Source organism: Homoserinimonas sp. A520, from assembly GCF_054489245.1.
This window is the reverse complement of the sequence record NZ_JBTMWX010000002.1, coordinates 1-114,891: the sequence shown is the minus strand read 5'-3', so window position 1 is coordinate 114,891 and position 114,891 is coordinate 1. Positions and strand designations below refer to the sequence as shown.

107 protein-coding genes and 1 riboswitch (1 of these 108 only partly in view) are annotated in these 114,891 nt (G+C 65.5%); of the genes, 49 read left to right on the top strand and 58 right to left on the bottom strand.

Annotated elements, in window-relative coordinates:
• The 3 genes from ACX3PH_RS05045 to ACX3PH_RS05035 form a co-directional block, all read right to left on the bottom strand.
• Positions 1-289, bottom strand: the start of a protein-coding gene (locus ACX3PH_RS05045) for a DegT/DnrJ/EryC1/StrS family aminotransferase (RefSeq protein WP_459090059.1). 830 nt of this gene lie to the left of the window's left edge; only the first 289 of its 1,119 coding nucleotides appear in the window; its start codon is at positions 287-289; its stop codon lies beyond the left edge, outside the window.
• The gene (locus ACX3PH_RS05040; RefSeq protein WP_459090057.1) at positions 286-1,248 is read right to left on the bottom strand and encodes a dTDP-glucose 4,6-dehydratase; all 963 of its coding nucleotides are present in this window, start codon (positions 1,246-1,248) and stop codon (positions 286-288) included. Before ACX3PH_RS05040 ends, ACX3PH_RS05045 begins: the two co-directional genes overlap by 4 nt.
• A 173-nt stretch (positions 1,249-1,421) precedes the next feature.
• Complete coding sequence (locus tag ACX3PH_RS05035) at positions 1,422-4,622, bottom strand: FG-GAP repeat domain-containing protein (RefSeq protein WP_459090055.1); 3,201 nt, start codon at positions 4,620-4,622, stop codon at positions 1,422-1,424.
• A gap of 168 nt (positions 4,623-4,790) precedes the next feature.
• On the opposite strand from ACX3PH_RS05035, the gene wecB reads away from it, so the two are divergent.
• Genes wecB through ACX3PH_RS05020 form a run of 3 tightly spaced genes read left to right on the top strand, consistent with a single transcriptional unit; the run spans position 4,791 to position 8,046 of the window.
• A complete protein-coding gene (gene wecB, locus ACX3PH_RS05030) occupies positions 4,791-5,849 on the top strand; it encodes a non-hydrolyzing UDP-N-acetylglucosamine 2-epimerase (protein WP_459090053.1) in 1,059 nt (352 codons plus the stop codon).
• Positions 5,846-6,982 (top strand): glycosyltransferase family protein, encoded by a 1,137-nt coding sequence (locus ACX3PH_RS05025; RefSeq protein WP_459090051.1) that lies wholly within the window; start codon positions 5,846-5,848, stop codon positions 6,980-6,982. Before wecB ends, ACX3PH_RS05025 begins: the two co-directional genes overlap by 4 nt.
• Positions 6,979-8,046 carry a glycosyltransferase family 2 protein gene (locus tag ACX3PH_RS05020; RefSeq protein ID WP_459090049.1) on the top strand — a complete coding sequence of 356 codons (1,068 nt, stop codon included), beginning with the start codon at positions 6,979-6,981 and terminating at the stop codon, positions 8,044-8,046. The genes ACX3PH_RS05025 and ACX3PH_RS05020 overlap by 4 nt, the downstream gene beginning before the upstream one ends.
• Here the strand turns inward: ACX3PH_RS05020 and ACX3PH_RS05015 are convergent.
• Positions 8,036-9,319, bottom strand: coding sequence for a hypothetical protein (locus tag ACX3PH_RS05015; RefSeq protein WP_459090047.1), 1,284 nt, complete (start codon positions 9,317-9,319; stop codon positions 8,036-8,038). The two genes, ACX3PH_RS05020 and ACX3PH_RS05015, sit on opposite strands and share 11 nt — an antisense overlap.
• Before the next feature lie 24 nt (positions 9,320-9,343).
• On the opposite strand from ACX3PH_RS05015, the gene ACX3PH_RS05010 reads away from it, so the two are divergent.
• From ACX3PH_RS05010 to ACX3PH_RS04985, 6 genes are all read left to right on the top strand, one after another.
• Positions 9,344-11,152, top strand: a complete 1,809-nt coding sequence (locus tag ACX3PH_RS05010) for an ABC transporter ATP-binding protein (RefSeq protein ID WP_459090045.1) — start codon at positions 9,344-9,346, stop codon at positions 11,150-11,152.
• Between the two features lie 77 nt (positions 11,153-11,229).
• Positions 11,230-12,312, top strand: coding sequence for a glycosyltransferase family protein (locus ACX3PH_RS05005; protein WP_459090043.1), 1,083 nt, complete (start codon positions 11,230-11,232; stop codon positions 12,310-12,312).
• A 2-nt stretch (positions 12,313-12,314) separates the two neighbouring features.
• A complete protein-coding gene (locus ACX3PH_RS05000; protein WP_459090041.1) occupies positions 12,315-13,472 on the top strand; it encodes a glycosyltransferase in 1,158 nt (385 codons plus the stop codon).
• Positions 13,473-13,586: 114 nt separating this feature from the next.
• On the top strand, positions 13,587-14,744 hold the full coding sequence (locus tag ACX3PH_RS04995; protein WP_459090039.1) for a glycosyltransferase: 1,158 nt from the start codon (positions 13,587-13,589) through the stop codon (positions 14,742-14,744).
• Positions 14,745-14,790: 46 nt separating this feature from the next.
• A complete protein-coding gene (locus ACX3PH_RS04990; protein ID WP_459090037.1) occupies positions 14,791-16,089 on the top strand; it encodes a nucleotide sugar dehydrogenase in 1,299 nt (432 codons plus the stop codon).
• Between the two features lie 162 nt (positions 16,090-16,251).
• Complete coding sequence (locus ACX3PH_RS04985; protein WP_459090035.1) at positions 16,252-18,102, top strand: hypothetical protein; 1,851 nt, start codon at positions 16,252-16,254, stop codon at positions 18,100-18,102.
• Here ACX3PH_RS04985 and ACX3PH_RS04980 read toward each other — a convergent pair.
• The 9 genes from ACX3PH_RS04980 to ACX3PH_RS04940 form a co-directional block, all read right to left on the bottom strand.
• Positions 18,082-19,665 (bottom strand): DUF2142 domain-containing protein, encoded by a 1,584-nt coding sequence (locus ACX3PH_RS04980; RefSeq protein ID WP_459090033.1) that lies wholly within the window; start codon positions 19,663-19,665, stop codon positions 18,082-18,084. The two genes, ACX3PH_RS04985 and ACX3PH_RS04980, sit on opposite strands and share 21 nt — an antisense overlap.
• On the bottom strand, positions 19,652-19,993 hold the full coding sequence (locus tag ACX3PH_RS04975; protein WP_459090031.1) for a DUF2304 domain-containing protein: 342 nt from the start codon (positions 19,991-19,993) through the stop codon (positions 19,652-19,654). The genes ACX3PH_RS04980 and ACX3PH_RS04975 overlap by 14 nt, the downstream gene beginning before the upstream one ends.
• Complete coding sequence (locus ACX3PH_RS04970) at positions 19,990-20,730, bottom strand: glycosyltransferase family 2 protein (protein WP_459090029.1); 741 nt, start codon at positions 20,728-20,730, stop codon at positions 19,990-19,992. Before ACX3PH_RS04970 ends, ACX3PH_RS04975 begins: the two co-directional genes overlap by 4 nt.
• Before the next feature lie 48 nt (positions 20,731-20,778).
• Positions 20,779-22,323: a DUF2142 domain-containing protein gene (locus ACX3PH_RS04965; protein ID WP_459091426.1), complete on the bottom strand. Its 1,545-nt coding sequence runs from the start codon at positions 22,321-22,323 to the stop codon at positions 20,779-20,781.
• Between the two features lie 31 nt (positions 22,324-22,354).
• A complete protein-coding gene (locus tag ACX3PH_RS04960) occupies positions 22,355-23,839 on the bottom strand; it encodes a DUF2142 domain-containing protein (protein ID WP_459090027.1) in 1,485 nt (494 codons plus the stop codon).
• Positions 23,840-23,916: 77 nt separating this feature from the next.
• Positions 23,917-25,278 carry a glycosyltransferase family 4 protein gene (locus ACX3PH_RS04955; RefSeq protein WP_459090025.1) on the bottom strand — a complete coding sequence of 454 codons (1,362 nt, stop codon included), beginning with the start codon at positions 25,276-25,278 and terminating at the stop codon, positions 23,917-23,919.
• Positions 25,275-26,144 carry a glucose-1-phosphate thymidylyltransferase RfbA gene (gene rfbA, locus ACX3PH_RS04950; protein ID WP_459090023.1) on the bottom strand — a complete coding sequence of 290 codons (870 nt, stop codon included), beginning with the start codon at positions 26,142-26,144 and terminating at the stop codon, positions 25,275-25,277. Before rfbA ends, ACX3PH_RS04955 begins: the two co-directional genes overlap by 4 nt.
• Before the next feature lie 5 nt (positions 26,145-26,149).
• Positions 26,150-26,761 (bottom strand): dTDP-4-dehydrorhamnose 3,5-epimerase family protein, encoded by a 612-nt coding sequence (locus ACX3PH_RS04945; RefSeq protein ID WP_459090021.1) that lies wholly within the window; start codon positions 26,759-26,761, stop codon positions 26,150-26,152.
• Positions 26,762-26,785: 24 nt separating this feature from the next.
• Positions 26,786-27,793 carry a glycosyltransferase family 2 protein gene (locus tag ACX3PH_RS04940; RefSeq protein WP_459090019.1) on the bottom strand — a complete coding sequence of 336 codons (1,008 nt, stop codon included), beginning with the start codon at positions 27,791-27,793 and terminating at the stop codon, positions 26,786-26,788.
• A gap of 77 nt (positions 27,794-27,870) precedes the next feature.
• On the opposite strand from ACX3PH_RS04940, the gene ACX3PH_RS04935 reads away from it, so the two are divergent.
• From ACX3PH_RS04935 to ACX3PH_RS04920, 4 genes are read left to right on the top strand one after another with little or no spacing between them, the layout of a single operon-like run.
• Positions 27,871-28,755 (top strand): glycosyltransferase family 2 protein, encoded by an 885-nt coding sequence (locus ACX3PH_RS04935; protein WP_459090017.1) that lies wholly within the window; start codon positions 27,871-27,873, stop codon positions 28,753-28,755.
• A gap of 31 nt (positions 28,756-28,786) precedes the next feature.
• Positions 28,787-29,782 (top strand): dTDP-glucose 4,6-dehydratase, encoded by a 996-nt coding sequence (rfbB, locus tag ACX3PH_RS04930; protein WP_459090015.1) that lies wholly within the window; start codon positions 28,787-28,789, stop codon positions 29,780-29,782.
• Between the two features lie 2 nt (positions 29,783-29,784).
• A complete protein-coding gene (gene rfbD / locus ACX3PH_RS04925) occupies positions 29,785-30,636 on the top strand; it encodes a dTDP-4-dehydrorhamnose reductase (RefSeq protein WP_459090013.1) in 852 nt (283 codons plus the stop codon).
• On the top strand, positions 30,633-31,790 hold the full coding sequence (locus tag ACX3PH_RS04920) for a glycosyltransferase family 4 protein (protein ID WP_459090011.1): 1,158 nt from the start codon (positions 30,633-30,635) through the stop codon (positions 31,788-31,790). Before rfbD ends, ACX3PH_RS04920 begins: the two co-directional genes overlap by 4 nt.
• 124 nt (positions 31,791-31,914) lie before the next feature.
• Here ACX3PH_RS04920 and ACX3PH_RS04915 read toward each other — a convergent pair whose 3' ends face one another.
• From ACX3PH_RS04915 to ACX3PH_RS04895, 5 genes are all read right to left on the bottom strand, one after another.
• On the bottom strand, positions 31,915-33,243 hold the full coding sequence (locus ACX3PH_RS04915; protein WP_459090009.1) for an LCP family protein: 1,329 nt from the start codon (positions 33,241-33,243) through the stop codon (positions 31,915-31,917).
• Positions 33,240-33,734: a 5-(carboxyamino)imidazole ribonucleotide mutase gene (gene purE, locus ACX3PH_RS04910; protein ID WP_459090007.1), complete on the bottom strand. Its 495-nt coding sequence runs from the start codon at positions 33,732-33,734 to the stop codon at positions 33,240-33,242. The genes ACX3PH_RS04915 and purE overlap by 4 nt, the downstream gene beginning before the upstream one ends.
• Positions 33,735-33,793: 59 nt before the next feature.
• On the bottom strand, positions 33,794-34,180 hold the full coding sequence (locus tag ACX3PH_RS04905; RefSeq protein ID WP_459090005.1) for a PIN domain-containing protein: 387 nt from the start codon (positions 34,178-34,180) through the stop codon (positions 33,794-33,796).
• The gene (locus tag ACX3PH_RS04900) at positions 34,180-34,404 is read right to left on the bottom strand and encodes an AbrB/MazE/SpoVT family DNA-binding domain-containing protein (RefSeq protein WP_459090002.1); all 225 of its coding nucleotides are present in this window, start codon (positions 34,402-34,404) and stop codon (positions 34,180-34,182) included. The genes ACX3PH_RS04905 and ACX3PH_RS04900 overlap by 1 nt, the downstream gene beginning before the upstream one ends.
• 90 nt (positions 34,405-34,494) lie before the next feature.
• Positions 34,495-35,607, bottom strand: coding sequence for a 5-(carboxyamino)imidazole ribonucleotide synthase (locus tag ACX3PH_RS04895; protein WP_459090001.1), 1,113 nt, complete (start codon positions 35,605-35,607; stop codon positions 34,495-34,497).
• A 106-nt stretch (positions 35,608-35,713) separates the two neighbouring features.
• Between ACX3PH_RS04895 and ACX3PH_RS04890 the strand changes: the two genes are divergently transcribed.
• The gene (locus ACX3PH_RS04890; protein WP_459090000.1) at positions 35,714-36,391 is read left to right on the top strand and encodes a GtrA family protein; all 678 of its coding nucleotides are present in this window, start codon (positions 35,714-35,716) and stop codon (positions 36,389-36,391) included.
• Here the strand turns inward: ACX3PH_RS04890 and ACX3PH_RS04885 are convergent.
• The 3 genes from ACX3PH_RS04885 to ACX3PH_RS04875 are packed head-to-tail and all read right to left on the bottom strand — an operon-like array spanning position 36,290 to position 38,907.
• A complete protein-coding gene (locus ACX3PH_RS04885) occupies positions 36,290-37,591 on the bottom strand; it encodes a UDP-glucose dehydrogenase family protein (protein ID WP_459089998.1) in 1,302 nt (433 codons plus the stop codon). The genes ACX3PH_RS04890 and ACX3PH_RS04885 overlap by 102 nt on opposite strands.
• Positions 37,588-38,136 carry a PH domain-containing protein gene (locus ACX3PH_RS04880; protein ID WP_459089996.1) on the bottom strand — a complete coding sequence of 183 codons (549 nt, stop codon included), beginning with the start codon at positions 38,134-38,136 and terminating at the stop codon, positions 37,588-37,590. Before ACX3PH_RS04880 ends, ACX3PH_RS04885 begins: the two co-directional genes overlap by 4 nt.
• A gap of 3 nt (positions 38,137-38,139) precedes the next feature.
• Positions 38,140-38,907, bottom strand: coding sequence for a biotin--[acetyl-CoA-carboxylase] ligase (locus ACX3PH_RS04875; protein ID WP_459089994.1), 768 nt, complete (start codon positions 38,905-38,907; stop codon positions 38,140-38,142).
• Positions 38,908-39,078: 171 nt separating this feature from the next.
• Here ACX3PH_RS04875 and ACX3PH_RS04870 point away from each other — a divergent pair, with 171 nt between their 5' ends.
• Both ACX3PH_RS04870 and ACX3PH_RS04865 read left to right on the top strand, forming a co-directional pair.
• On the top strand, positions 39,079-40,707 hold the full coding sequence (locus tag ACX3PH_RS04870) for an acyl-CoA carboxylase subunit beta (RefSeq protein WP_459089992.1): 1,629 nt from the start codon (positions 39,079-39,081) through the stop codon (positions 40,705-40,707).
• The gene (locus ACX3PH_RS04865; RefSeq protein ID WP_459089990.1) at positions 40,704-40,961 is read left to right on the top strand and encodes an acyl-CoA carboxylase subunit epsilon; all 258 of its coding nucleotides are present in this window, start codon (positions 40,704-40,706) and stop codon (positions 40,959-40,961) included. Before ACX3PH_RS04870 ends, ACX3PH_RS04865 begins: the two co-directional genes overlap by 4 nt.
• A 444-nt stretch (positions 40,962-41,405) precedes the next feature.
• Here ACX3PH_RS04865 and ACX3PH_RS04860 read toward each other — a convergent pair whose 3' ends face one another.
• The 4 genes from ACX3PH_RS04860 to ACX3PH_RS04845 all read right to left on the bottom strand — a co-directional run bounded on the left by ACX3PH_RS04860 (position 41,406) and on the right by ACX3PH_RS04845 (position 45,812).
• Positions 41,406-42,476, bottom strand: a complete 1,071-nt coding sequence (locus ACX3PH_RS04860) for a hypothetical protein (protein ID WP_459089988.1) — start codon at positions 42,474-42,476, stop codon at positions 41,406-41,408.
• The gene (locus tag ACX3PH_RS04855) at positions 42,473-43,741 is read right to left on the bottom strand and encodes a sensor histidine kinase (RefSeq protein ID WP_459089986.1); all 1,269 of its coding nucleotides are present in this window, start codon (positions 43,739-43,741) and stop codon (positions 42,473-42,475) included. The genes ACX3PH_RS04860 and ACX3PH_RS04855 overlap by 4 nt, the downstream gene beginning before the upstream one ends.
• Positions 43,731-44,435 carry a response regulator transcription factor gene (locus tag ACX3PH_RS04850; RefSeq protein ID WP_459091424.1) on the bottom strand — a complete coding sequence of 235 codons (705 nt, stop codon included), beginning with the start codon at positions 44,433-44,435 and terminating at the stop codon, positions 43,731-43,733. The genes ACX3PH_RS04855 and ACX3PH_RS04850 overlap by 11 nt, the downstream gene beginning before the upstream one ends.
• Before the next feature lie 141 nt (positions 44,436-44,576).
• Positions 44,577-45,812: a class I SAM-dependent RNA methyltransferase gene (locus tag ACX3PH_RS04845; RefSeq protein WP_459089984.1), complete on the bottom strand. Its 1,236-nt coding sequence runs from the start codon at positions 45,810-45,812 to the stop codon at positions 44,577-44,579.
• Between the two features lie 21 nt (positions 45,813-45,833).
• On the opposite strand from ACX3PH_RS04845, the gene ACX3PH_RS04840 reads away from it, so the two are divergent.
• Entirely contained in the window at positions 45,834-46,496 is a 663-nt protein-coding gene (locus ACX3PH_RS04840; protein ID WP_459089982.1) for a Maf family protein, read from the top strand.
• An 87-nt stretch (positions 46,497-46,583) separates the two neighbouring features.
• Positions 46,584-48,338 (top strand): acetyl/propionyl/methylcrotonyl-CoA carboxylase subunit alpha, encoded by a 1,755-nt coding sequence (locus ACX3PH_RS04835; RefSeq protein ID WP_459089980.1) that lies wholly within the window; start codon positions 46,584-46,586, stop codon positions 48,336-48,338.
• A 109-nt stretch (positions 48,339-48,447) separates the two neighbouring features.
• Here ACX3PH_RS04835 and ACX3PH_RS04830 read toward each other — a convergent pair whose 3' ends face one another.
• A complete protein-coding gene (locus ACX3PH_RS04830) occupies positions 48,448-49,404 on the bottom strand; it encodes a hypothetical protein (protein WP_459089978.1) in 957 nt (318 codons plus the stop codon).
• A gap of 224 nt (positions 49,405-49,628) precedes the next feature.
• Entirely contained in the window at positions 49,629-51,065 is a 1,437-nt protein-coding gene (locus ACX3PH_RS04825) for an NAD(P)H-quinone dehydrogenase (RefSeq protein WP_459089976.1), read from the bottom strand.
• 170 nt (positions 51,066-51,235) lie between these two features.
• On the opposite strand from ACX3PH_RS04825, the gene ACX3PH_RS04820 reads away from it, so the two are divergent.
• Genes ACX3PH_RS04820 through ACX3PH_RS04810 form a run of 3 tightly spaced genes read left to right on the top strand, consistent with a single transcriptional unit; the run spans position 51,236 to position 54,838 of the window.
• The gene (locus ACX3PH_RS04820) at positions 51,236-52,066 is read left to right on the top strand and encodes a purine-nucleoside phosphorylase (protein WP_459089974.1); all 831 of its coding nucleotides are present in this window, start codon (positions 51,236-51,238) and stop codon (positions 52,064-52,066) included.
• Entirely contained in the window at positions 52,063-53,748 is a 1,686-nt protein-coding gene (locus tag ACX3PH_RS04815; protein WP_459089972.1) for a phospho-sugar mutase, read from the top strand. Before ACX3PH_RS04820 ends, ACX3PH_RS04815 begins: the two co-directional genes overlap by 4 nt.
• Positions 53,749-53,767: 19 nt before the next feature.
• Positions 53,768-54,838 (top strand): hypothetical protein, encoded by a 1,071-nt coding sequence (locus tag ACX3PH_RS04810; protein ID WP_459089970.1) that lies wholly within the window; start codon positions 53,768-53,770, stop codon positions 54,836-54,838.
• A gap of 165 nt (positions 54,839-55,003) precedes the next feature.
• On the opposite strand, the gene ACX3PH_RS04805 is transcribed toward ACX3PH_RS04810, so the two are convergent.
• From ACX3PH_RS04805 to ACX3PH_RS04755, 11 genes are all read right to left on the bottom strand, one after another.
• Complete coding sequence (locus ACX3PH_RS04805) at positions 55,004-55,276, bottom strand: PTS sugar transporter subunit IIB (RefSeq protein WP_459089968.1); 273 nt, start codon at positions 55,274-55,276, stop codon at positions 55,004-55,006.
• Positions 55,273-55,719: a PTS sugar transporter subunit IIA gene (locus ACX3PH_RS04800; RefSeq protein ID WP_459089966.1), complete on the bottom strand. Its 447-nt coding sequence runs from the start codon at positions 55,717-55,719 to the stop codon at positions 55,273-55,275. Before ACX3PH_RS04800 ends, ACX3PH_RS04805 begins: the two co-directional genes overlap by 4 nt.
• 2 nt (positions 55,720-55,721) lie before the next feature.
• Positions 55,722-56,834 (bottom strand): adenosine deaminase, encoded by a 1,113-nt coding sequence (locus ACX3PH_RS04795; protein WP_459089964.1) that lies wholly within the window; start codon positions 56,832-56,834, stop codon positions 55,722-55,724.
• A 185-nt stretch (positions 56,835-57,019) separates the two neighbouring features.
• Positions 57,020-58,318, bottom strand: a complete 1,299-nt coding sequence (locus ACX3PH_RS04790) for a thymidine phosphorylase (RefSeq protein WP_459089962.1) — start codon at positions 58,316-58,318, stop codon at positions 57,020-57,022.
• 126 nt (positions 58,319-58,444) lie between these two features.
• A complete protein-coding gene (locus tag ACX3PH_RS04785; protein WP_459089960.1) occupies positions 58,445-58,846 on the bottom strand; it encodes a cytidine deaminase in 402 nt (133 codons plus the stop codon).
• Positions 58,843-60,129 (bottom strand): ABC transporter permease, encoded by a 1,287-nt coding sequence (locus ACX3PH_RS04780; RefSeq protein WP_459089958.1) that lies wholly within the window; start codon positions 60,127-60,129, stop codon positions 58,843-58,845. Before ACX3PH_RS04780 ends, ACX3PH_RS04785 begins: the two co-directional genes overlap by 4 nt.
• Positions 60,126-61,421, bottom strand: a complete 1,296-nt coding sequence (locus tag ACX3PH_RS04775) for an ABC transporter permease (RefSeq protein ID WP_459089956.1) — start codon at positions 61,419-61,421, stop codon at positions 60,126-60,128. The genes ACX3PH_RS04780 and ACX3PH_RS04775 overlap by 4 nt, the downstream gene beginning before the upstream one ends.
• Positions 61,418-62,917, bottom strand: coding sequence for an ABC transporter ATP-binding protein (locus tag ACX3PH_RS04770; protein WP_459089954.1), 1,500 nt, complete (start codon positions 62,915-62,917; stop codon positions 61,418-61,420). Before ACX3PH_RS04770 ends, ACX3PH_RS04775 begins: the two co-directional genes overlap by 4 nt.
• 95 nt (positions 62,918-63,012) lie before the next feature.
• Complete coding sequence (locus tag ACX3PH_RS04765) at positions 63,013-64,083, bottom strand: BMP family lipoprotein (RefSeq protein WP_459089952.1); 1,071 nt, start codon at positions 64,081-64,083, stop codon at positions 63,013-63,015.
• Between the two features lie 142 nt (positions 64,084-64,225).
• The gene (locus tag ACX3PH_RS04760) at positions 64,226-65,191 is read right to left on the bottom strand and encodes a nucleoside hydrolase (RefSeq protein WP_459089950.1); all 966 of its coding nucleotides are present in this window, start codon (positions 65,189-65,191) and stop codon (positions 64,226-64,228) included.
• Between the two features lie 5 nt (positions 65,192-65,196).
• Entirely contained in the window at positions 65,197-66,306 is a 1,110-nt protein-coding gene (locus ACX3PH_RS04755; RefSeq protein WP_459089948.1) for a mannose-1-phosphate guanylyltransferase, read from the bottom strand.
• A gap of 273 nt (positions 66,307-66,579) precedes the next feature.
• Here ACX3PH_RS04755 and sdhC point away from each other — a divergent pair, with 273 nt between their 5' ends.
• The 4 genes from sdhC to ACX3PH_RS04735 are packed head-to-tail and all read left to right on the top strand — an operon-like array spanning position 66,580 to position 70,027.
• Positions 66,580-66,996 (top strand): succinate dehydrogenase, cytochrome b556 subunit, encoded by a 417-nt coding sequence (sdhC, locus tag ACX3PH_RS04750; protein WP_459091422.1) that lies wholly within the window; start codon positions 66,580-66,582, stop codon positions 66,994-66,996.
• Between the two features lie 2 nt (positions 66,997-66,998).
• Complete coding sequence (locus ACX3PH_RS04745) at positions 66,999-67,442, top strand: succinate dehydrogenase hydrophobic membrane anchor subunit (protein ID WP_459089946.1); 444 nt, start codon at positions 66,999-67,001, stop codon at positions 67,440-67,442.
• The gene (sdhA, locus tag ACX3PH_RS04740) at positions 67,439-69,265 is read left to right on the top strand and encodes a succinate dehydrogenase flavoprotein subunit (protein ID WP_459089944.1); all 1,827 of its coding nucleotides are present in this window, start codon (positions 67,439-67,441) and stop codon (positions 69,263-69,265) included. Before ACX3PH_RS04745 ends, sdhA begins: the two co-directional genes overlap by 4 nt.
• Positions 69,266-70,027: a succinate dehydrogenase iron-sulfur subunit gene (locus ACX3PH_RS04735; RefSeq protein ID WP_459089942.1), complete on the top strand. Its 762-nt coding sequence runs from the start codon at positions 69,266-69,268 to the stop codon at positions 70,025-70,027. It begins immediately after the preceding gene.
• 109 nt (positions 70,028-70,136) lie between these two features.
• Here the strand turns inward: ACX3PH_RS04735 and ACX3PH_RS04730 are convergent, their stop codons facing one another.
• From ACX3PH_RS04730 to ptsP, 4 genes are read right to left on the bottom strand one after another with little or no spacing between them, the layout of a single operon-like run.
• Positions 70,137-71,267, bottom strand: coding sequence for a mannitol-1-phosphate 5-dehydrogenase (locus ACX3PH_RS04730; protein ID WP_459089940.1), 1,131 nt, complete (start codon positions 71,265-71,267; stop codon positions 70,137-70,139).
• Positions 71,267-71,701, bottom strand: a complete 435-nt coding sequence (locus ACX3PH_RS04725; RefSeq protein ID WP_459089938.1) for a PTS sugar transporter subunit IIA — start codon at positions 71,699-71,701, stop codon at positions 71,267-71,269. The genes ACX3PH_RS04730 and ACX3PH_RS04725 overlap by 1 nt, the downstream gene beginning before the upstream one ends.
• A gap of 18 nt (positions 71,702-71,719) precedes the next feature.
• Positions 71,720-73,162, bottom strand: a complete 1,443-nt coding sequence (locus tag ACX3PH_RS04720; protein WP_459089936.1) for a PTS mannitol transporter subunit IICB — start codon at positions 73,160-73,162, stop codon at positions 71,720-71,722.
• Between the two features lie 44 nt (positions 73,163-73,206).
• Positions 73,207-74,856, bottom strand: coding sequence for a phosphoenolpyruvate--protein phosphotransferase (gene ptsP / locus ACX3PH_RS04715; protein WP_459089934.1), 1,650 nt, complete (start codon positions 74,854-74,856; stop codon positions 73,207-73,209).
• A gap of 189 nt (positions 74,857-75,045) precedes the next feature.
• Here ptsP and ACX3PH_RS04710 point away from each other — a divergent pair, with 189 nt between their 5' ends.
• The 11 genes from ACX3PH_RS04710 to ribH all read left to right on the top strand — a co-directional run bounded on the left by ACX3PH_RS04710 (position 75,046) and on the right by ribH (position 84,531).
• Positions 75,046-75,837, top strand: a complete 792-nt coding sequence (locus ACX3PH_RS04710; protein ID WP_459089932.1) for a DeoR/GlpR family DNA-binding transcription regulator — start codon at positions 75,046-75,048, stop codon at positions 75,835-75,837.
• A 30-nt stretch (positions 75,838-75,867) separates the two neighbouring features.
• A complete protein-coding gene (locus ACX3PH_RS04705) occupies positions 75,868-76,143 on the top strand; it encodes an HPr family phosphocarrier protein (RefSeq protein ID WP_459089930.1) in 276 nt (91 codons plus the stop codon).
• Between the two features lie 197 nt (positions 76,144-76,340).
• On the top strand, positions 76,341-77,378 hold the full coding sequence (locus tag ACX3PH_RS04700; protein WP_459089928.1) for a YihY/virulence factor BrkB family protein: 1,038 nt from the start codon (positions 76,341-76,343) through the stop codon (positions 77,376-77,378).
• Positions 77,379-77,387: 9 nt separating this feature from the next.
• Positions 77,388-78,248: an exodeoxyribonuclease III gene (locus ACX3PH_RS04695; protein ID WP_459089926.1), complete on the top strand. Its 861-nt coding sequence runs from the start codon at positions 77,388-77,390 to the stop codon at positions 78,246-78,248.
• Positions 78,249-78,264: 16 nt separating this feature from the next.
• Positions 78,265-79,272 (top strand): tryptophan--tRNA ligase, encoded by a 1,008-nt coding sequence (gene trpS, locus ACX3PH_RS04690; RefSeq protein ID WP_459089924.1) that lies wholly within the window; start codon positions 78,265-78,267, stop codon positions 79,270-79,272.
• 2 nt (positions 79,273-79,274) lie between these two features.
• Positions 79,275-79,871: a GNAT family N-acetyltransferase gene (locus ACX3PH_RS04685; RefSeq protein ID WP_459089922.1), complete on the top strand. Its 597-nt coding sequence runs from the start codon at positions 79,275-79,277 to the stop codon at positions 79,869-79,871.
• On the top strand, positions 79,868-80,644 hold the full coding sequence (locus tag ACX3PH_RS04680; protein ID WP_459089920.1) for an HAD family hydrolase: 777 nt from the start codon (positions 79,868-79,870) through the stop codon (positions 80,642-80,644). Before ACX3PH_RS04685 ends, ACX3PH_RS04680 begins: the two co-directional genes overlap by 4 nt.
• Positions 80,645-80,782: 138 nt before the next feature.
• Positions 80,783-80,949: riboswitch (FMN riboswitch) on the top strand.
• Between the two features lie 90 nt (positions 80,950-81,039).
• Entirely contained in the window at positions 81,040-82,158 is a 1,119-nt protein-coding gene (ribD, locus tag ACX3PH_RS04675; RefSeq protein ID WP_459089918.1) for a bifunctional diaminohydroxyphosphoribosylaminopyrimidine deaminase/5-amino-6-(5-phosphoribosylamino)uracil reductase RibD, read from the top strand.
• Positions 82,158-82,781, top strand: a complete 624-nt coding sequence (locus ACX3PH_RS04670; protein ID WP_459089916.1) for a riboflavin synthase — start codon at positions 82,158-82,160, stop codon at positions 82,779-82,781. The genes ribD and ACX3PH_RS04670 overlap by 1 nt, the downstream gene beginning before the upstream one ends.
• Positions 82,778-84,064: a GTP cyclohydrolase II gene (gene ribA, locus ACX3PH_RS04665; RefSeq protein ID WP_459089914.1), complete on the top strand. Its 1,287-nt coding sequence runs from the start codon at positions 82,778-82,780 to the stop codon at positions 84,062-84,064. The genes ACX3PH_RS04670 and ribA overlap by 4 nt, the downstream gene beginning before the upstream one ends.
• The gene (ribH, locus tag ACX3PH_RS04660; protein WP_459089912.1) at positions 84,061-84,531 is read left to right on the top strand and encodes a 6,7-dimethyl-8-ribityllumazine synthase; all 471 of its coding nucleotides are present in this window, start codon (positions 84,061-84,063) and stop codon (positions 84,529-84,531) included. The genes ribA and ribH overlap by 4 nt, the downstream gene beginning before the upstream one ends.
• Positions 84,532-84,667: 136 nt before the next feature.
• On the opposite strand, the gene ACX3PH_RS04655 is transcribed toward ribH, so the two are convergent.
• Positions 84,668-85,018 carry a hypothetical protein gene (locus ACX3PH_RS04655; protein WP_459089910.1) on the bottom strand — a complete coding sequence of 117 codons (351 nt, stop codon included), beginning with the start codon at positions 85,016-85,018 and terminating at the stop codon, positions 84,668-84,670.
• Positions 85,019-85,232: 214 nt separating this feature from the next.
• Between ACX3PH_RS04655 and ACX3PH_RS04650 the strand changes: the two genes are divergently transcribed.
• Complete coding sequence (locus ACX3PH_RS04650; protein WP_459089908.1) at positions 85,233-85,997, top strand: hypothetical protein; 765 nt, start codon at positions 85,233-85,235, stop codon at positions 85,995-85,997.
• Positions 85,998-86,000: 3 nt separating this feature from the next.
• Here the strand turns inward: ACX3PH_RS04650 and ACX3PH_RS04645 are convergent, their stop codons facing one another.
• From ACX3PH_RS04645 to ACX3PH_RS04635, 3 genes are read right to left on the bottom strand one after another with little or no spacing between them, the layout of a single operon-like run.
• Complete coding sequence (locus tag ACX3PH_RS04645) at positions 86,001-86,789, bottom strand: ABC transporter permease (RefSeq protein WP_459091420.1); 789 nt, start codon at positions 86,787-86,789, stop codon at positions 86,001-86,003.
• 35 nt (positions 86,790-86,824) lie between these two features.
• On the bottom strand, positions 86,825-87,706 hold the full coding sequence (locus ACX3PH_RS04640) for an ABC transporter permease (RefSeq protein WP_459089906.1): 882 nt from the start codon (positions 87,704-87,706) through the stop codon (positions 86,825-86,827).
• Positions 87,703-88,629, bottom strand: coding sequence for an ABC transporter ATP-binding protein (locus ACX3PH_RS04635; protein WP_459089904.1), 927 nt, complete (start codon positions 88,627-88,629; stop codon positions 87,703-87,705). Before ACX3PH_RS04635 ends, ACX3PH_RS04640 begins: the two co-directional genes overlap by 4 nt.
• 222 nt (positions 88,630-88,851) lie before the next feature.
• Between ACX3PH_RS04635 and ACX3PH_RS04630 the strand changes: the two genes are divergently transcribed.
• A complete protein-coding gene (locus tag ACX3PH_RS04630) occupies positions 88,852-89,067 on the top strand; it encodes a hypothetical protein (RefSeq protein WP_459089902.1) in 216 nt (71 codons plus the stop codon).
• A 35-nt stretch (positions 89,068-89,102) separates the two neighbouring features.
• On the top strand, positions 89,103-91,061 hold the full coding sequence (locus tag ACX3PH_RS04625) for an ABC transporter ATP-binding protein (protein ID WP_459089900.1): 1,959 nt from the start codon (positions 89,103-89,105) through the stop codon (positions 91,059-91,061).
• A gap of 291 nt (positions 91,062-91,352) precedes the next feature.
• Here the strand turns inward: ACX3PH_RS04625 and ACX3PH_RS04620 are convergent, their stop codons facing one another.
• The 4 genes from ACX3PH_RS04620 to ACX3PH_RS04605 all read right to left on the bottom strand — a co-directional run bounded on the left by ACX3PH_RS04620 (position 91,353) and on the right by ACX3PH_RS04605 (position 95,047).
• Positions 91,353-92,147 carry a TrmH family RNA methyltransferase gene (locus ACX3PH_RS04620; protein WP_459089898.1) on the bottom strand — a complete coding sequence of 265 codons (795 nt, stop codon included), beginning with the start codon at positions 92,145-92,147 and terminating at the stop codon, positions 91,353-91,355.
• 30 nt (positions 92,148-92,177) lie between these two features.
• Entirely contained in the window at positions 92,178-93,338 is a 1,161-nt protein-coding gene (locus ACX3PH_RS04615; protein WP_459089896.1) for an acyl-CoA dehydrogenase family protein, read from the bottom strand.
• The gene (locus tag ACX3PH_RS04610) at positions 93,335-94,525 is read right to left on the bottom strand and encodes a CaiB/BaiF CoA transferase family protein (RefSeq protein ID WP_459089894.1); all 1,191 of its coding nucleotides are present in this window, start codon (positions 94,523-94,525) and stop codon (positions 93,335-93,337) included. The genes ACX3PH_RS04615 and ACX3PH_RS04610 overlap by 4 nt, the downstream gene beginning before the upstream one ends.
• Positions 94,526-94,588: 63 nt before the next feature.
• Positions 94,589-95,047 (bottom strand): MaoC family dehydratase, encoded by a 459-nt coding sequence (locus ACX3PH_RS04605; RefSeq protein ID WP_459089892.1) that lies wholly within the window; start codon positions 95,045-95,047, stop codon positions 94,589-94,591.
• An 85-nt stretch (positions 95,048-95,132) separates the two neighbouring features.
• On the opposite strand from ACX3PH_RS04605, the gene ACX3PH_RS04600 reads away from it, so the two are divergent.
• Together ACX3PH_RS04600 and ACX3PH_RS04595 are read left to right on the top strand one after the other, a co-directional pair.
• Positions 95,133-96,323: an acyl-CoA dehydrogenase family protein gene (locus ACX3PH_RS04600; RefSeq protein WP_459089890.1), complete on the top strand. Its 1,191-nt coding sequence runs from the start codon at positions 95,133-95,135 to the stop codon at positions 96,321-96,323.
• A 24-nt stretch (positions 96,324-96,347) separates the two neighbouring features.
• Entirely contained in the window at positions 96,348-97,121 is a 774-nt protein-coding gene (locus ACX3PH_RS04595; protein ID WP_459089888.1) for an SDR family oxidoreductase, read from the top strand.
• A 1-nt stretch (position 97,122) separates the two neighbouring features.
• Here the strand turns inward: ACX3PH_RS04595 and ACX3PH_RS04590 are convergent, their stop codons facing one another.
• The 3 genes from ACX3PH_RS04590 to gabT form a co-directional block, all read right to left on the bottom strand.
• Positions 97,123-97,893 (bottom strand): FadR/GntR family transcriptional regulator, encoded by a 771-nt coding sequence (locus ACX3PH_RS04590; RefSeq protein ID WP_459089886.1) that lies wholly within the window; start codon positions 97,891-97,893, stop codon positions 97,123-97,125.
• Positions 97,894-97,995: 102 nt separating this feature from the next.
• Positions 97,996-99,459: an NAD-dependent succinate-semialdehyde dehydrogenase gene (locus ACX3PH_RS04585; protein ID WP_459089883.1), complete on the bottom strand. Its 1,464-nt coding sequence runs from the start codon at positions 99,457-99,459 to the stop codon at positions 97,996-97,998.
• 22 nt (positions 99,460-99,481) lie between these two features.
• On the bottom strand, positions 99,482-100,828 hold the full coding sequence (gene gabT / locus ACX3PH_RS04580) for a 4-aminobutyrate--2-oxoglutarate transaminase (RefSeq protein ID WP_459089881.1): 1,347 nt from the start codon (positions 100,826-100,828) through the stop codon (positions 99,482-99,484).
• A gap of 107 nt (positions 100,829-100,935) precedes the next feature.
• Here gabT and ACX3PH_RS04575 point away from each other — a divergent pair, with 107 nt between their 5' ends.
• On the top strand, positions 100,936-102,468 hold the full coding sequence (locus ACX3PH_RS04575) for a PucR family transcriptional regulator (protein WP_459089879.1): 1,533 nt from the start codon (positions 100,936-100,938) through the stop codon (positions 102,466-102,468).
• Between the two features lie 104 nt (positions 102,469-102,572).
• Here the strand turns inward: ACX3PH_RS04575 and hpaB are convergent, their stop codons facing one another.
• Positions 102,573-104,030: a 4-hydroxyphenylacetate 3-monooxygenase, oxygenase component gene (hpaB, locus tag ACX3PH_RS04570; protein ID WP_459089877.1), complete on the bottom strand. Its 1,458-nt coding sequence runs from the start codon at positions 104,028-104,030 to the stop codon at positions 102,573-102,575.
• A gap of 82 nt (positions 104,031-104,112) precedes the next feature.
• Positions 104,113-104,670 carry a flavin reductase family protein gene (locus ACX3PH_RS04565; RefSeq protein ID WP_459089875.1) on the bottom strand — a complete coding sequence of 186 codons (558 nt, stop codon included), beginning with the start codon at positions 104,668-104,670 and terminating at the stop codon, positions 104,113-104,115.
• 118 nt (positions 104,671-104,788) lie between these two features.
• On the opposite strand from ACX3PH_RS04565, the gene ACX3PH_RS04560 reads away from it, so the two are divergent.
• The gene (locus ACX3PH_RS04560; RefSeq protein ID WP_459089873.1) at positions 104,789-105,487 is read left to right on the top strand and encodes an IclR family transcriptional regulator; all 699 of its coding nucleotides are present in this window, start codon (positions 104,789-104,791) and stop codon (positions 105,485-105,487) included.
• Between the two features lie 21 nt (positions 105,488-105,508).
• Here the strand turns inward: ACX3PH_RS04560 and ACX3PH_RS04555 are convergent, their stop codons facing one another.
• Both ACX3PH_RS04555 and ACX3PH_RS04550 read right to left on the bottom strand, forming a co-directional pair.
• Positions 105,509-105,754, bottom strand: coding sequence for a hypothetical protein (locus tag ACX3PH_RS04555; protein ID WP_459089871.1), 246 nt, complete (start codon positions 105,752-105,754; stop codon positions 105,509-105,511).
• A gap of 2 nt (positions 105,755-105,756) precedes the next feature.
• Positions 105,757-107,280 (bottom strand): molybdopterin-dependent oxidoreductase, encoded by a 1,524-nt coding sequence (locus ACX3PH_RS04550; RefSeq protein WP_459089869.1) that lies wholly within the window; start codon positions 107,278-107,280, stop codon positions 105,757-105,759.
• Between the two features lie 179 nt (positions 107,281-107,459).
• Here ACX3PH_RS04550 and focA point away from each other — a divergent pair, with 179 nt between their 5' ends.
• The 6 genes from focA (at position 107,460) to hpaD (ending at position 114,113) form a co-directional block, all read left to right on the top strand.
• Positions 107,460-108,329, top strand: a complete 870-nt coding sequence (gene focA, locus ACX3PH_RS04545; RefSeq protein ID WP_459089867.1) for a formate transporter FocA — start codon at positions 107,460-107,462, stop codon at positions 108,327-108,329.
• Between the two features lie 69 nt (positions 108,330-108,398).
• Complete coding sequence (locus ACX3PH_RS04540; protein ID WP_459089865.1) at positions 108,399-109,868, top strand: fumarylacetoacetate hydrolase family protein; 1,470 nt, start codon at positions 108,399-108,401, stop codon at positions 109,866-109,868.
• On the top strand, positions 109,856-110,527 hold the full coding sequence (locus ACX3PH_RS04535) for a GntR family transcriptional regulator (protein ID WP_459089863.1): 672 nt from the start codon (positions 109,856-109,858) through the stop codon (positions 110,525-110,527). The genes ACX3PH_RS04540 and ACX3PH_RS04535 overlap by 13 nt, the downstream gene beginning before the upstream one ends.
• A complete protein-coding gene (gene dapA, locus ACX3PH_RS04530; protein ID WP_459089861.1) occupies positions 110,524-111,468 on the top strand; it encodes a 4-hydroxy-tetrahydrodipicolinate synthase in 945 nt (314 codons plus the stop codon). The genes ACX3PH_RS04535 and dapA overlap by 4 nt, the downstream gene beginning before the upstream one ends.
• Complete coding sequence (gene hpaE / locus ACX3PH_RS04525) at positions 111,468-112,964, top strand: 5-carboxymethyl-2-hydroxymuconate semialdehyde dehydrogenase (RefSeq protein WP_459089859.1); 1,497 nt, start codon at positions 111,468-111,470, stop codon at positions 112,962-112,964. Before dapA ends, hpaE begins: the two co-directional genes overlap by 1 nt.
• A gap of 99 nt (positions 112,965-113,063) precedes the next feature.
• Entirely contained in the window at positions 113,064-114,113 is a 1,050-nt protein-coding gene (hpaD, locus tag ACX3PH_RS04520; protein ID WP_459089857.1) for a 3,4-dihydroxyphenylacetate 2,3-dioxygenase, read from the top strand.
• A gap of 98 nt (positions 114,114-114,211) precedes the next feature.
• Here the strand turns inward: hpaD and ACX3PH_RS04515 are convergent.
• Positions 114,212-114,891 (bottom strand): integrase core domain-containing protein (locus ACX3PH_RS04515; RefSeq protein WP_459089855.1); only part of this gene is annotated, 680 nt, incomplete at its 5' end.

The window sequence follows — 114,891 nt, the reverse complement described above, 5'->3', positions numbered from 1 at the left end:
CGACGAAGACAGGGGTTGCACCCTGCTGGACGACGACATTCGCGGTGGCTGGAAAACTGAAGTCCGGGATGACAACCTCATCGCCCGGTTTCACCCCGGCGGCATGGAGTGCGAGGTGCAGGCCGGTGGTTGCTGAGCTCACAGCGAACGCATCGTTGCTTCCGATGCGTTCGGCAATCAGCCGCTCGAACTCCGCTGCGCGCGGTCCCTGGGTCAGAAAGCCGGACTCAAGCACCTCCTGGATCAACTGGAGTTCTTCAGCTCCAGTGAGCGGGACGTTCAGCCTCATGCAAACACGGCCTGGTACCAAGCCACGGTCTCGCGCAGTCCTTCATCGCTGAGCGCGGCCGGCTGGCGGCCGAGATGCGACACGAGGCGGGTGACATCGGCTTGGTGAGACCTCACATCGCCGGGGCGCTCGGGCGAGTGGATGATCGGGTGATCGGGTGCATCCATGATCTGCAGAATCCGCGCTACCAGCGCATTGATCGACGTCGGAACGCCGGTAGCAATGTTGAACTCAAGGCCGCTGCAGTCCGGATTTTCGGCAACTGCCACCGTGAGGTCAGCGGTGTCCCGCACGAACGTGAAGTCGCGAGTCTGTTCGCCGTCACCATGGATCTCGATCGGTGTGCCCTCCATGACTCGCTGGATGACAATGGGGATGATCCCAGCGTACGAGCCGGGGTTCTGACGCGGACCGTAGTTGTTGAATGGACGCACGGTGGTCGCGTCGATGCCGAATGTACGTACGTACGAGCGGATTATGTGATCTTCTGCCGACTTCGAGGCGGCATACGGGGTGATTGCGTCGTGCGGATGGTCCTCGTCCATGGGGGTGTACCGGCTGGTTCCGTATGCCTCCGAACTGGACATGTGTACCAGTCTGGCGATCAGCCCGCGGCGCGCCAGCTCGCAGAACGCGGTGGTGATTCCGATATTGGTGGCGATGGTCCAGGACGGGTAGGTCAGCGATGTCGGCAGGGGTACGACGGCGAGGTCGAAGACTGTCTCGATTTGATGTGCAGTCACAACATCCTGCATGGCGGCGAGGTCGGATGCATCGAGTCGCAGGATCTCAACGTCGTATTTGTCGCACGCGTCAGCGAGGTTGCTTTCGTTGCCCAGAAAGAAGTTGTCAACGACAACCAGCCTCTTCGGCTCCTCCAGTACGAGGCGATCGACCAGATGGCTCCCGATGAAGCCTGCGCCTCCCGTAACCAGCACCGAACTATTGCGGATCGACACGTTGAATTGCCCTTCTTGCGGTGGGAGGCAAATAGCCTCGAACGATTGTATCGGGCGAGAGGCTCAGCCTCCCTCGCGATTTAGCACCCCACGACCGGCTCAGAATCGAGACATGTGCCTCGCCCAGCGTCTCGACGGGACATCGTGCTCCATCGATCCTACCCGTTCGTTGCTTAGCCGATCGTCATCATGGAGTTCCATCCCGAGTCGACGAGTCGAGTTCCCTTCCATGCTCCAGCGCCGTTGCCGGGATAGAGGATGAGGCGCCCGTCAGGGAACCGTGCGAGCACGTCTGGTCCACCCGAACCGTCGAAATCTCCCGGGCTGAAAATCGACACGATTCCTCCCCAACCGATTCCGATCAAAGTCCGAGGCTGCCAGACTCCGGACCCATTTGTCGGGTAGAGCCACAGATTTCCATCAGAGGTCCTGGCGATGATATCCGCGCCGCCGATGCCATTGAAGTTGCCGCCGTTGAAGACTTCGGTGAAGCCCCCCCAGCCAATCCCGATCTTGACCCCTTCACTCCTGAGCCATCCTCCGGCCCCGTTTCCACTGTGCAGCCAAAGGTCACCTGCCTTGTCGCGCGCGACGACATCTTGATATCCGTCACCGTCGAAATCGATTCCGAATACGCGGTCGAATCCACCCCAACCCTGTCCAATTGTCTGGGCGCTGCTGAATCCGCCGGCACCGTCCCCCGCGAAGAGCTCGAACGCACCCGCCTCGGTGATTCGCCCCAGGTCAGCATGACCGTCGCCAGTGAAATCGTCGAGTGTCACTGTCCGTGTCTTATTTCCCCAAGACGAGTCGAGGATTGGGGTGGTCGCGTGGAATCCGCCCAAACCGTCTCCCCGGAACAACCGCAATTCTCCTGCCGGTGTTACGCCGAGCACATCACGATGTCCGTCGCCATCAAGGTCACCGGCACCAGCGTCGTTCAAACGTGTCGGTGCCGGGGTAGGCGTCGGAGTTGGGCTTGGGGTAGGGGTAGGGGTAGGAGTAGGAGTAGGAGTAGGAGTAGGAGTAGGAGTAGGAGTCGGCACCGGGGCACCCGGACGCATACCGGCAGCGGTGATATTCAGGAAAGAGTCCCAGCCATGGTCTGTCGTGCTTGTCCAGACAATGGAACCGTCCCCAGTTCCTCGGAACAACCGAATGGTGGCACCGTTTTTCACCCACAGGTCCGGTGTACCGTCGGCGGTGAAGTCGCCGAACGAGAAGGCCTCGGTGTATCCGTTGAAGCCCACACCAATCTGGATTGCGGCTTCCAGTCCGCCGTCGCAATCGCTCTTGTGCAGTAGAAGCAGACCATCTGGCGTGATGGAGATAAGGTCACCGCATCGGTCACCATCGAAGTCACCCACGCCAGCCACTGTGACCGCGCCAGCGAAACCTCCGGCAACTTTCGCACGTGCGCCAAACTGCCCTGCTCCGTCTCCCGGCCACAGCCAAAGGTCACCCGCGGCGTCGACGGTGAGCATGTCAGGGTGAGCATCGGAATCGAAGTAGCCCCCATATAGGACCGAGCGAGCGGATGACCAGTCCGCCGAGATCGCGCGCCGGAGTGGATAGTCCAGGCGACCGTCACCCGCGTAGAACCAGGCCTTACCGGCCGTATCCCGTGCGATCACATCCCGGAACCCGTTGCCGTCCAGATCGCCGACACCGATGATCTCCTTTGCGCCGGCCCAACCGACACCCAAGCTCACCCGTGACGCCCAGTCGCCGGCGGCGTTCGCCGGGAACGCCCAGAGTGCGTGGTTGCGATCCCTCGCAATCAGATAGCCGGCAAACATGTCGTCCGTGTTCGTTACCGAGGTTACGATCGGCGGGCGGACCGGCCGCATGCCCGCACCGACGATGTCCTGCATCACATTCCAACCTTGGTCCACGATCGTGGTGTTACCGATGGCTCCGCCCCCAACGCCTCGAAACAGATGCATGGTGCCGGAGGCTGTCTTCGCCCAGAGGTCCGCGACGCCATCGCCCGTAAAGTCACCGAGCGTTGAGAGGTTGGTGAATCCGCCAAACCCGATGCCGATCCGGGTCGGCGGAAGGAAACCACCAGCGCAGTTCCCTGAGTGCAGCATGAGGTCCCCCGAGGGCGCGAGCCCGAGGACATCTCCGCATCGGTCGCCGGTGAAGTCACCCACGCCCACCAGCACAGAGTACGAACCGAAGCCCGAGCCGACCTTATGGGCGTTGCTGAACTGGCCGGTGCCATCTCCGAACCACACCCACAGGTTGCCGGATGTGTCGACGGTGAGCATGTCGGCATCGGTGCCGGCGTTGACGTAGCCGCCGTAGAGCACATGCGTTGAGGTGGACCAATCAACGTTGATCAATTTGCGAGTCGGGTATTCCAGAGCGTCGGTGCCTGGATAGAACCATGCTCGACCCTGCGTGTCACGAGCGATGATGTCCCGATACCCATTGCTGTCCAGATCGCCAACACCGATCACGGACTCGGCTCCGCCCCAACCTGCGCCGAGGCTCGTTCGCGGAGCCCAACCCCCACCCCCTTTCGCCGGGTAAGCCCAAAGCTCGTTATTCGCATCGCGAGTAATGAGGTAGTCCACGTCGGCAGTGGATGTCATGGAGAAGCCAGCCGAACCGAACCAGTCGTTGTAGAACCGCCAGAAATTGCGGTTCCCGTAGGACGAGCATGCGTCCCCGGTGCCAGAGAGGTTGGCGAGGGCAGCCGCGTTAGGTTGGTACGGCGTGTAGCTGTAGAGCGCAGCGGTGGCGTAGTTGCGCACGTTGACGTAGCTGCCGCCGCAACCGGCGTTGGGGTGATATTGGATGTACTGGTTACCGGGCTGCTTCGCGAACACCGCAACCTTGTAGGTCTTCAGCTGCTTGGTGCCGGTATATACCTGGCTGGCGAGACCAGCGAAAGCGGTGTCGCAGGGGGCTGTGTCGGGGCAGGCCATTCCCATTGCGGCCTTCAGCTGCCAGTCGCTCGGCGCGGTGCTCGTCACCAACGCCTGCTCCTTCTGCAGCGTAGCGAGCACAACCTTCGCGGAGATGCCGCATGCCACCTGTACACGGTAGAGGAATTCAGAGAACAGCATTGTCCCGCCTTGCAGGACGTTGCAAATCAGGCCGCCGTTGTTCGCGTACGAGGCCGCAGCGCCAGGATGGGCGACCTGGATCACATTGAGGCACCGCGTGCCCGCGCACTTACCGATTTTCCCATCGAGGAAAACCTGAATCTGTGGGGCGGTCATCGCGCCGCCATCGTAAAACTCGGCGTCGGAGATGATGTGGCCAGGGTCGAATTGGGAGGCGTCGATCGCGGCCGCAGGTGCTGGCGAACCTACCGCCATCGGCATCACGGCGACAAGCGCGAGTGCGATCGCGCTTGCCATCCAGCGCAACCTTTTACCTGACACGCCAGCACCCCCAGCTCGACACAACCCCGATAGTATCGCAGGGCCACAGTCCGATCCACTGGAGGCACGCGGAAATACGATGACCGATGAGGCGATGACGATCGGTAGAGACGTTGGCACGAATGCACCTCGTAAGCTCAAAGCATGCAGATCCTGAGCGTCGTCGGCGCGCGACCACAGTTCGTGAAGTTGGCCCCGATCGCCGCCGCCCTCGCGGGCCGTGCAGAACACAATATTGTGCACACCGGACAGCACTACGACGACTTGATGAGCGACGCGTTCTTCCGCGACCTGAACATCCCTGCTCCTGCAGTGAACCTCGAGATCGGCTCCGGCAGCCACGGCCAGCAGACCGGCCGGATGCTGGAAGGGCTTGAGCGCGAACTTGAGCGCCTATCCCCCGACTGGGTGCTCGTCTACGGAGACACCAACTCGACGGTGGCCGCGGCCCTCGCGGCGGTGAAATTGCACCTGCCAGTCGCCCACCTCGAAGCCGGTTTGCGGTCCTTCAACCGCCGCATGCCAGAAGAACACAACCGCGTGCTCACCGACCACGCCGCCGACCTCCTCCTCGCCCCCACGAAGGTGTCGATGGATCATCTCGCCCGCGAGGGACTCGCCGATCGGGCTGTGCTCGTCGGTGATGTTATGACTGATGTCCTCTACAACGTGCGTGACCGCGCGCTCGCCGAACCCGACCAGACCCCATTCGACCTCCCGGTCGGAGGGTATTACGTCGCGACCATCCATCGACCGGACAACACCGACGACCCGGTTCGGCTCAGTGGCTTAATCGATGCCCTGGCCGGTCTCGACCGTCCTGTACTACTGCTCGCGCATCCGCGGTTGAAGTCGCTCGCCAAGCAGCATGGAGTTCAGCTCGACCAGGGCGCCCTGCGCACCCACGACCCGCTGCCCTATCCCGAACTGGTAGCCGCCGTCATGCACAGCGCCGGCGTAGTGACCGACTCCGGGGGCCTGCAGAAGGAGGCGTTCCTACTGCGGGTGCCGACGACCACGATTAGGTCGGAGACGGAGTGGATCGAGACCGTTGACCTCGGCTGGAACGTTCTTGCCAACGAGGTGAACACCATCGCGCGGGCAGTCTCTCGGCCTGCGCCGCCACCGACGGATAGCGCACCATACGGAAACGGGCACGCCGCCCAAGCGGTTGTCGATGAGCTCCTGAGGGAGCGACAATGACCTTGCCTCGCCTACTCATCCTGTCGTTCTCGAATATCTCTGCGGATGCCCGGGTACTCAAGCAGGTAAAGCTTTTCGCCGAACGCTACGACGTAACCACCTACGGTTATGGGCCCAGTCCCGACCCAAGAGTGCGTCACGTGCGGCTCGATGACGCTCACGGCATCCGCCGTTGGCGCCGGAGTGACCTGATCCTCCGGCGCTTCCGCCGGATCTACTGGCGGCAACCTGCCATCCGCCAGGCAGCTGCCGATCTCGGACAGCTCGAACGCTTCGATGTGATCCTCGCCAACGACATCGACACCGTCGGCCTCGCGCTCGCCCTGAAGCCGAGACACGGCGTGCACGCCGACATCCACGAGTACGCACCGCGTCAGAACGAGGAACTTCTCGTCTGGCGCATATTCATCGCACCATTCGTGAAGTGGATGTGTGGCGAATTCCTACCGCGGGCCTCCTCTATGACGACGGTCGGGCACGGAATTGCGGATGAGTATCAGCGCGTATTCCGTGTCCACTCCAAGGTCGTAACAAATGCGGCACCCTACGCTGAACTTGCTGCGGGACCGGTCTCCACCCCAATCCGGCTTGTCCACAGCGGTGCCTCGATACGTAACCGTCGACTTGAGGTACTCGTCGCTGCCACCATGGCGAGCAAGAGCGACGTGACCATGGACCTCTATTTGATGGGCAACGATCCTGAGTACGTTCAAGAGTTGCGCAGTCTTGCAGCGGGGTCCGATCGCATCAGATTTCCTGAGCCTGTCCCATACCAAGATCTCATCGCCTGCCTCAATGAATACGATGTTGGCGTTCACATTGTTGCGCCAACGAACTTTAACAATCGTTGGGCCTTGCCAAACAAGTTTTTTGACTACGTCCAGGCAAGGCTGGGGCTGATAATCGGTCCGTCCTCCGAGATGCAGAACCTTCTCCGTGCACATGGGTTCGGTGCAGTGGCCGACGACTTCAGTGCCGCAGCATTGACCAAGGTGCTGGATTCGCTGACCGTCGACCAGATTTCCACGTGGAAGTCGCACGCGGCGACCGCAGCACATGAACTCTCCGCGGAAGCACAGATGGGTGCATGGAGCGCTGCAGTCAGAGCCCTCGCGGATCGAGCTAAAGCATGACCGATCCGGTCGTCGATGTGATCATCCCTGTCCATACCGATGCCAGACCTATCATGCGCGCCACGGCCTCTGTTCTGTCGACGACCTCGGTAGATACCCGAGTGAGCGTCGTGTGCCACAATGTCGCCCCGAAGCAGATCGGGATCGCGCTTGGGGATTGGGCTGAGGACCCTCGGGTGCGGCTGCTTTATCTGGCGGACGGTGTGCCAAGTGCAGCCGGTCCGATCAATGCGGGTTTGGATGCCGCAACCGGCGAGTTCACGGCACTCCTTGGCTCCGATGACGAGTATGAGCCGGGAGCCGTCGATGCCTGGGTGGCAGTCGCCCGGCGTGACAGTGCCGACGTCGTCATCCCACCGTTGCGTAGCTCGCCTGGTGCGACGACCCGAAGCCCACCAACCCGACCGTTCCGTACGCGCAGCCTAAACGGAGTACGGGACCGCCTCGCCTACCGCACAGTGCAACTCGGCCTCGTCTCGCGCCGCCAGTTTGGAAATATAAGGATGACCCCTGGGCTGCGTACCGGCGAGGACGTCATCCAGGGTGTCTCTCTCTGGTACTCAGATGCTCGAATAAGTCTCGCGCGAGGCGCACCCGGCTACCTGATCCACCAAGGCGATCTGGCGACTAGGACGTCGACCAGCGCGAAACCGGCGTCAGAGTCCCTGCTGTTTCTCGACGCAGTCCTGTCACCTGAGTACCTCTCGACGTTGACCCCGGAACAGCGGGAATCGTTCGCAGTGAAGCTACTACGCACTCATGTTATGGACATTCTCGGGGCAAGCCTGAGTGCCGGGGCGCCAGCCGCAGATTTCACGGCGCTATCCGTCGCAGTTCGGCGGATCCTGGCCACAGCGCCGCGCGTCGCTGGGATCCTGAGTCGCCGTGAAGCTCGCATCGTCGCCGGACTTCAGGGCAAAGCTAACCCGGATCGACTAGCCGCCGATCACGCCGTACTAACTGACTACAGATACCCGGGAAATTTCCTGCCCGCCTCGAGCAGCCGCATGTTCCACCGCGAATCGCCGCTGCGATTCCTTACCGCGATCGCGTTTATGCGCTGAGCCCGAGGAATGGCGCGATGGCGGCAGCCGAGCGGCGGCCGCCGTGCACGGCTTCTACAAATGCTGGACCCGCAGCGCGCATCGCCTCGAAGTGTTCCGGCTCTGCGGCCGCTCGCCGCAGTTCGTCTTCGAGGGAGCCGATCGTCACCTCGTGTATCGGCAACTCCAGACCGGTCCGCTCCCGCACTCGGTCACGTGTGAAATCATCCACATGGCTCATCACAAGTCGTCCGGAAGCCATGGCCTCACATGCCGCGACTCCATAGATTCCCAAAGCGAACTGGTCAAGCACGATGTCCGCCTCAGCATAAAAGCCCGGCATCGAGGCGTGCGGAACCCCGAAGGCTTGCCGATACTCGATCACCCCCTCCTCCGAGAGGCGATGGAGCATCGGTTCAACTCGATCCGTACCCTTAAGCCATTTGTGGGACGGAGCATGAGCAACCACCAAGGGGCCAGCCGAGCTCCTCGTCGCCGCAGCCTCCCGCCACTTAGTCGTGTCGACCACCACCGGACACCACGTTGCCTCTGGAAGCCAACGCAATAGATCCGGCGTCGACACAAAAACGGGCAACCCAGATTCTGCTGCTAATGCCGCATTCCTAGCCGCGCCCTCTTCCAGTGCACGCACTGGCCCGGACGCGTCCCGGAACGGGGACCACTCGTTCAGCGCGGCATGGCGTGATGGGGGGCGAATGTCGCTGCCGTGGAAGAGCAGGGCACCCTTTACGCCGCGAGCGCCGAACTGTGTCATTTCTTGTTTGACATCAGATCCATATCGGCGACCAAGCAGCGGTAGGCCCGACTCCCAAATGAGGTGGGTCTGGTGCGAGAGATACTGCTCGAAAGAATCCAGCCACGATACTGAACGCTGATACACAGCCATCGGCACCTTTATATCTGCCTGGGGCAAAAACGGCCCAACTCCGATACCGTGCATCGCCATAGCAGCGACGCTTGGGAAGCTTCGCTCAAAGGCGCGTGACCACTGGTAGCCCTGCTCAGCAGAGTTGGCTGGCCCAATCACGAGGCGGATGTGTGCATCGCGAGGCAACTGCGGCACAGGCACTTCGTCCTCGGAAAAGCGGTACCGGGCGACGTCCGCTAAGCGTCCTAGCGCTCCTTGCCCTGTGGCGATCCGATGGGCCAGACGACGGATCCCATCGGGCGCACGCTCCAGCAACGTTACGGCGTCGAGCATGGCACCTCCACTTGATGAGCAAACGCCGAGCATCCCACCGAAGGCATACGTCTCGTCCATCAGGCGGCCCAACGCCGTAATGCTAACCTAGCCGCGATGAAACAACTCTGGAGCGCGCTCCTCGACCTTCTCCCGCTCCTGCCCGGTCGGGCACGGCAATTCCTCGTCATTTACATCTTCTGTACCGCAATCCTCTCCCTATTTGACGTGGCAGCGATGACTCTCCTCGTGCTCATCATCACCCCGGTCGCATCAGGGTCGCCGGTCGTCCTACCCCTTCTCGGGGAATTCCCTGACGACGCAATCCCTTGGCTACTGCTGGTCGCGTGCGGACTCATCATCATCAAGAGCGCCCTCGCGGTGGCCATGCACTGGTTCGCGACCAAGCAGTTCGCATTCTACGAGTTCGAGATCGGCGCACGAATGTTCCGCTCCTACTTAAGATCGAGTTGGGAAGAGCGTTCTAAGCGAAGCACCGTTGAGTTCACTCGCATTGCCGACACCGGGATCTCGGTGGCGATCTCCGGGCTGATCCTGTCGCTGCTCACGATTCCAGGGAATGTGCTGACCATCGTGCTGACATTGGCTGTGCTCGTTGTCGCACAGCCAATCACCGCGTTGATCTCGCTGGTGTACCTGGGTCTCGTCGCAGCCCTCATCAACCAAGTGGTCGCGAAGCGGACCTTGCAGGCGGCCCGAAACAACCTGGACTACAGCTACCGCGTCGCAGGGCTGCTCACCGAAATGGTCGAGGCACTTAAGGAGCTAACTCTTCGCGGGCGACTGGGCCAGATCCAAGAGGTCGTTGCACGTGAGCGGCAAGGCGCCGTTAGGGCGCGAGCCTCCCTATCATTCCTATCTATCATTCCCCGCTATGGCTATGAAGCAGCCCTAATCGGTGGATTCCTGCTGATCGGAGGCGTCGGCTACATGTTCGGCGGGCTGAGCGCGGCAGTCGTCGCTGTGGCCCTATTTGCGGTGGTCGGTCTTCGCCTAATTCCGGCTCTCACTGGTATCCAGTCTTCAGTCATCAGCGCGACGGCAAGTGTGCCCTGGGTCAGGGACGTTGTCGACGACTTGCGTGGCACTGAAGCAAACGCAACGGACGCACTGGCCGGAACCGACGTGTCGCAACTTCCCGAGGCACCTCAGGCACTGACGCTACGAGACATCGAATTCCGTTACCCGACTGGCTCGGACTCTGTGCTGCTCGGGCTCAATCTTGAAGTGCCTCTCGGTTCCACGCTCGGCATAGTTGGCCCCAGCGGATCAGGAAAGTCGACACTCATCGATCTCCTTCTGGGGCTTCGCGCTCCAACCTCGGGGAGCATGACGATCGACGGCACTCCATTGCCAGAAGTCATACACGCCTGGCGTTCCCGAATCGGATACGTGCCCCAGAGGGTCAGTCTGTTCGATGGAACCATTGGACAGAATGTCGCGCTTTCTTGGGACGACGATTATGACCGGGACAAGGTCATGGAAGCGCTAGAGAAAGCACAACTAGGCTCGCTTATCGCATCCCGCAAACACGGCATCGATGAAACCGTCGGGGAGCGCGGTGTCTCGCTTTCCGGTGGCCAGCAACAACGGCTCGGAATAGCCCGTGCCCTCTACTCTGACCCGTTGATTCTGGTGCTCGATGAGGCCACCAGCTCTCTCGACACGAAGACCGAGGATGATGTCGTCCGCGCCATCAAGGCACTGCGGGGAGAGGTGACAGTCATCGCTGTCGCGCACCGTATCTCCACCATCAAGGACTACGACCAGGTCTGCTACCTCGACCATGGGCAAATCCTGGGCAAGGGAACTTTCCTTGAGCTCGCCGAAGCCGTTCCGCAGTTCGGTTTGCAGGTGCAGTTGGCTAGCTTGACCGAGGGCGAGCCCGACGCCGAAACCACATGACATCGACCTACCAACGAAAGAGCGATATGCCCCGAATTCTCTGTATCTCCTTCTCTCCGATACACGCAGACTCCCGGGTGCTGCGCCAACTCGAGGTTCTGCGACAGCACGGTGAAGTGACAACGGTGGGATACGGCCCTGCACCCGAAGGCGTTGCGCAACACATCCAAGTACCGGATGGAGCTTCGTCCCTACCCGAGACCGTGCTCGGCGTGGCAAAGCTCGGGCTTCGGCTTCACAACGCTGTCGAGCTCACCGCGCCGGGCGAGAAGGCGGTAAAGAGGCAGGTTGTCGAATCCGGCACGTACGACCTGGTCGTCGCCAACGATGCCCGTGCGCTTCCTTTGGCCTTCGCCGCAGCGGGTGGAGCGCCGATCCTGGCCGACATGCATGAGTGGGCGCCCGAAGAGCGCGCGACCGTTCTCGTTTGGCGCTTGCTGGTTGGCCCTTACATGGAGCACCTCTGCAAGAAGTACCTTCCCAAGGTTGCTGCGGTGACGAGTGTGAGTAAGGGTCTTGCCGGCCTCTACAGCGACCGATACGGGGTCAGCACAGAGATCGTTCGAAACGCGGCGGACTTGCGGGATCTCACGCCGACGACGGTCGATCCGAATGTCATCCGGCTTGTGCACAGCGGCACCGCTGACGCGGAGCGCAACATCGTGGAACTCATCGACGCGGTTGACAGGCTTGAGGGTCGCTTCACCCTGGATCTCTATCTGATCGAAGTTCCGGGCGGGCACCTCAGTGTCATCCGCAAGAAGGCAGCCGCCACACCAGGGGTCACCGTGCATCCTCCGGTACCGCCAGAGACTCTGCCCACCGTACTCAACCAGTACGACCTCGGAGTGTTCCTCTACCCGCTCAAGACGCTGAGCCATCTGTACCACCTACCGAACAAGTTCTTTGATTTCGTGCAGGCCAGGTTGGGACTGGTGTTTTCTCCCGCCCCCGAAATTGATGCGCATATTGGGGAGTACGGGCTAGGCATCATTACCGGCGGCACAACGACGGATGCCTTGGTTGATGCGCTGCGCGATGTCACCGCGGCCGACGTGACAAGGTACAAAGAGGCAGCCGATCGCTCGGCTAAGGCACTATCAAGCGAGCCGGATCGGGCTACACAGAGCGCGCTTGTCGCTCGACTTCTCGCAGGTTAACGATGAGGGTCGTTATCGCCACTCGGATCTTCGGTCCGGAAATTTCGGCAGCGTCCGGGATCCTCCGCACTTGGGCCGAAGAGTTCCGGGACCGTGGGTGTGAGGTCACGATCTTGACTGCTAAACCGCCCCGGGGTTCGGTCATCGATGATCCGCCGGGCATCACGGTGCGCAGAGCCCCGGTGAAACGTGACCGGCAACAGTATGTTCGTGGCTATCTCAGCTACATGAGCTTCGACATCCCCCTGGCCTTCCGGCTCCTGTTCTCCCGGAAGGCCGACCTCTATATTGTCGAGCCGCCACCCACCACGGTCGCCGTCGTCCGCGTCGTCGCGGGCCTTCGCCGAACTCCGTACGTCGTGCGTGCTGCCGACTACTGGTCGGAAGCCGCCGAGTTGGTGACCAGTTCCCGGCTCATTCTGGGCATGCTTCGCCGGGTCGAGGCTTGGGGACTGCGCGGTGCGAAGATGCTGTTCTCCGCCCACCAACCATTGACTGACCGGTTCCGTACCGCCGGCATCATGACCCCCGCGGTCCCGATCGGTTTCGGCGCGGACACCAAAGATTTCCGCTACGACGGCCAGAAGCCACCGGACCCGCCGGTGTTCGTCTACGCCGGAACCCACTCCGAATGGCACGGCGCCGGAATCTTCGTCGAGGCAATGCCCCAGGTGCTGCAGCAGCACCCCGGTGCCCGCCTGGTCTACTACGGCAACGGCGAAGACCGCGACGGGATGCAGACCAGAGCGCAGCACCTCGGGATCGTGAACTCGGTGCAGTTCAACGGGCCGATACCACCCGCGGCCCTTTCAGCTATCCTCGCGGCAGCCACCGCCACCGTCGCCAGCCTGGCTCCCGTCGCGGCAAACGAATATGCCCTCGCCACGAAGGCATACTCCTCGCTTGCGGCCGGATGCCCAGTCATCTTCGCCGGCCCAGGCCCCACCGTCGAGTTCCTCCGCGACGCAGGCCATCCCCTGGCCGGAGTGGCCGTGGACTACGACATCGATGCGGCAGCCAAAGCTATGAACACCGCAGCGGCGGCACCCCTGCAACAGGCTGCTCGCGCTGAACTTTCACAATGGTCTGCAGGCCAGTTCTCGCTAGACGCGATCGCCAAGCGAGTCGTTGACGAAAGCCTCATGATCATCCGCGCATAGCACTTGATTAGTGGGAGCGCGCCGAGTCTCAACAGGCAACTCGGAGAATCATCCTATTGAGTTGGTTCAGATAGCGAGGTGACGGCGGCACCCTACGGGGCCGTATGGAATGCGATGAGAGTAGTTTTTGCCACTCGGATCTTTGGTCCGGAGATTTCGGCAGCGTCCGGGATATTGCGCACGTGGGCGGAAGAGTTCCGGGACCGTGGATGCGAGGTCACCATCCTGACCGCGAAACCCCCACGCGACGCCATTATCGATGACCCATCAGGTATAACGGTGCACAGGGCCCCGGTAAAACGTGACCGGCAGCAATACGTTCGCGGTTACCTCAGCTACATGAGCTTCGATATCCCCCTGGCCCTCCGGCTCCTGTTCTCCCGGAAGGCCGACCTCTATGTCGTCGAACCACCGCCCACCACGGTCGCGGTCGTGCGCGTGATCGCTGCCCTTCGCCGCACCCCGTATGTCGTGCGTGCTGCCGACTACTGGTCCGAAGCCGCCGAGTTGGTGACCAGTTCCCGGCTCATTCTGGGCACGCTTCGCCGGGTCGAGGCTTGGGGACTGCGCGGTGCGAAGATGCTGTTTTCCGCCCACCAACCATTGACTGATCGGTTCCGTACCGCCGGCATCATGACCCCTGCAGTCCCGATCGGTTTCGGTGCCGACACCAAAGACTTCCGCTACGACGGTCAGGCGCCACCGGACCCGCCGGTGTTTGTATACGCAGGTACCCACTCCGAGTGGCACGGTGCCGAAATTTTCGTCGAGGCGATGCCCGAAGTGCTGCGGCAGCACCCCGGTGCCCGCCTGGTGTTTTACGGCAACGGCGAAGACCGCGACGAAATGCAGACCAGAGCGCGGCAGCTCGGGATTTCCGAATCTGTGGAATTCAACGCGCCGATACCCCCAGCGGCCCTCTCAGCTATCCTCGCCACCGCCACCGCCACAGTCGCCAGCCTGTCGCCCATCAAGCGGAACGAATACGCGCTGGCTACCAAGGCGTACTCGTCCCTCGCGGCCGGATGCCCAGTCATCTTCGCCGGCCCTGGCCCCACCGTCGAGTTCCTCCGCGACGCAGGCCACCCCTTCGCCGGGGTGGCAGTGGACTACGACATCGATGCGGCAGCCGCAGCCATGAACACCGCTGCGACTGCACCGCTGCAACCGAACGCCCGCGCCGAACTGGCAGAATGGGCTGCAGGCCAATTCTCATTGAACGCCATCGCACAGCGAGTCGTCGACGAAAGCCTCTCGATCATTACCACGTAGCATCACAATCTAGGATTGAAACACCCAATCCCTCTGGAGAGACCCTTTGAAGATCGCCGTCATCGCCCTCGGCAAGATCGGGCTTCCGCTCGCCGTCCAATTCGCCAGCAAAGGCCATGACGTAGTCGGTGTGGACGTTTCCCATCGCACTGTCGATCTCGTAAACCAGGGCCTCGAGCCCTTCCCCAACGAAGCTCACCTCCAGGAAATGCTGTCCGAGCTCGTCCCTGCGGGCAAGCTCCGCGCCACTACGGACTACTCGGATGCCGTGCCTGGTGCCGACGCGGTGGTGCTGGTCGTGCCACTCTTCGTTGATGAAGTCACCGCTGAGCCGGACTTCGGATGGATGGATGCGGCAACCAAATCTCTGGGCGAAGTGTTGACTCCCGGTACCCTCGTCTCCTACGAAACGACTCTCCCCGTCGGCACTACGCGCACCCGGTGGAAGCCCCTCCTGGAAGAGGCTTCTGGGCTGAAGGAAGGGGTCGATTTCGACCTCGTCTTCTCTCCGGAGCGCGTGCTCACCGGACGGGTCTTCGAGGACCTCCGCAAGTATCCGAAGCTCGTTGGCGGACTCAGCGAACGCGGGGCACAGCGCGCCGTCGAGTTCTACAATGCGGTGCTCGACTTCGATGATCGCCCTGACCTGCACCGCGGAAACGGCGTGTGGGACTTGGGCAGCGCCGAAGCCTCTGAACTGGCGAAGCTAGCCGAGACGACGTACCGAGATGTGAACATCGGCCTCGCGAACCAGTTTGCGCGCTTCGCGGGGAAGGCAGGCATCGACATCTATCAGGTGATCGAGGCGTCGAACTCCCAGCCATTCAGCCACATCCACCAACCCGGTATTGCCGTCGGTGGGCACTGCATCCCGGTGTACCCGCGGCTGTATCTGTGGACCGACCCTGAGGCCACCATCGTCTCCGCTGCCCGCGCCGCGAATGCCGGCATGCCCGACTACACCATCGGATTGCTGGAGGGAGCCTACGGTGACCTTACCGGCGCGAGGATTGCCGTACTAGGCGCCGCCTACCGTGGTGGAGTGAAAGAGACGGCGTTCTCCGGAGCCTTCGGCGCAGTTGAGGCACTGAAGGCGCGTGGCGCCGTGCCCCTTGTTCACGACCCACTCTTCGACGACGAAGAGCTCACACGCCTGGGGTTCGCGCCGTACCATTTCGGCGATCCCATCGATGCTGCAGTGGTGCAGGCGAACCACGCAGAGTACCGCTCCCTGAGTTCGGAAGACCTGCCAGGCATTCAAGCATTTATCGACGGGCGGCGAATCTCGTCGGCCGAGCAGTGGCCTGGAGTCGCATACCGGGTCATCGGCAAGCCAACGGTGTAGGACCCGCAGCGCACTCCTGATAGCCGCGGCACAGGCCTATTGCCGGCGAAGCCGCCACACCTGTTCGATGGCTTAGTCTGAAATGCGTGGCATAATTTGAACGTTCTCCGGGTTCGCGTTCCACGGGCCCCTGCCATCCCTTACGGAATCGGAGTATTACACGTGTGCGGAATCTTTGGCTTCATCGGCCCGGATAGCCTCGACTCCGCGTCGGTCAAGACCATCGTCAAGCACGCACAGCAGCGGGGGCGTGACTCCAGTGGCATGGTTATCCATGGCAAGGATGCCTACAACTCCTACCGTGCAGACCTGCCGATCGACCGCCTACTGAAGCGGATCCCGTCACCTGGCCACCTCTTCTTCGGCCACAGCCGGCTCGTGACAAACGGCACCGCAGACAACCAACCGGTGATGCGGGAACAAATCGTCGTGCTGCACAACGGCATCATCATCAATCACGAGGATGTCTGGCCACAGATCAGCAAGACCCCAGAACTCGAGATCGACACCGAGGTCATTCCCGCCATCATCGCCACGCACCTCGAAGATGGCGGAACGGTCGAGACGGCGGCCGAGCGCGTTCTGGAGCTCACTGAAGGCGTCGTTGCTTGCGCCGCTCTCATCCCGCGGCTCGGAAAGCTCCTGCTCTTCTCCAACAACGGCAGCCTCTACCTCGGCGACAAGTCGAACGGCGTTGTCTTCTCATCTGAGCGGTACCCGCTCGAGCAGATCGGCGCGGCAAACATCCGCCAGATCAGGGACGGCATCGTTCTTGATGTTCCGGTTCAAGAGGAGAAGATTCAGCTCAAGGAATGGGCGGACCGTTCGATCAACCTGGTGCCAGGGCTCGGCCTGCTCGCGGAAGAAGAGAAACTCCTGCAGTATCCGCGGCCAGAATTTCGGCGCTGCACCAAGTGCATCCTGCCGGAGACGATGCCGTACATCACCTTCGACAACGACGGTGTCTGCAACTACTGCCTGCACTACAAGCCAAGGAACCAGCCCCGTCCCAAGGAAGAGCTGTTCGAGCTTGTCAAGCCATTCCGTCGCAAGCACGGCGACGAGGTACTCGTTCCCTTCTCCGGCGGCCGCGACAGCTCCTACGGTCTCCACCTCATTGTCAACGAGCTTGGGCTGCGTCCCATTACGTACACCTACGACTGGGGCATGGTCACCGACCTCGGCCGAAGGAACGTCAGCCGGATGTCGGCGAAGCTCGGGGTCGAGAACATCATCGTGGCGCCGGACATCACCAAGAAGCGCGACAACATTCGCCGCAACCTCAACGCCTGGCTCAAGTCCCCCCACCTCGGCATGCTCAGTGTGCTTACCGCCGGCGACAAGCACTTCTTCCGCCACATCGAGACCATCAAGAAGCAGACCGGCATCTCGCTCAACCTGTGGGGCATCAACCCTCTCGAAGTCACGCACTTCAAGTCCGGCTTCCTCGGCGTTCCACCCGACTTCGCCGAAGAGCGCGTCTACAGTCATGGGGCAATGAAGCAGCTCCGCTACCAGTCACTGCGCTTCGGCGCCATGTTGAAGAGCCCCGGATATTTCAACCGATCGCTGTGGGACACCCTTTCCGGCGAGTACTACCGGAGCTTCACGGAGAAGACCGATTACTTCCACGTCTTCGACTACTGGCGCTGGGACGAGAAGGTGCTCGAAGACACCCTCGACAGTGAGTACGACTGGGAGCGAGCGCCGGACACGAAGACGACCTGGCGAATCGGCGACGGCACGGCAGCGTTCTACAACTACGCGTACTACACGATCGCTGGCTTCACCGAACACGATACGTTCAGAAGCAACCAGATTCGGGAAGGTGAGCTCACTCGCGACGAGGCTCTGCGTCTCGTCGAAGAAGAGAACATGTCCCGTTACCCGAATCTCAAGTGGTACCTCGACGTCGTCGGCGTGGACTTCAAGCACGCGATTGAAACCATCAACCGCACTCCCCGCCTCTACGAAGAAGCGTCGCTTCCCGAGCTAACGACGAAGCGCAACTGACAACGCCGGCTGGGCTGCTGAGGCTGAAACCTTGCGCCTGAGCTCTGGCCACAAAAGCACCAACAACCCGGCATATGCGATCGCGCCGATAAGCCACACAGCAGTGGGACCGACGGGGAACCCGGTCCACCACCATTCGGCACCAGCGTCCAGGTTCGCTCCCTGCTGGTCAGCACCGGTCACGTAGCGCCGAATGTTCACCTGGAGTGCAACAAGGTTCGCAATGGCCAGGGCGCCCAGAACAGTGAATGTCTGCAGTCGGGTGAAACGCAGCCTGCCGCGCGCACCGCCGAGCGACGGCTCGACAATGACCAGGAAAGCGAACAGCACAATGAGGGGCAGCAGATAGCGGGGCTGGAGATTCGCGCCGACCTTGTCACCACCTACCGTGAGCACGTAGACAGGCAGAGCGACAAGAACGAGGAGTGTTCCTGCTACCGAGATGGCCTTGCGCCAGTTCAACCGGCCCAACCCCGCGAACCCGACAACGACGAACGCCGATACGGCCGCCCATGCCACGATGGCGGGCAGCTGAGTGTCCAGCCAGCCAAGACCCCAGGCACCCCAGACGCCTGTCCACAGGAAGGGAAGCATGAGCAGGTTGTACGCTGCCAGCGAGGAACCGCTGAGTGCTGGTTCGTAACCGGTCACATCACTGACAACCGGGACTGTCGCCCCTTCGCCTCCGGTGAAGCCCACCAGGCCGACACCGCTTTGTCCTGCTGCCGCGAACATTGCCACGGCCAAGGCAACACCCGCCACAGGCAAGACCGCACTGAGCGCCCAAGCGCGATTCGGAGCTGCTGTGAGGATCAGCACGGTGACCGTCGCTCCGACAGCATAGATTGCGGCATCCCCGCGGGCTCCGGCGACCATCAGCATACCCACGACATAAATAGCGCCAAGCGCCCAGCGTCGCGGACCCTCTGACTCGAACCAGCCGAGCAACGCGAGAAAGGCGGTTCCGATTCCGACGATCGCCCACCCGCTTGGATTATTCGACGGGATGAGGAATACGCCTAACGGCACAAGGGTGATGAGCCAGCCCCACAACAGTGTTTGCCGGCGGCCGACAGGTAGGAGCACCGCCAGCGCGGTAGCCAGCCCGACGAACAGCACCACGTTGAAGAGTCGCATCGCCAGAGCGCTGACTTGCAGGTCAGATCCGGCGAAGATGTGCATGGTCGCGTAGTAGATCGGGGGGTACTCACCGGCGAAATTCCCCCGCGTCGTCTCAACGGGATTCCCATTTCCCGCCTCGAAGGAGGCGGTCTGGCATTCCGCGCTGCGCGCCTGGTCTTGCGCATAGCAGGAGACATCCCGAAAGGCCTCGGGGACGATCCTGCTGTTCTCATAGGAGCCCTTTGTGCACTCGGTGCTCCCACCGCTGGCACACCAGGTGCTGACGATGTGGTAATCATCGTCAGGTCCGGCGCCGACCGGCGATGCGAAAGCCCATGCGCTGAGGGCAATCAGGGCCAGCACTGGCGCCAGGTGAATCCACCGGGTGCGGCGAACTAGGGTGAAGATGTGCTGCGAGGTTCGGGCCTCACTTGTCACCATTCGGGTTCCTCTTAATTTCAAGCGCCAGCTTCTGAACGACCTTGCGAAGCTCATCGCGGGTGCGGGCCAGCTCGAGAGTGATTTGCATGAGAAGTAGAAGTACGACGAAGAACCCACCAACGAAAAGCAAGTTAATGGGCTGCGCGATTCCGAAGAACGCGCTCACGGTATCGAGCAATCCCGGCCACGCTGAAAGAATGATGGCAGCAATCGCAGCAATAAGCCAAACCACCGCATATTTCTCCGGGAGCACGTAGGACCGAAGAAGCATAATGACGACAATCAAGAGGGCGATAGCCAGGGCTATCGCGAATACCTGCGGAGTCACGCGGCCGCTCTCTTTTCTCGCAGGTTCAGTGCTTTGATCTGCGGGGGAACACTTCGGATGCTTGCAAGGCCGAGGATGAGCAGGATACGCCCGGTGTACAGGGTTGCCCTAAAGACGGACTGGGAGGGAACCCCGCCCGCCCGTTCATTCATGACGACCGGGATCTCGCTCACAGTCAGCCCCTGCCGGACCGCAAGCACGATGGACTCAACCGTGTCGCCCAGCCATTCGACCGGGTAATGCTCCGAGAACACCGCGAGCGCACGCGGGCCGGCGATGCGAAAGCCACTCGTGGCATCGGTGAGTCGCGTGCGCGCATAGACCGAGGCGACCCGCGCAATGAAACGCTGAACGCCGCGCCGTGCGGCCGATGACTTGAACGAGCCGCCATCGGCGAAACGACTACCGAGAACGATGTCGGAGTGCTCGGCGGCGGCAATCAGTTCTGCAATAAATTCGGGGCGGTGCTGGCCGTCACCGTCGAATTGGATGACCGAGTCGTACCCGTTTTGCACCGCGAACTTGAACGCCGTGCCCATTGCAGCGCCCACGCCAAGGTTTATGGCGTGCGAGACGACGTGTGCGCCTGCGGCACGGGCGATCAGCGCTGTGTTATCACGAGAACCGTCGTCAACAACCAGGACATCCGTGAGAGCCTGAACTGTCGACAGGGACGCGAGCACGTCACCCATCACTGCTGCCTCGTTGAGGGCAGGGATCGCAACGAGGACTCTCATAACGCCACAGTCTAGTGGGCGAGGGGGTACCGCTAATTCAGGTAACGGCTACCGCGGCGCCGACTCGGCAGGAACATCCGTTGCCGCCTCTGGGTGCCCCGAAACGGTCGTGACAGTTGCTGGAGGCCAGGCCACTGCCCTGAGGATGACCGCCAGAAGTGCCGCATAGGCGAGCGACCCAACAGCCCAGGCGAACATGGGCGACGGAGCTCCGTTCCACCACCATTCGATGCCGAGGTCGAGATTGGAACCCGGGTGGTCGGCCCCCTTGATGTACCGCCGCATGTTCACATGCAGTGAGACAGCGTTCGCCACCGAAAGCGCTACGACGATCAGAACCACCTGCAACCGCGCGAGTGAGACAGACTCACCCAGCTGGGTGACCGCGATCAACCCGGCCAGCAACACGATCAAGGGGAGCACATAACGCGGCTGCACAGCGACGCCCACAATCTGCCCACCCTGAGTCAGCACATAGAGTGGCAACGCCCAGACTGCCAGCCCGGCACCTGCCACCACAAAGAGCTTTCTGCCCCGCAGTCGCGACAACGCGACAAAGCTGATCGCGACGAAACAGGAGATCGCGCTGAACGTGACGATGCTCGGCGTCGCTGTATCCAGCCATCCGAGGCCCCATTCACCGAAATTGCCGGCCCACAGGAATGGGATGTTCAGAAGGTTGTAGGCAAAGCGCCCGAAACCGGTCAGCCGCTCCGCTGGATCCGCATCCTCGGGCAGTGGCTCCCCTGTTGGCGCGCCTGAACTGAAACCGGACACTCCAGAACTCGACTGGCTCGAGAGTGCAAAGAACAGGAAGCAGATCGCTACGAGCGCCACCGGCAGGATCGCGTCCAGCGCGTACTTGGGCCATTTGTCCTTGTCCCGAGGGAAAGTAAGCACGAACACAGCACCAACGCCCAACACCGTGTAGATGCCGGCATCGCCACGTGATCCGGCTGCCATCAGCGTTCCAACTACCGCTATCGCCCCGAGAGCCCACCGTTGCCAGCCGGACCGCTCGAGGTAGCCAAGCACCGCCAGCCAGGTGGTTCCCACGCCGACCATCGCCCAGCCACTCGGATTGTTTGATGCAATCAGGAACATCCCGAGTGGGACAGTCGTGATCGTCCACATCAGAATGAGCGTTTGTCGTCGGGGAACGGGCAGAAGCCAGAACAACGCTGTCGTGAGGCCGACGAACAGCAGCACATTGACGAGGCGCATGACGACGACCGAGGTGAGGATGTCTGACCCGACGAACGCGTTCATGACGAAGTAGTAGACCGGTGGATAGGAGCCGACGAAGTTTCCGCGATCGGTGAGCACCATGACGCTGCCCGTCGCGTCAAAGTCCTCCTGACAGGCCGCAGTCTTATTCGGCTTTCCCATGTAGCAGGGCGACTCCAGGATCGCCTCCGGCACCACCCGGGTATCCGCGGAAGTGCCCGGTTCACAGCTCGTGCCATCGACCACGGCACACCAGGTGCTGACCAGGTGGAAATCGTCGTCTGGCCCGGCGCCCATCGGCGACGCGAGCGCCCACGAGAACAGGGCGACCACCGCGAACAGCGGAGCAAAGTAGATGACCTTCACTTTTCGCAAGAGCCGTGCCTTTCCAACGCCGTTACCCATGCAGAACAGCCGCCTCGCTCGCATCCGAATTCTCGCGCGGCTTGATGCCGGAAGGTCGCCTCAGCGCATGAAGCACAATAAAAATCAGCGCGGCATAGGCCACCGAACCGATGACCCACACGGTGTTGGGCGATAGCGCGAGGTGCCACCACCACCCGATGTCGTCGTCGATGTTCAGGCTCTGGTTCGAAATCCCTGCCACGTATCGCTGCATATTGAGATGCAGTGCAATGAGCTGACTGCCCGATAGCCCAGCCGCCACCATGATCCACTGTGGAGTGGTCAACCGGTTGGGCAACCGGCCGGACGAAAGCGTAACGATGCCAGCGAAAAGGACCATCAGAGGCAGGATGTAGCGGGGCTGCAGGTTCTCACCAACGCCGTCGCCGGCAGCTGCCAAGAGCCCGGCCGGCAGCAGGGCGAGCACCAGTGCCCCGCCCGCGAGGACCACGATCCGGCGTACCGATGCCCCTTGCACGCTGACAAACCCGACCCCGATGAAACACGCGAGACCGACGAACCAGATGGTGGCCGGCATGGTGGTGTCAAGCCACCCCAAACCCCACTCCTTGCCGACGATGCCCATCCACAAGGACGGTACCTGGAGCAGATTGTTCACCACCGCGGCCACGAAGTTCGTCGGCTCCGCGGCAACCCCTCCAGTGACGCTCTCAATCGGTCGCGAGAACCGGTACATGGCTACACACATGACGGCCGCTGCGAGCGGAAGGATCGACTCGAACAGGAAGCGCCTGGATCGCGAGAACGTCAGGATGCCCACCGCGACAATGGCAACGATTGTGTAGATCGCTCCGTCGCCGCGCGAACCTGCGGCCATGAACGCGCACAACGCAAAGATTGCCCCCAGGGCAACTTTGCGGCCAATTGCGGACTTGGTCGCATCCGTCTCGTAGTACCCGAGCAACGCGATCCACCCGAAGCCGACCCCCATGATCGTCCAGGCACTCGGGTTGTTGGACGTGAGAATGAAGAGGCCGAGGGGAACGGTCGTCAATACCCAGCTCCAGACCAGTGCTGGTCGCCGAGCGATTGGCAGGAGCAGGTACAGGGAGGTGATGAGCGCGGTGAAGATGAGTACCGTGACCGTTCTCATCGCCAATACCGAAGACTCGATGTCGTCCGAGGCGAACAAGCCCATTACCGAGTAGTACACCGGAGGGTAGGCGCCGACGAAGTTGCCCCGGTTCGTCATAGTGGACGGCTCCGCAGTGAAGTCCAGGCGTTCCTGGCAGGCTGCGCTGACCTCGGGCTTTTGTGCGAAGCACGGCGCTTCCACCAGCGTTTCGGGTACGACTCTGGTCTCCGAGTCCTTGCCGGGCAGGCACACTTCGGCGCTGATCGGGCTCGAGCACCAGGTGCTCACCAGGTGGAAGTCGTCGTCGGGGCCAGAACCTACGGGAGAAGCCAATGCCCAGGACATCATGGCGACGAAGACGAGCAACGGAGCGATCAACATGGCCGAAAACTTCGGCCGGCGGGTCGGCGTCGAAGCGGCCTCGCCTGCTGTCAGGTCTGGAGTGCTCTTTCGAAACCTCACTGCTTGGTCAACCCCATCCGCCTCCGTAGTTTCTGCCAGGTAACCCGCACACCGGAGTGCTGGAGGTGGTGGAGCGCCATACGCGCGTTATGCCGGAAACCGTAGGGCTTCCTGGTCTTGCCCATGGTGGCGCCCCGCCCACCCGGCGCACCGTGATCGGCTGCTCTAGCGGGAGCTCGAACGAATTCCGTCAACGGGGCCAGCACTCGCTCCCAGGTGAAATCCTCCGCGACGCGGCGCACGTTCATCCGCGCATTCTCAGCAAACGACTCATCGAAGAGGGCGCGATCCAGGGCTGCGGCGAGCGCCTCGGCATCCTCAACCGGTACAACAGCTCCGAGATTCTCGCGCTCGACCAGCTCCGCAAAGCTGTCGCCTTCGGTCACCACGATGGGTAGACCAGCCCACAGGTAGTCGAGGATGCGGGTACGGAAAGAGAATGTCGTTTCCACGTGAGAATGGTGCGTGCTCACCCCAGCGTCAGCCTCGGCCAGGAAGTTCTGCCGATCGCTGTAGTCCACCCAGTCTTCGTTGAAAAAGACAGAGCTACCCAGTACGCCCAATTCCTGGGCGAGTTCCAGGGACTCCGCGACGATTCCCATCGTTTCGACTCCGGGATGCTTCGTTCCCAGGAAGTACAACCGAACGTTGCTTCGCGATTTGGAGAGCTCTGCCACCGCGCGGATGAGGGTTTTCGGGTCGAACCAGCTGTAGACCCCACCACCCCAGATGAGCACCTTGTCGTTATCCGAAATGCCGGGGACGACTCCTCGCAACGCCTGCCTCGTGTGCTGCGGAGGCGTCGAGTCGAGCCCGAAGGGCACGACATTGAGCAGTCGCTCCAGGTGTGGGTCGTTCTCGTAGGTGGCCGGGTTGATCCTGCCCAGCGCCCCGAGTTGGCCAAGATAGAACAGCCGCTGCCTCTCTGACGCACAGAGGAAGAAATCGCCTCTCGCGAGCTGCTGGTTCAGCACTTCCGTTGCCGTCGACACGCGGAGGTTCCAGGTGGCCCTGGCCAGTTCTCTGCCCTGTTCCAGCATCTCGAGGTGCATCGGGTCGTAGATATCGGCAACCACCACTTTTGAGGTGGATCGCAGCGCCTCGAACTGGTTCATCGCGTGACCCTGAAAGACGATGACGTCAGCCCAGCGTTCCAGCTGCCGAAACTCGTTGTTCTCCCCCGGCCGCACCTGCTGAAGGGCGAAGGGGGCTTCGAGCCCCGGCTCGAGGGACGTCGTCGTGACGAGCGTTACCTCGTGCTCACCGGACAGAACGCGCGCCATGTTCCACGCCCGTATCGCCGGGCCGGCCATCCGCGTACCAAGGGGATCACCCGTGATGACGAGAACGCGCGTCATCGACGCTCCGCCAGCAGCTGAACCAGGTACTGCCCGTATCCGCTCTTGATCAGTGGCTGCGCGAGGTCTTCGAGCTGATCGTCATCGATCCAACCGGCCCGCCAGGCTATTTCCTCGATGCACCCGACCTTGAAGCCCTGCCGCTGCTCGATGACCTTCACGAACTCCGTGGCCTGGATCATCGATTCAAAGGTGCCAGTGTCGAGCCAAGCCGTCCCACGGTCCAGCAGTTGCACCTGCAACCGTCCGTCAGACAGGTACCGCTCGTTGACGGCGGAGATCTCCAGCTCACCCCGTTCGCTCGGAGCAATCGACTTGGCGATGTCGATGACGTCATTGTCGTAGAAGTACAGCCCGGGCACCGCATAGCGGCTCTTGGGGTTTGTCGGTTTCTCCTCGATCGATAGTGCCTTGAAGTCGTCATCGAAATCGACGACACCGTAGGCTTCGGGGTTCGCAACCTGGTACGCGAAGATGAGCGCGCCGTCGACCTCGAGATTCTTGCGGAGGTTCGAGCCGAGGCCGGTGCCGTAGAAGATGTTGTCGCCGAGCACGAGGGCGACCCTCTCGTCACCGATGAAGTCCTCACCAATGATGAACGCCTGGGCAAGGCCGTCCGGGCTGGGCTGCGCCGCATAGCTCAGTTCGATCCCGAGGTTGGAGCCGTCGCCGAGAAGGCGTTCGAACTGTGGCTGGTCGTCCGGCGTGGTGATGATGAGAATTTCGCGGATGCCCGCCCGCATCAGCGTCGAGAGCGGGTAGTAGATCATGGGCTTGTCGTAGATCGGCATCAACTGCTTGGAGATGCCCTTGGTGATCGGCCACAGCCGGGTGCCGGAGCCTCCGGCCAAAATGATTCCGCGCATCAGTCTCAGCTTCCGATCGTCTTGAGGGAGTCGTAGAAGTTCCGGCACTCATCCCAGGTCGGCAGGAGGCCGGCCGCTGCCGCCTCCTCAAGACTCGGGGCATCGCGGTCTTTCGGGGAGAGCAGAGGCGATCCTGCCTCGTCTGGGAAGACCAGGCCGACCGTGCTGTCGAGCGGGTCGATTCCGTGCTCGTGGGTCGGCTGGTAGACATCCGAGACCAGGTAACTCACGGTCGCGTCATCCGTTAACGCCACGAAGGCGTGCCCGAGGCCTTCTGCGAGGTAGAGCGCGCGGCGATCGACGGTGTCGAGCAGCACACTGTCCCATTGGCCGAATGTCGGAGAGCCGACCCGAATATCAACCACGTAATCGAGCACAGCACCATGGGCGACGGTCACATACTTGGCCTGCCCGAGCGGAACATCCGCGAAATGGATGCCGCGGACCACACCCTTTCGGGACACCGAGGTGTTCGCCTGGCGGAGGGTCAGCGGGTGGCCGACGACCGACTCGAGTTCATCGAAGCGGTACCACTCGAGGAAGACCCCGCGGTCATCAGCCCACTGGACGGGCGTGATCTCGTAGGCGTCGGCAATGTCGAGTTGTCGGATACGCACGTAATGGATTGTACCTTGGGCCTCTCAGCGGTCCGACTGCACGAGGTCGCGGAGCACATCCTGCGCTCCCATCCCGAACTTCCGGTACCAACCGCCACTGGCGCGGACCAATATCGGTACAACTCGAAGCAGCCGGTTCGACGGGAGGCGTGAGCGAAAAGCCTCATGCCGCACCTTTTCGCCCGCGAGGGATACCCATTGCGGATGCGCGCCCAGGCTCGGCAGCCGTGCCGCCAGTTGTTCGGCGCGGAGCAGCAGGGTGCGGTTACGTTGCCGCCGCGGCTCCCGCAATTTAGCGAGTTTGTCACCGAACGACAACTTCGACGCACCGATCTGGTTGCCTCCGTGCTGTCGGTAATCAATCAGGGAGCGCTCGTCTAGTCCAATTCGTCCGACTACTGCCGCGACAGCAGCCAGCCACTCGTCATGAATCCAGGCGCCAGGTATCGGCATGGCGCGGCTGGCGAGCTCCGAGCGGAACACCGCCGTTGCGCCCGTCACAATATTCCTGCGCACCAGCACGCGCAGGGCATCGCTGGAAGTTTCCGTCGCCTTCTCCCAGTGGGAGACCCCGATGGAGTCGAACAGGGTTGCCCCGAGCGGCTCTCCGTTGTCGTCGACCAATCGGGCGTCGCTGTGCACCAGCGAAAGCTGCGGGTCGGCGGCGAACAGGGCCTCAATCTCGGCCAGGCGTTCCGGCACCCAGACATCGTCCTGGTCGCTGAGCGCGATGAGTTCCCCGTCACAGGCGAGAATCGCCTGCTGGAAGTTCCCGGCAACCCCGAGGGCGTGCTCATTGCGGAACACCACGAAGTCGAGTTCATGTTCAGGGTGCGCTGCGCGGTGGTCTTCCACCAGCGTGGTGACCAGCTGCACCGTCGCATCCGCCGAAGCGTCGTCGGACAACACCAACTGGGCAGGCTGCAGCGTCTGACCCAGGATGCTGCGCACCTGGGTCTCGACGAACCGCTCCCCATTGTGGGTGCACAGCGCCACCGAAATGGTGGGGTGCTGTCGCTGGGCCTCGGTCACGCATCACAGCCTAGACAACGCCGGTGTTCATGCCGGCCCAGTTCAGCCTCAGCCGACCCATCTAGGATGTAATCGCTATGAACTCCCCCCTTCCCCATCCAACGGGCGTGCCGCGCGTTGCCTTGGTGACCGTGAGCTACGGCTCGGAGGATGTGCTCGGCGAGTTCCTGGAATCGGTACCAGAGGCGAGCAGCCAGCCGCTCGCGGTGGTGATCGCCGACAACAAGCCTGAGCCGTCGGGCCCCGTTGAATCCCTGGCAATCGAGAGCGGCGCGACCTGGGTGCCGCTCCCCCAGAACCTCGGCTACGGCGGTGCCATCAACGCAACCGCCGCCGACCTCCCGCTCACGGTGGAGTGGATTTTGGTCAGCAACCCCGACGTGAGCCTGCGCCCTGGCGTGATCGATCGGCTCGTCGCCGCGGGCGATGCCGACGACACCATCGGAACGGTAGGCCCGACGATTCTCACCGCTGAGGGCGACGTCTATCCGTCTGCCCGGGCTGTGCCGTCGCTTCGTACCGGAGTGGGCCATGCCCTCTTCACGAACCTCTGGGGCGGAAACCCCTGGAGCCGCGCCTACCGGAACGAACACGACCAGGCGACTGAGAGGCGCGATGTCGGCTGGCTCTCCGGCGCGTGCGTGCTCGTGCGGAGGTCTGTCTTCGACCAGCTGAACGGCTTCGATTCGGGCTACTTCATGTACTTCGAAGACGTCGACCTGGGCTACCGCGTCGGCAAGGCAGGTTACCGAAACCGCTACGAGCCAAGCGCTGTCGTCGTGCACACCGGAGCGCACTCCACGAACACTGACTCGGAGCGGATGATTCGGGCGCACCATGACAGCGCCATCCGCTTCCTTGATCGCAAGTACGCTGGACCATGGATGTGGCCCGTGCGCATTGCCTTGCGGGCCGGGCTCGGCGTCCGGTCCTGGATCGTTCGCCGCAACCTCGACAATTAGTCGCCTGACGACGAACCCAAGGAATGACACCGTGAAGCTACTCGTTACCGGCGGAGCCGGATTCATCGGCTCGAACTTCGTTCACTACGTGCTCACCGAGACCGACCACACGGTCACCGTTCTCGACAAGCTGAGCTACGCCGGCAACCTTGAATCACTTCAAGGGCTCCCGGATGACCGATTCGACTTCGTCAAGGGCGACATCTGCGATGCCACACTGGTCGACGAGCTGTTCGCCCGGCACGATGCAGTAGTTCACTACGCAGCCGAGAGCCACAACGACAACTCGCTCGATGACCCTCGCCCATTCCTCGACTCCAACATCGTCGGCACGTTCACTCTTCTTGAGGCGGCGCGCAAGCACGGCATCCGCTTCCACCACATCTCCACTGACGAGGTCTACGGTGACCTCCAACTGGATGACCCCGAACGGTTCACCGAGGACACCCCGTACAACCCGTCCAGCCCGTACTCCTCCACCAAGGCCGGCAGCGACCTGCTGGTGCGCGCCTGGGTTCGTTCGTTCGGCGTGCAGGCAACCATCTCGAACTGCTCCAACAACTACGGCCCGTACCAGCACGTCGAGAAGTTCATCCCACGGCAGATCACCAACGTGCTCCGCGGCGAGCGCCCCAAGCTGTACGGCGCCGGCGTGAATGTGCGCGACTGGATCCACGCCGACGACCACTCCTCCGCGGTACTCACCATCCTGGAGAAGGGCCGCATCGGCGAGACCTACCTGATCGGCGCTGACGGCGAGAAGAACAACAAAGACGTCATCGAACTCATCCTGACCCAGCTCGGGCAGCCCGCCGACGCCTACGACCACGTCGTCGACCGCCCCGGCCACGACCTGCGCTACGCCATCGACTCCACCAAGCTGCGCACCGAACTCGGCTGGGCTCCCCGATTCGCCGACTTCGACGCCGGCCTCGCGGCCACCATCGACTGGTACCGCGACAACGAGAACTGGTGGGCACCGCAGAAGGATGCCACGGAGGCGCGCTACCAGGCGCAGGGCCAATAAGAATGCGCTACCTCGTCACGGGAGCGGGCGGGATGCTCGGTCACGACCTCCAGACGGTGCTCGACGGTCGCAGCGTCACCGCGCTCAGCCGCGCCGACCTCGACGTGACTGATCTCGAAGCGGTGCGTGCAGCATCCGCCGGCCACGACGTCATTATCAACGCGGCCGCCTACACCAAGGTCGATGACGCTGAAGAGCGCGAAGACCTCGCCTATGCGGTGAACGCCACCGGTGCGGGCAACCTCGCGACAGCAGCTGCAGAAAACGGCGCGACGCTCGTTCAGCTCTCGACCGACTACGTTTTCGACGGGACGGCGACCACGCCCTATGCGGAGGGCTCCCCGCTTGGCCCGGTGTCCGCCTACGGCCGCACCAAGGCGGAGGGCGAGCGGTTGGCACAGAAACTGAACTCGGGACGCACCCACGTCATCCGCACCGCCTGGCTCTACGGCCAGCATGGGCCGAACTTCGCCAAGACCATGCTCCGGTTGGCCTCCGAACGCGACGAACTGACCGTCGTCTCCGACCAGGTCGGGCAGCCCACCTGGACGCTCGACCTCGCCCGCCAGATCGTGGCGCTACTCGACAGGGAAGCGCCCGCCGGCATCTACCACGGCACGAACTCCGGCCAGGGCAGCTGGTACGACTTCGCTCAAGCGATCTTCACTGCCGTCGGGCTCGACGCCGACCGCGTCAAACCAACCGACAGCTCCGGGTTCGTTCGCCCGGCACCACGACCGTCATACTCGGTGCTCGGGCACGACGCCTGGGAAGCGGTCGGCCTCGCACCGATGCGAGACTGGCGGGAAGCGCTCGTCGCAGCCGCACAGCAGGGAGTACTGGGACAGCCATGACAACCACTCTGCGCGTCGTCGCCGACCAGATCATCGCCCCGGTGCCGGGCGGTGTCGGTCGCTACACGGAAGAGCTCACGCGAGCCCTCATCGGCACTGCACCGGAAGGATGCGATGTCGTCGGGATCGCCTCCGCATCCACCGCTGAAGACCGGGACCGGCTGCGGATGCTCCTCCCTGGAATTGCCGACCTTGCGGTACTACCGGTGCGTCGCAGGGAACTGTCGCTCCTGTGGCAGCTGGGCATCGTCGGCATCCCCGGAACAAGCATGTCGGGCAAGGGCATGGTTCACGCACCCAGCCTGCTCGCGCCGATGCACAAGCATGACCGGCTCAACGAGGTCGGAACGCAGACAGTGGTGACCATCCACGATGTCGTACCGTGGACGCACCCGGAAACCCTCAATCGCTCCGACGTCTGGTGGCAGAAGTCCATGGCCAAGCGTGCCCACCGGTTCGCGGACGCCGTCGTCGTGCCCACGCATGCCGTTGCCGGCAAGCTCAACGAAATCATGGACTTCGGCGATCGCATCCGCGTGATCGGCGGGGCGGTGAGCTCCAAGCTCACGCTGCCGGTGGACCCCGACGTACGCGCCGCACGGCTGGGACTGCCTGAGCGTTACATTCTCAGCGTCGGCACTCTCGAGCCGCGCAAAGGGCTCGAGCCGCTCATCCGCTCCCTCGCCCACGCCGACTCCGTCGACCTGCCGCTGATCATCGTCGGACCCGAAGGGTGGGGCGACCTCGACGTCGTAAGCCTCGCTGCAGAAGCCGGGCTCGCCGAGGACCGCGTGCGCACCCTCGGGTTCCTGGCCGACGCCGACCTCGCCGTCGCCATCGACCGCGCAACCGTGTTCGCGTTCCCCAGCCTGGCGGAAGGATTCGGGCTGCCCGTCATCGAAGCGTTCAGCTTCGGCACACCGGTGGTCCACTCGGACGCGCCGGCAGTCGTGGAAGTCGCGGCCGGCGCAGGGCTACGCGTGGAGCGTGAAGACGCAGAAGGCTACCCGGGGCGGTTGGCTGCGGCCATCGCATCCGTCGTCGACGATGCGAAACTCGCCGAACGGCTGCGCTTCCAGGGGCTGGATCGTGCGGGGGCGTTCAGTTGGCAGGACTCGGCGCAGAAGGTGTGGCAGCTGCACGCTGACTTGTAGGGGTTGCGGGCCCTTCGACAAGCTCAGGGGGTCTCGACAAGCTCGACCAGCCTAAGTAGGGGGTCTCGACAAGCTCGACCAGCTTGCGGCGGGGTCTCGACAAGCTCGACCAGCTTGAGTGGCGCTACTCGGGGGGTTCCGGTGCTACCAGGGACTCCTGGATTCGGGCGTGGATGAACTCGTAGTCGGGGTTCAGGGTGTCGAAGTCGGGCGGGATGATCTCCAGGGTGGTCAGCGGCAGTGCGCGCGACTTGGTGGCCAGGTCGGTGAACAAGCCCAGCATCACCTGGGGGATGTCCGTCTTCACGACCTGGGCACCGGCATCCGCCACCGCCTGGAACCTCGTCAGCACGTTGGCCGGCTCGAACTGCTCCAGGATGGCCGCCTGCACCTGTCGCTGCCGTAGCATCCGCTCGTAGTCGCTGCTTTCGAAACGGGAACGCGCATACCAGAGCGCCGTCGGGCCATCCAGGTGCTGCGGGCCCGCCTCGACATAGCCGTACGGTGTCGGAGCAGTCACCGGCCCGATCGGCGTACGCTCCGGCACCTCGATCGAGACACCGCCCAAAGCATCGATGAGGTCGGAGAAGCCCTGCATGTCGATCAGCACGTAGTACTGCAACTGCAGCCCGGTGACCCCCTCCACGGCGTCACGCATGGCCTCGATGCCGGGGTTGCTGCCGTTGGCCTCGGCGTCCGGATACAGGTCGGGATGGTTGATGCCCTCCGTGTACAGGTAGCTGATCAGGCAGTCATCACCACAGTCGTAGCCGTTCGGGAACTCCTGGTACAGGGGCGAACCCTCCGAGAACACGGCGCGCTCGAAGTTGCGGGGCAGGCCGATGATCGTCGTCGCACCGGTCTCCGCGTGCACGCTGGCGACCGAGATGCTGTCAGGCCTCAAGCCCATGCGGTCTGGGCCGGCGTCGCCGCCCAGCAGCAGGACGTTGTAGCGCCCGTCGACCGGCTCCTCATACTCGCCGCTGTCGAACACCGACGAGATGGTGGAGCGGGCGATCTCCACCACGTTGGCGCCATAGGCAGCCGTCCCCGCCGACGCCACCAGCCCGACAATCGCCAGCACGGCGATGAACGGACGGGCCGCGGGACCAGTCTTCACCAGTCGCACCAGCCGCAGGGTGTCCAGGGTGAGCACCAGCCACAGCACGGCGTAGACGACCAGCACGATCTCCGCGGCCAGCAGGGCCCACACGTTCGTCGCCAGCGACATGATGAACGACTTGTTCAGGAAGTACACCGCGGCCGCCGCCGCGACCAGCACCCACATGATGAATGTCATCACCACACCGAACCGGCCCAGCCTGCGGCTACCCGCCAGCAGCTGCGCCGAACCCGGCAGCACGAAATTCAGCACGACCAGCCACCAGGCACGGGTCGTCATCGACTGCCTCGACCGCAGGTCGGGGTAGCGGATCGGGCTGGACGCGCTCACCGGCTGCGCTGGAGGGCCGCGTTCTTGTCCGCGACCATCGACTTCAGCTCGTCGGCGTAAGCCCCGAGCCGCTCGGCCAGTGCGGGGTCGGATGCTCCAAGCATCCGGATCGCCAACAGGCCGGCATTCTTGGCGCCACCGATCGACACTGTGGCGACCGGCACACCGGCCGGCATCTGCACGATCGACAGCAGCGAGTCGAGGCCGTCCAACCTCGACAGTGGAACCGGAACCCCGATCACCGGAAGCGTGGTGACGGATGCCAGCATGCCGGGCAGATGGGCAGCGCCACCGGCACCCGCGATGATCGTTTTCAAGCCGCGGCCGGCCGCCTGCTTGCCGAACTCGATCATCCGCTCAGGGGTGCGGTGCGCGGAGACGACCTCGACCTCATGGGCCACCCCGAACTCGGTCAGCACGTCGGCGGCATCCTTCATGACAGACCAGTCGGAGTCAGACCCCATGACGATGGCGACGATCGGTTCGGGCATGGGAACGATAGTAGCGGGCGCGGCTTAAGGGCTGGCTGTGCAACACGCGACCGGGCTCTCTACTCGTGCGAAGGATCGTACGGGTTCCATGGGGCGTCGGGCACCAGCAATTCCGGGTCCCCTGTCCACAACGGTGCCTTCTGCCGCACCGCCGTCGCTGCGGCAAACGAATCCGCGTATGCCATTCGGTGTTCTGACTTGATGCGTCCGGCCTCCAGCACAGTCACCCGATCAGGAAGCAGCACTGCGACAGCCGATTCGATGTCTCGCACAGCATCCAGAGCTTCGTTCTCACCGACCGCACGTCGAAGCACGGAGAACACCTCACCGAGGTTGATCCAACTCATGACTGCTGTGCCTGCCTCGACTTGCTGTTGCACCCTGCTCGCAGCCGGTTCGGTGCCCTCGAGCAGCCGCATAACCGCCCAGGAGTCGAGCACGACCATCAGCGGCTCTCGAACGACTGGTCGGCGCTGCGCTCGCGAAGGAGGGCGTCTGCCAAGGCGTTGTTTGCGAAGCGCGCGAACAGCGGCGCGCGAGGCGCCGACCGTAGCACTACCTCATCACCGCGCCGCTCGAATACGACCTCCTGGCCGGGTTTGATCCCGAGGGCGTCGCGGATTTCCTTAGGGATGACGACTTGCCCTTTTGCTCCGACGAGGTGGTTCATGCGGTCAAGAATAGCAGTCATACCGTGGAGTATGACTGCTGCGGCGGCGGTGGAAAGGCCCTTCGACGGCCTCCACAGCTTCGTCGCGCGCTACTCGAAGTGAGCTGCCGCAGCTCGCGCGTCGTACGCGACAGCGTCCAGGTCGTCGCCGCCGACCGTCACGTGGCCGACCTTGCGGCCCGGGCGTGACTCCTTCTGGTAGTTGTGGATCTTTGCCGTCGGGCGGTCGGCGAGCGCCGCCGCGTAACGCTCGTGCAGGGGTTTACCGGCCGGCCCACCCAGGATGTTCACCATCACCGACCAGCGGTCACGGCATCCGGTCGCCCCCAGCGGCAGGTCGAGCACCGCACGCAGGTGCTGCTCGAACTGGCTGGTCGTTGAGCCGTCGATACTCCAGTGGCCGGTGTTGTGCGGACGCATCGCCAGCTCGTTCACGAGCAACCGGTCATCCGTCGTCTCGAACAGCTCGACCGCGAGAACGCCAGTGACCCCGAGACCCTCGGCGACCGTGCGGGCGATCTGCTCCGCCACGTCGGCCAGCTTGCCGGCCGACTTCGGTGCCGGCGCGATCACCTCGGCGCAGACCCCATCGCGCTGGATGCTCTCCACCACCGGCCAGGCCACCAGCTCGCCTGACGGGCTGCGGGCGATCGACTGGGCAAGCTCGCGGCGGAAATCGACCAGCTCCTCCGCCAGCAGCGCGCCGTCGCCGAACCAGTCGGCGACCTCGGCGCCAGAACGGATGACCCGCACACCCTTGCCGTCGTAGCCACCGCGCGGCGTCTTCACCACGGCACGGCCGCCATTCTCGGCGAGGAACGCATCCAGCTGCTCGACGTTCTCGACCTTCGCCCACACCGGAACCGGAAGCCCCAACTCGGTGAGCCGCTGCCGCATCAACAACTTGTCCTGCGCGAACAGCAGCGCATCCGGACCGGGGTGAACGGCGATGCCGTCAGCCACCAGCTCGCGCAGAACTTCCTGCGGAACGTGCTCGTGGTCGAACGTCACCACATCCACGGTGCGCGCAAAACGAAGGACTTCTTCGAGGTTTCGGTAGTCGCCGACAGCAGAAGCGGCCAGATCGGCGGGGCTTCCTTCATTTTCGGCGAGCACGCGGATGTCCACACCCAGGTTCACGGCGGCCGGGATCATCATGCGGGCCAACTGTCCACCACCGATAACACCAACAGTCAGTGACATGGTTTGCTCCGGAATTCGCTCTCGGTGCGATCTCAGGGACCGCAGGCGGTGTGCGGTTAGACTGCAAACCGCTCCCCCTATCTTCGCTCATCCCTCAGGAGCCGTATTGCGCACACTGCTCACCCAGCTGACCCGGTTCGGGCTCGTGGGACTCATCGGACTGGTCATCGACGTGAGCGTGTTCAACCTGCTGCGGCTCACCGTGTTCTCACCAGAAGCCCTCCACGAAGGCCCGGTCGTGGCCAAAGTCATCTCCACGTCGCTGGCCATCGTCGCCAACTGGATGGGCAACCGGCACTGGACCTTCGCCCGCGAACGCCGCGGGCACCTGGCGCGAGAGGGCGCGGAGTTCTTCCTGGTCAGCTTCGGCGGGATGCTCATCGGGCTGTTCTGCCTGTGGATGTCGCACTACGTACTCGGGTACCAATCGCTGCTGGCCGACAACGTGTCGAGCAACGTGGTCGGGCTGGCGTTGGGGACGGCTTTCCGGTTCTGGGGGTACCGGGTGTGGGTGTTTCGGGAACCGGCGGATGCGCCTCGGCAAGCTCGGCTGGTCTCGACTCTCCGACAGGCTCAGGCCAGGCCTCGCTTCGCTCGCCCGACCGGCTTAAGGGGCTCGGCGCGCGGAAGTGCCTCGACGAGCTCGGCTGGTTTCGACAAGCTCAACCCGCTTAATGCGGGGCTAAGGCCTTCCGAGGGCTCGGTAGCGCCAGCCGGCGGCGCGCCAGCGCACCGGATCCAGGCAGTTGCGCCCGTCGACGATGACGCGCGACCCCACCACTGAGCCGAACGTCTCCGGGTCGAGTTCGCGGTACTGCTTCCACTCGGTGAGCAGCAGCACGGCATCCGCCCCCGCGGCCGCCTCCTCGGCACTGGCGGCGTAGGTCAACTCGGGGAACCGCGCGCGTGCAGTCTCGACCGCCTGCGGGTCGGTTGCGACAACATCCGCCCCCAGCTCGGATAGCCGCACCGCGACATCCAGCGCGGGCGAGTCGCGCACGTCGTCGGAGTCCGGCTTGAACGCCAGCCCCAGCACGGCGATGCGCTTGCCGGAGACCTCACCGCCCAGCGCCTCCGTGGTCAACTCGACGGTGCGGCCGCGGCGACGCAGGTTGATGCCGTCCACCTCGCGGAGGAAACTGAGCGCCTGGTCGACACCGAGCTCCTCCGCACGCGCCATGAACCCGCGAATGTCCTTCGGCAGGCACCCCCCGCCGAAGCCCAGCCCGGCGTTCAGGAAGCGCCGGCCGATCCTCGGGTCGTGGCCGATCGCATCCGCCAGCTGCGTGACATCCGCACCCGTCGCCTCCGCCACCTCCGCCATCGCGTTGATGAACGAGATCTTCGTCGCCAGGAACGCGTTCGCCGACACCTTCACCAGCTCGGCGGTCGCGAAATTGGTGACGATTCGCGGCGTGCCGTTCGCCAGCGCGACCGCGTACACCTCATCGAGGGCGGCGACGGATGCCTCGTCGCCTGGTTGCACGCCGTAGACCAGCCGGTCGGGGGCGATCGTGTCCTGCACGGCGAAGCCCTCGCGCAGGAACTCGGGGTTCCACGCCAGACGCGCACCGGTCGCCTCGACGGAGCCGACCAGCCGCTCAGCGGTCCCCACCGGAACGGTCGACTTACCAGCCACCACGTCCCCGGGCGCCAGGAACGGGATGATCTCGGCGACCGCCGCGTCCACGAACCTCAGGTCGGCCGCGTTGCTGCCGTCCAGCTGCGGTGTCCCCACCGCGATGAAATGCACTCTCGCACCACGGATGCGCGACACATCGGTGGTGAACGACAGCCGCCCGGAGGCAACCGTCTTCGTCAACAGGTCGGCAAGGCCCGGCTCATAGAACGGCGGATGCCCGGACGCCAGCAACGCCACCTTCGACTCGTCCACATCGACGCCGACCACCTCGTGGCCGAGGTCGGCCAGGGCAGCCGCGTGCACCGCGCCAAGGTAGCCGCATCCGATTACCGAAATCTTCATCGGGTACCCCACCTGGTCGTCTCATCGACCGGGTTCGACAGTTCGGCCTGGCGCCTGGCCGCGATCGGGTTCATGCTTCGCTCCATGAGGTCGTGAAGGGTGCTCTGCACCAGGTCGGCGGTGGGCACGTCGCGCAGCTCGACCGGGTGGTCGAGACCGGTGTTGATGAGCACGTCACCGCTGCCGAACATCGACTGCAGCGCGCCCTTCCGCACCGTGATGTCGTAGCCGCGGCTGTGCAGCAGTTCCTGCCTGGTGCGGGTGAACGTGCCAGAGCGCATGATCAGCCGGCGGGTGGTGATCACGTAACGACGGCCGAGCCAGCGGAACAGCGGCACAATCCAGATGAGCAGCAGCAGGGCGCTGCCGCCGGCCACGAGGGCCAGGTTCTGCCAGTCCTCCGGAAACGAGCCGCTGAAATAGGCGAGCGCCCCGATGCCGAGGATCAGCAGGAGCGAGGGCCAGAACAGTGCGCGAGCATGGGGTCGGAGCCGGGCGACAACCCGCTCGGCGTCCGCCCCAGGCTCAGCGAACTCGGATGGCATGAGTCATTCATACCTCAGATGGGTTACGTCGCCGGCGGCGACAGTCTGAACCGAGGCATCCGCCCGGTCGGTGTAGACCAGGCGGCCCAGCTCGTCGATGCCGGTGGCCGTGCCGTATCGGGTCACGCCGCCGGGAAGCTCGACGCGCACCTGCTGCCCGACGGTGCTGCATTGCTGCTGCACCAGGTGGCGGATGCCGCTGGCCTCGGCATCGCCCCCGTGCTCGGCGAAGTCTCGGTACAGGTGCTTCAGCTCACGCAGGTAGGCCGCGAGCACCCGGTCGACGTCGGTGTCGCCGCCGTGCAGGGCGAGAGAGGTGGAGTTCGGCGTCGGCAGGCTCTCCGCGGGGATCGTCAGGTTGAGGCCGGCGCCGATTACGACCCCGCCAGCGGCGGGGAGCAGCTCGGCGAGCAGCCCGCTCACCTTCAGCCCGTCGATCTGCACGTCGTTCGGCCACTTGACCGTGACGTCCGCCTCGACGAGACCCTCCACGGCTCGGGCCACGGCGAGGCCGGCGATCAGCGGGAGCCAGCCGTAACTCTCCAACGAGAACGACGGGCGCAGCAACACCGACACCGCGAGCGTCTGCCCGGGAGGGGCAACCCAGACCCGGTCGAGCCTGCCCCGCCCAGCCGTCTGGCTGGTGGTGGCGACCACCGAGAAGTCTGGCCAGGCATCCGCTGCCCTGCCGATCAGTTCGGTGTTGGTCGAGCCGCACTCGTCGAGGAACTCGAGACGGGCGGCGAAGGCCTGACTGAGGGGAAGCTGCATCCCACCAGACTACGGAGTGCTTCAGCCGAACGATGACGCCATTTGTCGTCGATGACGCCGATACAAGTTGCGTCATCGCCGACAAACGGCGTCATCGTGAGAAGTGAAAGACAAGCGCGGGACCGCGATTTGTAGGGATGCTCCAAGGGATGCGGTGGCCCGGACGGTAAAGTGAACGACGTGACTGCCGAGACGACACCCCAGAATGCCAACGAAGGCACGCCCGACCTGTACACGACCGCGGGGAAGCTCGCCGACCTGAAGGTCCGCTACCACGAGGCGGTGACGGCCAGCGGCGAGAAGGCGATCGACAAGCAGCACGCCAAGGGCAAGAAGACCGCCCGCGAGCGCATCGAACTGCTGCTCGACCACGGCTCCTTCGTCGAACTCGACGAGTATGTGCGACACCGCACGCACGCTTTCGGCATGGAGAAGTCCCGGCCGTACGGCGACGCCGTCGTCACCGGCACCGGCACCATCCACGGCCGCCAGGTCTGCGTCTACGCGCAGGACTTCACCATCTTCGGCGGCTCCCTCGGCGAGGTCGCCGGCGAGAAGATCATCAAGGTGATGGACCTCGCGCTCAAGACCGGCGTTCCCATCATCGGCATGCTCGACTCCGGCGGCGCGCGCATCCAGGAGGGCGTTGTCGCGCTCGGCAAGTACGGCGAGATCTTCCGTCGCAACACCATGGCATCCGGTGTCATCCCGCAGATCTCCATCATCATGGGCCCGGCCGCCGGCGGCGCGGTCTACTCCCCCGCCCTCACCGACTTCGTCATCATGGTCGACAAGACCAGCCAGATGTTCGTCACCGGACCGGATGTCATCAAGACGGTCACCGGGGAAGACGTCGGCATGGAAGAACTGGGCGGCGCGCTCACCCACAACCAGAAGTCCGGTGTCGCCCACTATCTTGCCAGCGATGAGGACGACGCGCTCGACTACGCCCGCGCGCTGCTGTCGTTCCTTCCGGACAACAACCTCGCCGAACTTCCCGTCTACGAGAGCGACGTCGAGCTGGAGATCACCGACGAGGACCGCAAGCTGAACACGGTCATCCCGGACAGCCCGAACCAGCCGTACGACGTGAAGACGATCATCGAGCACATCGTCGATGCGGGCGACTTCCTGGAAACCCAGCCGCTGTTCGCCCCCAACATCGTCGTCGGCTTCGGCCGGGTCGAGGGCCGCTCGGTGGGCATCGTCGCCAACCAGCCGAACGCCATGGCCGGCACGCTGAACATCGAGGCCGGCGAGAAAGCCTCCCGGTTCGTGCGCTTCTGCGACGCCTTCAGCATCCCGATCCTGACGCTGGTGGACGTTCCCGGTTACCTTCCCGGCACCGACCAGGAGTGGACCGGCGTCATCCGCCGCGGGGCGAAGCTGCTGTACGCCTACTCGGAGGCCACCGTCCCGCTGGTCACCGTCATCACCCGCAAGGCCTACGGCGGCGCGTACATCGTGATGGGATCCAAGCAGCTGGGTGCCGACCTCAACTACGCCTGGCCGACCGCGGAGATCGCCGTCATGGGCGGCCAGGGCGCCGTCAACATCCTGTACCGCGGTGAGATCAAGGCCGCTGAGGCGAACGGTGAGGATGTCGCGGCCGTGCGCACCCGCCTGGCCAACGAGTACACCTACAACGTGGCCAGCCCGTTCCTCGCAGCCGAGCGCGGCGAGCTGGACGGCGTCATCGAGCCGGCCGCCACCCGCGTCGCCGTGGTGAAGGCGCTGCGGGCGCTGAAGACGAAGCGCGAGGCGATGCCGCCCAAGAAGCACGGGAACATCCCACTGTGACCGACAACGCTGTGACCGACGCCCCTCCCGCTGACGGCGCTGAGCCGGCCCCGCAATTCCGGGTGCTGGCCGGCAACCCGACGCCAACCGAAATCGCGGCAGTCACGGCAGTGCTGAGCGCGCTGGCCGAAGAAGGCGAAGGGCAGCGGATGTCCGCAGAGCCGGCTGCGCGCAGCGCCTGGTCGGTGTCGCAACGACAGCTCAGACGCGAGATTGTGCCGGGGCCGGGCGCCTGGAACCGTCAAGCTCTCTAAAAACAAACGATCTTCGCAAAACTCCTGCAAAAACGACCGCTTCCACGCAGGACGTACCCCGAATTGTCCCCATCTACGCGGCGTCTCCGCCGTTTTCCTCCTGTTTCCCGGGAGTGTTCAGTAGATTTGTCCCCCGGCCGTCCCCCGAAGTGACGACTTTTGCGATACGGTCCAACCATGCAGTATTGATGTTGCTAGGTGTTTCTCATAGAGGTACACCCGCCAATCGTTAGCTGACTAGGGTAAGCGAGCTAACGAATTGGGGGCGAGTCAGGGCGGTATTCGGGTTATCGCCCTGACTCGGGGTTTAGCGATTGGGCCGGGTAGGGGTATCCGGCCCTCTCGCATTTAACCGGCACCAGGTTTCGACCCTTCGATTCGGTCGCTGCGCGACCTACTCAGGGGAACTACGGCCCTGGTGGGCCCACTCAACCCACAGAGAAGCTAGTGCTCCACCGGCGACGCGGCCTTCCGCACTTCGCGGGGGATCTCCAGCCACAGGTCGACGCGATCCTCGTCATCCTCGGCGGCCTCAGACCCGAGGGCGCGGGCCTCACCCTCACCAGTGGCGCTCAGCCCCACCACCGTGACCGCGACATCCGACCCCTCCGGAACCGTGCGGGCGATGATCAGGTTGGCCGTCGTGTCGCGGATCGCCTTGGCCAGCTCATTGTGAACGCGCTCCAGCTCGTCCTCCCGCAGGTCGTCCACACCGCCCTCATCGAGCAGGTTCACCACCTTGCCGCGTCGGCGGGCGACCATCACCTGCTCGCGCACGCGGTCGTTGAGCAGCTTGCGACCGCGGATCTCATCGCGAATCGCGCCCTCCAGGTACAGGCACTCCTGGCGTTGGCCGGTCGTCAATTCGCCGCGCACATCCACGATGTGCCTCAGCATCGGGAGCGCCATGCGGCTGGTCTGCTCCAGGCGGAACTGGCGCTCGAAGAGGTGCGCCTCCTGGGCTGCCCGCCACTCGGCAGCCTCACGCTCGGCGAGAGCGTAGGTGCGGGCGTCGCGCCCCGCCTTGTCGAGGGAGCGCGACAGCGCGTGCGACACCCCGACCCACAGCACGCTGCCCACGACGCCGAGCGATGCCAGGGCGCCGGGGCCGGCCCACAGCGCCGTCTGCACCACCAGAGCCGCGACCCCGGCCCAGGCGAACCAGTGGCGCCGCCTCGCCGAGGTGATCACCATCAGGGTGCCCACCGCGGCCACGTACCAGGTCGATCGGTCGGAACCCGGAACATAGTCGGCGCCGGCCACCAACAGCTGACTGGTCACCAGGATGGGCGCAGCCACCGCGATCGCAAGGTTGAACGCCGCAAGCCACAGCTGCATCCGACGGCGCCTGGTTGGCAGCAGGCTGAGCACGGTCGCCCCGGCATACAGCACCATGGCCACCAGGTACAGGGCCGGCGACGAGCCAGCGTTGATGGAGAGGGTGCCGAGCAGCAGGTGGTAGACCGAGAACACCGCGGCCAAAGCCACGATCATGTACCGCGGGACGGTGATCATGAGGCATCACCCACGCGCGTGGAGGGGCGGATGCGGCGGGCCACCGGCGCCGGCCACAAGAGCCGGATCGCGGTACCCTCACCCGGGACGGAGTCGACCTCGACCGAACCCCCGGCGTTCGACACCCGGTCGATGATGGACACCCGCAGCCCGAGGCGCTCCACCGGAATCTCCTCCATAGAGAAACCGCGCCCGGTGTCACCCACCTCGATGAGAACGCCACCATCCGCCTGGCTGGTCACCAGCACCCAATGGGTGACGCCGGGCGCATCGCCGGCATGCTGCAGGCTGTTCACCATCGCCTGCAGGCTTGCCGAGTAGAGCGCTTCCGCAGCCGACGCCGGGATGGCGCTCTCCCCGATGGTGGACGTGCGCACGTCGATGATCGAACTCAGCGTCGACGCGGCCAGGCCGATCCGGTCTGCCAACGCCTGCACGCCCACATCGACCGCGTCGACCGTCGAAGTCGACGTCTCCCTCTGCAGGTGACCGATCGCATCCGTCGCCATTCGCCCAGCCATCGCCCTCGACTCGGCGCTATCCGCCTTGCCGGCAGACAACAGGGTCGTCAGCACGCTGTCGTGCACGATCGCGTCCACCTGAACGCGCTCGACCTCGGTCGCGTGCTCCCGCACGGCGTCAACGTAACGGCTCAGCGCCGTCGCCTGGGCGGCATCCACCGCCGCCGCCGCGCCACGCAGCATCGTCACGATGATCAGCACGGCACCGCCCAGGATGACTGCATAGATGACGTCAAGGCTGACCAGCGCCGGGTGCACACTGCCGCCGGACGAACTAGAGCGGATGATGCCGTACAGCAACGGGGCGAGCAACAGGTAGAAGGTGGCCACCCACACCGGCAGGGCGATCGCTGCGGCGGCAGTGGCCACCGTGACGAGGAACCACAACCAGGGGCGATCGGGGCTCGTCCACTGTTCCCCCTCCAGCCCGATCGGCCAGGTGATCAGGGCAATGAGGAACACCACCAGCACGAACGCGTTCGCGGCACGCACCCAGCGCTTGACAATCGACGCGATCACCGCCAGCACCAGGCCGCCGAACAGGGCAACCCCTATTGTCAGGAACCAGATGTCGTTCGCGTACTTCCACTGGTCGAGCGCCACCGGAATCGTCTGCGCACCGAACGCGAGGCCGAAGAAGGCGACCGAGCGGGAGGCGACAACCTCGATCAGCGCACGGCTGATCGGCCTGCGGGCAGGGCGGGGCTGGCGCGCGACGGGTTTCGCGGCAGCCCTAACGGACATCAACGCCGTCGGAGTCGAGCCCCGGAAGAATCCCGTCCTCGACTGCGCGCCTGAGCAGGTCGACCTTGGTGGGTGCCGGGCGGCCGACCTCGATGTACTTGGCGCGGATCCGGTCGAGATACTCCCGCGCGGTCGAGTAGCCGATGCCCAGTTGCTCCGCAGCAAGCTTGAGCGGGAGGCCTGAGGCGTAGAGGTGCAGGATCTCACGCTCACGACGGCCCAATTGCGCCTTCGCGAAGTCACGGTCGGCATCGATCGCGGTAGCCCACTCGAGGTTGTTCAGCACGTCTCCGCGGGCAACGGACTCGACGGCGCTCATCACAATCTGCGTCGCCGACGACTTCGGGATCACACCGGCGGCACCGGCAGCCAGGGCCTCACGCACCAGCGCGACCCGGTCTGCGATGCTGTGTACCAGCACGGCTGAGCCTGTGGCCTGCACACGCTTCACGTTCTCCGTGACGGTGGAACCGTCGCCGAGGGACAGATCGAGTACGACCACATCGTTCTCGCGGCCGTTCAGGCCGGCGACGAAGTCGTCAACGGATGCTGCAGCCAGGATGAAGTCGAAACCGGCCTCATCGCAGGCGGCCTTCAGGCCCAGTCTCACCGATTCATGGTCGTCCACGACAGAAACCCGTACCTGTCGAGTCGACCGGCCGAGGCTCATAGACGGACTCTCGCTTTGGCTCATCGTCATTCCCGTCTCCCCCAGCTAGCTGGAAGACCAGCACTACTGAACACATGCTATCGGGTGGGCTCAGCGATACGGGGAAGAGACGCCGGGGCGACCTGCGCAGTCTCGCCATTTCGGGAGGCCATGCGACCCGATCGCTCACCTCGTGGCATCCGTCTTCACCAGTGTCGCAACCGCCTCGACGTGGTGAGTGTGCGGGAACAAGTCGAACGCCCGCAGCCGGGTCAGTTCGTAGCCGCGCTCCTGCAGCAGGCCCAGGTCGCGGGCCAGCGCGACCGGGTCGCAGGCGACGTAGACCAACTGGGCCGGGGCGAGAGCCGCCAGCGAATCGACGACCGCCTTCCCAGCCCCGGAACGCGGCGGGTCGAGCACCACCGTGGCACCGGGCAGGCTGGTGCGCGCCTTCGCCAACTGGTTCAGGTAGCGGTCGACGCGGGACGTCACAGCGGATGCGCCCAGCCACTCGGCCAGGTTCTCGGCAGCGTGATCGGTGGCCAGAGAGTCGCTCTCCACCGTGGTGATCCTGGTCTGCCTGCCGAAGCGGTCACCGACGGCCGCAGCCAGCAGGCCGACGCCGCCGTAGAGGTCCTGGTTCGCCGCCCGGGCCTCGAAGAGGTCAGGGTCGATCGCATCCTGCACCGCCGTGGTCAGGGTCTGGGCCGCCGACCGGTGCACCTGCCAGAAACCGTGCACGTCGAGCCGGAACATCCTGTCGCCGACCTGCTCGGTGATGGCGTGACGCTTCTGCTTCGTCTTCTCACCGCCGGCCAGCACGAAGGCGTTGCCCACCGACGGGGCGATCACGTCGACATGGGTCGAACCGGGGAACTTCTCGTCGAGCGGGGTGATCGCGGCCACCTCGGGGGTGGCCAGCGGAACATCCGCCACCTGGATGACCCGGTGCGAGCGGGCCGCGTACGGGCCGAGGGTGCCGTCCTCCGCGACGTGCAGGCGCAGGCGGGTGCGCCAGCCGGTGCCGTCCTCGTTCCCGGGGATCGGCTCGACCACGACCTGACTCTCGATTCCGGCCATGCGCTGCAGGGCATCCGCCAGCACCTGACGCTTCAACTCCCGCTGGTGATCCAGGCGGATGTGCCCGAACTCGGCGCCGCCCGCACGCTCATCCGGGTCACGGTCGACGGATGCCGCCGACCAGACGTGCTCCTGGCGGTGCTCAGACGGGGTCACCACGCTCACCGTCTCAGCCCGCCAGAACTTCGCCTTCGAGTCGTCGCTCACGCGGGCCACCACCCGCTCGCCGGGGATAGCGTCGCTGACGAACACCACCCGGCCCTCGTGCCGCCCGACCGCGATACCGCCGTGAGCTACGTTGGTAACGTCGATTTCCAGCTGCCTGCCCTGCCATTCGCCCATCCCTAGAGCATAGGAGCCCGCGTGCGCCTCTACCTGGCCTCCACCTCACCGGCACGGCTGGCGACACTGCGCGCGGCGGGCGTCGAACCGGCCGGGCTGATCAGCCCCGGGGTGGACGAAGAGGCGGCAGTCGCCTCGCTGGCCGCTGGCCTTGGGAGGCCCCCGACGGCATCCGAAACCGTGTACGAACTTGCCCGGCTGAAAGCCGAAGCCGTCGTCGGGCAACTGGTCGACGGTTCAGCTATCGACGGGTTCATCCTGGGCGGCGACTCGGCGTTCGAGCTCGACGGAACCGTGTACGGGAAGCCTCACACGGCAGCCGTCGCCCGCGATCGCTGGCAGCGGATGGTCGGGCGAACCGGGGTGCTGCACTCCGGGCACTGGGTCATCGACCACCGGGCCGGCAGCGTGCACTCCGGCATAGCCTGCGCCGGGATCGGCGCGGTCGAGGATGCCAGCGTCGAGTTCGCGGCCGACGTCACGGCCGCCGAAATCGACGCCTACATCGGCACCGGGGAGCCGCTGTCGGTGGCGGGCGCATTCACCGTCGACAGCCGCGGGCAGGCGTTCATCCGCCGCATCGACGGCAACCCGAGCACCGTCATCGGACTCTCCATACCGACACTGCGCAGCCTGCTGCGGGACGGGTTCGGGGTGGGCTGGCACGAACTCTGGAACCGCTGAAGTTGTCGACGTCCCCACGAAGGCATCCGTCAAATTTGTGGGCTTTCGCCAAATAGCGGGGTCAGAACCGGAATAGGCTAAACAACTATGCCCCGTATCTCGAAACTTCTGATCGCCAACCGTGGAGAGATTGCGGTCCGAATCAACCGGGCAGCGAAAGACAGCGGCATCGCCACCGTCGCCGTCTACGCCGACCAGGACCGGGACGCCCGGCACGTCAAACTCGCCGACGAGGCGTACGCACTCGAAGGCACCACCAGCGCCGAAACGTACCTGGTCATCGACAAGATCCTCTCCATCGCCAGGCGGTCGGGAGCGGATGCGGTGCACCCCGGCTACGGATTCCTCGCCGAGAACGCCCAGTTCGCCCAGGCCGTCATCGACGCCGGGCTGATCTGGGTCGGCCCCTCCCCCAGCGCCATCGAACAGCTCGGCGACAAGGTCTCCGCCCGGCACATCGCCGAGAAAGTCGGCGCCCCACTCGCGCCGGGCACCCTCAACCCGGTGGCGGATGCCGCAGAAGTACTCGACTTCGTCGACACCCACGGCCTGCCGGTCGCCATCAAAGCAGCCTTCGGCGGCGGCGGACGCGGGCTCAAAGTCGCCCGCACCCGCGAAGAGGTCCCCGAACTGTTCGAGTCGGCCACCCGTGAGGCGATCACCGCGTTCGGGCGCGGCGAGTGCTTCGTCGAGAAGTACCTGGACAAGCCGCGCCACGTCGAAACGCAGTGCCTCGCCGACCAGTACGGCAAGGTCGTCGTCATCTCCACCCGCGACTGCTCGCTGCAGCGCCGGCACCAGAAGCTGGTCGAAGAAGCGCCGGCACCGTTCCTCAGCGACGAGCAGAATGCCCTGCTGTACAGCTCATCGAAGGCCATCCTCCGTGAGGTCGGCTACGTCGGCGCCGGAACCTGCGAGTTCCTCGTCGCCGCCGACGGAACCGTCTCGTTCCTCGAGGTGAACACGCGACTGCAGGTGGAACATCCGGTCTCCGAAGAGGTCACCGGCATCGACCTGGTGCGGGAACAGTTCCGCATCGCTGAGGGCGGCGCGCTCGACTACGACGACCCGGCGCCGCGTGGGCACTCGTTCGAGTTCCGCATCAACGGGGAAGACCCGGGCCGAAACTTCATGCCGTCGCCGGGCCCCGTGCACGTGCTGCGGAAGCCCGGCGGCCCCGGCGTACGCGTCGACAGCGGCGTCACCACCGGCGACGTCATCAGCGGCGCGTTCGACTCACTGCTGGCCAAGCTGATCGTCACCGGGCACAACCGCGAGGATGCGCTCGAACGCTCCCGGCGCGCGCTCGACGAATTCGAGGTGGCGGGACTCCCGACAGTGCTGCCGTTCCACCGCGCCATCGTGCGCGACCCCGCCTTCACCTCATCGCCATTCAGCATCTACACGCGCTGGATCGAAACCGAATTCGACAACCAGATCGAACCGTGGAGCGGGTCGCTGGAAGACGCCGCACCCGCGCAGGCGCGGCGCACCGTCGTCATCGAGGTGGACGGCAAGCGCATCGAAGTCGGCCTGCCGGAGTCGCTGGGCTCCGCGCCGAGCGGCGGCGGGGCGCTGACCGCTCCCCCGCGCCGTCGCGCCGGCGGCGGGGCCATCGTCACCGCGACCGGCGACTCGGTGAAGGCGCCCATGCAGGCGACCGTCGTCAAGTTCGCGGTCGCCGAGGGTGACAAGGTCGTCAAGGGGGACCTCGTGCTGGTGCTGGAGGCCATGAAGATGGAGCAACCCCTGACCGCGCACAAAGACGGGACCATCTCGGGAGTGAACGCCACCGTCGGCGCCACCGTGTCATCCGGGCACCTGCTGCTCAACATCGTCTAGTCCGGCGGCTCGCGCCCCTCGACACCCGACGATGACGGCCTTCGTCGATGATGACCCTGTTAGATAGCACGTCATCGTCGACAAAGCCCGTCATCGTTGACGACCCATCTCAGTGCACCCCTGCTCGGGTGAGCTTGCTCGCCAGCAGTTGAGGTGACCGTGCGACAGTCCACCCCCACCTGACCATCGCGTGGCCCGCGGCGCGCAAGTCGTCCTCGCGATCCTTTTCGTCAAGAAGTGCCTGCTCCGGGGTGCGCCCCCGAAGAAACACCGGATTGCGGTATTTGTCCTTGCCGTCGAACTCACCAATGACACCGAACTGGGGCCACCAGAAGTCGACAACATAGCGACGCCCGCTTGCCCCGAAGAGCTCGACCTGGAGACGAGGCATCGTGATGCCCGCCCGCAACATGCTCACCCGACTCAACGACTCGCCCGGTCGATCGGCTGCGCCATTTGCGAACTCGATCACTCTCGCGATTTTCGCCGAGGACTGGCGGAGGGCCAGCACGGATGCCTCGCGAACGAGGTCGCTTGATACAAGCTTGGTCAGCGGTGGGCCATCGATTGGATGCTCCGTTCTGCGAAGCGCAGCATCCGCCATTGCCACGGCGGGACCGAATGTCAACACCTTCGCGCAGTCCACCACCGTTCTCGCAAGCGTCGTAACCGTCAACCCGTCAATCGTTTCAATGTCGGCAGGAATCCCGACTGTGTGACGTGCGACCGTTGCGCTCGACCGCCCTCCTCCGGACCGCCCCACAATGACGTGGACTTGGTTGGGCCAGTGACCAACAATGGGCAGACGCCACAATGCTGCGGCGGAGTGATGCGAGAACACCAGCCGACGGCGCGATAGCGCAGCAGTCGCCTTCACTCGGGCGCGATAGCGGGAATCTGAACCGAGTTGCGCCCACGCCTCCTGGGTTACGTACGCACCCCGCGCCACCGCAACGAGATCACCCTTCTGCACTCGCGAATAGAAGTCACTTCGCGCGCCCAGCTTCACCTGTTCTCTTGCCAGTACAAGTCCGTCGCGCCATTCCTCGCTGATGTAGTTGAGCATCCTGACATGGTTAGTGATGATTCAGTCACCAATCGATCGCAGTCGACCTTGGAGGACACTCCCGCGCTGCTGGGCGGTGTGGAGGAGCGGAGGCCGTACCAACACAGCAAACGATGACACTAGTTGTCGACGATGACCCTCCATCGAACGGGCGCATCATCGACAAACACCGTCATCGTTAGGAGGGTGGCGCGCGGGCGGGCGACCCCGGCCGGCGGGACGGGCTACGGGGCCTGGTGCAGGGCGCGGGCGGCGTCGGTGATGCTGCCGGAGAGGGACGGGTACACGGCGAACGCCTGCGCGACGTCGTCGACGGTCAGCCGGTGCTCGATCGCGATCGAGATCGGCAGGATCAGCTCGGATGCCTTCGGCGCCACGATCACGCCGCCGATCACCGCCCCGGACCCTGAGCTCGCGAACAGTTTCACGAAACCGTCCTTGATCCCCATCATTTTGGCGCGCGGGTTCTGTGCCAGCGGCAACTTGTACACGTCGCCGCGCACCTCGCCCAACTCGATCTGCTTCTGGGTCCAGCCGACGGTCGCGATCTCCGGCTGGGTGAAAATGTTCGACGTCACGTTGCGCAGCTCGGTCGGGTTCACCGCGTCGCCCATCGCGTGGTAAACCGCGGTGCGCCCCTGCATGGAGGCGACGGATGCCAGCGGCAGGAAGTCGGAGCAGTCGCCGGCCGCGTACACGGAGGGCAGGCTGGTGCGCGCCACCCGGTTGACCCGGATGTGGCCGGAATCCGTCAACTGCACCCCGGCATCCTCCAGCCCGATGCCTGCGGTGTTGGGCACGGAGCCGACGGCCATCAGGCAGTGGCTGCCCTCGACGACGCGGCCATCCGTCAGCGTCGCGACGACTGTGTCGCCGTCCCGCACGATGCTGCTGGCACGCGACTTGTTCATCACGTTCATGCCGTTGCGGGTGAAGACGTCCTCGATGACGCGGGCGGCGTCCTCGTCCTCGCCCGGCAGCACCTGGTCGCGGCTGGAGATCAGCGTCACCTTGGAGCCGAGCGCGTTGTAGGCGGATGCGAACTCCGCCCCGGTCACGCCGGAACCGACCACGATCAGGTGCTCCGGAATCGACTCGAGGGTGTACAGCTGGGTCCAGGTGAGGATGCGTTCACCGTCGGGGATCGCGGAGTCCAGGATGCGCGGGCTCGACCCGACCGAGATGACCAGTGTGTCCGCCTCGATGCGGTCGAAGTCGGTCGCGTTCTTGCCCTTGCCGTTGGCTACGATGACGCAGTTGGGGCCGTCCAGGCGCCCCTCGCCCTGCACGATGCGCACGCCGGCACGGGTCAACTGCGACTTCATGTCTTCGGACTGCTGCCGCGCCAGGCGCAGCAGTCGCTGGTTGACGGCGTGCAGGTTGACGGCGATGCCCGGACGAACCGGCTGGCCATCACCGCCGCGCGCGAAAATCTGCACGCCCAGGTCGCTCGCCTCGCCGATCGCGTTCGCCGCCTCGGCGGTGGCGATCAGGGTCTTGGACGGTACGACATCGGTCAGCACGGCCGAGCCGCCGACCCCCACCCGCTCGACCAGGGTGACCTCGGCGCCGAGTTGGGCGCCGGCGAGCGCCGCCTCATACCCGCCGGGTCCTCCTCCGAGGATCGCGATGCTCTGCTTGCGCTCGAATTCGTTGGCCATTGCCCTATTCTCTCCCAGTCGCGGATGCCTGCCGAACCCGCCGCAGGCATCCGCCGTGCACAAAATGGAGGAGATCTGCCCCGCAGACGGCCGTTGTGGAGCGGATTAGCGCTCCAATGCGCGGATGTCCTTCATTTTCGGCACCACCCCGCGGCAATTAGAGTGGACGGATGCCTACCCAGCCACACATCTTGGACGACCTCGCGACCGACCCGTTCGCGGTCGCCGCCACCGCCGCAGCCGAGATTGCCGAGAAGACCGGCGTCGCCCGGCACGACATCGCGCTCACCCTCGGCAGCGGATGGGCGAAGGCTGCCGACCTGATCGGCGAGACCACCGCGACGATTCCGGCGACCGAGGTCACCGGCTTCAGCAAGCCGGCGCTGGAGGGGCACGTCGGCTCGCTGCGGTCCATCCTGCTCCCGAGCGGCAAGCGTGCCCTCATCATCGGCGCCCGCACCCACTACTACGAGGGCCACGGCGTGCGCCGGGTCGTGCACAGCGTGCGCACCGCGGCGGCGACCGGCGCGACGACGATGATCCTCACGAACGGCGCAGGCGGCATCAAGGAGCACTGGACCCCCGGCACTCCCGTGCTGATCAGCGACCACATCAACCTGACGGCTGACTCCCCGCTGGAGGGCGCCACCTTCATCGACCTCACCGACCTGTACTCGCAGCGCCTCCGCGACCTCGCCCACCAGGTGGAGCCGTCGCTGGACGAGGGCGTCTACGTGCAGAACCGCGGGCCGCACTACGAGACGCCGGCGGAGGTGCGCATGGCGAAGGCGATGGGAGGCCACATCCTGGGCATGTCGACCGCGCTGGAGGCGATCGCCGCCCGCCAATCGGGCATGGAGATCCTGGGCCTGTCGCTGGTCACCAACCTGGCCGCCGGCATCCAGAGCACCCCGCTCAGCCACGACGAGGTCATCGAGGCCGGCCGGTCGGCCGAGCCGGTGATCAGCGCGCTGCTCGCCCGAATCGTGGCTGCGCTGTGACCCCCGTCGACGCCGCGAAGGCGTGGCTTGCGCAGGATCCGGACGCCGAGACCCGCACCGAATTGGGCGCCCTGATTGCGGATGCTGAAACCGGCAGCGAAGGCGCCATCACCGAACTGCAACGCCGGTTCGGGTCCCGGCTCACGTTCGGCACGGCCGGGCTCCGCGGCCCGATCCAGGCCGGGCCGAACGGGATGAACCGCGTGCTGGTCGCCCAGGCTGCCGCCGGCTTCGCCGCCTACCTGCTCGCCCGCGAGAAGTCCCCATCCGTCGTCATCGGCTACGACGGGCGCAAGAACTCCCGCATCTTCGCGACCGACACGGCGGAGCTGATGGCCGGCGCCGGGGTGCGCGCCATCCTGCTCCCCCGCCTGCTGCCGACACCGGTGCTCGCCTTCGCCGTGCGTCACTTCAACGTGAGCGCCGGCGTCATGGTGACCGCATCGCACAACCCGCCGAACGACAACGGCTACAAGGTCTACCTCGGCGGCGCCGACCAGGGCGCGCAGATCGTCTCCCCCGCCGACGCCCACATCGAGGAGCAGATTCGCGCCGTCGCCGGCACCGCTAGCGTGCTCGACCTGCCGCGTTCCACCGACTACGAAGCAGCGGATGACGAGGTGGTCGACGAGTATGTGCGCCGCACCGTATTGCTCAGCACGCCCCCGACCGTTCCCCTGAACTTCGTCTACACGGCCATGCACGGCGTCGGTTCTGAGACCGCCAGGCGCGTCTTCGCCGACGCCGGCTTCGGCGAGCCGACGGTGGTCGCCGAGCAGGACCAGCCGGATGCCACCTTCCCCACCGTCGCGTTCCCCAACCCGGAGGAGCCCGGCGCCCTCGACCTGGCCTTCGCCACGGCGACCAGCGTCGGCGCAGAGCTGATCATCGCCAACGACCCGGATGCCGACCGGCTGGCCGTCGCGGTGCCCACAACGAACGGCCCGAGCGCGGACGGCACCGACAACGGGGACTGGCGACGACTCAGCGGCAACGAGGTCGGCTCACTGCTCGGCTGGCGAGCTGCCATGCGGATGCGGGCGGCCGGTACCGAGGGCACGCTCGCCGCATCCGTGGTCAGCTCGCCGGCACTCCGGGAGATCGCCCGCAAATTCAACCTGGACTACGTCGACACCCTCACCGGCTTCAAGTGGATCTCCCGCGCCGGCGGCCTCGCCTACGGCTACGAGGAGGCGCTCGGGTACCTCGTCGACCCGGACAAGGTACGCGACAAGGACGGAATCTCCGCCGCGCTCGACTTCCTGGGCCTCATGGCCGAGCTGAAGGCATCCGGTCGCACCCTCGACGAGCACCTGCTCGACTTCGCCGCAACCTTCGGCGCGTATGCGTCGTCGCAGATCTCGATCCGCGTGACCGACCTGGGCGAGATCGCCCGGGTGATGAGCGCTCTGCGGGCGGTACCACCGGCCACCATCGGCAGCGCGATAGTCAGCCGGATGGACGACTTCTCCGGAGGCTTCGGACCATTCCCAGCCGCCGACATCCTGCGCATCTGGCTCGCCGGCGGATCGCGCATCATCGTGCGCCCGAGCGGCACAGAGCCGAAGCTGAAGATCTACATCGACGCATCGTCGACGGATGGCACGGCACCCGAACGGGTGGCCGCTGCGACGGCGCTGGTCGCCGACCTCGAGGCAGGGATGCGGGCCCTGATCGCCTAGTCGCCGCTAGAGTGCGGGGGTGAAGAACACCCGAGTCTCGCTTGCCTTGGCAGGAATCACGGTCGTCGCCGGCGCCTACGCCTTTCTCGCTCCACTCTTCGGGTTCGGGTCCGCCGCCATCCTGGGCATCGCCCCGACGGCGTTGGGCCTCAGCCTGGCGTTCCTCTTCCTCAGCGCACGCACGCGCCTGGTGGTGATCCCGCCGTTTGTGCTCGGCATGGCATCCGCCACGCTCACCTTGGTCTCCTGGTCGGTCGGCTTCGGTGAAGCGGATGCCGGTGCACCACGCTCCCCGCTCGGCGAGCTGTTCATCCCGGCCGCGGCCTGCGCGATCGTGCTGCTCGGAGCATCCGTCGGCGTTGCCGTCGCATCCAGGCTGCGGATGCGCCCGATTCCGCGCGTATTGATGGGTGTGGCGATCGGCCTGCTCAGCGTGCCGTTCGTGATCCCGCTGCTGCTGTCGGCACCGGCGGCGGTCGTCGTCGGTGTTGCGCTGATGCTCGTGATCGGGCTGCGAGGGCGCACGCCGGCGCCGGCGACCCGGACCCGAGCATCCGCCGGCCGGGGTGTTCGTCCGCTCGCAATGGTCGCCTTCGCGATGACTGTGTTGTCCCTGGTGTACGGTCTGGTGGCCGGCATCATGCTCGCGGGAACGGATGCCGCCACCCAGGCGATGGGGATCATGGCCGCCGGCGGCAACCTGGCCGCCGTGCCGCTGATGGCGGCGCTGGGCCAGAAGTGGGCTCCCGGCCGGGCGGGACCGAAGATCGGGCTGGTCATCAGCGGGCTCGGTGTTGCCGTCACCAGCTTCGCCTGGGCCACCGGTGTCGACCTGAGTGGCGGGCTGTTCCTCGCCATTCCCGCGTTCGTCGCCGTCTGGGCGGGAACGATGGCCGGCGTGCTGCTGCCGTACCGCGGACTCGCGCTGGTCGGCATAAGCGTCGTCGTGGCGATCGGCGTGGCGGTCGCGTATTTCATGTTCGCGTTCAGCACGGCCGGGGCTGCACTCGCCGTGGTCAGCGGCGCGCTCGTGTTCGGCGGGTGGCGTGCACCGAAAACGAAGGAGATCGGCGCGCCGCTGACCGGTTGACGCGGAAAGCAGCCCTGGAACCGGGGGCTCCTTCAGTTTCGGGCACCAGCTCGGGTCGCCGAGTCGGGCCGAGTTGTGGGTTGCCGGAGCGGAGTACCCGCAGAATGAACCGACTCGTGGCTGGCAACAGACTCGCCAGCGACCGCGAATTACGCGGAGGCAGGTTCAGCCGAGCGCCCGGTGCAGTTTCCGCTGGAGCTCGTCGGTGTCGAAGAAGTTGTCGACGACGATCACTTCCGCATAGGTCTTGCCGATCGCCTCCACGAACTCGGCCGACGTGAGGATGACCTGGGCGTCGTCCGCAACGGAGACCACCGTGCCCACGTCTGCCGCAACCACCTCCGCGTCGATCCCGAGCCGTCGCAGCACGCGCTCCGCGTTGACCTTCAGGATGGCCGAACTGCCGATCCCGGCCCCGCAGATCGCGACGATCTTCACCGGCCGGCACCCATGATCTCCAGCACCTCGTCGGCGGTGGTCGCCGCGGCGATGGCATTGACAGCATCCGAATCGTTGAAAATGTTGGCGATGGCGGCGACGGATGCCAGGTGGGTCTCGACCCGCAGGATGGCGAGCCCCAGCACCACGCGAACCGGGTCATTGTGCGGATGCCCGAACGGCACCGGATCCTTCAGCGTCACGACGGCCAGCCCGTCGGCGAGCACGTCCGGGCCGGGGCGCGCGTGTGCGAGGGCGAGCCCGGGGGCGATAACCACGTACGGACCGTGCTCGTCGATCATCCGGATCATCTCCTCGGCGTAGCCGTCGCGCGCCGAGCCCATCGCGGCCAGGGCGTGACCGGCCACGCGCACGGCGGCGCGCCAGTCCTCGGCTTCGGCGTTCAGCACGACTCCGGCTTCGGTGAGCGGTGGCAGCACCATCCTCAGGCCTGCTCGAATCCGGCGCTGATCGCTTCGGCCAGCTCCTCGCGGTCCTCCAGGGGGAGGAACGCCGCCTCGGCCGCGTTCAACTGGAACACCTCGAGGTCGCTGACGTCGTAGCCGAAAGTGTCGCTGAGCAGCGACAGTTCGCGGCTGAGCGAGGTGTTGCTCATCAGCCGGTTGTCCGTATTCACGGTCACGCGGAACCCGAGCTGGTACAGCAGGTCGAACGGATGATCGGCAAGCTCGGTGCCCCAGGCGTTGGTCTGCAGGTTAGACGACGGGCTCAGCTCGAGAGCGATCCCGCGATCCTTCACCCACTCAGCGACCGGTCCGAGCGTGACGTAGGTGTTCTCGCCGTCCTCGTCGTCCATTTCGACGTCTTCGGCAATGCGAACGCCATGGCCGAGCCTGAGGGCGCGGCCGTCGAAAAGGGCGCCGCGGATGCTGTCGATCCCGTCCGCCTCGCCGGCATGCACGGTCACCGGCAGGAAGTGCGTCGCCAGGTAGTCGAAAGCGTCACGCATCCGCCCGGCCGGGAAGCCGGCCTCCGCTCCTGCGATGTCGAACCCGACGACGCCGTTGTTGCGATGGCGCACCGCAAGCTCGGCGATCTCCAGCCCGCGGTCGGCGTGGCGCATGGCGCTCACCAACTGGCCGACGCGGATGCGACCGCCGGCGTGCTGCACCTCTTCGACACCGGCTTCGAGGCCCTCCTGCACCGCTTCGACAGCCTGGTCGAGGGTCAGGCCGCGGGTCAGGTGCTGCTCGGGCGCCCAGCGGATCTCGCCGTAGATCACGCCGTCCGCGTGCAGGTCTTCGACGAACTCGCGAGCAACCCTCGCCAACCCGTCCGTGGTCTGCATGACGCCGGTGGTGACGTCGAATGTCTTCAGGTACTCGACCAGCGAGCCGGAGTCGGCGCTGGTGGAGAACCACTCGGCCAGGGAGGTCGGGTCGGCCGCCGGGAGGTCGAGACCGACCTCATCCGCCAGCTCGATGATGGTCTGCGGTCGCAGCCCGCCGTCGAGGTGATCGTGCAGGGACACTTTAGGCAGGGCGCTGATGTTCACGCCACCGCCCTGGAGCAGGAAGACCTCGGGGGCAGTGTTCATGCCTCAAATCTACCGGTTCGGATGCTCCGGCGCCCCTGTGATAACGCTCCAGCTCCGCGTCGCAGCCAACCAAGAGCCCGTTCGTTGACGGCGACAGCCCTCGAGACGGCTCGTGGTCAACAAACAGGCTCGTGGTTGCGGCAGCAGGGGCGGATGCTGCGGTGAGCCCCGAAGGACGAGTAGGGCTAGTCGACGCGGCCGGCGATCAGCGGGCCGCCGTCCTCGATCGGGTCACCGGCGTCGCCGATGCGGTACGCACCCTCGAGTGCCTCCAGGGCACGCTCGAAGCGGGCCGGCTCATCCGCCGACAGGGTGAACAGGGGCTGCCCCTCGGTCACGGTGTCGCCCGGCTTGGCGTGCAGGTCGATGCCGGCGGCGTGCTGCACCGGGTCCTGCTTGCGGGCGCGGCCCGCTCCCAGGCGCCAGGCGGCGATCCCGAACGGCAGCGCCTCCTGGGCGACGAGCACACCTGAGCGGGAGGCCGTGACCACATGCGTCTCGCGGGCAATCGGCAGCTCGGCCGTCGGGTCGCCGCCCTGCGCGCGGATCATCGCGTTCCAGGTGTCCATCGCCCGGCCATCCTTCAGCGCGGCCTCGACGTCGGCTTCGGGCTGGCCAGCCAGGGCGAGCATCTCGCGCGCGAGGGCGACGGTGAGTTCCACGACATCCGCCGGTCCGCCACCGGCCAGCACCTCGACCGACTCCCGCACCTCGTTGGCGTTGCCGATCGCGTTACCCAGCGGCACGTGCATGTTGGTGAGCAGCGCGATCGTGGCGACCCCGGCATCCTTGCCCAGCGCCACCATGGTCTCGGCCAGCTCGCGGCTCAGCGCCGGGTCCTGCAGGAACGCGCCAGAGCCGAACTTCACGTCGAGCACCAGGGAGGCGGTGCCCTCAGCGATCTTCTTGCTCATGATCGACGAGGCGATCAGCGGAATCGAGTTCACCGTTCCGGTGATGTCGCGCAGCGCATACAGCTTCTTGTCGGCCGGGGCGAGGCCGGCGCCGGCGGCGCAGATGACCGAGCCGACACTCTCCAGCTGGGCGAAGAACTCCTCGTTGCTGAGGTCGGCGCGCCAGCCGGGGATGCTCTCCAGCTTGTCGAGCGTGCCGCCGGTGTGGCCGAGGCCGCGTCCGGACAGTTGCGGAACAGCGACGCCGAAGGATGCGACGAGCGGCGCGAGCGGGAGGGTGATCTTGTCGCCGACACCGCCGGTCGAGTGCTTGTCGGTGGTCGGCTTTGACAGGGAGTCGAAGTTCATCGTCTCCCCGCTGGCGATCATCGCCAGCGTGAGGTCGCGGATCTCCCGGCGCTCCATCCCGTTGATGAAGATCGCCATCGCCATCGCGGCCATCTGCTCGTCGCCGACATAGCCGCGGGTGTAGGCATCCACCAGCCAGTTGACCTGCTCCGTGGAGAGGGCAGCGCGATCGCGCTTGACGTGGATGAGGTCGACGACGTCGAACGGTTCGATAGTGCTCATGATTCCAGCCTGTCAGATTCGGTGCAGCGTTCAGGGAGGAGAAACACGCTCATCCGCGTGAAAAACTCCCTCATTCACTGCGGATGGCACATAAGAGCCCTCAATTGCGGTGGGTGCCGGGGAGGGTCAGCTGGTGGCGTAGTCGTCCAGCTGGCGGGGACCGAACGCATCCGGCAGCACCTGGTCGATGGTGCGGATGCCGGACACCGTCTCGAGCAGCATTCCCGAAGCTGAGTGCTCGTAGAGCAGCTGCCGGCACCGACCGCACGGCATGAGCACGTTCCCGTTGCCGTCGACGCAGGTGAACGCGACCAGCTTGCCGCCACCGCTCATGAACAGATCGGAGGTGAGCGAGCACTCCGCGCACAGGCCGACACCGTATGAGGCGTTCTCCACGTTGCATCCGCTCACGATGCGACCGTCGTCCACAATGGCCGCTGCCCCCACCGGGAAGTTCGAGTACGGCACGTAAGCCTTCCGCATCGCAGCGTTCGCGACCTCCCGGAGGCCATCCCAGTCGATGGTCATGACTTCACGTAGGGCTTGCCGACGGCGGCCGGGCCGATCGACTTGCCGACGAAGCCGGCGACGGCGATCAAGGTGACCACGTACGGGATCATGGCGATGAAGTCCGACGGGATGCCGGAGCCGGACTGCCCGGCCCAGATCTGGAAGATCCGGGAGAACCCGAACAGCAACGCTGCGGCGGAGGCGTACCAGGGGTTCCAGCGGCCGAGGATGACGCAGGCGAGGGCGATGTACCCCTGCCCGGCGCTCATGTCGCGGATGAACGGTCCGACCGACCCGATGCTGAGCGCGGCGCCGCCGAGCCCGGCGACCAGGCCGCCGAGCGTCATCACCCAGAACCGGGTGCGGTTCACGTTGATGCCCACGGTGTCCGCGGCCAGCGGATGCTCACCGACGGCCCGCAGGCGAAGGCCCCACCGCGTCTTGTACATCAGGAACCCGATCACCGGCACCAGGATGAACATCAGGTACGTGGTGATGCGGTGGTCGAGGAAGATCGGCCCGATCAGCGGGATGTCCGATAGTCCGGGGATCGGGATGAACGGAAGCGTGCCCGGGAAGTTCGTCTCCCGCGCGTTGCCGGCAAGCACCGCCGAGTAGAAAAAGCTGGTGATGCCGGCGACCAGCACGTTCAGCACGACACCGACGATGATCTGGTCGACCAGGTACTTGATGGAGAACGAGGCCAGGACCATGGCGACCAGCGCTCCGGCGATCATGGCGGATGCGATACCGAGCAGCAGGCTGCCGGTCACCGTTCCGATGACGGCCGCCGCGAAGGCTCCCATCAGCAGCTGGCCCTCGATCGCGATATTGACGACCCCGACCCGTTCGCCCATGACCCCGGCGAGGGCTCCGAGCACGACGGGCACGGCCAGCGCGAGCGCTCCGGTCGCCAGGTAGATGACCGGGACTCGCCCACCAGCACCCACTGACGCGAGCAGAGTCGTGATGAAGAAGACACCGAACACGATGATGAACCAGATCGGCGTCGTCCGGCGATTCCAGGTCCACCACGCGGAGAGGCCGCTCATGACCAGCATGACGAGACCGAGCACGATGCCGATGCGCTTGGCATCCTCGACCCAGTTGGGGATGACGACGTCGTCACCACTGGCCGTCCAGGTGAACGTCACCTGTTGTGATTCGCCAGCGAATCCGAATGCGACGAGAGCGAGTACGGCGAAGACCGCGAGTGAGATCGGGGCCTTCCAGCTGCGGGGCGCCAGCAGCATTGTCTCGGTGGAGGCGGCGGCCGGGGCGGGTGCAGTCGCTGTCGTCATTTGCTTGCCTCTTCTTTGCTTGCGTAGGCAGTGATGCGGTCCTTGCTCGTGAGACGCCGCCAGCCTTGACTGAGGGGGCCGTCGTGCACCGGTTTCGGCAATCGGAAGATCGCCTTCACCAGTGGCGGCGCCGCGATGAAGAGCACGATGACACCCTGCACGACGAGGAGAACCTCTGGGGAGACATCCGCGATCTGCATCGACGGGCTGCCCGCTTTCATGGCGCCGAACAGCAGCCCGGCGAAGAAGATGCCGACAGCGCCGCCGGCTCCCAGGAGCGCGACCGTGATGCCATCGAACCCGATACCGGCGTCGATGCTGGGGGTGACCCCGCTCGCCCGTCCCAGTACCTGGTTGACTCCGGCGACACCGACGAATGCGGCGCTGGATGCCATGGCGATGATGTAGATCCTCGGCACGTTCATGCCGGCGGTCTTCGCGGCATTCGGGTTCATGCCGACCGCGCGGAACCGGAAGCCGATCGTCGATCGCTCCATGAGCCACCAATAAAGGATGGTTGCGGCGACGACGAGCAGGAATCCGGCGTGCAGGGCGAAGCCGTCGCCGAGCAGGCGGGGCAGTTGCGCCGTCTCCAGTGGTGCGATCGACTGCGGGTTGCCCGCGGCGGCCGGGTCATGGAGAATGCCGGACCGCATGAGCCAGGTCACCAGGTTGACCGCGACGTAGTTGAGCATGATGGTCACGATGACCTCGTGCGCGCCGGAGGTCGCCTTCAGGAGGCCGACGATACTGCCCCAGAGTGCTGCGCCGAGGATTCCGAAGACGATCGCCACCACGAGGTGCAGCACGGGCGGCATCGGCCAGGCGAAGCTCACGAAGCCCGCGAACACGACACCCATCAGGAGTTGTCCCTGGCCACCGATGTTGAACAGTCCGACGCGGAAGCTCAGCGCGATGCCCAGTCCGGATGCGATCAACGGCGCCCCGAGGCGGAGCGTCTCGGTGAGCGGCCGGATCGCGGTGGCGAAGTTGTTCGCGTTGGCGTTGTAGATCGAACCGCGGAACAGCGCGCCGTAGCCGTCGGTGATCGCACCCCAGGCGGCGGAGAAGGTGTCCATCGGGCGCGAGAAAAAGTATCCGGATACCCGCGAGACATCCTCGCTGGTGGCGGCGATCAGGATCGCGCCGACGATGAAGCCGCACAGGATCGCGAGCAGGGTGCGAACGATTCCGCCGCCCATGATCTCGCGGAGCACCTGGTTCATGGTCGACTTCTGGGCGATCTTGGCCGGTTCCTCTTCGGCGACCGGGGGAATGAGTTGTTCGGTCATGCTGCGATCCCCGCCATCATTTCGCCGAGCTTCGCCCGAGGCGTGTCAGCCCCGACGATGCCGATTATGCGACCGCGGTACATGACAGCGATCCGGTCAGCGAGGCCGACGACTTCGTCGAGCTCGGTGGAGACGATGAGCACCGGGAGTCCGGAGTCTCGAGTCTTGATAATCCGTTCGTGGACGAACTCGATCGACCCGACATCCAAACCACGGGTCGGTTGCGAGGCGACGAGCAACCGCAGCTCCCGGGAGAGCTCCCGCGCCAGCACGACCTTCTGCTGGTTTCCGCCTGACAGGCGGCCGGCCAGGGTGTCAGAACCTTGAGTGCGGATGTCGAATTCGTCAATCGCCTTGCCTGCGAAATCTTCGCGGAACCCGAGACGCAGGTTCGCGTACCTGGCGAACGGCTCCCCGTGGCTGCGGTCGAGCATGAGGTTCTCGGAGACCGTGAATTCTCCGACGAGGCCGTCTTTCTGGCGGTCTTCCGGAACGAAGCCGACACCGGCGTCGAGGATGCTGCGCACCGAGTCACCGAGCAGCTCTTCTCCGTCGAGCATCACCGAGCCTTTGACGCCGTGGCGCAGTCCCAGGATGGCCTCGGTCAATTCCGTCTGGCCGTTGCCCTGCACACCGGCGATGGCCAGCACTTCTCCCGCCCGGATCGAGAAGGAGATGTCATCGAGAAGGGGTGTGCCCTTCTTGTCGACGATGGTCAGGTTCTTGACGACGAACGACTCAGCGCCGAGCTTCGGTGCGTCCTTGTCGACCGTCAGGTCGACCTCGCGACCGACCATGAGGGATGCGAGTTCGGTGGTCGATGCGCTCGGGTCAGCCGTGCCGACCACCTTGCCGAGGCGGATGACCGTGATGCGGTCCGCAACCTCGCGCACCTCGCGCAGCTTGTGGGTGATGAAGACGATGGACGTGCCGGCGTCGGCGAGCTGGCGCATGATGACCATGAGCTCGTCGGTCTCCTGCGGCGTCAGCACGGCGGTCGGCTCATCCAGCACGAGCACCTTCGCGTCACGGGCCAGCGACTTGATGATCTCAACCCGCTGCTGGGCACCGACGGGCAGGTCTTCAATCAGGGCATCCGGGTCGATGTCGAATCCGAAGCGTGCCGAGATCTTGCCGACCAGGTCACGCGCCGCTGCCAGGTCGAGCACACCGGCGCCCTTGGTGGGCTCGTGCCCGAGCATGACATTCTCGGCAACCGTGAAGACGGGGATCAGCATGAAGTGCTGGTGCACCATGCCGATACCGGCGGCCATGGCGTCGCCAGGACCGTGGAAGACGACGGGCTCGTCGTCCACCAGGATTTCGCCCTCTTCTGCGTGGTAGAGGCCGTAGAGCACGTTCATCAGCGTTGACTTGCCGGCTCCGTTTTCACCGAGGAGACAGTGGATTTCTCCGGGTTCGATGGTGAGGTCTATTTGATCGTTGGCCACCAAGGCGCCGAAGCGTTTGGTGATGCCACGCAATTCGAGTTTCATGGTGCCCCGATTCTGCCAGCAGTTCGTCATTGAATGAAACAAGCCGCCGGGGCGGGATTCCGCCCCGGCGACTCAGGTCCAGCTAGTGCTTCTGGTTACGCCATCGGGTCGATGCTGCCATCGATGATGCCGGTCTTCAGCTCATCGAGCTTGGTCTTGACCTCAGCGCCGATCTTGCTGTCGAAGTCGTAGAACTCGGACAGGCCGGTTCCGTTGTTCTCCAGCGTGCCGAGGTAGGCCTCACCGTTGAACTCGCCGGTCTCGATCGCTTCGTTGATGACGTCGAAGACGGCATCCGTCATCTTCTTCTCAACCGAGGTCAGGACCTGGTCTGCGTACTCCGGGCTGGTCAGCGCGATGTCCTTGTCGACACCGATGAAGACGATGTCCTTGCCGGACTCGTTGATCGCCTCGGAGGTGGCGCTGAAGAGGCTGCCGGCGACCGGGAAGATCACGTCTGCACCCTTCTCGATCTGGCCTGCGCTGATGCTCTTCGCGACACCGGTGTCTTCGAAGTTGCCGACGAAGTCACCGACGTCCGGAGTGGCCGGGTCCCAGCCGAGCACGGTCACCGGGGTGCCGGTCTCAGCCTCGTACGCCTTGGCGCCGTAGTAGAAGCCGTCCATGAACGGGGTGACACCGGGGATGTTCATTCCGCCGTAGGTGCCGACGACCTTCGAGGTGCTGTAGGCGGCTGCGAGGTAGCCGGCGAGGTAGCTGGACTCCTGCGTCGCGTACTCGATCGGCTTGAGGTTGGCGTTGCCTTCCGACCATCCGTCAATGGTGACGAAGTTCATTTCGGGGTTGGCTGCGGCTGCTGCGTTGACCGGGCCGACCAGGTTGAAGCCGACCGCGAAGGTGACGTCACAGCCTTCAGCGACCATGGCGGCGAGGTTCGGCTCGAAGTCTTCGATCGAGTGGGACTCAGCGTCGCTGACCTGCACGCCCAGCTCGGACTCCGCCTTGAGCAGACCTTCATAGGCTGCCTCGTTGAAGCTCTTGTCGTTCCAGCTGCCCTCGTCGGAAACGGCGCAAGCCAGGTAGTCGACTTCGTCGACCGGGGCTTCGGTGTCGTCAGGGGCGGCTGCACAACCAGCCAGGAGCATACCGGCGGCGCCGATGACGGCCATCCCGGCAAGCCCGCGCTTGCGAGTGATTACGTTCACTAGATTTCCTCCAGATGCAAGCCCCGGCCATACCAGGGCGGATGTGAATCAGATTACCTATTGTTACCGACGGGCTGAGCGAATCCGGTGACGGTAACCGAGACGTTACCAAGCTGGGATGCGCTCATTTGAGCAGGTCGATTCAGTGGAATCGGCGCTGCGGAACGACCTGTCCCTCCAGCAGCGAAATCACATACCGGAAAAAGGCGTCCGAGTCGATGGACTCGATCACCCTGGCATTCGCCGGCAGCCCGTGAACACCCCACGACATCGCAGAGTAGCCGCGGGTCAGCTCAGATGCGGTTTCGATCGCCACCGCGTACTGGGCGTCACCGGTGACCAGTTCCGGATGCAGCAGCACGGCGGCCGTCAGGGAGTCCGGATGCGTGGACCCGGCGATCCCCACGCTCTCGTCGAACGCGAGCGTCGATCCGACGACCCGCACGAAGAAGTCGGAGAGCCCGGTGCCGATCCGCCCGACCTCGTCCAGCTGCTCCTGGGAGAAGACGGCGTCGCGCAGGGTCAGGCGGTCCCACGGGACCACCGTCACGTCGAACCCCGCCTTGAACACCGTCTCGGCAGCCTCCGGGTCGACATAGAAGTTGTACTCAGCAGCGGCGGTGATATTGCCCCGCCCGTTGTTCGAGCCGCCCATGATGTAGAGGGCCTTCACGTTGCTGACGAACTCCGGGTCCTTGACGGTCGCCATGGCAATGTTGGTGAGCGGGCCGATGCAGACGATTGTCAGCTCGCCCGGCGACTCCGCTGCCAGCTCGATGAGGGCATCCACCCCGTGCTGCTGTTCGGGGAGCAGACCATCGAAGTCCATCTCCAGGCCGCCGGCACCATCGCCGTGCACGTTCTCGGCGGACACCCACTCACGCACCAGCGGGCGTCGGCAGCCCAGGTGGATCGGCACATCGCCGAGGCGGCCCGCCGCGTTCAGGGTGAGGTAGGCGTTCTTCAACTGCCGGTCGAAGCCGACATTGCCGGCGACCATGGTGATCGCCCGCAGGTCGGCAAGCGGGTCGAGGAGGCCGACCAGCAGGGCGACACAGTCGTCCTGGGCGGTGTCGGTGTCGATGATGAGCGGGATGCGGGAGGTCATCGCCACTACAGAACGTCGCCGCGGCCGGAGAACTTGAGCGCGTCGACGACGGCCTTCACCCGCTGGGCGTTGGCTGTCGTCGTCACCAGCAGGGCATCCGGTGTATCCACCACGACGATGTCGGTGACGCCGATCAGCGAGATCAACCGCCCGCTCTGGCTCACCACCACGCCGCTCGACGCATCCGCCAGCACGCGGGCGTTGTCGCCCAGGATCGCCAGGTTCGACGACCGACCGCCCGAATGCAGCTTGCCGATGGAGGCGAAATCCCCGACATCGTCCCAGTCGAAGTCCCCGGGGATGACCGCGAGGCGGCCGGCTTTCGCGGCGGGCTCGGCGACCGTGTAGTCGATGGCGATCTTCTCCAGCTTCGGCCACACCCGGTCGACGGTCGCCCCGCGGCGCGGAGTGTCCCAGTCGCGGGCCAGCTCGTCCAGGCCCTCCAGCAGTTCGGGGCGCGACTCCCCCAACTGGGTGAGCAGAACATCCGCCCGGGAAATGAACATGCCGCCGTTCCACAGGTAGTCGCCCTCGGCCAGGTACCGCTCGGCCACCTCGAAGTCCGGCTTCTCAACGAAAGTGTCGACAGCGAAAGCGGATGGCGCGCCATCGATGGTCAGCCGATCGCCGCAGTGGATGTACCCGAAACCGATCGCAGGCTCCGTCGGGGTGATACCGATCGTCGCGATGTAGCCGGCATCGGCGGCAGCAACCGCCTCCACGATCGCGCGGCGGAAACCACGAACATCCGTGATCACATGGTCGGCAGCGAAGGAGCCGATGATCACGCCCGGTTCACGATGGTTCAGGATGGCCGCGGCCAGTCCGATCGCCGCGGACGAATCCTTCGGCTCGCTCTCGAGCACGACATTGTGGTCGAGCAGGCCGGGCAGTTGCTCCTCCACCGCCGCACGGTGGGCGCGACCGGTGACGACCATGATGCGCTCGGCACCGCTGATCGGTTCGAGCCGCTCCCACGTTCCGCGCAGGAGGGTCTTGCCGGTGCCGGTCAGGTCGTGGAGGAACTTGGGCGCATCCGCCCGGGACAGCGGCCAGAGCCGGGAGCCGATGCCGCCCGCGGGAATGACGGAGTAGAACCGATCGAGTGCATCCATGCCCCCAACGGTAGCTTGCCCGAGCGATTCGCCAGCGACCGTCAGGATAGTTCCCGTTCCGGAGGAATGTGCCCCGCGGAACAGGCACTATCCTCCGGAACGGGAACTATGGGCGTGGCTGGAGAAACCCGCAAGGCGAGGGCGGTGGGGAAACAGCGGCGAAACCGGGAATAGACTGGGAGGGTTCCAGACAAGTACATTCGCTCGCCCCGCGTGCAGGGGCTGATTCATCCGCAAGGAGGGTTGCTCGTGCCAGATACTACGGCGGGAGCCCTGGCCGAAGCCCGACCAGATGGCAAAAGACCGCGTGCAAGACTGAAAGCACCGGCAGGGACCCTGTACCGGGGTCGCGAAGGAATGTGGTCCTGGGTGCTTCACCGCATCACCGGTGTGGCCATCTTCTTCTTCCTCCTGGTGCACATCCTCGACACCGCGCTGCTCCGGGTGAGCCCGGATGCCTACAACGCGGTCATCGGCACCTATCAGACCCCGATCATGGGCCTCGGTGAGATCGCGCTGGTCGCCGCCATCGGATTCCACGCGCTCAATGGCCTGCGCATCATCCTGATCGACTTCTGGAGCCTCGGCACCAAGCTGCACAAGCCGTTGTTCTGGAGCGTCATCGTGCTCTGGATCGTCCTGCTGGCCGCGTTCGTGCCGCGCCACCTCATGCACGTGTTCGGGGGTTAGTCATGAGTGCAATCGAATTTCCGCGGGATCGTGGCGGTCGCGGTCGCGGCGTCAACTGGGAGAAGTGGGGCTGGATCTACATGCGCGCCAGCGGCGTCGTGCTGGTCGTGCTGATCTTCGGCCACCTGTTCGTCAACCTGGTCGCCGGTGAAGGCGTCAGCGCGATCGACTTCGCGTTCGTCGCCGGCAAGTGGGCCGACCCGTTCTGGATCGTCTGGGACACCCTGCTGCTCTGGCTCGCCCTCATCCACGGTGCCAACGGCATGCGCACACTCATCAACGACTACGCGCGTGGCCCGTTACTGCACCGCGTGCTCAAGGGTGCGCTCATCGCATCCACCGTCGTACTACTCGTTTTGGGAACCCTCGTGATCTACACCTTTGAAGCCTGCCCTGTCACCGAAGCGACACACTTGCTGCCGAGCTTCTGTGGGGACATCAATTGAGCGGCTCCCTGTTCGCGGATGCTGTTCCGGCCGAAACCGAGGCGACGATCGTTGACGGAGTCCACTATCACCAGCACGATGTGGTGATCGTCGGAGCCGGAGGCGCCGGCATGCGTGCGGCCATCGAAGCCGGCCCGCACGTCAGCACCGCGGTCATCTCCAAGCTCTACCCGACCCGCTCGCACACCGGCGCGGCGCAGGGCGGCATGGCTGCGGCCCTGGCCAACGTCGAGGAAGACAACTGGGAGTGGCACACCTTCGACACCGTCAAGGGCGGCGACTACCTGGTCGACCAGGATGCCGCCGAGATCCTGGCGAGGGAAGCCATCGACGCGGTCATCGACCTCGAGAACATGGGCCTGCCGTTCAACCGCACGCCCGAAGGCAAGATCGACCAGCGCCGCTTCGGCGGTCACACCCGCGACCACGGCAAGAGTGCCGTTCGTCGCTCCTGCTACGCGGCCGACCGCACCGGTCACATGATCCTGCAGACCCTGTACCAGAACTGCGTCAAGCACGGCATCAACTTCTTCAACGAGTTCTACGTGCTCGACCTGATCATGTCCGAGGTCGATGGCGTGCGGAAGCCCGCCGGAGTGGTCGCCTACGAACTCGCCACCGGCGACCTGCACGTCTTCCGCGGTAAGGCTGTCATCTTCGCGACCGGTGGTTTCGGCAAGATCTTCAAGACGACATCCAACGCCCACACCCTCACCGGTGACGGCGTCGGCATCATCTGGCGCAAGGGCCTGCCGCTGGAAGACATGGAGTTCTTCCAGTTCCACCCGACCGGCCTGGCCGGGCTCGGCATCCTGCTCACCGAGGGCGCCCGCGGTGAAGGAGCCATCCTGCGCAACGCCAACGGTGAGCGCTTCATGGAGCGCTACGCGCCAACCATCAAGGACCTCGCCCCGCGTGACATCGTCTCGCGCTGCATGGTGAAAGAGGTCGCCGAGGGTCGCGGAGGCGGACCGCACAAGGACTACGTGTTCCTGGACTGCACCCACCTCGGAGCCGAAGTGCTCGAGACCAAGCTGCCCGACATCACCGAGTTCGCCCGCACCTATCTCGGTGTCGACCCGGTCGTCGAACCGGTGCCGGTCATGCCGACCGCGCACTACGCGATGGGCGGCATTCCGACCACCGTGAACGCCGAAGTGCTGAGCGACAACACCACCGTTGTCCCCGGCCTGTACGCCGCCGGCGAGTGCGCCTGCGTCTCGGTGCACGGGTCCAACCGTCTCGGAACCAACTCGCTGCTCGACATCAACGTGTTCGGCAAGCGCGCGGGCAACAACGCGGTCGCGTACGTGAAGGATGCCGACTTCGCGCCGCTTCCTGAGGACCCCACCGCCGAGATCCGCAGCCTCATCTCCATGCTGCGCGACTCCACCGGAACCGAGAGCATTGCAGCCATCCGCAAGGAACTGCAGGACTACATGGACCGCAACGCCCAGGTGTTCCGCACGGAGGAGACCCTCACCGAGGTGACCGAAGTCATCCGCGACCTTCGCACCCGGTACACGCAGATCGCCGTGCAGGACAAGGGCAAGCGGTTCAACACCGACCTGCTCGAGGCGATCGAGCTCGGCTTCCTGCTCGACCTGGCCGAAGTCGTCGTCTACTCCGCACTGAACCGCAAGGAGAGCCGCGGCGGGCACCAGCGCGACGACTACCCGGACCGCGACGACGAGACGTACATGAAGCACACCATGGCCTACCTGGCAGGCGACCCGCACTCGTCCACCGCGGCAGACCACATTCGGCTGGACTGGAAACCGGTGACCATCACCCGCTACCAGCCCATGGAAAGGAAGTACTAGATGTCCACGGCAACCCTCGAAGCAGCCCCGGCACCCGAGGCGCCGATCCAGTCGTTCACGGTGACCCTGATCATCCGCCGATTCGACCCTGAAGTGGATGCGGAACCGCGCTGGCAGGACTTCGACGTGCAGATGTACGCGAGCGATCGCGTGCTCGACGCGCTGCACAAGATCAAGTGGGAACAGGATGGCTCGCTCACGTTCCGTCGCTCGTGCGCCCACGGGATCTGCGGGTCGGATGCGATGCGCATCAACGGCCGCAACCGGCTGGCCTGCAAGACGCTGATCAAGGACCTCGACATCTCCAAGCCGATCTACATCGAGGCGCTCAAAGGCCTGCCGCTGGAGAAGGATCTCATCGTCGACATGGAGCCGTTCTTCGACTCGTTCAAGGAGGTTCAGCCCTTCCTGATCGCGAACTCGAAGGTGGAGAAGGGCAAGGAGCGCACCCAGTCGGTGGCCGAGCGCGCCCGCTTCGACGACACCACCAAGTGCATCCTGTGCGCAGCGTGCACCTCCAGCTGCCCGGTGTTCTGGACGGACGGCCAGTACTTCGGCCCGGCCGCCATCGTCAACGCGCACCGCTTCATCTTCGACTCGCGCGATGAGGGGGCGGAGACCCGCCTCGACATCCTCAACGACAAGGAAGGCGTATGGCGCTGCCGCACCACCTTCAACTGCACCGAGGCGTGCCCCCGTGGCATCCAGATCACCCAGGCGATTGCCGAAGTGAAGCAGGCGATCATCCGCGGGAAGGCGTAGCCGCTCTCGCTGCGGCGTCAACGATGACGGTGTTTGTCGACGATGCGGATGCTCGAACCACCGTCATCGTCGACAAACACCGTCATCGTGCCGGGTCGGAGCGGTCGGGTCAGGCGGCGCGGGCGGCGGCCACCGTCGCCAGCAGCGGGTCGAAGAGCGGATGCCCGGCCTCGATGCCGCACACCTGCATGATGAACTCCTCCGAGGTCGTGCCGGCGAGCAGCTGCTTGAGCTCGACGCTCTGTTCGTCCTCGGGCACGTCGAACTGCAGGGCGGCGCCGATCGCGGCGAGCAGCGCGGTCGGTGTGACGCCACGCTCGGCCAGCTCGGCCGCCGGACCGACGAACCGCTCGTTGCGTCCCAGCTTGCGGAGCGGCTGGCGACCGACCCGGTCGACCGTGTCGGGCAGGTGCGGGTTGGCGAACCGCACCAGGATCTTCTCGATGTACTGCTGCTGGGCATCCGCGTCCAAGCCGTGCTTGGCCACCAGCAGGGTCTTCGTCTCGTCGAGAACCGAGCGGACGGCATCCGCGACCGACGAGTTCGCGAGGGCATCGGAGATGGCGGATGCGCCGGCCAGGAACCCGAAATAGGCGATCGTGGCGTGCCCGGTGTTCACCGTGAACAGCTTCCGTTCGATGTACGGCTCGAGGTCGTCGACGTAGGTCGCTCCGGGGATGGCCGGCTCGTTGCCGCGGAACGGCGCGCGGTCGATCGCCCACTCGTAATACGTCTCGACGGTGACGTCGAGCCCAGCCCCGGTTTGCGCCGGAACGATGCGATCGACGGCGGTGTTGGCGAAGACGGCCCGGCCCAACACGAAAGGGTCGACCTTCGAGACCTCGTCGCGCAGCAGGTCGGTGGCGTTGATCGCGTTCTCGCAGGCCATCACGGCCAGCGGCGGCGCAGCATCCGCCCTTTTCGCCAGCGCCTCAGCAATCAGCGGCGCGACAAAACGAAGGATGTTCGGCCCGACAGCGGTGGTGACGACATCCGCCGTCGCGATTTCGGCGACGATCTCCTTCGTTTTTGTCGCAGAGTTGATCGCGCGGAAGCCGGTGACGGTGTGGTCGCGAGCCCCCTCCCCCACCTCGTGTACGACATAAGAATCGGCGGCATCGAGCGCGTCGATCAGCTCTGCGTTGACGTCGGCGAACACCACCTCGTAGCCGGCCTCATGCAGCAGCAGGCCGACGAAGCCGCGACCGATGTTGCCTGCGCCGAAGTGGACGGCCTTCATCAGGCGTTGACCTCGCCCAGGATGTCGAGGATCTCCTCGCCGCTGGACGCCTTCAACAGGGCATCCACCTCGTCCTCATCGGAGAACACGATGGCGATCTTCGACAGGATGTCCAGGTGCTGGTTCTCGACGCCGGCGATGCCGACGACGAAGTGCACCGGGTTGCCGTCCCAGTCGATCGGCTGGCCGTACCGCACGAACGAGAGCGCCGATTTGAGGATGGCCTCCTTCGACTCGTTGGTGCCGTGCGGGATGGCGAGGAAGTTCCCCATGTACGTCGATACCGATGCCTCGCGCTCCAGCATCGCGGGCAGGTAGGCGGCGGTGACCGCCCCGGCCCCGACCAGGATGTCGTGCGCTTCGCGCATGGCCTCCAGCTTGGTCGTGGCCTCGCCCTCGGTGCGGATCTGGCTCAGCTGCAGTACTTGTCCCATGGGGAACTCCCTCGTTCGCTAGTTGCCTTGCTGCCTGAGCAGTTCGACCACTTCGTCGTACTTCGGACTGTTCATGAAGTTGTCGACCGACACATGCACTGCTCCGCCGGCCTGGCCCTTCGCCCGGTCGGTGAGGTCCTGGTGGGTGATGACCAGGTCCGCGCTCTCGTCCAGGTTGGCGATCGATTGGTTGATGACCGCCACTCCCTCAATTCCAGCCTTCTTCAACTTGTTGCGCAAGACGGATGCTCCCATTGCGCTGGAACCCATGCCGGCGTCGCAGGCGAAGACCACTTTCTGGATCCTCGCCTCCGTTGCGGTCCCGGCAAGGTTGCCGAGCACCGCGGAGCTCTTGCCCTTGTTCGCCTCGGTCTGCGCGACCGCCGCGGACAGGTCGCCGCCACCGGCAGCGAGGTCCTTCTTGCGACTGGCCCGAAGAATGATCGCCGCAATGATGAAGGACACCGCAGCCGACAGGATCACCGAGAGGATGACCCCCAGGAAACTGTCGTTGGCCGTCTGGATCAGCACCGCGAAGATGCTCCCCGGCGAGGCGGGCGCTCGCAGGCCGCTCTGGAACAGGGCGTTGGTCGCGACACCGGTCATGCCACCGGCGATGACGGACAGCACCAGGATCGGCTTCATCAGCACGTAAGGGAAGTAGATCTCGTGGATACCGCCCAGGAACTGGATGATGATCGCACCTGGCGCGCTTGCCCTGGCCATCCCGATTCCGAAGAAAGCGAACGCGAGGAGCAGACCAAGACCCGGACCGGGGTTCGCCTCGACCAGGAACAGGATCGACTTGCCGGTCTCGGTGGCCTGCTGTGTTCCGATCGGGGTGAAGACGCCGTGGTTGATCGCGTTGTTGAGGAACAGGATCTTGCCCGGCTCGACGAAGATCGACAGCAGCGGCAGGAGCGACAGCGACACCAGCCAGTCGACTGCCGCTTCCAGGGCGTTGCTCAGCCCCTGGATGACCGGCCCGAAGCCGAAGAAGCCGAGTACGGCGAGGATCGCGCCCAGGATGCCGGCGGAGAAGTTGTCGACCAGCATCTCGAAGCCGGGCTTGATCTTGCCCGTCCACAGCTTGTCGGTCTGCTTCATCAGCCACGCCGCGAGCGGTCCCATGATCATGGCCCCGAGGAACATCGGAATCTCGGTTCCCACGATGACGCCCATGGTGGCGATGGTGGCGACGACGCCTCCTCTGGTGTCGTAGATCATCCGCCCCGCCGTGTTCGCGATGAGCAGCGGCAACAGGTAGGTGATCATCGGGCCGACGAGGCTCGCCAGGGTCTCGTTCGGCGTCCACCCGGTCGGGATGAACAACGCCGTGATGAGGCCCCAGGCGATGAACGCGGCGATGTTCGGCATGATCATGCCGCTGAGGAAGGTGCCGAATCTCTGCACACCAACACGTGCGCCACCGCGGGTGCGGGGCTGTGACTCCGTTGTCATGACGGTTTCCTTTTCTTCGGGATTTTGATGGATGGGTGGTGCGATCAGGGGGACGTCGCCGCGGTGGCCCGTGCTGCCGCCGCGGTCGGTGCGGTGAGTACTGCTGCGGCGAGCGCCTCAGCCTCGACCCGGGTGTACCGGGAGAGTTCGGCCCGGACGTCGGCGAGCGCGGCCGGGGTCATCGAGAGGGAGGTCGCGCCGAGCCCGACGAGCACGACGGCCAGCAGCGGGTCCGCGGCCGCTTCACCGCAGACGCCGACGGGGGTTCCGGATGCCTTGCCGGCGTCCCCCAGCATCTTGACCAGTCGAAGGACGGCCGGATGCCACGGGTCCTGGTACGAGGCCACCGTGCCGAGCATCCGGTCGGCCGCCATCGTGTACTGGGTGAGGTCGTTGGTGCCGATGCTGACGAAGTCCGAGGCGGATGCCACCTGGTCGGCCATCAGGGCGAGCGACGGGATCTCGGCCATCACCCCGGCGACGCGGATGCCCAGCTCTTTCGCCAGCGCGACGAAGTACTCGGTCTCCTCCACGTCGGCGACCATCGGGGCCATCACCCAGAGTTCCGCCTGGGTCGCCTCCTGCGCCTGGGCCAGGGCGGTGAGCTGGTCACGCAGGATCTGCTCGTTCGCCCGTAGTGCCCTGAGCCCACGGAGGCCGAGCGCCGGGTTCTCCTCGTCGGCGTCGTTCAGGAAGCTGAGCGGCTTGTCTGCGCCCGCATCGAGGCAGCGCACCACGACCTTCTTGCCGGGGAAGGCATCCAGCACTGCGGTGTAGTCGGCCAGTTGCTGCTCGACAGTGGGCGCGGTCTTCGCGTCGAGGAAGAGGAATTCGGTGCGGAACAGGCCGACGCCCTCCGCCCCCAGCTCGACGGCTGTCGCGGTGTCCTTCGGCGAACCGAGGTTGGCAAGCAGCGGGATCTTCTCCCCGTCGGCCAGCGCACCGTCGGTGATCGGTGCCGCCTTGATCGCCTGAAGCTCGGCGGTACGGGTCTCGGCCGCCACGATCTGTTCGCGGCTGGGCGACACAGTGACGATCCCGGACGCAGCATCGACCAGCACCTCCATGCCGTCGGTGAGCTCGTCGGCATCCGCCACTCCGACGACGGCGGTGATCGCCTTTGCCCTCGCCAGGATCGCCGTGTGCGAGGTGGGGCCGCCGTCGCGGGTGACGAGGGCCACGACCTTGGCGAGGTCGAGCAGGGCGGTGTCGGCGGGGGCGAGATCGTGCGCCACCAGCACGAACGGCTTGTCGGAGGTGGGGACGCCGGGTGCGGGAACCCCGCGCAGGGTGGCGATGATCCGCTGGGAGACGTCGCCGAGGTCGGCTGCCCGCTCGGCCATGTAGCCGCCCATGCCGGTGAGCATCTCCTGGAAGCCGGCGAACGCGTCGAAGACTGCTCGCTCTCCAGTGCTTCCCGACTCGATGCGGGCGTTCACATCGTCGATGAGGCCCGGGTCCTGCGCCATCATCGCCTGCGCTTCGAGCACGCCCTGCGCTTCTCCCCCGGCTTGCCGGCCACGTTCGTTCAGTTCGGCGGCGACGGATGCGAGGGCTGCGGTGACCGCGGAACGCTCGGTGTCGGCATCCGCCGTTCGCGGTGTTTCGGTCGGTTCGGTCAGCGGGTCGGGCATCCGCAACACGGGGCCGAACGCGACCGAGCGTCCCACTCCGATTCCGTGCAGTTCCCGCATGAGTGACTCCCTTATCCGGCCCATGAGCGATGATCCGACCATGGAGCTTTGCCCATGACAATAACCTGAAACTCGTTGACAAACAAACAAATTCGGAGATAAAACTAATCAAGCAGACATTTGTTTATGATGGTTTGACCGTGGTCCGCCACAATCAGAGCTAGCAACCACCCCGACAGCGGAGTCAGAATGTACGCACCCGAGCGGCACCAGGCCATCCTCGAACAGGCACGAAGCAACGGGAGAGTGGATGTTCGCGAGCTGGCTGAACTGCTCGAAGTCACTCCAGAGACCATCCGCCGCGACCTGACCTCACTCGAACGCCGCGGGCTGGTTCGTCGTGCACACGGCGGCGCCATCCCGGTGGAGCGCATCACCATCGCGCGGGCGGTGAGCGACCGCAACGAGATCCTGGCTGACGAGAAGATGGCCATCGCCACTGCCGCACTGGAAGAGCTGCCGGACGGCGGCTCCATCATCATCGACGCCGGAACCACCACCATCAAGCTCGCCGAGCTCCTCCCCCTCGACCGCCAGCTCACCGTCGTCACCCACTCCATCGCCGTCGCCATCGCACTCGCCGACCGGGAGAACATCGAACTGCACGTGCTCGGCGGCACCGTGCGGTCGTCGTCTCGGGCGGCCGTCGGCACCTGGACGCACCAGATGGTGAGCATGGTCAGCGTCGACGTCGCCTTCCTCAGCGTCAACGGCATCACGCCGGAGCGCGGCCTGACCACGCACAACATCGCCGAAGCCGCAGTCAAGTCGGCCATGATCAAGGCGGCCAGGCGCAGCATCGTGCTGGCCGACCACAGCAAGTTCGGGCGCGAAGAGTTCGGACGGATCGCCCCGCTGGCCGCCATCGACACGATCATCACGGATGCGGCAGTCAACCGAGACCTCATCACCGAGGTCGAGGCGGCGGGGCCGGACGTCGTACTGGCCGGGCAACCGGCGGCAGCGAAGGTCGCCCCGTAGCATGGTCACAACTCCAGGGAGGCACCACAAATGACCGAAGTTCAGCGCAGCGTCACCTTCGGCTCGGCCGTCGGGCTGCACGCCCGGCCGGCCGCCACGATCGCCAAGGCGGCAGCCGACAGCGGCCATGCCGTCACCCTGGAGACGGCGACCGGCAAGAAGGCGAACGCCGCGAGCGTGCTCATGCTGCTCGCGATGGGCGTGAACGCCGGCGATGAGCTCACCCTCACGGTGTCCGGTGACGACGCCGAAGCGCAGGCCGACGAACTGGCCCAGCTGATCGCATCCGAACTCGACGCCGACTGAACTCGCTCTCAGGCCGCTCGCTCCCACCGCACGGAGAACCCCGTTCCTACCTCCGTCAACAGGATGAAATGGCCGACATCCCATGGAAACGGATGTCTGGAGGGCGCGTTCCCGAATCCATCCTGTTGACGGATGGCGGCGGATGCGTGAAGCGCCAGGTCAGACACGGCCCGGCGCAGCCTGATTAGTCTCGAAGAATGAAGCAGAAGCTGCAGAAGCTCATCGCCTGGGCGCAAGGGTTGCGGCCGGTGCGGGTCTTCCTGCACTACACAGAGAGCCGCGGGCCGCTGCTCGCCGGCGGGCTCTCCTTCCAGGCGATCTTCGCCGTGTTCGCCGCCCTCTGGGTGGGGTTTTCCGTCGCCGGACTGCTGGTCGACGCGAACCCCGACATCCGTCAGGCGTTCTTCCGAGTGCTGAACGAGTCCGTCCCTGGGCTGATCGACACCGGCAGCGGCGAGGGCATCGTCGACCCGGACGACCTGCAGACCGGGATCGTGCTGAGCTGGACCGGGGCGATCGCGCTCGGAGGCCTGCTGTTCACGGCACTGAGCTGGCTGGCATCCGCCCGTGACGCCATCCGCACCCTGTTCGGGCTGCCAGGCGAGCTGCTGAACTTCCTCCTGCTGAAGCTGAAAGACGTGGGACTCGGCATCGGTTTCGGTGCGGCTTTGCTGATCTCATCGGCATTGCTGGTGTTCAGCACGCAGGCGGTGACCGGAATGCTCGACCTTCTCGGCATCGGTGAGAAGTCGTTGTTCGCAGTTGTCGCCGGCCGGGCCGTCGGCCTCATTCTGATGTTCCTGCTCGACACGGTGGCGCTTGCCGCCCTGTACCGCCTGCTCTCCGGCCTGTCCATCCCGTGGCGGCGCCTCCTGGCCGGGGCGCTACTGGGGGCTGCCGGGCTCGGCGTGCTCAAAGTGCTCGGCTCGGCGCTGCTGGGTGGCGCGTCCCGCAACCCGCTGCTGGCATCCTTCGCCCTCATCATCGGCCTGCTGATCTGGTTCAACCTGATCTGCCAGGTGATCCTGCTGGCGGCATCCTGGATCGCGGTCGGGATGACGGATGCCGGGATCATCCCCGACCCGAAAATCGCCGAAGAACGGCGCAAGGAAGCACAGGAACGCGCGCAGGAAGGAGAGGCCAGGAAGGCGGAAGCCGAAGAGAAACTGAGGCGATCCCTGCCCTGGTGGCGTCGCGTGATCATGCGGCGGAAGCATGACGGAGGTCGTCGGTAGGCTGGCTGAATGACCACCCCCCTGCGCATCGCCACCATCAACACGAACGGAATCAGAGCCGCCTACCGCAAGGGAATGGGCGCCTGGCTCGACGGCCGCGACGTCGACATCCTGGCGATCCAGGAGGTGCGGGCGTCGACCGAAGACCTGGAAAACCTGCTCGGACCGGAGTGGGACATCCTGCACGACCCGGCAACCGCCAAGGGGCGTGCCGGCGTGGCACTGGCCAGCAGGGCTGGGGCCCACGGGGGCGGGGCCTCCATCCACCGCGTCGACCTGGGAGACCCGGACTTCGACAGCGCCGGGCGCTGGCTGGAGGCCGACTACGAGGTGGGCGACAAGGTGATCACGGTCGTGAGCACCTACGTGCACTCCGGCGTCGCCGACACCCCGAAGCAGGTCGAGAAGTACAAGTTCCTGGATGCGATGACCGCACGCCTGCCGGAACTGGCGGCGCACAGCGACCACGCCGTCGTGCTCGGCGACCTCAACGTCGGACACACCACACTCGACATCCGCAACTGGAAGGGCAACGTCAAGCGGGCCGGCTTCCTCCCCGAGGAGCGCGCGTACTTCGACCGGTTCTTCGGCCCCCTGGGTGAAGACGTCGAAGGTGCCGACGGTTCCGTCGGCAAAGGCCTCGGCTGGGTCGACATCGGGCGCGCCCAGGCCGGAGAGGTCGACGGGCCGTACACCTGGTGGAGCTGGCGCGGGCAGGCCTTCGACAATGACACCGGATGGCGGATCGACTACCAGATGGCGACACCGGCACTCGCGGCCACCGTCACGGGCTACGCCGTCGACCGGGCTGCGGCCTACGACCAGCGCTGGTCGGACCACACGCCCGTTGTCGTGGACTACCTGCTGTAACTGAAAGAATTGGCGCATGACCTCCAAACCCCGCTTATTCTCCGGCATGCAGCCGTCCGCCGATTCGCTCCAGATCGGCAACTACATCGGGGCTCTCCTCCAGTGGAGGAGGATGCAGGCCACGAGTGACGCGGTGTTCTGCGTGGTCGACCTGCACGCGATCACGGTCGCGCAGGATCCCGCTGAGCTGCGCCGGCAGACCCGGGGTACCGCCGCCCAGTACATCGCTGCCGGGATCGACCCGTCGGCATCCACCCTGTTCGTGCAGTCGCACGTGCCGGCTCACGCCCAGCTGGCGTGGGTGCTGAACACGCTGACCGGCTTCGGCGAGGCCAGCCGCATGACCCAGTTCAAGGACAAGTCGAGCCGCCACGGGGCGGACGCCACCACGGTCGGCCTGTTCGCCTACCCGACGCTGATGGCAGCCGACATCCTGCTGTATGACACCGACGTTGTGCCGGTCGGCGACGACCAGAAGCAGCACGTCGAGCTGACCCGCGACCTGGCGAACCGGTTCAACTCGCGTTTCGGCGAGACGCTGGTCGTGCCGAAGCCGGTGATCATGGCGGAGACCGCGCGCATCTACGACCTGCAGAGCCCGACGGCGAAGATGAGCAAGTCGGCGTCCTCCGATTCCGGCGTGGTCTGGCTGATGGACGATCCGGCGAAGACGGCGAAAAAGATCAAGTCCGCTGTAACCGATGACGACCGCGAGGTGCGTTTCGACCGCGACCAGAAGCCGGGCGTGTCCAACCTGCTCACCATCCTCTCCGCTTTCACTGAGCGCGAAGTGCCGGCGTTGGAGGACGAGTTCGCCGGTCGCGGCTACGGCGACCTGAAGGGCGCGGTGGCGGATGCCGTCGTCGGCACGTTCGGACCGATCCGGGAACGCACCCGAGAACTGCTTGACGACCCGGCCGAACTCGACCGGATGCTTGCCGTCAACGCCGAACGTGCGAACGAGATCGCGGAGACGACCCTGGCGCGGGTCTACGACCGCGTCGGTTTCCTGCCGAAAGCCTGATCGTGGAACCGTTCACGTTCACCACCGGTCGGCTCCGTCTTGATGAGTTACACGTCGATGACGCCCAGGCGATCTTCGAGTACTGCCAGGACCCGGAGTTCGAGAAGTACCTGACCATCCCGTGGCCGTACAAGCTGGCTGACGCCCGCTACTTCATCACCGAGCATGTACCGCACGGCTGGTCCTCCGGCGAGGAACTGACGTGGGCGGTGCGCTCCGGCAGCGGTGACCTGCTCGGCGTCATCGGGCTGCGCACGAAGCTCGGCCGGTTCGACATCGGCTTCTGGCTGGGCTCGTCCCACCGCGGCCACGGGTTCATGCCGGAAGCGGTTCGCGCGGTGCTCGACTGGGCGTTCGATACCGGGTTCGCCCCCGAGGTCAGCTGGGAGTGCGTGGCCGGGAACGCGGCATCCGCCATTGTCGCCCGAAAGCTGGGGTTCACGTTCGCCGGTGTCCGGCCTGCGGTGCTGCCGGCACGCGACGGGTCGCATCCGGAGTCCTGGCACGGCCTGCTGCGCGCGTCCGACGACCGCAGCGTCAAGCCGGGCTGGCCGCTCCCCTCGCCGCGCAGCGAAAACGAAGGAGTGTCGGCCCCGTGACGACTGTTTCCGAGCAGAACGCCGCGCAAGCATCCGCTTCTCCTTCAGTGTCTGTGGTGCTGTTCGACCTCGACGACACCCTGTTCGACCACCAGCGGGCGGTCGCGCTGGGCGTGACAACGAAGCGGCATGAGTGGGGCGGTGTGCTCGCGGCGGCGGATGACGCGGACGAGGTGCGTCGCTGGCATCACCTGGAGGAGGTGCACTACAGCCGCTACCTGCACGGCGAACTCGACCTGCAGCAGCAACGCCGGGTGCGGGTGCAGGAGTTCCTTCGCCACCACGGGATCGAACTGGACGACGGTGCGGCGGATGCCTGGTACGCCGACTACCTCGGTCACTACGACCAGTCGTGGGTGCTGCACGACGACGCCCTCCCCTGCCTCGATGAGTTGGAGTCGATCATCACCGGAGTGCAGTTCGGCATCATCACCAACGCCGAACTGAACTACCAGACACCGAAACTGGACCGGCTGGCGCTCAGCCACCGAATGCGTCACGTGGTCGCATCCGGTGTCGTCGGGGTTCCGAAGCCGGATGCGCGCATCTTCCAGCACGCCTGCGAACTGTTCGGCGTCGAACCACAGAACGCGGCCTACATCGGCGACCGGCTGCAGACGGATGCCCGTGGCGCCGTTGACGCGGGCCTCACCGGTGTCTGGCTCGACCGCGGTGTCGTGGTGCCCGACCCCGACGAGGTGGCGGAGGCGCGGGCGGCCGGCGTGCTGGTCATCCGCTCGCTCGCCGAGCTGCCGCAGTTGCTGGCTCTTTAGCTGGTCGAGCTCGTCGCGCGATGTACTGAGCTTGTCGAAGTGACCTCGAGTTACTCGAGGCCGATTTCGACAAGCTCAATCAGCCCGAAGGCCGGGAATAAACCGCTGGGCGCCGCGTTGTCATACACTGAAAGAAGAATGTGCTCCGGGGTCGGTGAAAATCCGAACCGGCGGTTATAGTCCGCGACCCGTGGTGCTGAGCGATCAGTGCCCCGGTTGAGCCGGTGGAATTCCGGCACCGACGGTTATGAGATTGCAGTGTCGAACAGGCGCGGGTCTCTCAGTCCGGATGGAAGGAAGCACACAGGTTCGGCGGCGTTTCACGGCGGCGAACCTGGCCACGGCATTGTGGCGCACTCCCGGAGCCCATCTCGAGATCGAGAGAAGGGAACCGGATGACAGCCCCAGGCGACGACACCACCATCGCCACCGCGATGCGTCATGCGTTATCCCTCGCCGGGCACGGCCCAGCGTTCGGCCTGAACCCCCGGGTCGGCTGCGTCATCCTGAGCCCTGACGGGCGGATGCTCGCCGAGGGCTGGCACCGCGGAGTCGGCACCGTCCACGCCGAAGTCGACGCCCTCAGCAAGCTCTCCCCGGAGCAGGCCCGCGGCGCGACAGCAGTCGTCACGCTGGAACCCTGCAACCACACCGGGCACACCGGCCCGTGCAGCCAGGCGCTCATCGACGCCGGCATTGCCCGCGTCTTCTATGGCGCAACGGATCCAGGTCCACTTTCCGGCGGGGGCGCCGACCGCCTGCGCCAGGCCGGCGCCGAGGTCACCGGCGGAGTGCTGCTCGAGGAGGTCGAAGAGTTCCTCCACCGCTGGCTGACCGCAACCCGGCTCCGGCGCCCATTCGTCACCCTCAAGTGGGCGGCCAGCCTCGATGGGCGCGCAGCAGCATCCGACGGTTCCAGCCAGTGGATCACCGGCACCGCCGCCCGCCAGCGCGTTCACGAACAACGCGCGGCAGCGGATGCGATCATCGTCGGCAGCGGCACCGTTCTGGCCGACGACCCGTCGCTGACCGCCCGCGGGGATGCCGGAGAGCTTCTCGAGCACCAGCCGATCCCCGTCGTGATCGGCCTGACGCCGGTGCCCAGCGGAGCAAAGCTGCACCTCCACCCGCAGCCCCTCATCCAGGCGCACAGCCGTGACCTCGACGAGGTTCTGTGCTCGCTGTTCGACCGCGGCATCCGTCACGCCTTCGTGGAGGGCGGTCCGACGCTGGCCAGCGCGTTCATCGCGGCGGGACTCGTCGACGAGTACCTGGTGTACCTGGCGCCCGCGCTGATCGGCGGCAACCGCCTCGCAGTCGGCGACATCGGTGTCGGCACCATCGCGGACACCCGCCGTCTCAGCATCCGCGACATCGAGCGGGTCGGCGACGACGTGCTGATCGTCGCCCGGCCAGGTTTCGACCCTTCGATACGGTCGCAAAGCGACCTACTCAGGGGATCTACGCCCGCTTCGCGGACTACTCAACCCGCAGGAATTGAAGGAGCCAACTAGTGTTCACCGGAATCATCGAAGAGGTCGGCGAGGTGCTCGCCTGGCAGCCCACCGAGGACGCCGCCCGCATCACCGTTCGCGGCCCGCTCGCGGTGTCCGACGCGAAGCACGGCGACTCCATCTCGGTCAGCGGCGTCTGCCTCACGGTGGTCGAGCAGGGCGACGACTGGTTCACGGCGGATGTCATGGCCCAGACGATCGCCATGAGCACGCTGAAGGCGCCCTCTGCAGGCACCCGCGTCAACCTGGAGCGCGCCGCGCAGGTCGGCGACCGCCTCGGGGGACACATCGTGCAGGGTCACATCGACGGAACCAGCGAACTTCTCAGCGTGACGAATGGCGACGCCTGGCGCGTGCTGCGGTTCTCGCTCGCCGCCGAGCTGGCACCGCTGGTCGCCAGCAAGGGATCGATCGCAATCGACGGTATCTCCCTCACGGTCAGCGCGGTCGGCGACGACTGGTTCGAGGTCTCGCTGATCCCCGAAACCCTCACCGCCACCACCCTCGGCGCCCGCCAGGTAGGCGAACTGGTCAACATCGAGACCGACATCGTCGCCCGCCACGTCGAGCGGATGCTGCACTTCCCAAACACACGCACCACCACTGAAAGGAGCGAGCAATGAGCCTCGCTGACATCCCCACCGCGCTCGAGGAACTGCGCGCAGGCAAGCCCATCATCGTCGTCGACGACGAGGGCCGCGAGAATGAGGGCGACGTCGTCATCTCAGCCCAATTGGCCAGCCAGGAGTGGCTGGCCTGGATGGTGCGCAACTCATCCGGCTTCATCTGCGCGCCGATGACCAACGCCATCGCCGACCGGCTCGAACTGCCGGTCATGGTCCTGAACAACGAAGACCCGCGCGGCACCAACTACACGATCTCGGTGGACGCCGCCGACCGCATCAGCACCGGCATCAGTGCCGCCGATCGAGCCCACACGCTGCGGGTGCTGGCCGATGTCGACTCGACGCCGTCCTCGCTGAACCGCCCCGGACACATCATGCCGCTGCGCGCGGTCGACGGTGGCGTGCGGGCGCGCGACGGCCACACCGAGGCGACGGTCGACCTGCTGAAGCTGGCCGGCCTGGTGCCGGTTGGCGCCATCTCGGAGATCGTCGAGGACGCCGGCGAGATGATGCGCCTGCCCGAACTGATCAAGCTCGGCGAGCGCGACGGCGTCGCCGTGATCACCATCGCGTCACTCATCGAGTACCTGCAGACCGTGCACTGCGACACCGACGTGCCGCAGGTGGTCGCCATCCCGGAAACCTCCCGGGTGATCTTCGAGGTGGAGACCACGGTTCCCACCACGCACGGCAAACTGCGGATGCGTGCCTACCGCGACCGGCTGACCGGCGCCGACCACGTCGCCATCATCTCCGGCACGCCGGGTGCAGGGGCGCTGGTGCGGGTGCACTCCGAGTGCCTCACCGGGGAGGTGTTCGGCTCGCTGAAATGCGAGTGCGGGCCCCAGCTGGATGCGGCACTGGAGATGATCCAGGAAGAGGGCGGCGTCGTCATCTACATGCGCGGGCACGAGGGCCGCGGCATCGGCCTGGTCAACAAGCTGCGCGCGTACCGGCTTCAGGAGGACGGCTTCGACACCCTGGACGCCAACATCGCGCTCGGTTTCCCGGCTGACGGTCGCGAGTACGGTGCCGCGGTGGCCATCCTCGAAGACCTTGGCCTGGCATCCGTTCGCGTGATCACCAACAACCCCGACAAGGTGCAGCAGCTCACCGACCGCGGCGTCACCGTACTCGAGCAGGTGCCGATTCTGGTCGGCGTCGGCTCGTTCAATGAGGCCTACCTTGAGACCAAGCGCGACCGGATGGGGCACATGCTCCCGGATGCCGAACTCCTGATGCAGGCGGAGCGCCAGACCCAGAAGGAGCAGGCACTGTGAGCGGTGAAGGTTCGCCCGAGTTCCAGGTCGACGGCACGGGGCTGAACGTGACCATCGTCGCCGGCCACTGGCACGAGGTCATCACCGACGGCCTCATCGCGGGGGCGCGGCGAGTGCTGGAGGCATCCGGTGCCTCGATCACCGAGGTGCGGGTGCCTGGCAGTTTCGAGTTGCCGCTGGTCTGCAAGGCGGCGCTGGAGAACGGGGCGGATGCCGTGGTCGCCCTCGGCGTCATCATCCGCGGCGGCACCCCACACTTCGACTTCGTGTCGAATGCCGCGACGGATGGCCTCACCCGGGTCGCACTGGACACCGGCAAGCCGGTCGGGTTCGGTGTGCTCACCCTCGACGACGAGCAGCAGGGCATCGATCGTGCCGGGCTGCCCGGGTCGAAGGAGGACAAGGGTGCCGAGGCGGCATCCGCTGCCCTGGCGACCGCGGTGCTGCTGAAGTCCCTCCGCGCCTGACCCGTCCGGCGTCACACTGTGCTCCACGACACTGTGCTCCAACCGCGAGCCCGTTTGTTGACCACGACCCGCCTCAGGGAGCAAGGTGGTCAACAAACGGGCTCGTGGTCGGTCGGGGACGACCCTAGCTGGGGAGTTACTTCTTCAGGGCGCGAATGACGATTGACAGCGCCTTGCCGGTGGCCGCCACGAGCGGGATCGACACGGCCAGCAACGGGATCAGGTTCGGCACGAAGCGCGGTCCAAGCGTCGACCCGACGTAGACGCCGAGCGGGATGCTGGCGCCTCCTCCCCCGCCGCCGCTGCCCGCCGGGGTGGAAGCGTTCTCGCCCTCCCCGGCTTCCGAACTGCCTCCGCCAAAGCCGAACCAGACCACGGATACGGGCAGTGTTTCACCCTGCTCCAGCCTGACCTTCTCTCCGAAGTTGACCTTCGCGCCCAACGACGACGTGACGCGATCTGCGATGTTCTCGATGATGTTTGCCATGACTCGACCCTAGGCGCGCGAGCTTAGAGCACACCGAGCCTTCCACACCACGAGGGCAACGGTGACGCTGTTTGTCGACGATGACCCGGTTAGGAACGGGCGCATCGTCGACAAACAGCGTCAGCGTTGGCTGCCGCCCCGGTTGCGCCATCGTGATGAGGGCGTAGCGTAGGACGTGAGGATCCTGCCAACGACACGTCTGAGGGGAAGACTGATGAAACGAGCAGCCGTCCTGATGATCGCCGCCGTGGCCGCGCTGACGGCCGGATGCTCATCGACTTTACCGACCGACCCGTCGCCAGGGGTCAGCGTCACCGAGGCGCCCTCCCCCACCGCGCCGCCAGCCGACGACATCGTACTGTCGATCGACGCCGTCGCCACCGCCCCCAACGGCGCCGAACTCGCCATCACGCTGGACGTGCACCGATCATTCGAGGCCTCCGGTCCGACCGCGGCCGAGCTGCGAACCGCGTTGACGGATGCCTGCGGCCCGGACTTCGTGACCGACGACGAGCTGGACGCAGACTCGTGGGGTCTCGTTCGCATCGACGTGACTGCCGAGGCAACCGGCAACACGGCTTGGCCCGCCGAGTTGCCCACCTCGCTGGTCACCGCGCCGAGGGGTGAGCTGGGCGCGGCCGCGATTGCGGCATCCGCTGGTCCGTTCGTGACGCCAGAAGACCCGGCCGGAGAACTGGGGCCGTGCCTGGTGGATCAGCATCTGGTCGGCGAGGGCGACGGCTTCCTGGTGCTCGGCATCCGCGGCGACTTCGCGTCGGATGATGCCCAAGGCGTGTTCTGGAACGGCTACCGTTACGGCGTCTCGACCCTGATCTTCGGGGAGCCGGTCGACGTAACGCTTAGGGACTGCGTCATCGAGAAGACACCGCTCGGCGAGGAGCTGTCGGCACCGGAGGTCGGCTATCAAGAGCAGTCGGATGCGACGGAGTGCTCAGCCGGAATCCCGCCAGCACGGTAGGGCTCAGTCGAGGAACAGCGCCTTCAACCGGCGAGTGGTCAACGTCAGTCCGACCAGCACCATCACGACGTAGTAGAGCACGTGCCAGAGCATCCCCCAGGCGAGTACACCAGTGGTGAGCCCGCGAATCAATTCGACGCCGTGCCACAGCGGCATCGCCTGCACCACCCACTGCAGCCACTCCGGGTAGACGCTGAGCGGGTAGAACGTCGCCGAGAACAGGAACATCGGCAGCATGACGAAGGTGATCCAGTCCATCTGCTGGAACGTCTTCATGTAGCTGGTGATCCCCATGCCGAAACTGGCGAACCCGAACGCGATCAGCAGCACGGCCGGAAGCGCGAGAATGGCCGTCCACGCCAGGTTCAGCCCGAGCAGCTGCATGACGACCAGGAATCCGGATGCGTAGAGCACTCCGCGGGCGAGCGCCAGCATGATCTCCCCCAGGGCCACATCGAACGGACCGAGCGAGGTCGCCAGCATGCCCTCATACAGTTTCGCGAAGTTCATCTTGAAGAAGACATTCCAGGTGGAGTCGTAGATGGCCCCGTTCATCGCCGCTACCGCCAGCAGCGCGGGAGCGATATATGCCGCATAAGGGATGTCTTGCCCGGACGGCGACTGCACAGCGCCGACCAGCGAACCCAGCCCGATGCCCATGGCCAGCAGGTAGAAGATCGGCTCGAAGAACCCGGACAGCATCACCAGCCAGTTGCTCTGCGCGGTGGCCGTCCAGCCGCGATGCATGACCGAGCGGGCGTTGCCGGCGTAGAGCGACGGGAGCAGCAGCATCCGCTTCGGCAGGATTCTGGTCTGTTCGGTGACGGTCACTTGTTCAGCCTCCTCGCGGTGATGCGGCGGGCGGCAACCCAGCCCCAGACGAACAGTGCGGTCAGGTAACCGATGTGGATCACGGTCAGCCAGATCGGCTCCGCCATGCCGTAGGCGAAGACGCGGGACAGCTCAGCGCCGTGCCACAGCGGAGAGATCCAGCCGATCCAGTGCAGGTAGACGGGCAGCGCCTCGAGCGGGAAGAAGGTGCCGGAGAACAGGGTCATGGGAAGGACGACGAATCGCATGAGCATGGCGAACTGGCCCTTGTCCTCCACGATCGTGGTGGCGTAGGCCATGATCAGCGCGCCGGCACCGAGACCGGTGAGCGTCGCCGTCAGGATGGTGACAACGCCCAGCGTGCTCGGCACCGCGCCGAACAGCAGCATGAACGCGTAGAAGATGACCATCGTCACCACCATGCGCACCGTCACCGAGATGACGATGCCGTCGATGATCTGGCGGGGTGCGATCGGGGCGGCATTCATGCCGAAGAACACCGGGTTCCACTTGAAGCCGAGCATCACCGGGTAGGTGAACTCCTCGGTGGCGACCGTCACAGCGGCGCTCGCCAGCAGGGCGGGGGCGACGAACGTGAGGTAGCTGACCTCGCCCGTGCCGAGCCCCGGGTCGACCAGGGTGGCGAGGCCAACGCCGAGCGCGTAGAGGTAGAGCAGCGGGTTGCCGATACTCGTGGCGACGATCGTCTGCGTGTACGCACGCATGTTGCGGAAGCGGTGCTCGGCGACGTACCAGGCGCCGAAGCGGCGGGGTTTGGTGCCGGGCGCCGCCTCGGCGAGCTCGGCTGGTCTCGACGAGCTCGACCCGCTTAAACTGCTCGATCCGGTTGGCTTGCTCGATCCGCTTACGGCGCTCATTCGATGAGGGTCCGTCCGGTCAGGCGCAGGAAGACATCCTCCAGGCTGGACCGACGCACCAGCGAGGTGATCGGGTGCAGCCCCAGTTCGGTGATGCGTGCCAACTCCGCCTCGCCGTTCGCGCTGTAGATCAGGATGCGATCGGGCAGCACCTCGAGGCGGTCGCCGATGCCTGCCAATTGCTCGGCTGCCCCGGCGTTGCGGTCGGACCCGAAGCGCACCTCGAGAACCTCGCGCGAGGAGTGCTCCCTAATGAGTGATGCCGGTGTTCCCTCGGCCATGATTCGGCCCTTGTCGACCACGATCAGGCGGTCGCAGAGTTGCTCGGCCTCATCCATGTAGTGGGTGGTCAGCACGAGGGTGGTGCCCTGCTCCTTCAGCCGGAACAGGCGGTCCCAGAGGATGTGCCTGGCCTGTGGATCGAGCCCGGTTGTCGGCTCATCCAGCAGCAGGATGCGTGGTTCGTTGATGAGCGCGCGGGCGATCGTCAGCCGGCGTTTCATACCGCCGGAGAGGTCTTCGACCCGGGCTTTCGCCTTGTCGCTGAGCTGGGCGAATTCGAGCAACTCGTCCGCCTTCGCGCGGAGGAAGCTGTGCGGCAGGCCGAAGTAGCGGCCGTAGACGATGAGGTTCTCCCGCACTCGCAACTCGGTGTCCAGATTGTCCTGCTGCGGTACAACCCCGAGCTGGGAGCGGATCTCCGGCCCGAACTCGTTCGGGTCCAGCCCGAGAATGCTGAGCTCCCCGGCCGTGCGGGTGGACACCGCCCCGACCATCCGCATGGTTGTCGATTTTCCGGCACCGTTCGGGCCGAGAAGGCCGAAGGATTCACCGGGTGCAACCTCGAACGAGATCCCGTCGACTGCGGCGAAGTCTTTGTACTTCTTGACGAGGTTGCTGGCGGTGATCACTGGTTCTGGCACAAGTGACAAGCGTAGACCCGGCTACTGACACTGCGCATCCGCGGCGCTGGCTAGACTTTGGGCATGGTCAAGCACAACGGAGCTCGCGGAGCGGTCACATTTGTCGGATGGGTCATGGTCGCCGCCTCGGTCGCGCTGTTCGTCGGCTTCATCTACACGGTCTTCTTCAAGTAGCGTCAACCAAAGTTGACGGCGTCGGATGCGTCAACTAGCGTTGACAGCATGGACTCCACGATCATCCGCACCCTCGCTGGCGAGGCCGGGTCGGACGACCCGATCAAGGCGCTGACCGCCATCCGGAAACTGCGTCGAGAACTCGACCAGCTGGAAACGCTCGCGGTCCGCCGGGCACGCAACGCGAACGCATCCTGGAAATTCATCGCCATGGCGCTCGACGTCAGCAAGCAGGCAGTGCACAAGAAGTACGGCCGGCACTAACAGTGCCCGAAACCACAAGGCCCACGAAGGACAAGATGAGCACCGAAACCCGCAAACCCCGCCAAGGCACGAAGACAGACGAAGGCCCGCGCGCGAGGTTCAGCCAACTCCTCCCCTACTTGTTCGAGCACAAGAAGGTGCTGTTCTGGGTGATCGTGCTCAGCGTTCTCGGCGCCGCAGCGTCCCTCGCCCAGCCGCTGCTGGTCAGCCAGGTCATCGCGCGGGTGGAAAAGGGGCAGTTGCTAGGCGACCTGTTGTGGGTGCTCATCGGACTGGTCGTCGCGGCCGGCCTGCTCAGCGGCTTCCAGCATTACCTGCTGCAGCGCACCGGCACCAGCGTCGTGCTCTCGGCCCGCCGCCGCCTGGTGGCGCGGATGCTCCGCCTGCCGATCTCCGAATTCGACACCCGGCGCACCGGCGACCTGGTCTCCCGGGTCGGGTCGGACACCACCCTGCTCTACGCCGTCATGACCCAGGGCCTCGTCGACGCCGTCGGCGGTGTGCTGCTCTTCGTCGGCTCACTCATCGCCATGCTCATCATCGACCCGGTGCTGCTCGGACTCACCCTGCTCGTGATCGCGCTATCGGTGGTCGTCGTGGTGAGTCTATCCGGCAAGATCCGGGTGGCCAGCCAACGCCAGCAGAAGAAGGTCGGCGACCTGGCTGCGGCGGTGGAGCGGGCGGTGAGCGCCATCCGCACGGTGCGCGCCGCCGGGGCGACCGAGCGGGAGACGGCCACGATCGACGAGGAGGCGCGCGGCGCCTGGAGCATGGGCATCCGGGTCGCGAAAATCTCGGCGCTCGTCGTGCCGGTCGCCGGGATCTCCATGCAGGTGTCGTTCCTCACCGTGCTCGGCGTGGGCGGCTTCCGCGTCGCCAGCGGGGCGATCGACATCGCCTCCCTGGTCGCGTTCATCCTGTTCCTGTTCATGATGATCATGCCGCTCGGCCAGGCCTTCGGCGCCATCACCTCGGTGAATCAGGCGCTCGGGGCGCTCGGCCGCATCCAGGAGATCATCGACATCCCGAGCGAGGACGAAGCGGATGCTGCGGTCACCCCTTCGCCGTCCGTTGAGACAACCGACGCGATCACCTTCGAGAACGTGGAGTTCCGGTACCCGGAGAGCGCCCACAAGACCGAGGCCGAGAAGGTGCTGGCGGAGCTCGAAGAGTCCGGCGAGCTGACGCCGATCCCCACTGCACGGACGTCCGATTCTGGCGAATCGTCCGTAACCGGCAGCGTGGGCCCAGGATCGGTCGCCGTTGTCGACTCGGTCCCTGATCCGGTCGCTGCGCTGGACGACGTGCGCGACCGCGCCGTCCTCCGCGGTGTCTCGTTCTCCGTCCCTCGCGGCCAGCGGGTGGCCCTGGTCGGGCCATCCGGCGCCGGCAAGTCGACGATCCTCGCCCTGATCGAACGGTTCTACGACCCGACGGCGGGCGTTGTGCGCCTGGCCGGTGTGGACATCCGCGCCCTCGACCGCACCGCTCTTCGCGCCCAGATCGGCTACGTCGAGCAGGATGCGCCGGTACTCGCCGGGACCATCCGCGACAACCTCACGCTCGGCAGCCCAGACGCCACCGACGAGCAGTGCGTCGACGTGCTGCGCTCGGTCAACCTCATGTCGGTGCTCGAGCGCGACGAGCGCGGCCTGCTCGCCGAGGTCGGTGAAGACGGTGTCATGCTGTCCGGCGGCGAGCGCCAGCGGCTGGCCATCGCCCGCACGCTGCTCACCGCCCCGCCTATCCTGCTGCTCGACGAGTCGACCTCATCGCTGGACGGGCTGAATGAGCAGCTGCTGCGCGAGGCGATCGACGCCGTCGCGCAGGACCGCACGCTGATCGTGATCGCGCACCGGCTGTCGACCGTGGTCGACTCCGACCAGATCATCGTGCTCGAGCACGGACGCGTCGTCGGCGTAGGCACGCACTCGGAGCTGGTCGTGTCGACTCCGCTCTACAAGAAGCTCGCGAAGCACCAGCTGCTCGTTTAGACCTGCAGGGCGGGCCCGGGCCAGAACTCGCACCCTTGCCGCTCGCCAGCCTCAACGATGACGGGCTTTGTCGATGATGAGCCTGTTCGAAACAGTGTCATTGTTGACAAAGGCCGTCATCGTCGGAAGGAGGCAGGGCCCGCCGCCACAGTAACGACGATGACGCTGCTCGTCTAACACCCGCCGTGGTGCTCTGCCTGTAATACCGCAACCGTGAGTTGGTTTGTTGACCACGCCGCGCCCCGAAGGACTGTGAAGTGACGGGACATCGCTGACAGGTTCGTGGTTGGGCTATCGGGCGAGGGCGAACATCGCCACGGCGGCCGCGGCGGCGACGTTGAGGCTGTCGATACCGTGTCGCATCGGGATCTGCACGATGGTGTCCGCGCTGGCGATTGCGTCGGAAGTCAAGCCTTCGCCCTCGGTGCCGAGCACCAGGGCAACCCGCTCGGGGGCATCCGCCGCGAACGTGCGCAGGTTCACCGCGTCGTCCGTCAGTGCGAGCGCGGCAATGTGGAACCCGGATGCTGTCAGCAGCTCCCGAGCGGATGCCCAGTCCCCGACCCGCGTCCACGGCACCTGCAGCACCGTGCCCATGCTGACCCGGATCGCCCGCCGATAGAACGGGTCCGAGCAGCGCGGCGTGACGAGAACCGCATCCGCGCCGATGGCAGCAACCGAACGGAAGATGGCGCCGACATTGGTCGGGTCGACCACATTCTCCAGGATGACGACGCGCCGGGCATCCGCCAGCAGTTGCTCGGGGCTCGCCAGCAGCGGGCGATCCATGGCGGCGATCAGTCCCCGGTGCAGGATGTAGCCGGTCAGCTCGGCAAGCAGTTCTCCCGGCCCGGAGAACACGGGCACGTCATCGCCGACCAGCGCGACAGCCTCAGCGACCGTGCCGCCCAGGGCGAGCACCGCCCGCGGCCGGTGGCCCGCCCGGAGCGCCCGCTCCAGCACCAGCGCGGACTCGGCGATGTACACACCGTGCACGCCGCGACCATTCTTGAGGAGCACGTCGGTCGCGTGCGCGAAATCGGTCAGCCGCGGATCGCTCAGGTCGCTGATCAGGGTGACGGGCATTCGTCAATTCTGCACCGTCAGCCGACGTCGTCAGACGAAGGCCGCGATCCCGGTCAACGCTCGTCCCAGCACCAGGGCGTGCACCTCATCCGTTCCCTCGTAGGTCCTCACCGACTCGAGGTTGGCCATGTGCCGCATCACCGGGAACTCCGAGGTCACGCCGTCGCCGCCCAGGATGCCGCGGGCGGTGCTGGCGATGGCGATCGCCTCGCGCACGTTGTTCAGCTTGCCGACACTCACCTGCTCAGGCGTCAGGGCTCCCCGCTCCTTGAGGCGTCCGACGTGCATGGCAAGCAGCATGCCCTTCTCGTACTCGACGAACATGTCGGCGAGCTTGCCCTGGATGAGCTGCTTCGACCCGATGGGCTTCCCGAAGACATTGCGGCTCGTCGAGCGCTCCAGCGCGGCATCGAGGCATGATCGCGCCGCGCCCATCACACCCCAGATGATGCCGTAGCGGGCCTCGGTGAGGCACCCCAGAGGAGCGGACAGGCCGATGGCATCCGGCAGCCGCTCCGACTCAGACACCCGCACGTCGTCGAACAGGACATCGCACTGGATAGAGGCACGCATCGACTGCTTGTTGGTGATCTCCGCTGCGGTGAACCCGGCCCGGTCGGTGGGGACCAGGAATCCGCGGATGCCCTCTTCCGTCCGCGCCCAGACCACGGCGACATCCGCGATGCTGGCCAATCCGATCCAGCGCTTGGCGCCGTTGATGACCCACTCGTCACCGTCGCGGACCGCCTCGGTGGTCATGGATGCCGGGTCACTGCCCCCCTGCGGTTCAGTGAGGCTGAAACATCCGATCAGCTCACCGGCGGCCATCCGCGGCAACCACTGCTGCTTCTGCTCCTCCGAGCCGTACTTCGCGATCGCCGACATGGCCAACGATCCCTGCACCGAGACGAACGTCCTCCAACCGCTGTCGACGGCCTCGAGCTCTGCACACACCAGGCCATAGCTCACGGCACCGGCGCCGGCACATCCGTAGCCCTTGATGTGCATGCCGAGAACGCCCAGTTCGCCGAGCTCGGCTACCAGTTCGCGACGGAAGTGCTTGTTCTCGAAGTCCTCGTCGATGGTCGGCTGGATGCGACGGGTTGCGAAGTCGCGGGCTCGCTGCTGCCAGTCCTTCTCCTCGTCGGACAGCAGTGCTTCCAGACCGAAAACGCGGTCGACGGTGTTCATAGGTTCTCCTTGGTGGGTGTGTCTCGTGCATCCAGCCATCTCTTGACGGAGACGGTGTCCGCCCCGAGTATCGGCGGGGCAATGTCGTAGCTTGCTGGGGTTCGGGAATAGCTGACCGGGTGCCGCACCGTCGGAATGGCGCGGTCGCCAGAACCGGCGACGGCGACCGGATCGAGGCCGAGGCGTTCGGCGAGTTCCACGCCCTGGCGCACGTCCTGGATTGGAGCACACGGCACGCCGATGGCCGAGAGGGCGTCGAACCAGTGGCTGGCCGAGTGCGCTGCGAGCGCCCCGACCAGAATGCTGCGCAACTCGATCCGGTTGTCGTTTCTCGCGTGCGTCGTGCTGAAGCGCTCATCCGTTGCGACTCCGTCGAGACCGAGCAGCGAGCACAGCCGCGCGAACTGGCCGTTATTGCCCACCGCCACGACCAGGTCACCATCGCCAGTGGGGAACGGCTCGTACGGGTACAGGCTCGGATGCTCGTTGCCCATCCTGGTGGGCACCACTCCACCAGCGACCCAGGCGCTGGTCTGGTTGACCATGCTGGACAGCGCAGACGTGAGCAGGTTGAGCTCGAGCAGTTGCCCCTCGCCCGTTGCAGTGCGATGGTGCAGGGCACCCAGGATGCCCATGGCGGCGTGCAATCCGGTCATCACGTCGAACAAGGCGACGCCGACGCGGTACGGCCCGGTGTCTTCGCCGCCGGTGAGGCTCATCATCCCGGACAGCGCCTGGACGGTCAGGTCGTAACCCGGGAACTCGGCTCCGGCGCCCGGGCCGAATCCGGTGATGGACGTGTAGATCAGGCTCGGGTTGGTCGCTGACACCGACGAGTAGTCCAGCCCGAAGCGGCGCAGGCCGTCCGCCTTGAAGTTCTCGACCAGCACGTCGGCCTGACGTGCGAGCTGGCGGGCGACGACCAGGTCGTCCTCGTCACGCAGGTCGAGGATGATTGAGCGCTTGTTGCGGTTGATCGAGAGGAAGTAGGTGGATTCCCCATCTCGCAGCGGCGGCTTCCAGGTGCGAGTGTCGTCGCCGTCCGGACTCTCCACCTTGATCACAGTCGCACCCATGTCGGCGAGCAGCATCGTGCAATACGGGCCGGCCAGCACCCGCGTGAAATCGGCGACCACGATCCCGCTCAGTGGCCCGGGGCGGGGCATGTCGATGTTGTCTGAGTTCATGGAGTCCTTGTTCCTCTTCGAGACGGCCGGCCTGGCACAGCTTCCGCCGGCGGTTGAGCTGCGTCAATCATCGACGACCAGCAACGTGACGCCCTCTGCAACACAGGCCGGACGGCTGGCCCCCTCCAATTGAAGTTCATGGCTGATCACGGCCTGCACTCCGGAACCTGACGGGGTCAGGGAGATCAGGGAGGCTCGGTTGCGGATGCGATCGCCGGGCTTGACCGGGGCCGGGAAGCGCACGCGATTGTACCCGTAGTTCAGGGTCTTGCTGAGGCCGGTCACCGTATAGATCTGACGTGCGAACTGCGGGATCAACGACAGCGTCAGCAAGCCGTGCGCCACCGTGCTGCCGAGGTCACTCGTCTCTGCCCGCTCGCGGTCGACGTGGATCCACTGGCTGTCGAGGGTGGCGTCGGCGAAGAGGTCGATTCTCGCCTGGTCGATGGCGAGCCACGGGCTGGTCCCGAGTTCCTGTCCGACGAGAGCGCTGAGCCCGTCGATACCGTCGATGGTTCGCACTGGCCCTCCTTGTTCACACGGAAAGAAATCCAAAGTATATTTAGTGTACTAAACCTATTCCACCTCGGCGGGCAGGACCAGAGACATGACCAACGACACTGTGAACTCCGACTACTACTTGCTTACCGAGCAACTGGACGATCAGGAACGCGACATCGCATTGCGGGTCAGGGGCTTCGTCGACAACGAGGTGCTTCCGATCATCAACGGGTATTGGGAGAGGGCTGAATTCCCGGCGGAGCTTCTGCCCAAGATCGCGAGACTGGGCATCATCGGTACCACCATCGAGGGTTACGGATGCCCTGGGATGAGCCGCCTGGCAGCCGGAATGGTCGCCATGGAGATGTCGCGCGGCGACGGAAGCGTGAACACTTTTCTCGCGGTGCAGTCGGGCCTGAGCATGGGTTCGATCAACCTTCTCGGCAGCGACGAGCAGAAGCAGCGCTGGCTGCCGGGAATGGCGACACTCGACAAAATCGGCGCGTTCGCCCTCACCGAGCCCGACCATGGCTCAGATTCCGTGGCGCTGGAAACGTCCGCTCGTCGTGATGGCGACCACTACGTGCTGAATGGCGCCAAGCGATGGATCGGAAACGGTCACCTGGCGGATGTGGTCGTGCTGTGGGCACGCGACGAGGCCGACGGAAAGGTCAAGGCCTTCATCGTCGAGACGGATGCCGACGGTCAGCACCCGGAGGGCTACCAAGCCGAGGTCATCACCGGCAAGATCGGCAAGCGCGCCATCCTCCAGCCGGACATCCGCCTGGAGAATGTGCGCGTTCCGGTCGAGAACAAGCTGGCAAAGTCCGAGTCGTTCCGAGACGCCGGGACAGTACTCGCGGCGACCCGCACCGGCGCTGCCTGGGAGGCCGTGGGGCACGCGACCGCGTCCTATGAGATCGCCGTGAAGTATGCCGCCACCCGAGAACAGTTCGGCAAGCCGATCGGCGGTCACCAGCTGGTACAGAACAAACTCGCCAACATGCTCGCCGAACTCACCGCCATGCAGTTGATCTGCTTCCGCACCGCGGTGCTGGCCGACCAGGGCAAGCTCACCAGCACCATGTCCTCGCTCGCCAAGATGCACACCGCGCAGAAGGGGCAGTGGATCTGCCGGCAGGCCCGCGACATCCTCGGCGGCAACGGACTGCTGCTGGAGAACCACATCGCCCGGCACATGACAGACATGGAAGTGGTGCACACCTACGAGGGCACGGACTCGATCCAGTCGCTGCTCATCGGCCGCGACATCACCGGCATTTCCGCGTTCAGGTAGAACCACACAAGACAAGGGAACACCATGAGATTCACCGGCAGGAACGCGATCATCACCGGTGCGGCGCGAGGCATCGGGGCCGCCACGGCATTACGGATGGCACGCGAGGGTTGCGCAGTCGGCATCCTCGACCTCGACGGGGCCGCAGCCCTGTCGACGGCGGAGAGCGTGAACGGCGATGCAGAGGTAGTGGCGGCGGGAGGGAGCGCAGCGAGCTACGCCTGCGATGTCACAGACGAGCACGCGGTCGCGGATGCCTTCAGCCGCTTCGCCGAGGCCCGCGGCGGTATCGACATCCTGGTGAACAATGCCGGGATCACCCGGGACAATCTTCTGTTCAAGCTGGAGCCGGTCGACTGGAACCTGGTGATCGCCACAAACCTGACAAGCGCCTATCTGTGCGCACGGGAAGCGCAGAAGCACATGGTGAAGGCGAAGTACGGGCGGATTGTCAGCCTCAGCAGCCGGTCAGCGCTCGGCAATCGGGGGCAAGCCAACTACGCTGCCGCGAAAGCCGGAGTACAGGGCCTGACCGCCACCCTGGCCATCGAGCTGGGTCCTTTCAACATCACGGTGAACGCCGTGGCTCCCGGGTATATCGCCACCGCGATGACCGCGGCGACCGCCGAACGCGGTGGGGCGACCGCGCAGGAACACCAGCGCGCGGCTGCCGAGCGAACCCCGCTGCGGCGGGTGGGTGAGCCGGAGGAAGTGGCCGCGGCGATCGCGTTCCTGGCGAGCGACGACGCGTCGTACGTCTCCGGGCAGACCCTCTACATCAACGGCGGCGCCCGCTGACCTAGCGGGCGCCGCCCAGCGGCCAGCTCTGCGGTCGGAGCACGGGAAGGTCGAGGTTGCCGTGCGACTCGACCACTGCTTCGAACGACCTCAGATGCTTGTCCATCTCCGCCGCCGCATCATCGCCGCGACCCGCAGCGATATGCTCGACGATCTTGCGGTGGCTGGTGTGGGCGATCTCCATGTCGACCGGGACGAGGCCCTCTTCCGGCGTGTGCCAGGCGGCGATCTCCACAATGACCTTCACCATGACCCGATAGAACTCGTTGCCGCAGGCCTCAGCGATGAGGTCATGGAACGACACCAGCCGTTCGAGCGGCTCAGCATGCTGATTGGTCGCCCTGAGCAACTCCTCGATCTGCTCCGGAGTAGCGGCGGAAGCTGCAAGCCTGGCGACCTCCGGCTCCATATCGCGCCGAAAGCGGAAGAGGTCGCGCAGCTTCGCGTCGGACAGCGCGAGGAGAACGGCGATCGAGCGCGTGCTCTGCGCGATGTCGGGCGCACTCACCTGCACTCCCCCGCGCGGGCCGCGGCGGGTCACGATGAGTCCCTCGGATTCCAGCAGCCGCATCGCCTCCCTCACCGTGGCGCGGCTGTAGCCGGTCTTCTCGATCAGCTCAACCTCGCCAGGCAGGTTGGTGCCGACGGCCAGCCTCCCGCGGATGATCTCGTCACGCAGGTCGTTGGCGAGCAGCGTCGAGGCCTTCGGGACCCGTGACTTCGGCCACGGCTTGGGCTGGCCGAGCGGAGGCGTGATCAGGGAACTATTCATGCCGGGCGCGCTCCATTTCGTCGGCCCGAGCCTATAGTCTCGCGCCCGGGCCGTGGCACGGACTCGCGCCGAACGACCTGAGCCGTCCGTCGACCCGCAGGGCTACTTGAACGGGTCGGGCGTCAGCGTGTACTTGGTGGAGAGATACTCGTGGATGCCCTCGAGCCCGCCCTCACGGCCGAGCCCGGACTGCTTGACCCCGCCGAACGGCGCCGCCGCGTTGGAGAGCACCCCCACATTCAGCCCCATCATGCCGGTGTCGAGCGAGTCGATCAGCCGCTGGCCACGAGCCAGGTCCTCAGTGAAGACGTAGCCGACCAGGCCGTACTCGGTGTCGTTGGCCATCCGCACCGCCTCCGCCTCGTCACTGAACGTCGTGATCGACAGCACCGGCCCGAAGATCTCCTCGCGCAGGATGTCGCTGCCAGCCACAACGCCGGTCACCACGGTCGGCTCGAAGAAGGTGCCCTCGCGGTCGATCGCGTTGCCACCGGTGAGAACGGATGCTCCGCGAGACACGGCATCCGCCACCAGCGCCTTCGCTTTGGCCACCGCGCGGTCATCGATCAGCGGCCCGATGGTGACGCCGTCGTCGGTGCCGCGCCCGACCGTGAAACCGTTCACCCGCTCGGTGACCCGCGCGGCGAACTCCTCGGCGACGGACTCGTGCACGATGAACCGGTTGGCGGCGGTGCAGGCCTGCCCGATGTTGCGGAACTTGGCCATCATCGCGCCATCAACCGCCTTGTCGAGGTCGGCATCGTCGAACACGATGAACGGGGCATTACCGCCGAGCTCCATCGAGGTGCGCAGCACGCCGTCGGCGGCCTGCTTGAGCAGCGCGACGCCGACCGGGGTGGAGCCGGTGAAGCTGAGCTTGCGCAGCCGCGGGTCGGTGAGCACCGGCTCGGAGACCGCACCAGAGGACGATGTCGTCAGCACGTTGACGACACCGGCGGGCAGCCCGACCTCCTCCAGCAGCTTGACGAAGTGGAGCGTCGTCAGCGGCGTCAACGCTGCCGGCTTGACGATCACGGTGCAGCCTGCGGCGAGCGCCGGCGCGATCTTGCGGGTGGCCATCGCCAGCGGGAAGTTCCACGGGGTGATGAGGTAGCACGGTCCGACGGGTCGCTGCGACACGATCATCCGCCCGGTGCCCTCCGGGTTGGAGCCGTAACGTCCGGCGATACGCGGCGCCTCCTCACTGAACCAGCGCAGGAACTCGCTGCCGTAGGTGACCTCGCCCTGCGACTCGGCCAGCGGCTTGCCCATCTCCAGCGTCATCAGCAGCGCGAACTCGTCCTTGCGCTCCCGCATGAGGTCGAACGCCCGCCGCAGCAGTTCGCCTCGCTCGCGCGCCGGGGTCGCAGCCCAGGCGTCCTGGGCGTTCGCCGCGGCATCCATGGCCGCGCGCGCGTCGTCCGGCGTGGCATCCGCGATCTGCTTGATCGTCTTGCCGGTGGACGGGTCCTTCACATCGAGCGTCTTCCCCGAGGTCGACGCACGCCACTGGCCGCCGATGAACAGCTGGTCGGGAACGGATGCGAGCAGTTCTGATTCAGTCATGGTGATACTCATTCCTTGAGGGTTAAGAGACGCTGGCGAGGCCGTCGGCGAGCACCTGCAGGCCCTCGTCGAGCAGTGCGTCGCCGATGGAGAGCGGAGGCAGCAGGCGGATGACGTTGCCGTACGTTCCGCAGGTCAGCAGGATGACGCCGTTGCGGTGGGCGTAGGCCGCAACCTCCTTGGCGAGGGCGGCATCCGGCTCGGTGGTGCCCGGCTTGACCAGCTCGATCGCGACCATGGCGCCGCGTCCGCGCACGTCGCCGATGCGGGCATCCGTCGACTGGATGCCACGCAGCCGGTCAAGCAGCACGTCACCGAGCTGGGCGGCGCGGGCGACGAGGCCCTCATCCTCGATGGTCTGGTAGCTGGCGAGGGCGGCGACGCAGGCAATCGGGTTGCCGCCGTAGGTTCCGCCGAGGCCGCCGGGCATCGGGGCGTCCATGATCTCGGCGCGGCCGGTGACGGCGGCCAGCGGGAGTCCGCCGGCGATGCCTTTCGCTGTCACAATCAGGTCGGGGACGATGCCCTCGTGCTCGGAGGCGAACAGCGCGCCGGTGCGGGCGAATCCGGACTGCACCTCATCGGCGATGAACACCACGCCGTTGGCGCGAGCCCAGTCGACCAACGTGGGCAGGAATCCCTCGGCCGGAACGATGAACCCGCCCTCGCCCTGGATCGGCTCGATGATGATCGCGGCCAGGTTCTCGACGCCGACCTGCTTCTCCATCTGGTCGATGGCGCGGGCGGCAGCCTCGGCACCGGTCAGGCCGTCCCGGAACGGGTACGACATCGGCGCCCGGTACACCTCGGAAGCGAACGGGCCGAATCCACTCTTGTACGGCACGTTCTTCGCGGTGAGAGCCATGGTCAGGTTGGTGCGGCCGTGGTAGGCGTGGTCGAATGCGACGACCGCCTGCCTGCCGGTGTACGCGCGGGCGATCTTGACCGCGTTCTCGACGCCCTCCGCTCCGCTGTTGAACAGGGCGGAGCGCTTCTCGAAGTCGCCGGGGGTGATGCGGTTGAGCAGTTCGGCGACCTCCACATACGAGCTGTACGGGGTGACCATGAAGCAGGTGTGGGTGAACGCCTCGACCTGCGCCTTGACCGCCTCGACAACGGCGGGCGCCGCGTTGCCGATGGTGGTGACGGCGATGCCGGAGCCCAGGTCGATGAACGAGTTGCCGTCGACGTCGACGAGCACTCCGCCACCGGCCGCAGCGGTATAGACGGGCATGGTGGTGCCGACAGCGGATGAGACGGCCTGGCTCTTGCGGGCGGCCCACTCCTGGGAGTTCGGGCCGGGCACGATGGCGCCCGCCGTCCTGACCTGGTCGAGTTTCGGTCCACCAGTGATGGTCGCAGCCTGCATGTTGCACTCCTAATCGGTAAGTCCTGATCTCAGGCTAGTCCGCGCATCCGTCCCAGTCGTTATCATCTTTGCCCTGCAGGAACCCGAAATTTGTGCAACGATGCCATATGCCGTCTGTCGCCGAGATCATCGCCATCCCCGCGTTGTCGCTCGATGCCGTCGCCCTCCCGCGACCGGATGCGCAGGCGCGCTGGGTCGCCACCAGCGAGCTGGACGACCCATCTCCGTTCCTCGAGGGGGGCGAGATCCTTCTCACCACCGGCCTGGTCGCGCGTGACGCCGCCCAGTGGCGACGATTCGTCGGGCAACTGCTCGATGCCGGCGTCGTGGCGCTCGGATTCGGGGTGGGACTCAGCCACCCGGATGTTCCGGGCGGGCTTCGCAAAGCAGCCACCGAGCTATCGCTCAACCTCTTCAGCGTGCCACGGCCGGTGCCCTTCATCGCCGTGAGTCGCGCGGTCGCCGACCTGCTGTGGGCCTCCGAACGGGAAACTGACCGCCAGGCGCTGCAGCACCAGCAGGAGCTCACCGGCGCCGCCATCGGAGGGCCGGCCGAACTGGTGGCGACCCTCGCCAGGATCGTCGGCGGCGACGCGGTGCTGTGTACACCAGACGGAACCACGATCGCCGGATGGCCGGCAGCCGGCCTGCTGGAGCGCGCACTCCCGCACATCGCCAGGATGAACGCGGTCGGCGTCCGTGGCGCCGCCGTCGACATCGGGCGCGACTCCCGGGTTGTGGTGCTGCCCGTGGGGGTCGGGAGCCAGGCAGAGGCGTACCTGGCGGTCGAAACCGACTCGACGGCGGCAGGCGCGCAGCGCGCGGCCGTCACCACCGCCGTCGCCCTGCTCAGCCTGGACCGGGCGAGAGCGCGTGCCGAGCTCGACGCCGACCGTCGCATCCGGGCGGGCGCGCTGTCACTGGCACTGCAGTCCGACACGGACGCCGCCCGATCACTTCTGGCTGGCACAACGCAGAGCGCCACGCTGCCCAGGTCCCGTGCGCGGGTGCTGCGTGCGCGCGGGTCGAGCAGTGCGCTGGATCGCGCCCTCACCCAGCTCGAACGCGACTCAGCCGAGCTCGGGCATCCGCTCGCCGCCCGCACCGAGCCGGGGTCGGACACCGACCAGCTTGTCGCGATCATCCAGGCCGGGGACGAGCACCTGGAGGTCGCCCTGCGGCTGCTCGGTGGGCTGGAGGTCGGCGTCGGCCCGGCGCGCCCGCTGGCGGCGCTCGCCCAGAGCGACGACGGTTCCCGCAACGCGCTGGCCGCGGCATCCGCTGTTCGCCCGGTGGTGGTGTGGACCGAGCTCGCCCGGGCCGGCATCGACAGCCTGGTCGACCCGGGCACCCTGTCTGCGTTCGCCGAAAGCCTGCTCGACACGGTGCTGACGAGGGCGGATGCCACGGAGCTGCTCGACGGCCTCCGCGCCTTCCTCAGCCACAACGGCCACGTCGGTCCGGCCGCGGACAGCCTCGGCATCCACCGGAACACCCTCCGCAACCGGCTGGCGACAGCCGAAGACCTGCTCAGCCGGTCGCTGCACGACCCACAGTTGCGTTCAGACCTGTGGGTGGCGCTGAAGCAGGTGGGCGGCCCATCGGCGGGCTCCTGGAGCCTGGGCGGTACCGCTCGCTGAACCGGGCGGCTCTTCCCGAACGATGACGGAGTTCGTCTTCGATGACGGTGTTTGAAACAGGGTCATCGACGACAAACTCCGTCATCGTCGAGGAGTCGCCGCGATTACGCCCCTTCGCGCGCCAGGAAGTCGCGGATGCGCTGCTGCAGCGGCTCGGTGTCGTAGCCCTTCACCATCGCACCCGCCATGCGCACCGGGTCGCCGAAGAAGAAGTACTCGTACAGCGCCTGCCTGCTTGAGAACCCGGAAATCGAGGCGTCGTAGGCGAGCTTGAACAGCTTGATCCGCTCCGGCCCGGTCAGCGACTTTCCCTGCAGGTACAACTCGATGTCGCCGATCGCCTCGCTGGCGATGTCCGCCTCGCCGGGCAGCGCCATCAGCCCGCTGGCACAGAACTTGCGGATGATCTGCGGGAAGCGCTGGGCCACCTTCGGATACCAGTTGCGCGCCGCGTTCAGGGTGGACCACTTCGGGGTCATCATCCCCCACTGGTTGAGTTCGGCATCCGCTTCGGCCGCCCGCATGAGCGCGCGCCCGATCTCGACGTCAACGATGAGCTCGGCCACGTCCTCCTGGATGTGCTGGAAACCGTCGATGCCGATCGAGTCGGCGATCTCGGTGGCGAGGCCCAGGAAGAACTCGCTCTTGGCGATGGTGCGGGTGACCACCTGCTGGGTCATCAGCGCGCCGGCGCCCGTCTCGGTGTAGAAGGCGTTGCAGAGTTCCGGATGCCCGAGCAGGAAGATCCGCTCGTTGGGGATGAAGACGTTGTCGAAGACGACGACAGCGTCCATCTCCTCGAAGCGGCTCGCCAGCGGCTCGTCGAAGTGGCTGCCGCCGTTGTGCAGCGAGGTGCGGCACAGGTAGCGGAGGCCGGGGGCGTCGTTCTGGATGGCAAAGGCGTAGGAGTACGGCGCGTCCTCCGGGGTGCCGCGCAGCACCGTCGACGGGAACACCAGCAACTCGTCGGCGATCGGCGCGACCGTGGCGAGCATCCGCGCACCGCTGATGACGATGCCGTCCTCGCGTTCCTCCACGATGCGGGCGGAGAGCTGGCCGCCCAGCTGCTCGCTGCCCGAAACCGAGCGGTTCACCTGCGGCGGGATCAGCGTGTGGGTGGCCAGCAGGTCGTTCTCGCGGGCGAACTCGTAGTAGTTGCGGATGCGTTCGCCGTACTCAGGTCCGGCCTGCGAGAACCACTTCTCGGCGGCGGCGAGCGCGGTCAGCGAGCTGTTCATGTAGTCGCCGGTGCGGCCGAGGAAGCCGTTCGTGTACTCCGCCCACACCTTGATGCCGGCGCGGCGGTGTTCGAGGTCTTCAATGGTCTTCGGGATGAGGAACGAGACGCCGACCTTGTCGCCGGTCGAGGGCGAATCGTAGGTGAGGGCATCCGCGTACTGCGGGTCGTGCTGCAGGTCGAACAGCTTCGCGTAGGTGCGCGCGACATTCTTGAATGCCGGATGCTCGGCGACATTCTCGCTGACCACCTCACCATCGATGGTCAGATGCGGTCGCATCGAGTTCAGCTTGTCGAGGTACTGCTGTCCGGTACGTGCTCCCATGTGGGTGACTCCTTCGTCTGTGGTTAGGCGGGTTGAGCTTGTCGAAACCAGCCGAGCCCCGTCGAGGCACCGGCCGGCACTGTTACAGCAGGGCCTCGTGGCCCAGCAGGTATTCGGGGATGGTGGTGAAGCGTCCGTTGACGAAGCCGAGGGCGTCGCCTGCGCGGTAGTCGAAGTCCTGCACTTCGCCGAGGAACAGCGTGTGGTCGCCTCCGGGGTAGGTCGCCCAGGGCGTGCACTGGAAGTAGGAGAGCACACCGCTCAACCGGGGCGCCGTGTCGCCCTCGACCCACAGTGGCTCGGCCCCCGGCTTGCCGGCGAAGTGGCTGGCGATTGCCTCCTGCTCGGCGCCGAGGACGTTCACTGTGAACGGTCGCCCCTCCAGTTGGTCGTGGGCGTTCGTTGTGTGCGCGATGCTCACCAATACGAGTGGCGGGTCCATGGAGACGGACGTGAAGGAGTTGACCGTGATGCCGTGCCTGCCGCGCCCCACTTGTGCTGAGCTCGTCGAAGTGTCGAAGGTGACGACCGCGACGCCGGTGGCGAACCGTCCGAGGCTTCCGCGGAACAGGTGTTGCTGAGAGCGGTACAGCTTGGACTCCGGCTTGAACCCGCCGGTCTGTGGTGCGGTGGCAATCATCGTCGATCCCTCGTGGGTCTTTGTGCGGCACTAGCCGACTGTGTTCTATAATCGAACACGACGTTCTCTATAAGAACGATAACTCATTCAGACCGATGATGACAAGGTGCCGACGGCGATGACCCAGGAAACCCCGCACTCCCAGACGCTGTCCCGCGGCATCCGCGTGCTGGAGATTCTCGCCGAGTCCACCGCGCCGATGACCATCGCCGAAGTGGCCGGGGCGCTCGGAGTCCACCGCTCGATCGCCTACCGGATCCTGCGCACGCTCGAGGATCACGGAGTCGTCGTGCGCGACGCATCCGGCGCTCTTTCGCTGGGCCCACGGATGGCGGCGCTCGCCCGTGGAGTCTCCCGCGACCTGCAGGCCGCCGCCCTGCCAGAACTGACCGCGGCCGCGAACGAACTCGGGATGACGACCTTCATGTCGCTGCTCGACCGGCACGAGGTGGTCACCCTGGTCAGCGTCGAGCCGCGCCACGCGCACGCCGCGGTCGCGCAGAGGCCCGGGACGCGGCATCCGCTCGCCGTCGGAGCCCCAGGCATCGCGATCCAGTCCGCACTCAGCGAAACACAGTGGCAGGCGGTCTCACCCGGTGAGCCCAAGCGCCGGGAGGCGGCGGATGCTGCGACGCACGGTTACGCCACCAGTCACGATGAGGTCATCGCCGGGTTGCAGTCGGTCGCGGTCCCGCTCACGCTTGCCGGGCATCCGCCGGCGTCGGTGGCAGTGGTCTACGTCGCGACTGAGCTCTCGGTGGAGCAGATTTCCGCACGGCTCACCACCGCGGCCGCCGCTATCGCCCGGGAACTGTGATCCCGGGAACTGTGACTGGGCTCAGCGGACGACGCGGAAGCCTCCAGCGCTCGCCAGGGCAGCGTCGATCGCATCCACGTCGACCGTCACACTGTCCAGGTGCTTGACGAAGAGGTCGGCAGTCTCGGATTCGGTTACCTCGAATGCCGCCGCGCCGAGGCCCAGGTCGGCGAAGACGTCGTAAAGGGACTGGAGTGCCAGGTTGACGTCCTCCTGGGTGCGCACTCCCGAGACACGCAGGCTGGTGGAAGCAATGTGGTCGTTCATGGTCAAATCCTTCCATTCAGGGCCTGCAGTGCGGAGTCCTCGCGGGTTCCGCCTCGCCCATCGCCATACTCGGCATAGTCGGCGACCCAGCGGATCGACCGCACCCACTTGACCATCTTGTACCCGTGGTTCGATTCGACCCTCATCCGCGCCGGAGCACCGAGGTGCAGGTCGAGCGGCTCACCGTTGCGCTCGATTGCCAGAATCGTGTCATCTTCAGCGGCAGTCTCCAGGTCGTACACGGAATAGAACGGTTCGCGCGGACGGTTGTCGATCATCTTCTGCGCCAGGCCGTACGACTCGACGAGCACATAGTTGGCGCCCTCCGGCCTGGGGCCGAGCAATTCGAGCAGGTCGGTCAACCGCACCCCTGACCAGCGCGAGGTCGCCGACCAACCCTGCATGCAGGTGTGGGTCGCGATGTACGAACGTTGCGGCAGCTTGCGGATGTCATCGAGCGTGAGCACCATGGACTTCCCGCTGAGGTCGTCGCCGATCGTGATGGTGTAGCCCTCCCAGTTGCTGTCGCGAGAGGCGATCCACTCGGGAGACTCGTCCACGGTCGGAGGCAGCCCGTTGGTCCAGTGGAACTCGGAGATGTCTTTCTCCGTATATGCGCCCTGCTCTGCGCTTCGCGGACGCATCCAGTTGAGGAAGACCTTCCGGCCGATCTCGGTGAGCCTCACCAGGAAGTTGTGCGCACGCGGCCGGTCGGCCAGAGTCCAGTAGCTCAGGGCGATCCAGAACACGATCACCGCGACGATGGTGGCGATCATGATGACAAGAGCCTGGGCGTAGCGGGCGGTGTCCACGTCGCCGAAGACCATGTGGACGACGTTGTTCTCGCGGTGCACGAGGAACACCAGGCACACGTGCATGACGATGAACCCGGCCATCATCACCATCGCGATGAAGTGCAGCGACCTCGCCCCCTGGTGCCCACCCCAGAACTTCACGTACCAGGGATAGCGGGAGCGGATGGCCGGTGACATGGCGACGCCGGTGAGCATCATGAACGGCGCGAGGATGAAGATGACAAAGGTGTAGCCGAGCATCTGCAGTGCGTCGTAGGGCTGGAAGTGCTCAATCGACGGGACGCCGAAGCCGGCATAGATAACGAAGGACTCCCAGGCCTCGGGGATCACTTCCCACGAGGTCGGGATGATTCGCTGCCAGAGTCCGGTGGCGAAGAGCAGAATCACGTAGACGAGGCCGTTGAGCACCCACAGCATCACTGACAGACCGTGCCAGTGTCGCCCGAGCCCGACGTTCTCGCGGCCGGGGAGCGAGAGGAGTGGCGAGAGCGACTTCTCGTCCATCAGGGAGGTGTAAACACCCTCCTCCTTCGGCAGCTTCCGCCTGGTGAAACGCAGCCACTCCTTGCCGGGGGCGCTGTCATTGCTCCACCACAGTCGGGGCAGCGACGACAGGATCTCCCAACCGGAGCGCAGCAGCATGCCGATGAGCACGAAGTTGATCAGGTGCGTGGCCTGCAGCCAGAACGGGAAATCGGGATTGCTATTCATGTTCTACTCGCTCCTTCGACTGCCCTGCCTTGCGGTGCTCGTACGGTCAGGCTACCAATCAGCCGAGTCGTTTGGCAGGCGGCAGGCACCTTTCGAAGCACACCCTTTGCTCCGCGGTGCCCGCCGCATAGACTTCCCATCGACTGGCGTCCATGACGCGTCGTCAGAGGGGGTAGCAGATGCCTGGACCTGATAGCCCGGTGATGTTCTCGCCGGCCGAAATGGCCGCTGTTGCCGAGAACGCCCTGGCACACAAGGCCCTCAATCATCCGTACCGGGCATTCATGCTGTCCCTGTCGGGCGGAGGTTACATCGCCCTTGGTTTCGTGTTCTTCACCACGAGCCAAATCGGCACCTCTGACGCGCTCGGTTACGGCATGGGGCGGGTGATCGGTGGCCTTGCCTTCTCGGTGGGCCTGGCCCTCGTCGTCCTCACCGGTGCGGAGTTGTTCACCTCCACATCGATGACGCTGGTGGCGCGCGCTTCGGGCCTCATCACCTGGCCTCGGCTATTCATGCACTGGGGCATCGTGTACATCGGCAACTTCTTCGGTGCCGCAACGATCCTGGCGCTGTGCTGGTTCGGCGGCACCTGGCATCAGGCGGGTGGACGATGGGGGAAGGTGATTCTCGACACCTCATTGACCAAGCTGGAGCATCCGTTCATGGAGGCTTTCTTTCTCGGAATCGCGTGTAACCTCCTGGTCTGCCTCGCCGTCTGGGTGGCCTTCGCCGGTCGCACCATCACCGACAAGGTGCTGGCCGTCACTGGCCCGATCGCGCTCTTCGTCGCCGCCGGGTTCGAACACTCGGTCGCCAATATGTTCATGGTCCCGTTCGGCATCCTCATCAAGGACCTGGCCGGCCCCGAGTACTGGGCAGAGGTCGGCGCAGCCCAGGCCGATTATGCGCTTCTCACCTGGGGCCAGTTCTTCGCCGGAAACCTGCTGCCGGTGACTCTCGGCAACATCATCGGCGGCGGCATCATGATCGGCGCCTACTACTGGCTCATCTTCCGGCTCGGCGAGAAGCACCAGCTGACCGACTAGCGAGAACGGGGCTGGGTAGAACGCTCGACACTGCCCCCAGGATGATATACGATTTCGTACACTATGACGATGACGCAGAGCGACGACGGTTTGACGTACCCCCTCGGAACGGCTGGCAGCCTGCTGGCGACCCGCCCGGGCAAGGTGATCGCCGTTCACCTCAACTACCCGAGCCGCGCGGCCGAACGCGGGCGCACGCCGGAACAGCCGGGCTACTTCCTGAAGCCCGCCACCTCCCTCAGCGCCTCCGGCGGCACTATCGAGCGACCGGCCGGATGCGAGTTGCTGGCCTTCGAAGGCGAGATCGCCCTGGTCATCGGCCGGACGACCCGTCGCGTCACGCCGGAGGAAGGGTGGGCATCCGTCTCCCACGTCACCGCCTCCAACGACTGTGGCGTCTACGACCTGCGCTACGCCGACAAAGGCTCCAACCTGCGATCGAAGGGTGGCGACGGGTTCACCCCGATCGGGCCGGTACTGATCAAGGCGGCGGATGTCGACCCAGCCGCCCTGCGCATCCGCACCTGGCTGAACGGTGAGCTGGTGCAGGAGGACAGCTCGTCGACGCTGCTCTTCCCCTTCGGCCTGCTCGTCGCCGACCTCTCGCAACTGATCACGCTGGAGCAGGGAGACGTCATCCTGACCGGAACCCCGACGGGGGCATCCGTGATGCAGCCGGGCGACGTCGTCGAGGTCGAGGTGGACGGCAGCGGTCACACCACCGGGCGCCTCGTCACCACCGCCACCCAGGGCACGGAATCCCTCGGCGCGTTCAGCGCGCAGCCGAAAGCCGATGACACGCAGCGGGCCGAAGCGTGGGGTGCCACCCTCCGCGGGTTGAGCGAGGCCCTCCTCACCCCCGAACTCAAGGCGCGCATCAACTCGGTCGGCACCGCAACGCTCAGCTCGCAGCTCCGCAAGCGCGGACTCAACAACGTCAGCATCGATGGCCTCACCTCAACGAAACCCGAGAAACGGCTGGTCGGCATCGCCCAGACCCTCCGCTTCATCCCGAATCGCGAAGACCTGTTCACCGAGCACGGCGGCGGCTACAACGCCCAGAAGCGCGCGTTCGACGCCCTCGGACCCGACGACGTGCTGGTGGTCGAGGCCCGCGGCGAGCGCGGCACGGGAACCGTCGGCGACATCCTCGCGTTGCGCGCCCAGGTGAACGGAGCAGCCGGCATCGTCACCGACGGGGGCGTGCGCGACCTGGTTGCTGTGAGCGAACTCGACATCCCCACCTATCACGCCGGCCCGCACCCCGCGGTGCTCGGCCGCAAGCACGTTCCGTGGGACACCGGCCTGACGATCGCCTGCGGCGGCGCAGCGGTGCAGGCCGGCGACGTGATTGTCGGCGACGCCGACGGGGTGCTGGTCATCCCCCCGGCCATCATCGAGGAGCTGGTGACGGATGCCATCGAGCAGGAACGCCAGGAAACCTTCATCGCCGAGATGGTCGCCGCGGGCGAAGGGGTGGACGGCCTGTACCCGATGAACGCCGACTGGAAAGCGCGGTACCAGCAATGGCTGCAGTGACAGCACCTGGCAAATCGCAGCTGGCCTATCAGTCGATCAAGCAGCGCATCAGCGACGGAACGTTCAGTCCGGGCTACCGGCTGGTGCTGAACCGGCTGGCCGATGAGCTCGGCGTGAGCGTCGTCCCGGTGCGCGAGGCGGTGCGGATGCTCGAGGCCGAGGGCCTCGTCACCTTCGAGCGCAACGTGGGTGCCCAGGTCGCCATGCTCGACCCGGACGAGTATCGCACCACCATGCAGACGCTCAGCCTGGTCGAGGGTTATGCCACCGCGACGTCAGCGCCATTCATGATCGCGGACGATATCGCCCGCGCCCGCGCCATCAACAAGCGGATGCTGGACAGCCTGGACCACTTCGACCCGGTCACGTTCACCCGGCTCAACCTCGACTTCCACGGCGTGCTGTTCGAGCACTGCCCGAATGCGCACGTCCTCGAACTTGTCCATCGCGGCTGGGCCCGGCTTCGCGCACTGCGCGAGTCGACGTTCAGCTTCGTCCCCGGCCGGGCGCAGGGCTCGGTCGATGAGCACACGCACCTGCTCGACCTGATCGAGCGTGGAGCAGAGCCGCTCGACATCGAGCTCGCCGCCCGCAACCACCGCTTGGCAACGCTCGACGCGTTCCTCGACCACCAGCACGACCGGAAGGAAACCGCATGAAGTTCCGCAGCGACCCCAGGCAGATCACCGGCTCGATCGCCCCGGTCATGTCGCCGTTCCACGCGAACGGGGAACCGGACCTGAAAAGCCTGGAAAATCTCATCAACTGGCAGATCGCATCCGGCGCCCACGGCATCTCGATCGGCGGCTCAACCGGGGAGCCGAGCGCGCAGTCGATCGAGGAGCGGGCATCCGCCATCAAGCTGGCCGCCCGCGTCATCGACGACCGAGTGCCGTTCGTGCCGGGGACCGGCACCTCAAAGCTTGCCGAGACCCTCGAATTGACCAGCATCGCCCGCGACGCGGGGGCGGATGCCGCGCTGATCATCACCCCGTACTACGCCCGTCCCACCCAGGAGGCGCTGTACGTCTGGTACAAGACGGTGGCCGACGAGTTCCCCGACCTGCCGATCATCATCTACAACGTGCCGTCGCGTACCGCCGTCGACATCTCGCCCGAGACCGTCGCCCGGCTGTTCCACGACGTCGACAACATTGTCGGCATCAAGGAGACCACGAAGGACTTCGAGCACTTCTCCCGGGTCATGCACCTGTGCGGCCCGGACCTGCTGGTCTGGAGCGGCATCGAACTCCTCTGCCTGCCGCTGCTCGCCCTCGGCGGCGTCGGCTACATCAGCGCCACCTCCAACATCGCCCCGGTCGCACACGCCCAGATGTACGAGGCGTGGGTCGCCGGCGATGTCGCGAAGGCCCGCGAAATCCATTACGGCCTGCACCCGCTGGTCGACCTGCTCTTCGTGGAGACCAATCCGGCGCCCGGCAAGTGGGTGCTCGAACAGCTCGGGCTCATCGAGTCCGGTTTTGTGCGCCCACCCCTGATCACGCCGACGGATGCCGGCATCGACAAGATCAAGACCCTCATGACGGCGGGCCAGCAGTACCTCTCCCCCGTCGACGGCTTCATGATTGGAGGCAAGTAATGACTCATCACATCCCGGCGAACCTGCCGAAGAAGATCCTGCACTTCATCGGCGGCGAGTTCGTCGACAGCGTGTCGGGCAGCACCTTCGACGTGCTCGACCCGGTGTCGAACCAGGTCTACGTGAAGGCGGCTGCGGGCCAGGCTGAGGACATCGACCGCGCCGTTGCGGCCGCCAAGGACGCGTTCGACAACGGCCCGTGGCCGCGGATGCTCCCCCGAGCCCGCGCACGCGTTCTCAACAAGATCGCGGATGCCGTCGAGGCCGAAGACGCGAAGCTCGCCGAATTGGAGAGCTTCGACACCGGTCTGCCGATCACCCAGGCGCGCGGGCAGGCGCAGCGGGCGGCGGAGAACTTCCGCTTCTTCGCCGACCTCATCGTCGCCCAGGCCGACGACACCTACCAGGTTCCCGGCCGCCAGGTGAACTACGTCAACCGCAAGCCGGTCGGCGTCGCCGGGCTGATCACCCCGTGGAACACCCCGTTCATGCTGGAGAGCTGGAAGCTCGCCCCGGCCCTCGCCTCCGGCTGCACCGTGGTGCTGAAACCAGCCGAGTTCACCCCCCTGTCGGCGAGCCTGTGGGCGGAGATCTTCCGCGAGGCCGGCCTGCCGGACGGCGTCTTCAACCTGGTCAACGGACTCGGTGAGGAGGCGGGCGACGCGCTGGTGAAGCATCCGGATGTCCGCCTGATTTCGTTCACCGGCGAGACGACAACCGGCCAGCTGATCTTCGCCAATGCCGCACCGATGCTGAAGGGCCTGTCGATGGAGCTGGGCGGCAAGTCCCCCGCCGTCGTGTGGGCGGACGCCGACCTGGACGCCGCCATCGACTCGACCCTGTTCGGCGTCTTCTCGCTCAACGGCGAGCGCTGCACGGCAGGCTCGCGCATCCTGGTCGAGCGCTCCATCTACGACGAGTTCTGCGAGCGTTACGCCGCCCGCGCGAAGAACATCGTCGTCGGCGACCCGCACGACCCGAAGACCGAGGTGGGTGCGCTCGTGCACCCGGAGCACTACGACAAGGTGATGAGCTACGTCGAAATCGGCAAGGGCGAGGGACGGCTGCTCGCCGGAGGCGGGCGCCCGGAGCACCTTCCGGACGGCAACTACGTCTCCCCCACCGTGTTCGCCGACGTGAAGCCGGATGCGCGCATCTTCCAGGAGGAGATCTTCGGGCCAGTCGTCGCCATCACCCCGTTCGACACCGACGAGGAAGCGCTTGAGCTTGCGAACGGGGTCAAGTACGGGCTGGCGGCCTACCTGTGGACCAGCGACCTCACCCGGGCGCACAACTTCGCCCACTCGGTGGAGGCCGGCATGGTGTGGCTGAACTCGCACAACGTGCGGGACCTCCGTACCCCGTTCGGCGGCGTCAAGGCCAGCGGGCTCGGGCACGAGGGCGGCTACCGGTCCATCGACTTCTACACAGAACAGCAGGCCGTGCACATCACGCTCGGCGAAGTGCACACCCCTCGATTCGGAGCATCCGCATGACCCAGCCGCCCTGCGCAATAGTGCCCGTTCCGGAGAGATGCACCCGGCAGAACAGGCACATCTCTCCGGAACGGGCACTTTCAGAGCAAGGATTCGCACATGAGTAACGCCCCCGACATCATCCGCTCCGCCTACGCCGAGCTGATCGTCAGCGACCTGGCCGCATCGCGCCACTTCTACGTCGACGTGCTCGGCCTGGTGGTCACGCACGAGGACGAGAACGCGATCTACCTGCGCGCCTTCGAGGAGTACCTGCACCATTCCCTGATCCTGCGCACGGGCCCGGTGCCCGCGCTGGCGGCGCTCGCCTACCGGGTGCGGTCGCAGGATGAGGTGGAGGTCGCCGCCACCTACTTCGAAGAGCTCGGATGCCCGGTCGAGCACCGGGCGGCCGGAGCAACCCGCGGGGTCGGCGAAGCGGTGCGCGTCGAGGACCCGCTCGGCTTCCCGATCGAGTTCTTCTACGACTCCGACCACGTCGAACGCTTCACCCGGCGCTACGACGTGCACGGTGCCGGCGCCATCTCGCGACTGGACCACTTCAACGTGGTGACCCCGGACATCCGCGTCGCCAGCGACTACTACGAGGGCCTCGGCTTCAAGGTGTCTGAAGACATCCAGGATGAGGACGGCACCGTTTTCGCGTCCTGGATGTACCGCAAGGCCACCGTTCACGACGTGGCTCTCACCGGCGGCGACGGACCACGAATGCACCACATCGCCTTCGCCACCCACGAGCGCCACCAGATCCTGCACATCTGCGACCACCTGGGCGCACTGCGGATGTCTGACCGCATCGAGCGGGGACCGGGTCGCCACGGGGTGTCCAACGCGTTCTACCTCTACCTGCGCGACCCCGACGGCCACCGCATCGAGATCTACACGCATGATTACTACACCGGCGACCCCGACAACCCGACCCTCACTTGGGACGTTCACGACAACCAGCGCCGGGACTGGTGGGGAAACCCGGTCGTGCCCAGCTGGTACTCCGAGGCATCCACCGTTCTCGGGCTGGACGGTCAGCCGAAAGCACTGGTGCACCGCCAGGAGGAGAAGGAGGCGGACGTCACCATCGGCGCCGACGGCTTTTCCTACACACGTGCCGGCGAAGCGATGCCCGAGTACAAGCTCGGCAACCAGCTGTAACCCCTGCAGGTCGACTCCATCCCAACCGCGAGCCGGTTTGTTGACCGCCGGGCGCATTAACCCGCTGTGCTGTGACGGGACATCGTTGACTGTTGTGGTCAGGACATCGCTGACACGTTTCCGTGTTTGACTCTGGTTCGGCCGTCTGGTCGTTCCAGTGGTTGATAGTTTATGGCCGGGTTCAGGATCAGCTCGCGGAGCAGGTGTTCGCGGTGGAATATCAGGACGTGTAGTCCGGTGGTGAAGACGGTCACGGGGAGATGGGCGAACTCCACTCCGACCGGGATTCGGGACGCTGCCGCTTGGAGGGTGCCTCTTTTATCGGTGCGTGTGGTCGTCACGAAGGTGACCGGTTCCAGGGCTGCTTGGATGGGCTTGTGGCGGATGCCCTGAAGCCGCCGGTCCCTGGGCGTGTCACCGTCGAGGCTTTGGTGGGGACGCATGTTGTATCCGACGCGGTAGCTATCCAGCAGCTGTTGCAGTTCGACGATCGTGGCCGGAGCAGGTTGGTGGCGAAGCCAGCGTTGCGAGGTTTGGTGGGAGCGTTCATTCTTCCCGTTGGTTTGCGGGTGGTAAGGCCGGGAGGTGATCGGCTTCACGCCGAGCTGTCGCAGGTTGTTCTCAAATTGGACGGTGAAACCCATCCGTTTCCCGGAGAACGCGAGGCCGTTGTCGGACAGGATCATCCTGGGTTTCCCATAGCGGTGGATCGCTTGGGAGACGCATTCCCAGGCGCCAGCGGTGTCCTCGACCGGCCAAGCCAGGTTGGCGAGCTCAT

Coding starts and splice junctions, on each gene's coding strand:
- ACX3PH_RS05035 (WP_459090055.1), bottom strand. CDS start 4,622: ATGGCAAGCGCGATCGCACTCGCGCTTGTCGCCGTGATGCCGATGGCG.
- wecB (WP_459090053.1), top strand. CDS start 4,791: ATGCAGATCCTGAGCGTCGTCGGCGCGCGACCACAGTTCGTGAAGTTG.
- ACX3PH_RS05025 (WP_459090051.1), top strand. CDS start 5,846: ATGACCTTGCCTCGCCTACTCATCCTGTCGTTCTCGAATATCTCTGCG.
- ACX3PH_RS05020 (WP_459090049.1), top strand. CDS start 6,979: ATGACCGATCCGGTCGTCGATGTGATCATCCCTGTCCATACCGATGCC.
- ACX3PH_RS05010 (WP_459090045.1), top strand. CDS start 9,344: ATGAAACAACTCTGGAGCGCGCTCCTCGACCTTCTCCCGCTCCTGCCC.
- ACX3PH_RS05000 (WP_459090041.1), top strand. CDS start 12,315: ATGAGGGTCGTTATCGCCACTCGGATCTTCGGTCCGGAAATTTCGGCA.
- ACX3PH_RS04995 (WP_459090039.1), top strand. CDS start 13,587: ATGAGAGTAGTTTTTGCCACTCGGATCTTTGGTCCGGAGATTTCGGCA.
- ACX3PH_RS04980 (WP_459090033.1), bottom strand. CDS start 19,665: ATGGTGACAAGTGAGGCCCGAACCTCGCAGCACATCTTCACCCTAGTT.
- ACX3PH_RS04970 (WP_459090029.1), bottom strand. CDS start 20,730: ATGAGAGTCCTCGTTGCGATCCCTGCCCTCAACGAGGCAGCAGTGATG.
- ACX3PH_RS04960 (WP_459090027.1), bottom strand. CDS start 23,839: ATGTTGATCGCTCCGTTGCTCGTCTTCGTCGCCATGATGTCCTGGGCA.
- ACX3PH_RS04955 (WP_459090025.1), bottom strand. CDS start 25,278: ATGACGCGCGTTCTCGTCATCACGGGTGATCCCCTTGGTACGCGGATG.
- rfbA (WP_459090023.1), bottom strand. CDS start 26,144: ATGCGCGGAATCATTTTGGCCGGAGGCTCCGGCACCCGGCTGTGGCCG.
- ACX3PH_RS04935 (WP_459090017.1), top strand. CDS start 27,871: ATGAACTCCCCCCTTCCCCATCCAACGGGCGTGCCGCGCGTTGCCTTG.
- rfbD (WP_459090013.1), top strand. CDS start 29,785: ATGCGCTACCTCGTCACGGGAGCGGGCGGGATGCTCGGTCACGACCTC.
- ACX3PH_RS04920 (WP_459090011.1), top strand. CDS start 30,633: ATGACAACCACTCTGCGCGTCGTCGCCGACCAGATCATCGCCCCGGTG.
- purE (WP_459090007.1), bottom strand. CDS start 33,734: ATGCCCGAACCGATCGTCGCCATCGTCATGGGGTCTGACTCCGACTGG.
- ACX3PH_RS04905 (WP_459090005.1), bottom strand. CDS start 34,180: ATGGTCGTGCTCGACTCCTGGGCGGTTATGCGGCTGCTCGAGGGCACC.
- ACX3PH_RS04900 (WP_459090002.1), bottom strand. CDS start 34,404: ATGAACCACCTCGTCGGAGCAAAAGGGCAAGTCGTCATCCCTAAGGAA.
- ACX3PH_RS04895 (WP_459090001.1), bottom strand. CDS start 35,607: ATGTCACTGACTGTTGGTGTTATCGGTGGTGGACAGTTGGCCCGCATG.
- ACX3PH_RS04885 (WP_459089998.1), bottom strand. CDS start 37,591: ATGAAGATTTCGGTAATCGGATGCGGCTACCTTGGCGCGGTGCACGCG.
- ACX3PH_RS04880 (WP_459089996.1), bottom strand. CDS start 38,136: ATGCCATCCGAGTTCGCTGAGCCTGGGGCGGACGCCGAGCGGGTTGTC.
- ACX3PH_RS04875 (WP_459089994.1), bottom strand. CDS start 38,907: ATGCAGCTTCCCCTCAGTCAGGCCTTCGCCGCCCGTCTCGAGTTCCTC.
- ACX3PH_RS04860 (WP_459089988.1), bottom strand. CDS start 42,476: ATGATCACCGTCCCGCGGTACATGATCGTGGCTTTGGCCGCGGTGTTC.
- ACX3PH_RS04855 (WP_459089986.1), bottom strand. CDS start 43,741: ATGTCCGTTAGGGCTGCCGCGAAACCCGTCGCGCGCCAGCCCCGCCCT.
- ACX3PH_RS04850 (WP_459091424.1), bottom strand. CDS start 44,435: ATGAGCCAAAGCGAGAGTCCGTCTATGAGCCTCGGCCGGTCGACTCGA.
- ACX3PH_RS04845 (WP_459089984.1), bottom strand. CDS start 45,812: ATGGGCGAATGGCAGGGCAGGCAGCTGGAAATCGACGTTACCAACGTA.
- ACX3PH_RS04835 (WP_459089980.1), top strand. CDS start 46,584: ATGCCCCGTATCTCGAAACTTCTGATCGCCAACCGTGGAGAGATTGCG.
- ACX3PH_RS04830 (WP_459089978.1), bottom strand. CDS start 49,404: ATGCTCAACTACATCAGCGAGGAATGGCGCGACGGACTTGTACTGGCA.
- ACX3PH_RS04825 (WP_459089976.1), bottom strand. CDS start 51,065: ATGGCCAACGAATTCGAGCGCAAGCAGAGCATCGCGATCCTCGGAGGA.
- ACX3PH_RS04820 (WP_459089974.1), top strand. CDS start 51,236: ATGCCTACCCAGCCACACATCTTGGACGACCTCGCGACCGACCCGTTC.
- ACX3PH_RS04800 (WP_459089966.1), bottom strand. CDS start 55,719: ATGGTGCTGCCACCGCTCACCGAAGCCGGAGTCGTGCTGAACGCCGAA.
- ACX3PH_RS04795 (WP_459089964.1), bottom strand. CDS start 56,834: ATGAACACTGCCCCCGAGGTCTTCCTGCTCCAGGGCGGTGGCGTGAAC.
- ACX3PH_RS04790 (WP_459089962.1), bottom strand. CDS start 58,318: ATGAGCACTATCGAACCGTTCGACGTCGTCGACCTCATCCACGTCAAG.
- ACX3PH_RS04785 (WP_459089960.1), bottom strand. CDS start 58,846: ATGACCATCGACTGGGATGGCCTCCGGGAGGTCGCGAACGCTGCGATG.
- ACX3PH_RS04780 (WP_459089958.1), bottom strand. CDS start 60,129: ATGACGACAGCGACTGCACCCGCCCCGGCCGCCGCCTCCACCGAGACA.
- ACX3PH_RS04775 (WP_459089956.1), bottom strand. CDS start 61,421: ATGACCGAACAACTCATTCCCCCGGTCGCCGAAGAGGAACCGGCCAAG.
- ACX3PH_RS04770 (WP_459089954.1), bottom strand. CDS start 62,917: ATGAAACTCGAATTGCGTGGCATCACCAAACGCTTCGGCGCCTTGGTG.
- ACX3PH_RS04760 (WP_459089950.1), bottom strand. CDS start 65,191: ATGACCTCCCGCATCCCGCTCATCATCGACACCGACACCGCCCAGGAC.
- ACX3PH_RS04755 (WP_459089948.1), bottom strand. CDS start 66,306: ATGGATGCACTCGATCGGTTCTACTCCGTCATTCCCGCGGGCGGCATC.
- ACX3PH_RS04745 (WP_459089946.1), top strand. CDS start 66,999: ATGAGTGCAATCGAATTTCCGCGGGATCGTGGCGGTCGCGGTCGCGGC.
- ACX3PH_RS04735 (WP_459089942.1), top strand. CDS start 69,266: ATGTCCACGGCAACCCTCGAAGCAGCCCCGGCACCCGAGGCGCCGATC.
- ACX3PH_RS04730 (WP_459089940.1), bottom strand. CDS start 71,267: ATGAAGGCCGTCCACTTCGGCGCAGGCAACATCGGTCGCGGCTTCGTC.
- ACX3PH_RS04725 (WP_459089938.1), bottom strand. CDS start 71,701: ATGGGACAAGTACTGCAGCTGAGCCAGATCCGCACCGAGGGCGAGGCC.
- ACX3PH_RS04720 (WP_459089936.1), bottom strand. CDS start 73,162: ATGACAACGGAGTCACAGCCCCGCACCCGCGGTGGCGCACGTGTTGGT.
- ptsP (WP_459089934.1), bottom strand. CDS start 74,856: ATGCGGGAACTGCACGGAATCGGAGTGGGACGCTCGGTCGCGTTCGGC.
- ACX3PH_RS04710 (WP_459089932.1), top strand. CDS start 75,046: ATGTACGCACCCGAGCGGCACCAGGCCATCCTCGAACAGGCACGAAGC.
- ACX3PH_RS04705 (WP_459089930.1), top strand. CDS start 75,868: ATGACCGAAGTTCAGCGCAGCGTCACCTTCGGCTCGGCCGTCGGGCTG.
- ACX3PH_RS04700 (WP_459089928.1), top strand. CDS start 76,341: ATGAAGCAGAAGCTGCAGAAGCTCATCGCCTGGGCGCAAGGGTTGCGG.
- ACX3PH_RS04695 (WP_459089926.1), top strand. CDS start 77,388: ATGACCACCCCCCTGCGCATCGCCACCATCAACACGAACGGAATCAGA.
- trpS (WP_459089924.1), top strand. CDS start 78,265: ATGACCTCCAAACCCCGCTTATTCTCCGGCATGCAGCCGTCCGCCGAT.
- ribD (WP_459089918.1), top strand. CDS start 81,040: ATGACAGCCCCAGGCGACGACACCACCATCGCCACCGCGATGCGTCAT.
- ribA (WP_459089914.1), top strand. CDS start 82,778: ATGAGCCTCGCTGACATCCCCACCGCGCTCGAGGAACTGCGCGCAGGC.
- ACX3PH_RS04655 (WP_459089910.1), bottom strand. CDS start 85,018: ATGGCAAACATCATCGAGAACATCGCAGATCGCGTCACGTCGTCGTTG.
- ACX3PH_RS04650 (WP_459089908.1), top strand. CDS start 85,233: ATGAAACGAGCAGCCGTCCTGATGATCGCCGCCGTGGCCGCGCTGACG.
- ACX3PH_RS04645 (WP_459091420.1), bottom strand. CDS start 86,789: ATGCTGCTGCTCCCGTCGCTCTACGCCGGCAACGCCCGCTCGGTCATG.
- ACX3PH_RS04640 (WP_459089906.1), bottom strand. CDS start 87,706: ATGAGCGCCGTAAGCGGATCGAGCAAGCCAACCGGATCGAGCAGTTTA.
- ACX3PH_RS04630 (WP_459089902.1), top strand. CDS start 88,852: ATGGACTCCACGATCATCCGCACCCTCGCTGGCGAGGCCGGGTCGGAC.
- ACX3PH_RS04625 (WP_459089900.1), top strand. CDS start 89,103: ATGAGCACCGAAACCCGCAAACCCCGCCAAGGCACGAAGACAGACGAA.
- ACX3PH_RS04620 (WP_459089898.1), bottom strand. CDS start 92,147: ATGCCCGTCACCCTGATCAGCGACCTGAGCGATCCGCGGCTGACCGAT.
- ACX3PH_RS04615 (WP_459089896.1), bottom strand. CDS start 93,338: ATGAACACCGTCGACCGCGTTTTCGGTCTGGAAGCACTGCTGTCCGAC.
- ACX3PH_RS04610 (WP_459089894.1), bottom strand. CDS start 94,525: ATGAACTCAGACAACATCGACATGCCCCGCCCCGGGCCACTGAGCGGG.
- ACX3PH_RS04600 (WP_459089890.1), top strand. CDS start 95,133: ATGACCAACGACACTGTGAACTCCGACTACTACTTGCTTACCGAGCAA.
- ACX3PH_RS04595 (WP_459089888.1), top strand. CDS start 96,348: ATGAGATTCACCGGCAGGAACGCGATCATCACCGGTGCGGCGCGAGGC.
- ACX3PH_RS04590 (WP_459089886.1), bottom strand. CDS start 97,893: ATGAATAGTTCCCTGATCACGCCTCCGCTCGGCCAGCCCAAGCCGTGG.
- ACX3PH_RS04585 (WP_459089883.1), bottom strand. CDS start 99,459: ATGACTGAATCAGAACTGCTCGCATCCGTTCCCGACCAGCTGTTCATC.
- gabT (WP_459089881.1), bottom strand. CDS start 100,828: ATGCAGGCTGCGACCATCACTGGTGGACCGAAACTCGACCAGGTCAGG.
- ACX3PH_RS04575 (WP_459089879.1), top strand. CDS start 100,936: ATGCCGTCTGTCGCCGAGATCATCGCCATCCCCGCGTTGTCGCTCGAT.
- hpaB (WP_459089877.1), bottom strand. CDS start 104,030: ATGGGAGCACGTACCGGACAGCAGTACCTCGACAAGCTGAACTCGATG.
- ACX3PH_RS04565 (WP_459089875.1), bottom strand. CDS start 104,670: ATGATTGCCACCGCACCACAGACCGGCGGGTTCAAGCCGGAGTCCAAG.
- ACX3PH_RS04560 (WP_459089873.1), top strand. CDS start 104,789: ATGACCCAGGAAACCCCGCACTCCCAGACGCTGTCCCGCGGCATCCGC.
- ACX3PH_RS04555 (WP_459089871.1), bottom strand. CDS start 105,754: ATGAACGACCACATTGCTTCCACCAGCCTGCGTGTCTCGGGAGTGCGC.
- ACX3PH_RS04550 (WP_459089869.1), bottom strand. CDS start 107,280: ATGAATAGCAATCCCGATTTCCCGTTCTGGCTGCAGGCCACGCACCTG.
- focA (WP_459089867.1), top strand. CDS start 107,460: ATGCCTGGACCTGATAGCCCGGTGATGTTCTCGCCGGCCGAAATGGCC.
- ACX3PH_RS04540 (WP_459089865.1), top strand. CDS start 108,399: ATGACGCAGAGCGACGACGGTTTGACGTACCCCCTCGGAACGGCTGGC.
- ACX3PH_RS04535 (WP_459089863.1), top strand. CDS start 109,856: ATGGCTGCAGTGACAGCACCTGGCAAATCGCAGCTGGCCTATCAGTCG.
- dapA (WP_459089861.1), top strand. CDS start 110,524: ATGAAGTTCCGCAGCGACCCCAGGCAGATCACCGGCTCGATCGCCCCG.
- hpaE (WP_459089859.1), top strand. CDS start 111,468: ATGACTCATCACATCCCGGCGAACCTGCCGAAGAAGATCCTGCACTTC.
- hpaD (WP_459089857.1), top strand. CDS start 113,064: ATGAGTAACGCCCCCGACATCATCCGCTCCGCCTACGCCGAGCTGATC.